Source organism: Affinundibacterium macrobrachii (genome assembly GCF_014652415.1).
Lineage (GTDB): Bacteria > Pseudomonadota > Gammaproteobacteria > Burkholderiales > Burkholderiaceae_D > Undibacterium > Undibacterium macrobrachii.
The window spans coordinates 1-115343 of sequence record NZ_BMYT01000007.1; the positions used below are offsets into that span (position 1 = coordinate 1).

At 45.8% G+C, this 115343-nt stretch carries 102 protein-coding genes, 1 tRNA gene and 1 riboswitch (1 of these 104 running past the window's edge); of the genes, 65 read left to right on the plus strand and 38 right to left on the minus strand.

Annotated features, from left to right (window positions below; genetic code table 11):
* From IE103_RS16250 to IE103_RS16330, 17 genes are all read left to right on the plus strand, one after another.
* The coding region (locus tag IE103_RS16250) for an EF-Tu C-terminal domain-related protein (RefSeq protein WP_463315753.1) at positions 1 to 160 on the plus strand (160 nt) is incomplete at its 5' end.
* Positions 161 to 230: 70 nt separating this feature from the next.
* Positions 231 to 306: transfer RNA gene (locus tag IE103_RS16255), tRNA-Trp, on the plus strand.
* A 36-nt stretch (positions 307 to 342) separates the two neighbouring features.
* Positions 343 to 723, plus strand: coding sequence for a preprotein translocase subunit SecE (secE, locus tag IE103_RS16260; RefSeq protein WP_189347194.1), 381 nt, complete (start codon positions 343 to 345; stop codon positions 721 to 723).
* Positions 723 to 1328: a transcription termination/antitermination protein NusG gene (nusG, locus tag IE103_RS16265; protein WP_189347195.1), complete on the plus strand. Its 606-nt coding sequence runs from the start codon at positions 723 to 725 to the stop codon at positions 1326 to 1328. The genes secE and nusG overlap by 1 nt, the downstream gene beginning before the upstream one ends.
* A 124-nt stretch (positions 1329 to 1452) precedes the next feature.
* Positions 1453 to 1884 carry a 50S ribosomal protein L11 gene (gene rplK / locus IE103_RS16270; protein ID WP_186891709.1) on the plus strand — a complete coding sequence of 144 codons (432 nt, stop codon included), beginning with the start codon at positions 1453 to 1455 and terminating at the stop codon, positions 1882 to 1884.
* Positions 1884 to 2579 (plus strand): 50S ribosomal protein L1, encoded by a 696-nt coding sequence (rplA, locus tag IE103_RS16275; protein ID WP_189347196.1) that lies wholly within the window; start codon positions 1884 to 1886, stop codon positions 2577 to 2579. Before rplK ends, rplA begins: the two co-directional genes overlap by 1 nt.
* 306 nt (positions 2580 to 2885) lie before the next feature.
* Entirely contained in the window at positions 2886 to 3383 is a 498-nt protein-coding gene (gene rplJ, locus IE103_RS16280; protein ID WP_189347197.1) for a 50S ribosomal protein L10, read from the plus strand.
* 73 nt (positions 3384 to 3456) lie between these two features.
* Positions 3457 to 3831 carry a 50S ribosomal protein L7/L12 gene (gene rplL, locus IE103_RS16285; protein ID WP_189347198.1) on the plus strand — a complete coding sequence of 125 codons (375 nt, stop codon included), beginning with the start codon at positions 3457 to 3459 and terminating at the stop codon, positions 3829 to 3831.
* Between the two features lie 267 nt (positions 3832 to 4098).
* The gene (rpoB, locus tag IE103_RS16290; RefSeq protein WP_189347199.1) at positions 4099 to 8205 is read left to right on the plus strand and encodes a DNA-directed RNA polymerase subunit beta; all 4107 of its coding nucleotides are present in this window, start codon (positions 4099 to 4101) and stop codon (positions 8203 to 8205) included.
* A 254-nt stretch (positions 8206 to 8459) separates the two neighbouring features.
* A complete protein-coding gene (gene rpoC, locus IE103_RS16295) occupies positions 8460 to 12692 on the plus strand; it encodes a DNA-directed RNA polymerase subunit beta' (RefSeq protein ID WP_189347200.1) in 4233 nt (1410 codons plus the stop codon).
* A gap of 113 nt (positions 12693 to 12805) precedes the next feature.
* A complete protein-coding gene (locus IE103_RS16300; RefSeq protein ID WP_189347201.1) occupies positions 12806 to 13606 on the plus strand; it encodes a biotin--[acetyl-CoA-carboxylase] ligase in 801 nt (266 codons plus the stop codon).
* 60 nt (positions 13607 to 13666) lie between these two features.
* Positions 13667 to 14464, plus strand: a complete 798-nt coding sequence (locus IE103_RS16305) for a type III pantothenate kinase (RefSeq protein WP_189347202.1) — start codon at positions 13667 to 13669, stop codon at positions 14462 to 14464.
* 33 nt (positions 14465 to 14497) lie between these two features.
* Positions 14498 to 15169 (plus strand): SPOR domain-containing protein, encoded by a 672-nt coding sequence (locus IE103_RS16310; RefSeq protein WP_189347203.1) that lies wholly within the window; start codon positions 14498 to 14500, stop codon positions 15167 to 15169.
* A gap of 51 nt (positions 15170 to 15220) precedes the next feature.
* On the plus strand, positions 15221 to 16033 hold the full coding sequence (gene hutG, locus IE103_RS16315) for an N-formylglutamate deformylase (RefSeq protein ID WP_189347204.1): 813 nt from the start codon (positions 15221 to 15223) through the stop codon (positions 16031 to 16033).
* A gap of 4 nt (positions 16034 to 16037) precedes the next feature.
* Positions 16038 to 17402, plus strand: coding sequence for a formimidoylglutamate deiminase (locus IE103_RS16320; RefSeq protein ID WP_189347206.1), 1365 nt, complete (start codon positions 16038 to 16040; stop codon positions 17400 to 17402).
* A gap of 48 nt (positions 17403 to 17450) precedes the next feature.
* The gene (locus IE103_RS16325) at positions 17451 to 19406 is read left to right on the plus strand and encodes a DUF885 domain-containing protein (protein WP_229827327.1); all 1956 of its coding nucleotides are present in this window, start codon (positions 17451 to 17453) and stop codon (positions 19404 to 19406) included.
* Positions 19407 to 19652: 246 nt separating this feature from the next.
* Positions 19653 to 19928 (plus strand): hypothetical protein, encoded by a 276-nt coding sequence (locus tag IE103_RS16330; protein WP_189347208.1) that lies wholly within the window; start codon positions 19653 to 19655, stop codon positions 19926 to 19928.
* Here IE103_RS16330 and IE103_RS16335 read toward each other — a convergent pair whose 3' ends face one another.
* Positions 19929 to 20573: a YcbK family protein gene (locus IE103_RS16335; RefSeq protein WP_189347210.1), complete on the minus strand. Its 645-nt coding sequence runs from the start codon at positions 20571 to 20573 to the stop codon at positions 19929 to 19931.
* Positions 20574 to 20760: 187 nt separating this feature from the next.
* Here IE103_RS16335 and IE103_RS16340 point away from each other — a divergent pair, with 187 nt between their 5' ends.
* Positions 20761 to 21513: a phytanoyl-CoA dioxygenase family protein gene (locus IE103_RS16340; RefSeq protein ID WP_189347212.1), complete on the plus strand. Its 753-nt coding sequence runs from the start codon at positions 20761 to 20763 to the stop codon at positions 21511 to 21513.
* 133 nt (positions 21514 to 21646) lie between these two features.
* Here the strand turns inward: IE103_RS16340 and IE103_RS16345 are convergent, their stop codons facing one another.
* The 3 genes from IE103_RS16345 to IE103_RS16355 form a co-directional block, all read right to left on the minus strand.
* Positions 21647 to 22372, minus strand: coding sequence for a MipA/OmpV family protein (locus tag IE103_RS16345; RefSeq protein WP_189347214.1), 726 nt, complete (start codon positions 22370 to 22372; stop codon positions 21647 to 21649).
* A gap of 446 nt (positions 22373 to 22818) precedes the next feature.
* The gene (locus IE103_RS16350; protein WP_189347216.1) at positions 22819 to 23136 is read right to left on the minus strand and encodes a hypothetical protein; all 318 of its coding nucleotides are present in this window, start codon (positions 23134 to 23136) and stop codon (positions 22819 to 22821) included.
* A 1-nt stretch (position 23137) separates the two neighbouring features.
* Positions 23138 to 23473 carry a RebB family R body protein gene (locus IE103_RS16355; protein ID WP_189347218.1) on the minus strand — a complete coding sequence of 112 codons (336 nt, stop codon included), beginning with the start codon at positions 23471 to 23473 and terminating at the stop codon, positions 23138 to 23140.
* A gap of 240 nt (positions 23474 to 23713) precedes the next feature.
* Between IE103_RS16355 and IE103_RS16360 the strand changes: the two genes are divergently transcribed.
* Positions 23714 to 24244: a hypothetical protein gene (locus tag IE103_RS16360; protein ID WP_189347220.1), complete on the plus strand. Its 531-nt coding sequence runs from the start codon at positions 23714 to 23716 to the stop codon at positions 24242 to 24244.
* A 188-nt stretch (positions 24245 to 24432) separates the two neighbouring features.
* Here IE103_RS16360 and lysA read toward each other — a convergent pair whose 3' ends face one another.
* A complete protein-coding gene (gene lysA, locus IE103_RS16365) occupies positions 24433 to 25689 on the minus strand; it encodes a diaminopimelate decarboxylase (RefSeq protein WP_189347222.1) in 1257 nt (418 codons plus the stop codon).
* A gap of 129 nt (positions 25690 to 25818) precedes the next feature.
* On the opposite strand from lysA, the gene IE103_RS16370 reads away from it, so the two are divergent.
* From IE103_RS16370 to pssA, 10 genes are all read left to right on the plus strand, one after another.
* Positions 25819 to 26268 (plus strand): Lrp/AsnC family transcriptional regulator, encoded by a 450-nt coding sequence (locus IE103_RS16370; RefSeq protein ID WP_189347224.1) that lies wholly within the window; start codon positions 25819 to 25821, stop codon positions 26266 to 26268.
* A gap of 257 nt (positions 26269 to 26525) precedes the next feature.
* Positions 26526 to 27794, plus strand: a complete 1269-nt coding sequence (locus tag IE103_RS16375) for an efflux RND transporter periplasmic adaptor subunit (RefSeq protein WP_189347226.1) — start codon at positions 26526 to 26528, stop codon at positions 27792 to 27794.
* Positions 27795 to 27881: 87 nt separating this feature from the next.
* Positions 27882 to 28610, plus strand: coding sequence for an ABC transporter ATP-binding protein (locus tag IE103_RS16380; RefSeq protein WP_189347228.1), 729 nt, complete (start codon positions 27882 to 27884; stop codon positions 28608 to 28610).
* Positions 28611 to 28625: 15 nt separating this feature from the next.
* On the plus strand, positions 28626 to 29939 hold the full coding sequence (locus tag IE103_RS16385) for an ABC transporter permease (protein WP_189347230.1): 1314 nt from the start codon (positions 28626 to 28628) through the stop codon (positions 29937 to 29939).
* Positions 29940 to 29956: 17 nt separating this feature from the next.
* The gene (locus tag IE103_RS16390) at positions 29957 to 31204 is read left to right on the plus strand and encodes an ABC transporter permease (protein ID WP_189347231.1); all 1248 of its coding nucleotides are present in this window, start codon (positions 29957 to 29959) and stop codon (positions 31202 to 31204) included.
* Positions 31205 to 31403: 199 nt separating this feature from the next.
* Positions 31404 to 32741 carry a sigma-54-dependent transcriptional regulator gene (locus IE103_RS16395; protein ID WP_189347233.1) on the plus strand — a complete coding sequence of 446 codons (1338 nt, stop codon included), beginning with the start codon at positions 31404 to 31406 and terminating at the stop codon, positions 32739 to 32741.
* Between the two features lie 137 nt (positions 32742 to 32878).
* Complete coding sequence (locus IE103_RS16400) at positions 32879 to 34288, plus strand: sensor histidine kinase (protein WP_189347235.1); 1410 nt, start codon at positions 32879 to 32881, stop codon at positions 34286 to 34288.
* Between the two features lie 163 nt (positions 34289 to 34451).
* The gene (locus IE103_RS16405; RefSeq protein WP_189347236.1) at positions 34452 to 35003 is read left to right on the plus strand and encodes a cob(I)yrinic acid a,c-diamide adenosyltransferase; all 552 of its coding nucleotides are present in this window, start codon (positions 34452 to 34454) and stop codon (positions 35001 to 35003) included.
* Between the two features lie 76 nt (positions 35004 to 35079).
* Positions 35080 to 35658 (plus strand): DUF5946 family protein, encoded by a 579-nt coding sequence (locus tag IE103_RS16410; protein WP_189347238.1) that lies wholly within the window; start codon positions 35080 to 35082, stop codon positions 35656 to 35658.
* A 190-nt stretch (positions 35659 to 35848) separates the two neighbouring features.
* A complete protein-coding gene (gene pssA, locus IE103_RS16415; RefSeq protein ID WP_189347240.1) occupies positions 35849 to 37210 on the plus strand; it encodes a CDP-diacylglycerol--serine O-phosphatidyltransferase in 1362 nt (453 codons plus the stop codon).
* 129 nt (positions 37211 to 37339) lie between these two features.
* Here the strand turns inward: pssA and IE103_RS16420 are convergent, their stop codons facing one another.
* Positions 37340 to 38242, minus strand: a complete 903-nt coding sequence (locus IE103_RS16420) for a dienelactone hydrolase family protein (protein WP_189347242.1) — start codon at positions 38240 to 38242, stop codon at positions 37340 to 37342.
* A gap of 385 nt (positions 38243 to 38627) precedes the next feature.
* Here IE103_RS16420 and IE103_RS16425 point away from each other — a divergent pair, with 385 nt between their 5' ends.
* On the plus strand, positions 38628 to 39014 hold the full coding sequence (locus IE103_RS16425; protein ID WP_189347244.1) for a VOC family protein: 387 nt from the start codon (positions 38628 to 38630) through the stop codon (positions 39012 to 39014).
* A gap of 135 nt (positions 39015 to 39149) precedes the next feature.
* On the opposite strand, the gene IE103_RS16430 is transcribed toward IE103_RS16425, so the two are convergent.
* Both IE103_RS16430 and IE103_RS16435 read right to left on the minus strand, forming a co-directional pair.
* Positions 39150 to 41060, minus strand: a complete 1911-nt coding sequence (locus IE103_RS16430; protein ID WP_189347245.1) for a phytase — start codon at positions 41058 to 41060, stop codon at positions 39150 to 39152.
* Positions 41061 to 41143: 83 nt separating this feature from the next.
* On the minus strand, positions 41144 to 43735 hold the full coding sequence (locus tag IE103_RS16435; protein ID WP_189347248.1) for a TonB-dependent receptor: 2592 nt from the start codon (positions 43733 to 43735) through the stop codon (positions 41144 to 41146).
* 455 nt (positions 43736 to 44190) lie between these two features.
* Here IE103_RS16435 and IE103_RS16440 point away from each other — a divergent pair, with 455 nt between their 5' ends.
* Both IE103_RS16440 and IE103_RS16445 read left to right on the plus strand, forming a co-directional pair.
* A complete protein-coding gene (locus IE103_RS16440) occupies positions 44191 to 45114 on the plus strand; it encodes a GGDEF domain-containing protein (protein ID WP_189347250.1) in 924 nt (307 codons plus the stop codon).
* A 45-nt stretch (positions 45115 to 45159) separates the two neighbouring features.
* On the plus strand, positions 45160 to 46149 hold the full coding sequence (locus IE103_RS16445) for an AraC family transcriptional regulator (protein WP_229827328.1): 990 nt from the start codon (positions 45160 to 45162) through the stop codon (positions 46147 to 46149).
* Between the two features lie 263 nt (positions 46150 to 46412).
* Here IE103_RS16445 and dxs read toward each other — a convergent pair whose 3' ends face one another.
* From dxs to IE103_RS16460, 3 genes are read right to left on the minus strand one after another with little or no spacing between them, the layout of a single operon-like run.
* The gene (dxs, locus tag IE103_RS16450) at positions 46413 to 48251 is read right to left on the minus strand and encodes a 1-deoxy-D-xylulose-5-phosphate synthase (RefSeq protein WP_189347253.1); all 1839 of its coding nucleotides are present in this window, start codon (positions 48249 to 48251) and stop codon (positions 46413 to 46415) included.
* Between the two features lie 2 nt (positions 48252 to 48253).
* The gene (locus IE103_RS16455) at positions 48254 to 49141 is read right to left on the minus strand and encodes a polyprenyl synthetase family protein (RefSeq protein ID WP_189347256.1); all 888 of its coding nucleotides are present in this window, start codon (positions 49139 to 49141) and stop codon (positions 48254 to 48256) included.
* Positions 49138 to 49419 carry an exodeoxyribonuclease VII small subunit gene (locus tag IE103_RS16460; RefSeq protein WP_189347258.1) on the minus strand — a complete coding sequence of 94 codons (282 nt, stop codon included), beginning with the start codon at positions 49417 to 49419 and terminating at the stop codon, positions 49138 to 49140. Before IE103_RS16460 ends, IE103_RS16455 begins: the two co-directional genes overlap by 4 nt.
* A gap of 427 nt (positions 49420 to 49846) precedes the next feature.
* Between IE103_RS16460 and IE103_RS16465 the strand changes: the two genes are divergently transcribed.
* From IE103_RS16465 to IE103_RS16485, 5 genes are all read left to right on the plus strand, one after another.
* Positions 49847 to 52276, plus strand: coding sequence for a DUF1631 family protein (locus IE103_RS16465; RefSeq protein ID WP_189347260.1), 2430 nt, complete (start codon positions 49847 to 49849; stop codon positions 52274 to 52276).
* Between the two features lie 640 nt (positions 52277 to 52916).
* Positions 52917 to 54203 (plus strand): Glu/Leu/Phe/Val family dehydrogenase, encoded by a 1287-nt coding sequence (locus IE103_RS16470; protein WP_189347262.1) that lies wholly within the window; start codon positions 52917 to 52919, stop codon positions 54201 to 54203.
* A 422-nt stretch (positions 54204 to 54625) separates the two neighbouring features.
* A complete protein-coding gene (locus tag IE103_RS16475) occupies positions 54626 to 55504 on the plus strand; it encodes an amino acid ABC transporter substrate-binding protein (RefSeq protein ID WP_189347264.1) in 879 nt (292 codons plus the stop codon).
* Between the two features lie 211 nt (positions 55505 to 55715).
* Positions 55716 to 56765 (plus strand): dihydroorotase, encoded by a 1050-nt coding sequence (pyrC, locus tag IE103_RS16480; RefSeq protein ID WP_189347265.1) that lies wholly within the window; start codon positions 55716 to 55718, stop codon positions 56763 to 56765.
* Positions 56766 to 56771: 6 nt separating this feature from the next.
* A complete protein-coding gene (locus IE103_RS16485) occupies positions 56772 to 57581 on the plus strand; it encodes a DUF3025 domain-containing protein (RefSeq protein WP_189347267.1) in 810 nt (269 codons plus the stop codon).
* A 207-nt stretch (positions 57582 to 57788) separates the two neighbouring features.
* On the opposite strand, the gene IE103_RS16490 is transcribed toward IE103_RS16485, so the two are convergent.
* The 5 genes from IE103_RS16490 to IE103_RS16510 form a co-directional block, all read right to left on the minus strand.
* On the minus strand, positions 57789 to 58034 hold the full coding sequence (locus tag IE103_RS16490; RefSeq protein WP_189347268.1) for a YdcH family protein: 246 nt from the start codon (positions 58032 to 58034) through the stop codon (positions 57789 to 57791).
* 82 nt (positions 58035 to 58116) lie between these two features.
* Positions 58117 to 58995, minus strand: a complete 879-nt coding sequence (locus IE103_RS16495) for a MurR/RpiR family transcriptional regulator (RefSeq protein WP_189347269.1) — start codon at positions 58993 to 58995, stop codon at positions 58117 to 58119.
* A gap of 634 nt (positions 58996 to 59629) precedes the next feature.
* Positions 59630 to 60082: a DUF2147 domain-containing protein gene (locus IE103_RS16500; protein WP_189347270.1), complete on the minus strand. Its 453-nt coding sequence runs from the start codon at positions 60080 to 60082 to the stop codon at positions 59630 to 59632.
* A 426-nt stretch (positions 60083 to 60508) separates the two neighbouring features.
* Entirely contained in the window at positions 60509 to 61510 is a 1002-nt protein-coding gene (locus IE103_RS16505; RefSeq protein ID WP_189347271.1) for an SRPBCC family protein, read from the minus strand.
* A complete protein-coding gene (locus IE103_RS16510; RefSeq protein ID WP_189347272.1) occupies positions 61458 to 61853 on the minus strand; it encodes an ArsR/SmtB family transcription factor in 396 nt (131 codons plus the stop codon). Before IE103_RS16510 ends, IE103_RS16505 begins: the two co-directional genes overlap by 53 nt.
* 218 nt (positions 61854 to 62071) lie before the next feature.
* Between IE103_RS16510 and IE103_RS16515 the strand changes: the two genes are divergently transcribed.
* Positions 62072 to 62539, plus strand: a complete 468-nt coding sequence (locus IE103_RS16515) for a VOC family protein (RefSeq protein ID WP_189347274.1) — start codon at positions 62072 to 62074, stop codon at positions 62537 to 62539.
* Positions 62540 to 62939: 400 nt separating this feature from the next.
* Positions 62940 to 64019 (plus strand): potassium channel family protein, encoded by a 1080-nt coding sequence (locus IE103_RS16520; RefSeq protein WP_189347276.1) that lies wholly within the window; start codon positions 62940 to 62942, stop codon positions 64017 to 64019.
* A gap of 232 nt (positions 64020 to 64251) precedes the next feature.
* Here IE103_RS16520 and IE103_RS16525 read toward each other — a convergent pair whose 3' ends face one another.
* Positions 64252 to 64788, minus strand: coding sequence for a DUF2058 domain-containing protein (locus IE103_RS16525; protein WP_189347278.1), 537 nt, complete (start codon positions 64786 to 64788; stop codon positions 64252 to 64254).
* A 275-nt stretch (positions 64789 to 65063) separates the two neighbouring features.
* Here IE103_RS16525 and IE103_RS16530 point away from each other — a divergent pair, with 275 nt between their 5' ends.
* The 4 genes from IE103_RS16530 to IE103_RS16545 all read left to right on the plus strand — a co-directional run bounded on the left by IE103_RS16530 (position 65064) and on the right by IE103_RS16545 (position 67523).
* On the plus strand, positions 65064 to 65300 hold the full coding sequence (locus IE103_RS16530) for a type II toxin-antitoxin system Phd/YefM family antitoxin (protein WP_189347279.1): 237 nt from the start codon (positions 65064 to 65066) through the stop codon (positions 65298 to 65300).
* Positions 65300 to 65677, plus strand: a complete 378-nt coding sequence (locus tag IE103_RS16535) for a type II toxin-antitoxin system VapC family toxin (protein ID WP_189347281.1) — start codon at positions 65300 to 65302, stop codon at positions 65675 to 65677. Before IE103_RS16530 ends, IE103_RS16535 begins: the two co-directional genes overlap by 1 nt.
* A 127-nt stretch (positions 65678 to 65804) precedes the next feature.
* A complete protein-coding gene (locus tag IE103_RS16540) occupies positions 65805 to 66677 on the plus strand; it encodes a restriction endonuclease (protein ID WP_189347283.1) in 873 nt (290 codons plus the stop codon).
* 63 nt (positions 66678 to 66740) lie between these two features.
* Entirely contained in the window at positions 66741 to 67523 is a 783-nt protein-coding gene (locus IE103_RS16545) for a trypsin-like peptidase domain-containing protein (protein WP_189347285.1), read from the plus strand.
* A 126-nt stretch (positions 67524 to 67649) separates the two neighbouring features.
* Here the strand turns inward: IE103_RS16545 and IE103_RS16550 are convergent, their stop codons facing one another.
* Positions 67650 to 70418 (minus strand): valine--tRNA ligase, encoded by a 2769-nt coding sequence (locus IE103_RS16550; RefSeq protein WP_189347291.1) that lies wholly within the window; start codon positions 70416 to 70418, stop codon positions 67650 to 67652.
* A gap of 625 nt (positions 70419 to 71043) precedes the next feature.
* On the opposite strand from IE103_RS16550, the gene IE103_RS16555 reads away from it, so the two are divergent.
* From IE103_RS16555 to IE103_RS16605, 11 genes are all read left to right on the plus strand, one after another.
* A complete protein-coding gene (locus IE103_RS16555) occupies positions 71044 to 73197 on the plus strand; it encodes a tetratricopeptide repeat-containing diguanylate cyclase (RefSeq protein WP_189347292.1) in 2154 nt (717 codons plus the stop codon).
* Between the two features lie 68 nt (positions 73198 to 73265).
* A riboswitch (TPP riboswitch) is annotated at positions 73266 to 73367 on the plus strand.
* 83 nt (positions 73368 to 73450) lie between these two features.
* Positions 73451 to 75364: a phosphomethylpyrimidine synthase ThiC gene (gene thiC, locus IE103_RS16560; protein WP_189347294.1), complete on the plus strand. Its 1914-nt coding sequence runs from the start codon at positions 73451 to 73453 to the stop codon at positions 75362 to 75364.
* 20 nt (positions 75365 to 75384) lie between these two features.
* The gene (gene thiS / locus IE103_RS16565; RefSeq protein ID WP_189347296.1) at positions 75385 to 75585 is read left to right on the plus strand and encodes a sulfur carrier protein ThiS; all 201 of its coding nucleotides are present in this window, start codon (positions 75385 to 75387) and stop codon (positions 75583 to 75585) included.
* 5 nt (positions 75586 to 75590) lie between these two features.
* Positions 75591 to 75956, plus strand: coding sequence for an endonuclease domain-containing protein (locus IE103_RS16570; protein WP_229827329.1), 366 nt, complete (start codon positions 75591 to 75593; stop codon positions 75954 to 75956).
* 237 nt (positions 75957 to 76193) lie between these two features.
* Positions 76194 to 76988 (plus strand): thiazole synthase, encoded by a 795-nt coding sequence (locus IE103_RS16575; RefSeq protein ID WP_189347297.1) that lies wholly within the window; start codon positions 76194 to 76196, stop codon positions 76986 to 76988.
* Between the two features lie 70 nt (positions 76989 to 77058).
* A complete protein-coding gene (thiD, locus tag IE103_RS16580; protein WP_189347299.1) occupies positions 77059 to 77946 on the plus strand; it encodes a bifunctional hydroxymethylpyrimidine kinase/phosphomethylpyrimidine kinase in 888 nt (295 codons plus the stop codon).
* A complete protein-coding gene (gene thiE, locus IE103_RS16585; protein ID WP_189347302.1) occupies positions 77943 to 78593 on the plus strand; it encodes a thiamine phosphate synthase in 651 nt (216 codons plus the stop codon). The genes thiD and thiE overlap by 4 nt, the downstream gene beginning before the upstream one ends.
* Before the next feature lie 241 nt (positions 78594 to 78834).
* Positions 78835 to 79710 carry a response regulator gene (locus tag IE103_RS16590; protein WP_189347303.1) on the plus strand — a complete coding sequence of 292 codons (876 nt, stop codon included), beginning with the start codon at positions 78835 to 78837 and terminating at the stop codon, positions 79708 to 79710.
* Between the two features lie 648 nt (positions 79711 to 80358).
* On the plus strand, positions 80359 to 81474 hold the full coding sequence (locus IE103_RS16595) for an aromatic ring-hydroxylating oxygenase subunit alpha (RefSeq protein WP_189347305.1): 1116 nt from the start codon (positions 80359 to 80361) through the stop codon (positions 81472 to 81474).
* 92 nt (positions 81475 to 81566) lie between these two features.
* The gene (locus IE103_RS16600) at positions 81567 to 82511 is read left to right on the plus strand and encodes a DMT family transporter (protein WP_189347307.1); all 945 of its coding nucleotides are present in this window, start codon (positions 81567 to 81569) and stop codon (positions 82509 to 82511) included.
* Between the two features lie 9 nt (positions 82512 to 82520).
* Complete coding sequence (locus IE103_RS16605) at positions 82521 to 83396, plus strand: sulfurtransferase (RefSeq protein ID WP_189347309.1); 876 nt, start codon at positions 82521 to 82523, stop codon at positions 83394 to 83396.
* Positions 83397 to 83400: 4 nt separating this feature from the next.
* Here IE103_RS16605 and IE103_RS16610 read toward each other — a convergent pair whose 3' ends face one another.
* A complete protein-coding gene (locus tag IE103_RS16610) occupies positions 83401 to 84129 on the minus strand; it encodes a ZIP family metal transporter (protein WP_229827330.1) in 729 nt (242 codons plus the stop codon).
* A gap of 156 nt (positions 84130 to 84285) precedes the next feature.
* Complete coding sequence (locus tag IE103_RS16615) at positions 84286 to 84759, minus strand: DUF4124 domain-containing protein (protein ID WP_189347310.1); 474 nt, start codon at positions 84757 to 84759, stop codon at positions 84286 to 84288.
* A 211-nt stretch (positions 84760 to 84970) separates the two neighbouring features.
* On the opposite strand from IE103_RS16615, the gene IE103_RS16620 reads away from it, so the two are divergent.
* On the plus strand, positions 84971 to 85477 hold the full coding sequence (locus tag IE103_RS16620; RefSeq protein WP_189347312.1) for a hypothetical protein: 507 nt from the start codon (positions 84971 to 84973) through the stop codon (positions 85475 to 85477).
* Positions 85478 to 85566: 89 nt separating this feature from the next.
* On the opposite strand, the gene IE103_RS16625 is transcribed toward IE103_RS16620, so the two are convergent.
* Genes IE103_RS16625 through IE103_RS16635 form a run of 3 tightly spaced genes read right to left on the minus strand, consistent with a single transcriptional unit; the run spans position 85567 to position 88283 of the window.
* Positions 85567 to 86049 (minus strand): glutathione peroxidase, encoded by a 483-nt coding sequence (locus tag IE103_RS16625; RefSeq protein ID WP_189347314.1) that lies wholly within the window; start codon positions 86047 to 86049, stop codon positions 85567 to 85569.
* Positions 86046 to 87182, minus strand: a complete 1137-nt coding sequence (locus IE103_RS16630) for a PilT/PilU family type 4a pilus ATPase (RefSeq protein ID WP_189347316.1) — start codon at positions 87180 to 87182, stop codon at positions 86046 to 86048. Before IE103_RS16630 ends, IE103_RS16625 begins: the two co-directional genes overlap by 4 nt.
* Positions 87183 to 87239: 57 nt before the next feature.
* Positions 87240 to 88283 carry a type IV pilus twitching motility protein PilT gene (locus tag IE103_RS16635; protein WP_189347318.1) on the minus strand — a complete coding sequence of 348 codons (1044 nt, stop codon included), beginning with the start codon at positions 88281 to 88283 and terminating at the stop codon, positions 87240 to 87242.
* A gap of 155 nt (positions 88284 to 88438) precedes the next feature.
* On the opposite strand from IE103_RS16635, the gene IE103_RS16640 reads away from it, so the two are divergent.
* From IE103_RS16640 to IE103_RS16650, 3 genes are all read left to right on the plus strand, one after another.
* A complete protein-coding gene (locus IE103_RS16640; protein ID WP_189347319.1) occupies positions 88439 to 89155 on the plus strand; it encodes a YggS family pyridoxal phosphate-dependent enzyme in 717 nt (238 codons plus the stop codon).
* A complete protein-coding gene (gene proC, locus IE103_RS16645; protein ID WP_189347321.1) occupies positions 89145 to 89978 on the plus strand; it encodes a pyrroline-5-carboxylate reductase in 834 nt (277 codons plus the stop codon). Before IE103_RS16640 ends, proC begins: the two co-directional genes overlap by 11 nt.
* A gap of 75 nt (positions 89979 to 90053) precedes the next feature.
* Entirely contained in the window at positions 90054 to 90905 is an 852-nt protein-coding gene (locus IE103_RS16650) for a PA4780 family RIO1-like protein kinase (protein ID WP_189347323.1), read from the plus strand.
* A gap of 42 nt (positions 90906 to 90947) precedes the next feature.
* Here IE103_RS16650 and IE103_RS16655 read toward each other — a convergent pair whose 3' ends face one another.
* From IE103_RS16655 to IE103_RS16685, 7 genes are all read right to left on the minus strand, one after another.
* Complete coding sequence (locus tag IE103_RS16655; RefSeq protein WP_189347325.1) at positions 90948 to 91412, minus strand: YqjK family protein; 465 nt, start codon at positions 91410 to 91412, stop codon at positions 90948 to 90950.
* Complete coding sequence (locus tag IE103_RS16660) at positions 91390 to 91845, minus strand: phage holin family protein (RefSeq protein WP_189347326.1); 456 nt, start codon at positions 91843 to 91845, stop codon at positions 91390 to 91392. Before IE103_RS16660 ends, IE103_RS16655 begins: the two co-directional genes overlap by 23 nt.
* Positions 91846 to 91850: 5 nt before the next feature.
* Positions 91851 to 92162 carry an ElaB/YgaM/YqjD family protein gene (locus IE103_RS16665; RefSeq protein WP_189347328.1) on the minus strand — a complete coding sequence of 104 codons (312 nt, stop codon included), beginning with the start codon at positions 92160 to 92162 and terminating at the stop codon, positions 91851 to 91853.
* A 153-nt stretch (positions 92163 to 92315) separates the two neighbouring features.
* Complete coding sequence (gene ubiA, locus IE103_RS16670) at positions 92316 to 93179, minus strand: 4-hydroxybenzoate octaprenyltransferase (protein WP_189347330.1); 864 nt, start codon at positions 93177 to 93179, stop codon at positions 92316 to 92318.
* A 171-nt stretch (positions 93180 to 93350) separates the two neighbouring features.
* A complete protein-coding gene (locus IE103_RS16675; RefSeq protein WP_189347332.1) occupies positions 93351 to 94295 on the minus strand; it encodes a hydrogen peroxide-inducible genes activator in 945 nt (314 codons plus the stop codon).
* A gap of 205 nt (positions 94296 to 94500) precedes the next feature.
* On the minus strand, positions 94501 to 95259 hold the full coding sequence (locus IE103_RS16680) for a LytR/AlgR family response regulator transcription factor (protein ID WP_189347334.1): 759 nt from the start codon (positions 95257 to 95259) through the stop codon (positions 94501 to 94503).
* A 75-nt stretch (positions 95260 to 95334) separates the two neighbouring features.
* Positions 95335 to 96675: a sensor histidine kinase gene (locus tag IE103_RS16685; RefSeq protein WP_189347336.1), complete on the minus strand. Its 1341-nt coding sequence runs from the start codon at positions 96673 to 96675 to the stop codon at positions 95335 to 95337.
* Between the two features lie 334 nt (positions 96676 to 97009).
* On the opposite strand from IE103_RS16685, the gene IE103_RS16690 reads away from it, so the two are divergent.
* Together IE103_RS16690 and IE103_RS16695 are read left to right on the plus strand one after the other, a co-directional pair.
* Positions 97010 to 97903, plus strand: coding sequence for an ABC transporter ATP-binding protein (locus tag IE103_RS16690; protein WP_189347338.1), 894 nt, complete (start codon positions 97010 to 97012; stop codon positions 97901 to 97903).
* A gap of 10 nt (positions 97904 to 97913) precedes the next feature.
* The gene (locus IE103_RS16695) at positions 97914 to 101504 is read left to right on the plus strand and encodes an ABC transporter permease/M1 family aminopeptidase (protein WP_189347340.1); all 3591 of its coding nucleotides are present in this window, start codon (positions 97914 to 97916) and stop codon (positions 101502 to 101504) included.
* A gap of 73 nt (positions 101505 to 101577) precedes the next feature.
* On the opposite strand, the gene IE103_RS16700 is transcribed toward IE103_RS16695, so the two are convergent.
* The gene (locus IE103_RS16700; protein WP_189347341.1) at positions 101578 to 102069 is read right to left on the minus strand and encodes a GNAT family N-acetyltransferase; all 492 of its coding nucleotides are present in this window, start codon (positions 102067 to 102069) and stop codon (positions 101578 to 101580) included.
* Between the two features lie 93 nt (positions 102070 to 102162).
* Positions 102163 to 102675 (minus strand): peptidylprolyl isomerase, encoded by a 513-nt coding sequence (locus tag IE103_RS16705; protein WP_189347343.1) that lies wholly within the window; start codon positions 102673 to 102675, stop codon positions 102163 to 102165.
* Positions 102676 to 103187: 512 nt separating this feature from the next.
* Here IE103_RS16705 and IE103_RS16710 point away from each other — a divergent pair.
* The 3 genes from IE103_RS16710 (at position 103188) to IE103_RS16720 (ending at position 108454) form a co-directional block, all read left to right on the plus strand.
* Complete coding sequence (locus IE103_RS16710; protein ID WP_189347345.1) at positions 103188 to 104540, plus strand: DUF3422 family protein; 1353 nt, start codon at positions 103188 to 103190, stop codon at positions 104538 to 104540.
* Positions 104541 to 104728: 188 nt separating this feature from the next.
* Positions 104729 to 105664 (plus strand): histone deacetylase family protein, encoded by a 936-nt coding sequence (locus tag IE103_RS16715; protein WP_189347347.1) that lies wholly within the window; start codon positions 104729 to 104731, stop codon positions 105662 to 105664.
* 114 nt (positions 105665 to 105778) lie between these two features.
* Positions 105779 to 108454, plus strand: coding sequence for a bifunctional acetate--CoA ligase family protein/GNAT family N-acetyltransferase (locus tag IE103_RS16720; RefSeq protein ID WP_189347349.1), 2676 nt, complete (start codon positions 105779 to 105781; stop codon positions 108452 to 108454).
* 12 nt (positions 108455 to 108466) lie between these two features.
* Here the strand turns inward: IE103_RS16720 and IE103_RS16725 are convergent, their stop codons facing one another.
* Positions 108467 to 109237, minus strand: a complete 771-nt coding sequence (locus IE103_RS16725) for a helix-turn-helix domain-containing protein (protein WP_189347351.1) — start codon at positions 109235 to 109237, stop codon at positions 108467 to 108469.
* A 235-nt stretch (positions 109238 to 109472) separates the two neighbouring features.
* Between IE103_RS16725 and msrA the strand changes: the two genes are divergently transcribed.
* On the plus strand, positions 109473 to 110003 hold the full coding sequence (gene msrA, locus IE103_RS16730) for a peptide-methionine (S)-S-oxide reductase MsrA (RefSeq protein ID WP_189347353.1): 531 nt from the start codon (positions 109473 to 109475) through the stop codon (positions 110001 to 110003).
* A gap of 131 nt (positions 110004 to 110134) precedes the next feature.
* Here the strand turns inward: msrA and pdxH are convergent, their stop codons facing one another.
* Both pdxH and IE103_RS16740 read right to left on the minus strand, forming a co-directional pair.
* Positions 110135 to 110770, minus strand: a complete 636-nt coding sequence (pdxH, locus tag IE103_RS16735) for a pyridoxamine 5'-phosphate oxidase (RefSeq protein ID WP_189347355.1) — start codon at positions 110768 to 110770, stop codon at positions 110135 to 110137.
* Between the two features lie 168 nt (positions 110771 to 110938).
* Positions 110939 to 111475, minus strand: coding sequence for a hemerythrin domain-containing protein (locus IE103_RS16740; RefSeq protein WP_189347357.1), 537 nt, complete (start codon positions 111473 to 111475; stop codon positions 110939 to 110941).
* Positions 111476 to 111681: 206 nt separating this feature from the next.
* On the opposite strand from IE103_RS16740, the gene tcdA reads away from it, so the two are divergent.
* Positions 111682 to 112500: a tRNA cyclic N6-threonylcarbamoyladenosine(37) synthase TcdA gene (tcdA, locus tag IE103_RS16745; RefSeq protein WP_189347358.1), complete on the plus strand. Its 819-nt coding sequence runs from the start codon at positions 111682 to 111684 to the stop codon at positions 112498 to 112500.
* Positions 112501 to 112539: 39 nt separating this feature from the next.
* On the opposite strand, the gene IE103_RS16750 is transcribed toward tcdA, so the two are convergent.
* The 3 genes from IE103_RS16750 to IE103_RS16760 form a co-directional block, all read right to left on the minus strand.
* The gene (locus tag IE103_RS16750; RefSeq protein WP_189347360.1) at positions 112540 to 113439 is read right to left on the minus strand and encodes a DMT family transporter; all 900 of its coding nucleotides are present in this window, start codon (positions 113437 to 113439) and stop codon (positions 112540 to 112542) included.
* 98 nt (positions 113440 to 113537) lie between these two features.
* The gene (locus tag IE103_RS16755) at positions 113538 to 114644 is read right to left on the minus strand and encodes a M48 family metallopeptidase (protein WP_189347362.1); all 1107 of its coding nucleotides are present in this window, start codon (positions 114642 to 114644) and stop codon (positions 113538 to 113540) included.
* A 15-nt stretch (positions 114645 to 114659) separates the two neighbouring features.
* Positions 114660 to 115343, minus strand: the 3' portion of a protein-coding gene (locus IE103_RS16760; protein WP_189347363.1) for a YjgN family protein. It continues 585 nt past the right edge of the window; 684 of the gene's 1269 nt are visible here — the last part of the coding sequence; the start codon falls outside the window, past its right edge; its stop codon occupies positions 114660 to 114662.

Genomic DNA, 115343 nt, shown 5'->3' on the forward strand with positions numbered 1-115343 from the left:
CGAGTTGCCGAAGGATAAAGAAATGGTGATGCCAGGTGATAACGTTTCTATCACTGTTAAGTTGATCAACCCGATCGCGATGGAAGAAGGCTTGCGCTTCGCTATCCGTGAAGGTGGTCGTACTGTTGGTGCTGGTGTTGTTGCTAAAATCATCGAGTAATATCGCAGTTCTTAAGTGAAAATGGCGATCCGAATGGGTCGCTGTTTTTGCTTACCAAGTTCTTAGTTGTAGGGGTGTAGCTCAATTGGCAGAGCGACGGTCTCCAAAACCGTAGGCTGGGGGTTCGATTCCCTCCGCCCCTGCCACCATCAAGGCCAAAAGGCATCGAAAGTAAATTAAGCATGTCTAACCAAACCGTTCAAACTGTAAGTACATCTAGTGATAAGTACAAAATCGTTTTGGCGATTATTGCTGCGATCGCTGGTGTGGTCGCATTTTATGTTCTTGCGGGGCAGCCGAAATATGTTCGTCTAGGTGCCTTATTTGGTGGTATCGCATTGGCTGTTGTTTTGGTATTTATTTCTGAAACAGGACGTGAATTGGTGTCCTTTGCGAAGGAGTCAATTCGTGAGGCGAAGAAAGTGGTTTGGCCTACTCGTAAAGAAGCAGGGCAAATGACAGCAGTAGTGTTTGGGTTTGTTTTAATTATGGCGATATTCCTGTTTACTACTGATAAAGTTCTTGAATATTTGATTATGAATGTAATTCTTGGGCTTAAATAATGAGCGAACAAACCTCAGAAAAAAATGCGGAGAATGCACCAGAGCTGGACTCTGGTGTTTCTGTCCCTAAAAGCGCAAAAAAATGGTATGCAGTTCATGCCTATTCCGGTATGGAAAAGAGTGTTCAACGTGCATTGGTAGAGCGCATTGAGCGCGCTGAAATGCAAGATATGTTTGGACAAATTTTAGTTCCAACCGAAGAAGTTATTGAAGTAAAGAACGGCAAGAAGAGTGTCACCGAGCGTCGTTTATTTCCAAGCTATGTTTTTGTAGAAATGGAAATGACAGATGATACTTGGCACTTGGTTAAGAATACTAGCAAGGTAACTGGATTCATCGGCGGTAAATCGAATAAGCCAGCGCCTATTCCACGCCACGAAATCGAAAAAGTTCTGCAGCAAGTTCAAGACGGTGTTGAAAAGCCAAGGCCAAAAGTGCTGTATGAAGTTGGTGAAGTTGTTCGAATCAAAGAAGGTCCATTTACTGATTTCAATGGCAATGTTGAAGAAGTCAATTACGGTAAATCCAAAGTGCGCGTTAATGTAACGATTTTTGGTCGCGCAACACCAGTTGATTTGGAATTTGCTCAAGTTGAGAAAGTTTAAGTAGTTCGATGTTGTAAGCGGGGCTAGCACCGTGTAGAAATACAAAGCTAGTGAAAAAGCGAGGAGCCTGTTGCTCGGTTATCTGAACAAAAGGCGCTACCACTCAATCATAGAAGGAGCCATCATGGCAAAGAAAATTATTGGTTTTATTAAGCTGCAAGTGCCAGCTGGTAAAGCAAATCCATCCCCACCAATCGGTCCAGCATTGGGTCAACGTGGTTTGAATATCATGGAATTCTGCAAAGCGTTTAACGCGCAGACTCAAGGTATGGAACCAGGTATGCCAATTCCAGTTGTGATCACCGCATTTGCTGATAAGTCTTTCACATTCGTGATGAAGACGCCGCCAGCAACATACATGATCAAAAAAGCAGCTGGTATCACTAAAGGTTCTGCTAAGCCACATACAGATAAGGTTGGCAAAATCACTCGTGCACAAGCCGAAGAAATCGCAACAGTTAAGCAAAAAGATTTGACTGCAGCTGATATGGAAGCAGCCGTGCGTACAATCGCAGGTTCCGCTCGTTCCATGGGCATCACGGTGGAGGGTCTGTAATGGCTAAATTATCTAAAAAAGCAAAATTGCTGAAAACAAAAGTAGATCGTTTGAAAGTGTATCCATTTGATAATGCGATTGCGTTGATCAAAGAATGCGCAACTGCAAAATTCAACGAATCTATCGACGTTTCTGTTCAACTCGGTGTTGATCCTAAGAAATCTGACCAAGTTGTTCGTGGAGCAGTTGTATTGCCAGCTGGTACAGGTAAAACAGTTCGCGTAGCGGTATTCGCACAAGGCGCAAAAGCTGAAGAAGCGAAAGCAGCTGGTGCTGATATCGTTGGTATGGAAGATTTGGCAGAACGCGTTAAAGCTGGCGATATGCCATTTGACGTTGTGATCGCTTCTCCAGACACAATGCGTATCGTTGGTACTTTGGGTCAAGTTTTGGGTCCACGCGGTTTGATGCCGAATCCAAAAGTTGGCACAGTAACGCCTGACGTTGCTACAGCGGTTAAGAATGCTAAAGCTGGTCAAGTTCAATACCGTACAGACAAAGCAGGTATTATTCACACAACAATCGGTCGTAAATCTTTCGCTGATGGCGATTTGAAAGCGAACTTGTTGGCTTTGATCGACGCTTTGAATAAAGCTAAGCCGGCGACAAGTAAAGGTGTTTATCTGCGTAAAGTCTCTATCTCATCCACGATGGGTGCAGGTGTGCGCGTAGATCACGTGAATTTGTCTGCGTAATAAATGGTAAGAATTAAGTCCACTCATCATTGGTGAGTGGCGCATCTTTGGGCTGTTTGTGATTAATTGCTTTGGTAATAAAGCAAACAGAGTGTCAAAGACCGTTGGGCTTTTTAAATCCGTTTAAAAAGTTAATTGTTGAGAAGCGATTCTCGATGCCCAACGCAGATGGTGTACCCGAGCAAGTTTTGTAGTGACCACTGCTAACCCAGTGAAGCTCCTAACTTCGGACGCCGTGTTCGAAACGATATGAGGGAAATGCATCATTGTGGTGTATCGACTGAATATCATTAATGGAGGTTGACCGTGAGTCTCAATCTGAATGACAAAAAGGCTGTCGTCGCTGAAGTCTCTGCAAAAGTAGCAACTGCACAGACTATCGTCGTAGCTGAATACCGTGGCATCCAGGTCGGTCATTTGACGCAATTGCGTGCACAAGCACGTGCTCAAGGCGTATACATGCGCGTGTTGAAAAACACACTCGCACGTCGCGCTGTAGAGGGTACTGCGTTTGCAAGCCTGGCTAACGAAATGACAGGTCCGTTGATCTATGCGATCTCGGATGATGCTGTTGCTGCTGCTAAAGTCGTGAATGACTTCGCAAAAGGCAATGACAAGTTAGTCGTTAAAGCTGGTAACTATGCTGGTAAGTCTTTGGACAAAGCTGGTGTTGTTGCGTTGGCAAGCATCCCAAGCCGCGAAGTACTGTTGGCACAATTGTTAGGCATGATGCAGGCACCTGTATCTGGCTTCGCACGTGGCCTCGCAGCTTTGGCAGCGAAAAAAGAAGCAGAAGCTGCTTAATCGCTTATTAGCGAACAGCTGACGTTTCCGTCAAATACTGAATCGATGTTTTTTAAAAAATTAGGAGTTTCAAATGGCAATTAGTAAAGAAGATATCTTGGAAGCCGTAGGCGCGATGTCCGTAATGGACTTGAACGACTTGGTTAAAGCTTTCGAAGAAAAATTCGGCGTTTCTGCAGCTGCAATGGCAGTTGCTGGTCCAGCAGCTGGCGGCGGTGCTGCAGCAGCTGAAGAGCAAACAGAATTCACAGTAGTTCTGGCAGAAGCTGGCGCAAACAAAGTTAGCGTTATTAAAGCAGTTCGCGAAATCACAGGTTTGGGCTTGAAAGAAGCTAAAGACCTCGTTGATGGCGCACCAAAAGCAGTTAAAGAAGGCGTTTCAAAAGCTGACGCTGAAGCTGCTAAGAAGAAATTGGAAGAAGCTGGCGCGAAAGTTGACGTTAAGTAATTCCGTGTTATACTGGCGGACTTTCGAGTTTGCCTAAGTCAAAGTAAGGAATCTTCTTGCAAGAGAAGGTTCCTCTTTGGCTTCTCTGTCGTTCTCGCGGCAGAATTGTTGGTTCATTGTAGTTTGTTGAAATTTCCTAAGCCGAATCTCTTAAGGTGAGGGCTGAGACTTGAGGTTTCTTGATGGTTTTTCTTGTCGTGTCATTTAACTGGAAAAAAGTTTTGAAATCTGAATTCTCCATCCTTCCTTGCCACTCACGGAGTGTCCATGCACTACTCATTTACTGAGAAGAAGCGCATTCGTAAATCATTTGCGAAACGCGCTAACGTCCACAACGTTCCGTTCCTGCTGGCGACCCAGCTCGAGTCATATTTGGGCTTTTTGCAAGCCGACAAAGCACCGTCTGCGCGCAAAAATGAGGGCTTGCAGTCAGCCTTCACGTCCATTTTCCCGATCGTGTCGCACAATGGGTTCGCTCGTTTAGAATTTCTATCCTACGTTTTAGGCGATCCAGCCTTTGACGTCAAGGAATGTCAATTGCGCGGTTTGACATTTGCATCTCCTTTGCGTGCAAAAGTGCGTTTGGTGATTCTCGATAAAGAATCTCCAACCAAGCCTGTCGTTAAAGAAATGAAAGAACAAGAAGTGTATATGGGTGAATTGCCACTCATGACGACCACTGGTTCTTTCGTGATCAACGGTACTGAGCGTGTTATCGTTTCTCAGTTGCACCGTTCGCCTGGTGTGTTCTTCGAACACGATCGCGGCAAGACACATTCTTCTGGTAAGTTGTTGTTCTCTGCTCGTATCATTCCTTACCGTGGTTCATGGTTGGATTTTGAATTTGATCCAAAAGATATTCTGTTCTTCCGTATTGACCGTCGTCGTAAGATGCCAGTCACGATCTTGTTGCGTGCGATCGGCATGACCAATGAACAGATTTTGGCGAACTTCTTTGTATTCGATAACTTCTCATTGCATAGCGATGGCGCAGAAATGGAATTCGTTTCTGAACGTCTGCGCGGTGAAGTTGCGCGTTTCGATATCTCCGATAAGTCTGGTAAGTTGATCGTCGCTAAAGACAAGCGTATCAATTCCAAGCATGTGCGTGAAATTGAATCTGCTGGCATCAAGATGATTTCTGTGCCTGAAGACTATTTGCTCGGTCGCGTATTGGCGAAAAATATCGTTGATGCGGATACCGGCGAAGTTGTTGCGAACGCGAATGATGAGTTGACAGAAGAATTGTTGGCCAAATTGCGTGATGCAAAAGTCACTGATATTCAAACTTTGTACACCAATGATCTCGATCAAGGTGCTTACATCTCCCAAACTTTGCGTGCAGACGATACTGCTGACCAAATGGCAGCACGTGTTGCGATCTATCGCATGATGCGTCCTGGCGAACCGCCAACAGAAGATTCTGTTGAAGCCTTGTTTAACGGTTTGTTCTACAACGAAGATCGTTACGATTTGTCCGCAGTAGGTCGTATGAAATTCAATCGCCGTATTGGTCGCGATGAATTGACTGGTGCGATGACTTTGTCTGATGACGACATTTTGTCCGTAATTAAGATCTTGGTTGAGTTGCGCAATGGTCGCGGCGAAGTCGATGATATCGATCACTTGGGTAATCGTCGTGTACGTTGCGTAGGTGAATTGGCTGAGAACCAATTCCGCGCTGGTTTAGTCCGTGTTGAGCGTGCAGTTAAAGAGCGTTTGGGTCAAGCCGAAGCCGACAACTTGATGCCGCATGACTTGATCAACTCTAAGCCTATCTCTGCAGCAATCCGTGAGTTCTTCGGTTCTTCACAATTGTCTCAGTTTATGGATCAAACTAACCCATTGTCAGAGATCACGCATAAGCGTCGTATTTCTGCATTGGGACCTGGTGGTTTGACACGTGAACGTGCTGGCTTTGAAGTGCGTGACGTCCATCCAACTCACTACGGTCGTGTATGTCCGATTGAAACACCAGAGGGTCCAAACATTGGTTTGATCAACTCCTTGGCTTTGTATGCGCGTTTGAACGAATACGGTTTCTTGGAAACACCATACCGTAAAGTTATTGACGGCAAGATCACGAATCAGATCGATTACTTGTCCGCTATCGAAGAAGGTCGTTACATCATCGCTCAGGCGAATGCAACGATTGATGCGAATGGTAGTTTGTGCGACGAATTGGTTTCATCTCGTCAAGCTGGCGAAACAATTTTGGTTTCTCCAGAACGCGTTCAATACATGGACGTTGCAACGGGCCAGGTGGTTTCTGTTGCGGCATCCCTGATTCCATTCTTGGAACACGATGATGCGAACCGTGCGTTGATGGGTGCCAACATGCAACGTCAAGCGGTTCCTTGCTTGCGTCCAGAAAAAGCTTTGGTCGGTACAGGTATCGAACGTACCGTTGCGGTCGATTCTGGTACAACCGTACAAGCTTTGCGCGGCGGTAAAGTGGATTACATCGATGCGGGTCGTATCGTTATTCGTGTCAATGATGCGGAGGCGCAGGCTGGTGAAGTTGGTGTGGATATCTACAACTTGATCAAGTACACACGTTCTAACCAAAACACGAACATCAACCAACGTCCTATTGTTAAAGTTGGCGACATCGTTGCGAAGGGTGACGTATTGGCTGACGGCGCTTCTACCGATTTGGGTGAATTGGCGCTCGGTCAAAACATGTTGATCGCGTTTATGCCATGGAATGGTTACAACTTCGAAGATTCGATTTTGATCTCTGAAAAAGTTGTTGCTGATGATCGCTACACGTCGATTCATATCGAGGAGTTGTCTGCGGTTGCTCGTGATACGAAGTTGGGTGCGGAAGAAATCACACGTGATATCTCTAACCTTGCTGAAAACCAATTAGCACGTCTGGATGAATCCGGTATCGTCTACATCGGTGCTGAAGTGACTGCGGGTGATACGCTGGTCGGTAAAGTGACACCAAAAGGTGAAACCCAACTGACACCAGAAGAAAAACTCTTGCGTGCAATTTTCGGTGAGAAAGCTTCTGACGTTAAAGATACATCCCTGCGCGTGCCTTCAGGCATGGTTGGTACAGTTATCGACGTTCAAGTGTTCACCCGTGAGGGTATTCAACGCGACAAACGTGCACAACAAATTATCGATGATGAATTGAAGCGCTATCGCCTCGATTTGAACGATCAGTTGCGTATTGTGGAAGGCGATGCTTTCGAACGTTTGCAACGTATGTTAGTTGGTAAAGTCGCTAACGGTGGCCCAAATAAATTGGCTAAAGGCGCGACGATTACTAAGGAATACTTAGCAGAAGTTGATAAGTACCATTGGTTCGATATTCGCCCAGCGGACGAAGATGCTGCACGTGCAATCGAAGCGATCAAAGATTCTATCGCTGAAAAACGTCATCAGTTCGATTTAGCGTTTGAAGAAAAACGTACCAAGTTGACGCAAGGCGATGAGTTGCCACCAGGCGTACAAAAAATGGTTAAGGTTTACTTAGCCGTTAAACGTCGCTTGCAACCAGGTGACAAGATGGCGGGTCGTCACGGTAACAAGGGTGTGGTTTCACGCATTGTTCCGGTCGAAGATATGCCTTACATGGCCGATGGTACACCAGCGGACATCGTGCTGAACCCATTGGGTGTTCCATCACGTATGAACGTGGGTCAGGTTTTGGAAGTTCACTTAGGTTGGGCTGCTAAAGGTCTGGGTTTGCGTATCGGCGAAATGTTGAATGCCAAAGTGAAAGTTGAGGAATTACGTGGTTTCTTGAAGCAAATCTATAACGAGTCTGGTAAGTCTGAAGATATCGATGGTTTGTCTGATGATGAAATCATGGAATTGACGTCCAACCTGAAAAAAGGTGTACCGTTCGCAACCCCAGTGTTTGACGGTGCGCATGAGTCAGAAATTCGTCGCATGTTGGATTTGGCTTACCCAGATCCAATCGCGAAACAATTAGGTATGACGCCATCGAAGAATCAAGTGACTTTGTATGACGGTCGCACTGGTGAAGCTTTTGAACGCAACGTCACAGTTGGTTACATGCACGTCTTGAAATTGCATCACTTGGTTGATGACAAGATGCATGCACGTTCGACTGGTCCTTACTCTCTCGTGACACAACAACCATTGGGCGGTAAAGCACAATTCGGTGGTCAGCGTTTCGGTGAGATGGAGGTGTGGGCACTCGAAGCGTACGGTGCGTCTTACGTCTTGCAAGAGATGTTGACTGTGAAGTCCGATGACGTGAATGGACGTACTAAAGTGTACGAAAATCTCGTTAAAGGTGATCACGTGATCGACGCAGGTATGCCTGAGTCCTTCAACGTTCTCGTCAAAGAGATTCGCTCTTTGGGTATCGATATCGACTTAGAGCGTAGTTGATTGGCACTTGATCTGTCATTAATCAGATTTAAATTAGTAAATTGGTAGTAAACCTTCGCCCGAATTCATTTCGGGCGTTGGTCATTCAGATGGACTAACATTTTTTGTGTTTTTTGTTCCCGGTATTTTGCGGAACTTGGGTCGACCAAGAAGTCGAACAGGCTCTCCCGCTAATGCGAACAGGGTTAAACTTAAAGCAGATCAGATGCGTTCCATAAGCACAAGCGATTCAACACTTCACTGGAGTGCAATACATGAAAGCCCTGCTCGATCTATTCAAGCAAGTTCAGCCCAATGAACAATTCGACGCGATCAAAATTGGTCTCGCGTCTCCAGAAAAAATCCGTTCATGGTCCTATGGCGAAGTTAAAAAGCCAGAAACAATCAACTATCGTACGTTCAAGCCAGAGCGTGACGGTTTGTTCTGCGCGAAGATTTTTGGCCCAATTAAAGATTACGAATGCTTGTGCGGTAAATACAAGCGTTTGAAGCATCGCGGTGTGATCTGCGAAAAGTGCGGCGTTGAAGTGACTTTGGCGAAAGTGCGTCGTGAACGCATGGGCCATATCGAGTTGGCTTCTCCAACAGCACATATCTGGTTCTTGAAATCCTTGCCATCCCGTTTGGGTATGGTGCTCGACATGACTTTGCGCGATATCGAACGCGTTTTGTATTTTGAAGCATACGTTGTGACTGATCCAGGCATGACTCCGCTGAAAAAATGCCAAATCATGTCTGAAGATGATTACGCAGCAAAATACGAAGAATATGGTGACGAGTTCACTGCATTCATGGGTGCAGAAGGTATCCGTGAATTGTTGCGTTCTATCGACATTGATCGTGATGCAGAAACTTTGCGTACAGAACTCAAAGAATCTAAATCTGAAGCGAAGATCAAGAAGTATTCTAAGCGTTTGAAAGTATTGGAAGCCTTCCAACGTTCTGGTATCAAACCAGACTGGATGATCATGGAAGTGTTGCCAGTATTGCCGCCAGAATTGCGTCCATTGGTACCATTGGATGGCGGTCGTTTCGCGACTTCGGATTTGAACGATTTGTATCGTCGCGTCATTAACCGTAATAACCGTTTGAAGCGCTTGATGGAATTGCGCGCTCCGGAAATCATTACGCGTAATGAAAAGCGTATGTTGCAGGAAGCGGTTGACTCCTTGCTGGACAATGGTCGTCGCGGTAAAGCGATGACTGGTGCAAATAAACGTCCTTTAAAATCTTTGGCAGAAATGATCAAAGGTAAGGGCGGTCGTTTCCGTCAAAACTTGTTGGGTAAACGCGTCGACTACTCTGGTCGTTCCGTTATCGTGGTTGGTCCACAACTGAAATTGCATCAATGCGGTTTGCCAAAGTTGATGGCATTGGAATTGTTCAAACCATTCATTTTCAATAAATTGGAATTGATGGGCTTGGCAACAACGATCAAAGCAGCGAAGAAACTCGTTGAAATTCAAGAACCAGTAGTTTGGGATATCTTGGAAGAAGTGATCCGCGAACATCCGATCATGTTGAACCGTGCGCCTACTTTGCACCGTTTAGGTATTCAAGCGTTTGAACCAGTTTTGATCGAAGGTAAAGCGATCCAATTGCATCCACTCGTCTGCGCGGCATTCAATGCTGACTTCGACGGTGACCAAATGGCGGTTCACGTTCCTTTGTCTATCGAAGCGCAAATGGAAGCACGCACATTGATGCTCGCTTCTAACAATATTTTGTTCCCATCTAACGGTGAACCTTCTATTGTTCCTTCACAAGATATCGTTTTGGGTCTCTACTATGCAACGCGCGAAGCCATTAATGGTAAGGGCGAGGGCATGATGTTCCCAGACGTTTCTGAAGCAATTCGCGCTTGGGATAACAAAGAAGTGGAATTGGCGACACGTATCACAGTACGTATTACTGAATATCCAAAAGACAAAGCAACTGGCGAATTCGTTAAAACTGTTAAGCGTTACGAAACCACGGTTGGTCGTGCGATCTTGTCTGAGATCTTGCCAAAAGGCTTGCCATTCTCAGTCCTGAATCGTCCATTGAAGAAAAAAGAAATTTCCAAATTGATCGATACTTCCTTCCGTAAGTGCGGTTTGCGCGCGACGGTGGTATTTGCAGATCAATTGATGCAGTCCGGTTTCCGTTTGGCGACTCGTGCTGGTATTTCTATCTGTATCGACGATATGTTGGTACCGCCACAAAAAGTCACTTTGTTGGCTGCTGCTGAACATGAAGTGAAACAAATCGAACAGCAATATGCATCCGGTTTGGTGACTGCAGGCGAACGCTACAATAAAGTGGTCGACATCTGGGGTAAAACAGGTGACGAAGTCGGCAAGGCGATGATGGAACAGCTCAAAGTTGAACCAGTCACCCGTCGTGATGGTACACAAGGTACGCAAGAATCATTCAACGCGATTTACATGATGGCTGACTCCGGTGCGCGTGGTTCTGCGGCACAGATTCGTCAGTTGGCAGGTATGCGTGGTCTGATGGCGAAACCAGACGGCTCGATTATTGAAACGCCGATTACGGCGAACTTCCGCGAAGGTTTGAACGTTCTCCAGTACTTTATTTCTACGCACGGTGCACGTAAAGGTTTGGCGGATACGGCGTTGAAGACAGCGAACTCCGGTTACTTGACACGTCGTTTGGTTGACGTTACGCAAGACTTGGTGGTCATCGAAGACGATTGCGGCACATCCAACGGTTCTTCAATGAAGGCCATCGTTGAAGGTGGTGAAGTGAACGTACCTTTGCGCGATTTGATCTTGGGTCGTGTTGCTGCAAATGATATTGTCAATCCAGAAACACAAGAAACATTGTACGCTGCTGGTACTTTGCTCGACGAATTCATGGTAGAAGAAATCGAAGCCTTGGGCATCGACGAAGTTAAAGTACGTACACCATTGACATGTGACACACGTTACGGCTTGTGCGCAATGTGTTACGGTCGTGATTTGGGTCGTGGTAACTTGGTGAATGCAGGTGAATCTGTCGGTGTTATCGCTGCGCAGTCCATCGGTGAACCAGGTACACAGTTGACGATGCGTACCTTCCACATTGGTGGTGCGGCTTCTCGTGCAGCGATTGCTTCTTCTGTTGAAGCAAAATCTAACGGTACGATTCGTTTCACAGCGACAATGCGTTACGTTACGAATGGTAAAGGCGATCAAATCGTGATTTCCCGTTCTGGTGAAGTCTTGATCACGGATGATCATGGCCGTGAACGTGAACGTCATAAAGTACCTTACGGTGCAACTTTGATCGTAAAAGACGGTATGACGATCAAAGCAGGCACAGATTTGGCGACTTGGGATCCATTGACACGTCCGATCATTACTGAATACACCGGTCAAGTGAAGTTTGAAAACGTCGAAGAAGGCGTGACTGTTGCTAAGCAGGTTGATGATGTGACTGGTTTGTCCACATTAGTTGTTATCGATGCGAAACGTCGTGGTTCTGCTGGTGGTAAGAGCTTGCGTCCACAAGTGAAATTGTTGAACGAAGCTGGTGAAGAAGTGAAAATTTCTGGCACTGAGCACGCGGTAACGATTGGTTTCCAAGTCGGCGCTTTGATTACAGTGAAAGACGGTCAACAAGTTCACGTTGGTGAAGTATTGGCGCGTATCCCAACTGAATCACAAAAAACTCGTGATATTACTGGTGGTCTCCCACGTGTTGCTGAGTTGTTCGAAGCGCGTTCACCAAAAGACGCTGGTATGTTGGCAGAAGTGACTGGTACGGTCGCGTTTGGTAAAGAAACCAAAGGTAAGCAACGTCTGGAAATCACCGACATGGATGGTCAGAAACACGAGTTCTTGATCACCAAAGATAAACAAGTCTTGGTCCATGACGGTCAAGTTGTGAACAAAGGTGAAATGATTGTTGACGGCCCAGCTGATCCACAAGACATCTTGCGCTTGTTGGGTATCGAAGCTTTGGCACGCTACATCGTTGATGAAGTTCAAGACGTGTATCGCTTACAAGGCGTTAAGATCAATGACAAGCACATTGAAGTCATCGTGCGTCAAATGTTGCGTCGTGTTGTGGTGGTGAATCCAGGCGATACCAACTACATCGTTGGTGAACAAGTTGAACGTTCAGATTTGTTGGGCGAAAACGATCGCGTAACAGCGGCGAATGGTATTCCAGCAACTTACGAAAATATCTTGTTGGGTATTACCAAAGCTTCCTTGTCGACAGATTCTTTCATCTCTGCCGCTTCCTTCCAAGAGACCACACGTGTTCTCACAGAAGCAGCGATCATGGGCAAGAAAGATACACTGCGCGGCTTGAAAGAAAACGTCATTGTTGGTCGTTTGATTCCAGCTGGTACAGGTCTCGCATACCACCGCGCTCGCAAGATGAAAGAATCTTGGGAAGCCGATGAACGTGCAGCCTTGTTAGCTGCAGAAAAAGAAATCTTTACTCCAGCTGCCGCTGAAGTAGTGGCAAGTGATGTAAATAACGACGAAGCTTAATGTAAATTTTGTGAGTCTGATTTAAAAAGACGGCACCGTAGAGTTTCTGCGGTGCCGTTTTTGTTTGTCGAAGCTCATAGCAGATTTTGTTGAATAGAAAATGAAAAGTGTCCATGCCTAAGCGTTTAGAATCCAATTTGATCGAGCAAGCTCTATATGAATTGAATCGCGCAACCGATTTTCCGCACATATCGATCGAAGTTGTTGAGGAAACTGGTTCAACCAACGCAGATTTGATGCAGAGAGTAAAGAGCTTGCATACGCCAACTTTGCTGGTGGCGCGACACCAAACCGCAGGGCGAGGTCGAGCAGGACGCACATGGCTATCGACACCGGATGGGGTGTTAACTTTTTCACTTGCTTGGGAATTTCCTGCAGGTGCGTCATCAATGATGGGATTACCCTTGGCAGTAGGGGTTGCGATTGCTGAGCGGCTGTTACAGCTTGGTGTCCCGGTGCAGTTAAAGTGGCCCAATGACATTTTACGAGATGCAAAAAAATTGGCAGGTATTTTGGTCGAATCTCAAGCAAGTCAGGCGCAAAGTAGTTGGGCAGTGATTGGGATTGGACTTAATTTATCGATACCAGCCGAATTGGAACGCGAAATCGGCCAAGAAGTGGCAGACGCTGCATGGTTGGCGCAAATGGATAGAAATCAATTGCTCGCGCAACTGCTGCAAGCATTACAAGTGGCTTTAACGGAGTTCTCTTTGCAAGGGTTTAGCGCCTTTGTAGAGCGTTGGAATCGTCTGCACGCACATGCGCAACAAATGGTGGTGATTATGGAGCAGGGTAAAGTGCTGCATCAAGGCATCGCATTTGGTGTCGATGCTCTCGGTTGTTTGTTGTTGCAGACAGAGCAAGGTGAGCAAAGGATACATTCTGGTGATGTCTCTTTGCGACCTTTGCCGTAAAATGATTCATTTGCAAAATATCGCTGTGATGTAAATTCTAAAATGATAGATAAACCTCCCATGCTACTACTCATCGATGCCGGTAACACGCGTGTGAAGTGGGCATGTATCGCGCAAGATTTTGCTCAAGATGGCTTGCATTTTCCGCCAGCTTGGGAAGCGATAGGCTCAGTTTCGCATCAGGGGTTTGATCAGCTCAGTCAAGCGATTGCGCATTTTTCTGTTGTTAGTTGTTTGATCTCAAATGTGGCGGGCGATAGCTTGCAAGCCGAGATCGAACAACGCCTGCAAGTTTTGTTTCCGAGTTTGCCAATTCGACGTTTTCGCTCTCAAGCAATATGCGCAGGAGTACGCAATCATTATCTTGAACCGACTAAGTTAGGTTCAGATCGATTCGCATCAATGATTGCCGCACATACGCAATTTTGCGGTCAAGATTTGATCGTCGCCACATGCGGTACTGCCACCACGATCGATGCGATCACCGATAGTGGTGATTTTTTAGGTGGCATGATTTTGCCGGGCTTGCAGTTAATGGCTAGTTCACTCGCTAAAAATACTGCGCAATTGCCACAAATCGCCCAGCACACTGATATGCCAAATTTATTTGCGACCCAAACTGATCAGGCGATCGCCAGTGGTTGTGTGCATGCGCAAATTGGGGCAATCTTATCTGCGGTGGCACGCTTTGTGGAACAACATCAACGTCAACCACTATTGTTGATTTCTGGCGGTGCTGCGCCTTACCTTATTCCGCAATTACGCCATGTGAAGAATTTACAGTGGCAGCATGTAGAAAATCTAGTACTGACTGGTTTATGGATTGCCAGCCAAGCTGAGACAACCATTCATTCCTGATCCTCCTGATATTCCTGATAGAGACTTTCGATTATGTTGCGATTTTTTTTCTGGGCACTATTAATCATTAACGCAATTTTGCTATCGTTCAATTTTGGCTTGTTCGATAATATGTTTGAAAATACGCGCGAGCCCTTGCGAATGAAGGCAGAGAAGAATCCTGACAAAATCAAATTATTAAATGCGAACGAAGCACAGGATTTGATCGATGCACAAACCAAGAAAGCAGAACCAATTTTAGCTTGCCTTGAAGTCTCTGGATTTACTGCGGCAGAGGGTAAAAGTTTTGATGAGAAATTGAAACCCTTAGCTTTGGCTGAGCGTTTAACGCGTACCGAGTTGGCTGAGGTTGCTACAAACATGGTGTACTTGCCTTCCTTGGGTAGTAAAGACGCAGCAGAAAAAAAAGCAGCACAACTTCGTAAGCTCGGCGTAACCGAATTCTATATCGTGCAGGATCAAACTCCTTTGCGTTGGGGCATTTCACTTGGAGTGTTTAAAACACCTGAAGCGGCAAAAACACATCTGGCAAATCTGGCAAAAAAAGGTTTGAAAGAAGCCAAACTAGCACCACGTAGCGTTAGCGCTGCGAAGATCAATTATCGCCTCGAAAATCTGAACGAAGAAGAGAAGCAAGCCATCATTCAGATTAAATCTGCGTTTCCACAAATTCAAAGTCAAGCATGCAAAAGCAGTAGTGAGTAGTCCGACTCTGTATTTTGCTTCGTTTTCACTGTTAACTTATTCTTCAAGATCATGACGTCCGCCGCATTTCATTTCAAACAGGGAACGGTTCCATTATTGGTTTCTATGCCGCACGTTGGCACCGAGATTCCAGATTCCGTATTAGCCCAACTGCATCCAATCGCGCAACGGAAGACCGACACCGATTGGCATTTACCCTTGCTATACAACATGCTCGATGAACTTGGTGCATCGACTATTCAGGCCAAGTATTCACGTTATGTGATTGATTTAAACCGCCCCTCAGATGATATGAATCTGTATCCGGGGCAAGATACGACGGGCTTGTGTCCGGTTGATACTTTCGCCAAAGAACCCTTGTACCGCAATGGCATCGGCCCCGATGCGGCAGAGGTGCAAGATCGTATTCAACGATATTGGCAGCCGTATCACCATCAATTGCAAACCGAACTCGCGCGTTTGCGTGATTTGCATGGCGCTGTGATTTTATGGGATGCACATTCAATTGCCTCTCAAGTGCCGAGATTTTTTGCAGGGAAATTACCTGATTTAAATTTTGGTACAGCCGATCAAAAATCATGTGATGCCGGCTTGCAGCAAGCCTTGGCGGACTTGATGCAGCAAACAGTTACTCCGTATTCGTATGTATTTAATGGACGTTTTAAAGGCGGCCATATTACGCGCCATTACGGACAACCACAGCAAGGTATTCATGCCGTGCAATTAGAAATGAGTCAATGCCTGTACATGAATGAGGCTATGCCATACGAATACCGTGTTGATTTGGCACAGCAAGTTCAGCCTTTGCTCAGAAAATTATTAGCAGCTTGCCTGACGTGGGCACAGCAGACGACAGGACGGTAAGACCATGGTACAAACTTTATTTGCCAAGCACGCTTTGTTGCCTTCTGGTTGGACCAGTGATGTACGTTTGCATTGGAACGATGATGGTAATTTATCGCAGATTGAAACCGCAGTAACAGCAGATCCGTACGAGCGCCAGTGTGGCTATGTTTCGCCTGGTATGACGAATCTTCATTCGCATGCATTTCAAAGAGCGATGGCAGGAATGACAGAAGTGGCTGGTGAAGGACCTGATAGTTTTTGGACTTGGCGTGATCTCATGTATCGCTACGCGCTAGCGATTTCGCCAGAGCAAATGCAGGCGATCGCTGCGCAGTTATATTCAGAATGTTTACGCCATGGATATACCTCGGTGTGCGAGTTCCATTATGTACATCGTGCGCCCAATGGTGCGTTTTATAGTGATATCGCAGAGACTGCGCGCCAAGTAATTGCAGGTGCGCAGCAAACCGGTATCGGCATTACGATGCTGCCGGTTCTATACAGTTATGCCGATTTCAAGCAACTCCCTTTGCGCGAAGATCAACGACGTTTCAATACCAATGTTGAGCAAATTTTGCGCATCATCGAGTCGCTAGAAAATCAGCGCAATGCGCAAACCGAGATTGGCGTTGCGCCACATTCTTTGCGTGCTGCTAGTACGGATCAAATCCGCGACGTGGTAGCAGGATTGGCTGCAGGTCGGCCGATACATATTCATATCGCCGAGCAGATGCGCGAAGTCAATGCTTGCTTAGCAGCGACCGGTAAGCGCCCCGTTGAATTACTGTTTGATACGCAAACCGTTGATGCGCGCTGGTGTTTAGTACATGCCACGCATTTGAATGCACATGAAGTAGCTAGCATGGCTGCTAGTCAATCAGTCGCCGGTATTTGTACTTCAACTGAGGGGAATTTAGGCGATGGATTTTTTGAACTGCCAGATTACATCGCAGCGCAAGGACGTTTTGGTATTGGTACCGACAGTCACGCGTCGCAAAGTGTGGTCGAAGAAATTCGTTGGCTTGAGTATGGCCAACGATTGAAAATGCAAGGACGTAATATCGCAAGCGTTAAAGGTCAAAGACGCGTTGCTGATTTTTTGTGGCAGCAATGTTTGCTTGGTGGTGCGCAAGCTTCTGGGCGTGCAGTAGGTGCGCTAGAAGTGGGTAAACGTGCTGACATGATTATTTTTGATGATCAACATCCGAATTTGCAATGTAGTTCGGTGGACGATGTTTTGAGCAGCGTCGTATTTACGGGCAATGACAATTTGATTCGCGACGTTTTTGTTGGAGGACAATGCGTAGTAGAAAATGGCAAGCATCGAAATCAAGCCGAAATCAACGCAAACTACATCGCCTGCATGCAACAATTGCGACAGTTATAAAAAGATATTTGGTTCGAAGTGACCTATAAAAAATGAAATGGAGACATAGTGAAAACGCTTACCTCAACACTAGCAATAGTGGACGTAACTAAGAACGCAACCAAGAACGCAAATAACAACGCAAATAACAACCCAACTAAGAATGTAGCGAAGCAGTTCATAACTAAACTCGGCATGGCCTTGCTTAGCGCTGGATTGATTAGCACACCAGTATTCGCAGGAACGATGACAGAAAGCTCTGTTGCTAATGCGCCAGTGAGTGCGCTTTCCAGTACGGCTTCTAGTGCTGCATTGAGTAAGGGCGCATCGACTTCTTTAGAGGCGCGTTTGCGCCAATTAGATAGCTTGCTGGCTGAGCAATGGGAGTATGGTTTAAGAACCAATCCTGAATACGCTTCGATGTTGGGCGATAAGCGTTTTAATGATCAATTGCGTGACTTCTCGCAAACCGCGATTGACGCGAATTTGAAAAAGAGTCGGGAATTTCTACGTCGCTTTCAAGCGATCGACACCACCGGATTCGACGTCCAACAAAAGTTGAATAAAGATCTCATGGTGCGTCAATTGCAAGAAGAGTTAGCTGCCGCGCGTTTTACGCCTTGGCAGATGCCAGTGTTACAGAATTCTGGCTTGCATTTAGATATGCCTGAGTTAGTGTCGATGTTGAGTTTTGCTAGCGTCAAAGATTATGAGGATTACATTGCACGCTTACATAAGCTGCCAACATTGTTTGAACAAACAATCGTGCAAATGCGTAAAGGCGTAAAAAATAAATTGATGCCGCCACAATTTTTGTTGCCTAAGATCGCCCGTCAGTGCGAGGATATTGTGGCAATGAGTATGGAAACCTCGCCGTTTGCAAAACCGATCATGCAGTTTCCTGCAACATTTTCTGATGCGGACAAGCAAAGACTTAAAGCGGAAGTGTTAGCAGCAATCCAAAATAAGCTGATTCCTGCGTATAAAAACTTTGCCGATTTTGTGCGTACCGACTATGCGCCACATGGACGTCAACATGTTGGTTTGTGGTCTTTGCCGAATGGTGCGGCGCGTTATCAATTACAAGTGAAGACGCAAACCACGACGAATAAAACACCCGAGGAAATTCATCAAATTGGTTTGCGTGAAGTTGCTCGTATCGAGTCGGAGATGTTAGCAGTCGCCAAGAAATTAGGATTTCCCGATTTAAAATCCTTTAATGCCGCGATGGAAAAAAATCCTGACTTGCATCCAAAGTCACGTCAGGAAATTCTTGATCTGTATGGCAAATATACGGATCAAATGTATGCAAAAATTCCTGAGCTATTTGGCCGTTTGCCAAAAGCCAAGGTCAAGATAATGGCGGTAGAAGAGTTTCGCGAAAAGGAAGCGGCTGGCGCTTCGTATAACCCCGGCGCTGCCGATGGTTCGCGTCCCGGACATGTCATGGTTAACACAGGTGATTTTGCCAATCGCATGACTTTGTCGATTGAGACCACCGCATTGCATGAAGGGGTGCCCGGACATCATATGCAAATCGCCATCGCACAAGAACTAGAAGGTCTGCCTGCGTATCGGCAACAAGGCGGCAACAATGCCTATGTCGAGGGTTGGGCCTTGTATTCTGAACGACTTGGACGTGAGCTGGGATTCTTTCAAGATCCGTATAGCTTCTATGGTCATTTGCAAGATGAGATGTTGCGTGCGATCCGTTTAGTGGTCGATACCGGCTTACATTATAAAAAATGGGATAGACAACAGGTAGTCGACTTTTTCCGCAATCATTCGGGTATTGAAGAGGTTGAGATTCAGAGTGAAACAGATCGTTATATCGCTTGGCCCGGTCAAGCTTTGGGTTACAAGATTGGGCAATTGAAAATCTTGGAATTGCGCGATTATGCGAGTAAGACCTTAGGCAGCAAATTCAGCTTAAAAGAATTTCATGATGAAATTTTAGGTGCTGGGGCGTTGTCTTTAGATGTGCTTGAAGCGAGGATTAAAGCTTGGGTTGTAAAAAAATCTTGATAGCCTGACTAGTAGCGATTGCCAGTGATCCGTTGTGAAAAGGAATGATGACGACTGATCACTAGATGAAGTTAATTGAATTGCATTTCTGTAGTACTAGAAGTGAATAAAATTCGCGGAGCGGACGATGAAATTTGTGGTTTTATCGTCCGTTTTTGTTTTTTCTAGGGGAAATAAATTTCTCAATAATGAACGCGCGAGTAGAATCAAACGCCAGTAGTCCTTTTTGCATAACAAGGAGGCGGTATGAGTGGATTTGCAATGCCAGTGTATATGTTGGAATTTACGCCCAAGACTATCGCCTCATTGCTATCGCAGGCAGCGATCGAAGGAACCGTAGTTAATCTCGATGTTTATGCGAGAAACGATCTGGCAATCAAACTCGAAGCTAGCGGCCAGCGGTTGAAAGCGACTCCAGAGTTATTTCGTATTACCACGGTGCGTGATGGTGTGACTAATGAACACGACTGGAACTTCACGATATTGCGTGAGTCAGCAGATCGCAGCCGTAAGAAAAAATAGCTATCCTTTCCAGCTTCTTTGTAGTCCCGTATCTGTGTGTATCCAACCACCGCGGCTGCTAGCGCGGAAATAAAATCCTACGCCGCCTTGCTTAAAGCTTTGAATTAGCTCGCCCAAGACTTCTTCATGCAGATCACCGATGCGAATATCGGCAGCTCGGCCTTCTAGATGCAAAGATTTTCTTGCTGCAGGAATTCCATCTTCACGCAATCTTTGATTTGACTCCGGAGTTCGATAAGCCGACAACACTTCTAAAGGCTTGGTCATCCCGAAGCGGGCGATGAAAGCTTGAGTCGCCCATAAAGTTTCTAATAGTTTGGGATCGATACGCGCAGTTTTCTTGCCGTGCACATCGCGCAAAATATGGCAGAACTGCTCATAGGCGGAATCAATTACTTCACCATCTTTCCAATACAACAGCTTCAGTCGTTCGCCGCTCGCTGGACGAATTAAATCTAAAGTCCGCGGCTTGAGCCAAAATTCAAGGTCGAGTACTTGCGCATCAAATAAATCGGGAGGTGGTGTTAGTTTGCTGGATTTGTTGTCAGCATCTTGTGCTTGGCTGAGCAAAGGGCGACTACCGATCACAAGTCCAGTAGCCGTTAGCAACAAGGATTTTTTTAAGAACTGGCGACGATTTTGCATGGTGATGGCATCAAAAAATTCAGATGAGAAATTCTAACGGCTTAAGAAGGTTTTGCGTACTTTCTGGTTTCATTTCTTTTTACTATTTGTCCCGGGAGATTCAAGGTGGGATTGACTAGTTACCCTATAATGCATGCTTTGCTGTGCCATCTACTTTTGCTTGTTTCATCATACTTTTGATTGCATTATGTTGACCTCCCATCAAATTGACCAATTTCAGCAACAAGGATTTTTGGTTTTACCGGCCTTCACTTCGCCTGAGTATTGTCAGCAAGTGTTGGACTTTGCGCAGCAACAATTAGATGTGGTTGCATTACCGATTGAGTATGAGGCAGATACTCGTTATCCAGGAGCGCCATTGTCGCGCGATGCAGAAGGTGGCCAGACAGCGAGACGTTTATTACAAGCCTATGCACGTTCTACATTGTTGGCGGATTGGGCTACGCAAGCGAATTTGGCGCAAGTATTGACCCAACTGTTAGGCAGTGGCGTCAAAATGTCGCAAGTTCATCACAACTGCATTATGACTAAGCAAGCACGATTTTCTAGTTTGACTGGATGGCATCGTGACAGTCGTTATTGGCATTTCCAAAAACCAGAATTAATCAGCGCTTGGCTTGCTTTGCGTGATGAGAAAATTGAGAACGGCTGCTTACTTGTGCTGCCAGGTTCGCACCGTTGGCAAATTGAACCAGCACAGTTAGATAGCGCGCAATTTCTACGTGCTGATGTGACGGCAAATCAAGCCTTATTGAATCAAGCTGTCAGCGTGCCTTTGCAGCAAGGCGATGTCTTACTTTTTTCGAGTAACTTGTTTCATGCGGCGGGTTGTAATCAAACCAATCAAACTAAATTCTCGATGGTGTTCACTTACCGCGCACAGGATAATTTACCGATACCCAATTCGCGTTCAGCGAGTTTGCCCGAAATCGCATTGTAAAAGGATGGGGTACTGTGCTTAGAAAGCAAGGACAGTACCCTCACCAACTACGCCGTCCAAACTATTCACGCTTCATATGCATCTCAAGCAAAGAAGCGATAAAAAATCAGCTAGCGCGCAATTCGTCACCGCGTTAAAAGTGATAGCTGACTGCGCCAACGATACTCGATGTGCGGGTTTTCTCACTTAGTGGACTAGCCTTCGCATCTCCTGCGAGACGGTCACTAGTGACGATGAGACTGAGTGAAGTTCGTTGATCGACCATATAAGACACGAATGCAGAGACATAAGTGTTACGTAATCCCGCTGTTGGCGTATAGACTTTGTGTGAGGAGCGCGCCGCTTGCGCTGAATTGATACCGAAAAAAGATTGCATGTAATTGTCGTTGGCATAGCTAGCACCAAGGCTGGCACCAGCCCTGAGGTTTTGGTTCCATGACTCAGTAAAACCTGCGCTTAAATCGAATAACAGTCCCTTCCTATCATTGCCTGCGCCGTAGCGTACTGAGCTGCCGAAGAAAGTATTGGTACTTGAATTGAAGGTGAAGAAAGCACCAACTTCTGGTCTCGCATCAATATCGCCTAAGCCGCGCAAAAGCTTGGCACGCTTTTCTTTACGCCCGATATCCCCAGTCACACGCACACCGTAGTTGAATTGTGGGTCAGCAGAAAAATTATAGCCAAGCCCATTGGAACCGCCGGCAAACCAACCGTTGCTCCATTGGTAGTCAACTACAGGCACAATTAGTTTGCGATTTTTTGCTGAGCCTTGATACTCGGGAGTAGAAATTGCAGCAACGCCAAGCATGCCCCCACTTTGTCCTGGCGGCGCCGCATTGAGTTGAACGGTATTAAACATTTGCGCCGATGCTTGAGCGCATACAAGGCTGACAGCAAAACCTGCTGTACTGAAAAGAATTTTAGGAGCTAGATATCGCATGTATTTTCCTGATTTGAGTAAGTGATTCAATTTGGCCAGTTTTATGCCCGCTGATCTTATAACGGTAGCTAGGTATAGAACAGGTGGAATGGATTGTAAAAAACACTTATGCAAATCGCATTAGCAAAGAGACGAACTGAACTATTTTTGTCGTCAATTGCTGGAAAAATGACGTGAGTGAGTTTATTGAGAATGATGATGTTGGCTTAATTGACCTGCAAATGAAGAGCAACTTGTTCGAATCAAAAGTCTGAGAAGCTGTTCAGATCTCGGCAAAAAAAAATGCGCCAACATGGCGCATTTTCATAGCTGAAACAAGTGATAGATGATCGAACTTTTAGCATCAAGTTGTCACGCGCTGCTAGTTAAAGCTTCTTGAACTCAGTCAAAATCTCGACACAGCCTTTTCCACTTTTGACTACATATTCTTGATCAAAAGTGATGCTTTGCTGAATTGCTGTGAGTAAGGCTTGACCATGTTCGTCGCCATCAGCAATTTTCTGCATCGCCAAACACAGCGCCGAGGTGTACACCATGTAATTGTTACGCTGTAAGTTCGCTGCATCGATCAGTATCAGGTTGACGGTGTTGAGGGCTGCAAGATAAGCCATCGATTCTGTTGCTGGTGTTTGCTTTTCCGTGACACCCACTCCCTCTAAGGTCATCGCATTTGGCGAAGTCATCTTAGCTCCCTGATTTTGCTTTGAGTTGTGCCAATTCAGCAGCAAGAGCGTCGATTTTTGCTTGCATTTGATCTTGCAGGTTCGCGCCACTTGGCTCTGAGCTTCCCGCACCGCCTTTATTAGTTTCAAATAGTTTTGTGATGCCTAAAGTCGTCGCCGCTTGATAGGTAACATTTGCTTGTTGCTGAGCATAGACAGCATTGGCGGCTGCCATCGCCACCGAGTTACCGATGGTTTGATAAAGACTTCCCATCGCCATTGCAGGAGCCTCTGCCAAAACTTTGACATTTGTTTGTGTTACAGCATCAGTGATTTGAGAGTTAACGGTATCGCCCATAAGAATTTCCTTTCTTTAGTTGAAATGATCTCTTTACTTTGTACTGCGCATTGATTGTATTAATGATTATGTGTAAATGCACGAAATAAATACAAAATAAAAATATTAGTGATTTTTTTATTACAAGAAAATGGAACAAGTTACGCCTTCGATCGAATACGAGTGAGCGATAGCTTAATTTGTGTTCTTGAACATTAAGTACAATGATGCTACTTTTGCTTATTTGAAATGAAAGCTAACATGATGACATTCGAAATCGCTCCGGTTGGTCTGAACGCCTATTTCGTTTTAGCGGGAATTGCACTGTTCGCCGCTTGCGCTCCTTTGTTTTGGTTAAACAAAGATGGAATCGCGGTGTCAATGCAGAAGTCAATGATCGCTTTGGTGTTCACTGCGCCGATTATTCTCGGAATCGCCTATACGATGCATGACAACGCTTTCGAATTACAGGGTAAGAATGTGTTGGTGCGCGCTGACTATTTTTATCGTTTTGAGCGTAGTCTTAATGAATTTGATTTAGATCGTGCACAGATTGGCAGCTATCAATCGATTCAAGCAGCACAATTACATCTGCGTCGCAATGGTCTTGGTTTGCCGGGAATGCAAGCGGGACATTTTTCAACGCAAGATGGAAAAGCGATCTTTGCTGCTATGACGGATCAAACACAAGTGCTGTATTTGCCAGCAAAATCAGGCGCTTCATTGCTGGTGAGTGTGCAGAATCCAAGTGCGGTATTAGATGCATTAAAGCGTGCGCAATCGGCGGTTTAGCTGTAGCGTAGATTTTGGATGCGAGCTTGTCGACCTCATCTCGCTAACTAAATATCAGCGTTGGTGTTAGGAATAAATGAATATGTGAATCCCTGACCCGCTTTGCGGTAAAAACAGGAACAGCACCATATGAGTCGCCTGCTACCGTTGATAACAAGGCGCTCATCCTCTTGCTGAGTCGCTTACGCTTATTTCACTTCTAAATCGACTTCCAAGTTGATCAATTCTTGTATCGTTTGTCGACGACGGATTAAACGCAGTTGGTCTGCATCAACCAGCACTTCAGGAATCAAAGGGCGCGAATTGTAGTTGGAGGACATGCTAGCGCCATAAGCTCCAGCATCATGGAAGACGATCAGATCACCCACGTCACAAGCAGGTAGATCTTGATGCGTAACGACACCGCCTTCTTCTTGCGTAAACACATCGCCGGATTCACATAAAGGACCCGCGACCACGCTTGGACGTAAGGGGCCAGAACGTAAACTACCGTCAGCCGTGTGTGCGCTGATGCGATGATAACTACCGTACATCGATGGGCGTACCAAGTCATTGAATCCTGCGTCGACGAAGATGAAATAGTTCTCGCCCACTTGTTTTTGTGCGCGCAGCTCAGAAATTAAAATACCTGATTGCGCGACTAAGAATCGGCCTGGCTCAATTTCCATACTAATTTTGTGTCCTAGATGGGCTTCGATTTGTTGACGTGCCGTGTTCCAGATTTCGAAATAGTGTGCGGTATCAACTTCTGGTTCGCCGACTTGGTAGGGAATCGATAAACCACCACCAATCGAAATCGCATGCAAATCGAGTGGACAAGCCTTGACTTGATGAATCATCGCATCACACACGCTTTGTAGGTGATCGTAATCGACACCTGAACCAATATGCATATGCAGACCAACTAACTGCAAACCATATTGTTGGATGAGCGCGTAGGCTTGCGGCAGCTCTTCATGCCAGATGCCATGTTTACTTTGCTCGCCACCAGTGTTGGTCTTGCGGCTATGACCATGTCCAAATCCAGGATTAATACGTATCCAAACTGGATGACCCGGCTTTGCTTGCCCGAGTTGTTCTAGCATTTGTGGTGAGCCACAATTGACAGGAATATTCAATTCGACGACCCGCTTGAGTGCTTGGCGATCAAGTAAATCGGCGGTGAAGACGATAGGTGCATGCGCCTGATTGGCGGCAGGATCAAAGCCTGCCACTAGAGCACGTTCCACCTCACCCAAAGAGACTGAATCAACAAGCACACCTTGCTCACGCATCAATCGCAAAATATGAATGTTGCTGCAGGATTTCTGCGCAAAACGAATCACATCGAACTGGCGTAGCTGCGCTATCTGTGCGCGTATCGTCGCCGCATCGTATGCCCAGCACGGGGTTTGGTAGTCTTGTGCGATTTGTTGAATTTGTTGCGCGGTGATTGCATTAGCCATGGCAATAATCCTGAATTTTTACATTTGAGAAGCAGTACTGTAGCGCGTACAATGGAGAAACGACATAGGGATTCAATGGAGAAAAGTCGCTTTCACCATGAAATCAACAGAAATTACTGGGTTTGGCTTATGAATCAAAAAATTGATCAATTTGATAAAAAAATCCTGCAACTTTTGCAAGAAGATGCACGTATGTCGCATGCAGAAATTGGGCGACAAGTCCACTTGAGTCAACCTGCTGTTTCTGAACGTATCAAACGTTTAGAGAGCAATCGGGTGATCCGTGCCTATCGCGCAGAAATCAATCCAAAAGCCTTGGGATATGACATCACCGCCATGATACGCGTCTCAACGCAACAAGGACGCCCTTACGCCGACTACGTTGCAAATTGCCCTGAGATTATCGATTGCTATACCGTTACCGGTGAAGATGGCGCGGTGATGCGCGTGTTGGCGACCGACGTCGATCACTTGCAGCGCATTATCAATGAGCTGAATGCCTTTGGTTCAACTTCAACAGCGATTGTTTTGACCACGCATGTGTCGGGTAAATCGATTGCGGTACCAAATGTAGATTAAGTTCGTATCTGTCGTCGGTACTCATCACCAGCCTCCAGCGTTTTCAACGCCCTCTATCAACAAATTTATCTAAACGTATTTGAAACGCACTTGTCCGCTGCTGTCCAGACATGAAAGTTTGGACAAGAACGGACACAGTTCAATAGAATTTGCTTCGATACAAAGTCTATATAAATCAAGCGCTTATTCATAAAAATGTGTGTGGCACGCTTTCTGCTAAAGAGTTAAACATTTGATTAACTCCCGGCAGGAATCACATGATTCGAGATACCTCAGGTCAAGACGCAATACTTGCAGCGCCTCCAGTTTGGCGTCGTAAAAAGATTTGGATACTTGGCTTATTCATAGTCAGTTTTTTGATCATCGGCTTCGCGCTTTTGCGTGCCTATGGTAATAGCTCAAAGTCGATTAACAGCGCCCGTATCAAAGTCGCGCAAGTTACACGCGGTACTTTGGTGCGCGATGTTGCTGTTAATGGTCGCATGGTCGCAGCGATCAGCCCAACTTTATATTCCACTGCCTCAAGCACCGTCACTTTAAAAGTGAAAGCGGGTGACATGGTGAAGAAGGGCGACATCGTGGCCGAACTAGAGTCGCCTGATTTGACTAGCTTACTCAAGCGTGAGCAAGCAATTTACGATCAACTTGAGGCGGAAGTTGCACGTCAAAAAATTCTCGCCCGCAAACAAAAATTGATTGCCCGCCGTGATGCCGATCAAGCCGAGATCGAACGGATCACTGCCGCGCGTACTTATGAACGTTTTGAAAAAGCTGGTCCATCCGGCGTGATTTCAAAGATTGATTACATGCGCGCACAAGACGCCTTAAAGACCGCAGAAATTCGCGCCAAACATGCTGAAGCCGCGACCCAGCTAGAGAATGAAGATGTTGACTTGAATCTCAAAACGCGGATGGCGCAGTTAGAGCAACAACGCCTATTACGCGACGATGCCAAGCGCAAAGTTGAAGAATTGAGATTGAAAGCACCGGTAGACGGCATGGTTGGTACCTTGTCAGTCGCTAACCGCAGTGTGGTCGCGGCGAATACTGCGCTGATGACCTTGGTCGATTTGTCGCAACTCGAAGTGGAATTGGAAATTCCTGAGACTTATGTCGCTGACTTGGGACTGGGAATGACAGCAGAGATCACCATCAATGGCGTCACGGCAAAAGGAAAGTTATCTGCCTTGTCACCAGAGGTAGTGAAGAACCAAGTGTTGGCACGAGTGCGTTTTGACGGTACCCAACCATCGGGTTTGCGCCAAAGCCAAAGGGTGTCGGCACGTTTGCTGATCGAAGAAAAACCAAATGTCTTAATGCTGGCGCGCGGTCCATTTGTTGAGAGTGAGGGCGGTCGTTTTGTCTACGTGGTTGAAAACAATGTCGCCTATCGTCGCCCATTCAAACTAGGAGCAACCAGCATCTCAGCAGTTGAAATAATGGATGGATTAAAACTCGGAGATAAGGTGGTTGTAGCAGGTACTGATCAGTTTGAAAATGCAGAAAAAATCTCGCTTAATAATTAGTTGAAACCAAATTCAAAAACAAAGAATCGCAGCAACGAATTAAATTAAATAATCGAAGTTAAGAACGAATTTGAAAAAGGAAATGCCATGTTGCACATGAAAAATCTGAGCAAAGTTTATCGCACCCATATGATAGAAACCCATGCCCTACGTGGCTTTGAGATTCACGTCAAGCAAGGTGAATTTGTGACGGTGACCGGGCCTTCGGGATCGGGTAAAACCACCTTCTTAAATATCGCAGGCTTACTAGAGAATTTTACGGGCGGCGAATATTTGTTAGACGGTGTCAATGTCACTGGCATGGATGACAATGCGCGCACCCGCTTGCGTAATGAGAAATTAGGCTTCATTTTCCAAGGTTTTAACTTGATTCCTGATTTAAACTTGTTTGATAACGTCGATGTCCCATTGCGGTATCGTGGTTTGCCAGCAAAAGAGCGTAAAGAACGGATCGAAGATGCCTTAGCACAAGTTGGCTTGGCTTCACGTATGAAACATTATCCCGCCGAGTTATCTGGTGGACAGCAACAGCGTGTCGCGATTGCACGCGCCTTGGCGGGTTCGCCACGCCTATTACTTGCCGATGAACCGACCGGTAATCTCGATACCCAAATGGCGCGCAGCGTGATGGAATTGTTAGAAGAAATTAATGCGCGTGGCACGACGATTTTGATGGTCACGCATGATCCAGAGTTAGCGCTGCGTTCACAACGTAATGTGCATATTATTGATGGACAAGTGTCCGATCTGGTGCGCAAAACACCTAGCCTCGTGGTCGAACATGACAATGTTAAGACCAATTTGCATATCGCATAAAAGGGCAGAGCTATTATGTTCACTTACTATTTTTTTCTCGGTTTGCGTAGTTTGAAACGCAATCCTGCACTGACTGCTTTAATGGTGTTGACGCTCGCAATTGGCGTTGCTGCAAGTGTTTCAACACTCACTATTTTGCATGTGATGTCGGGTGATCCGATTCCACAAAAGAGTGATCGGCTATTTACTGCGATTCTCGATCCGGGGCCAAAGGAAGGTTACACACCGGGTGATGAACCAAATGACCATCAATTTACCTACAAAGACATAAGTAATCTTCTCGAAAGCAAGCAGGGTGTTCGTCGTGCTGCGATGTATGGAATTGAGGCAACGGCAGAGCCAGCACGTAAAGATCTAGGTGCTATCTCGATGGAAGGCTTAGCGGTAACCGCAGATACATTTGCCATGTTTGAGATTCCTTTTGTTGCAGGCCAGGGATGGCAAGATTCTGAAGATAAAAGTTCCGCTGATGTGGTAGTCCTGAGTAAGAAAATGGCAGAGAAGTTTTTTGGCAATTCGAATCCTGTTGGACAAAAACTTCGTCTGTTAAAAGGTGATTTTACGGTGATAGGGGTTAGTGATGATTGGGCACCCAAACCTAAATTTTATATATTTAATGGACGTGAAGCTGCGTTTGTAGAAGAGCCTGATTTCATGCTGCCTTTGAGTAACGCGATTCGTCGTGAAACTGCACACGCCGGTAGTATGGGGTGTACTGGCAGGCAAGATCCGGGTTGGGAAGGGAGATTAAATTCTGAATGTACTTGGTTCCATTTTTGGTTTGAACTGAAATCTTCAAGTCAACGCGCTGAATTACAGAACTATTTGGACAGTTACGCAGCGGAGCAGTTTAAGTTAGGGCGCTTCCAACGTCAGGCGAAAAACCGCTTGTTTAACGTGCGTGAATTCTTGGTTGAAATGCAGGTGATAGGAGATGATAGTCGCTTATCGGCCTGGTTGGCATTCGGTTTTCTATTGCTTTGTTTGGTCAATACTGTTGGTTTGCTGTTGGCGAAGTTTTCCGTGCGCGCTTCAGAGGTCGGTGTCAGGCGCGCATTGGGGGCCTCACGCAAGGAGATATTTACGCAGTTTTTGATTGAGACCGCGGTGGTCGGTCTGGTGGGCGCATTATTAGGTGTACTACTTGCAGCAGGAGCTTTGCAACTGATTGCTTTGCAATCGAAGGCTTTGGCTGTAGTCGCACACATGGATTGGGAGATGCTAGGTCTGACTTTTTTCATGTCGGTCAGTGCGGCGATGATCGCTGGCCTGTTGCCCACTTGGCGTGCTTGTCAGGTGACACCAGCTATCCAACTTAAATCGCAATAAAAACGAGAGCAATAATCATGAAAACATTTTTTTCTCTACGTCCGATCTCCTCCGCATTAATGCGCAATAAATTGGGACCCGTGTTAGTCGCGTTACAGGTGGCGTTAAGTTTAGCGATACTTGTGAATGCGATTTATATCGTAAATCTACGGCTTGAAGTTGCAGCGCGTCCCAGCGGCATAGCAGACGAGCAGGAAGTATTTCGCGTGAATATCAGAAATCAGATCTTAGGTGGACATGAAGATCAGGTCGCTCTTCAAAAGCGCGAAGCAGAAACCATACGTGCGGTGCCAGGTGTGGTTTCAGTTGCTCGTGTCAACTCTATTCCTGTTTCACGTTCGGGAAGTAATACGTCATTGGCAGTGGATCGAAAACAAGATGTTCCTACGGCAGTAACAGGGATGTTTGTGTCCCCCGACTCTTTAGTAAAAGCTTGGAAATTACGTTTAATCGAAGGACAGGATTTTCAGGCTTCGGATTTTGGCGAAATCGACCCTAATGTGAGTCGTGACTTTGTGAAAAAAGTGATCGTCAGTAAAGCTTTGGCGCAAAAACTATTTCCAGGGCAGTCACGTTTTGTAGGAAGGGAGTTTTTCTTTGGTACGGGCAGCAATGCCAATGCAGTAACAATTATTGGTGTAGTTGAAACCCTACAAACTTCTGGGGCACAAGCAACACAAAATGGTGAGTTTGCCACACTTCTCCCAGCCCGAATCACTGGTCAGATTTGGGATGGCTACTCCGTGCGTGCGGAATCGGGACAGCGTGATCGAGTGATGAAAGAGGTCGAAGAAGCCTTGCGTAAAGCTTCGGCGACTCCGGTTTATGTGAAAGCGTCGAGTATGGAAAAATTTCGCGATGATCGTTATCGTAGTGAAAAAGGTTTGGCGTGGATGTTGCTCGCAGTAAGCTCGTTATTGGTAGTGGTGACTGCCAGCGGCATCGTCGGTATGAGCACCTTATGGGTAGCACAGCGTCGCAAACAGATCGGTATTCGTCGGGCCCTAGGTGCGCGCCGTATCGATATACTGACTTATTTTATCGCAGAAAATTGGTTGATTACGACGGGCGGTATTGTGTTTGGTATTGCGTTAGCAATTGGCTTGAATCAGGTATTGGTGGGACAATTCGAGTTGCCGAAACTACCAGTATCTTACCTAGTTCTGTCACCGTTAGTATTTTGGATATTGGGTGTAATTGCGGTGTACGCACCTGCTTGGCGAGCCGCAAGTATTTCTCCAGCGACAGCGACCCGTGGGGTATAGTGTTTCATTAAGTTTGATGATACAAAACACTATATTTCTACTTGATATTGTTGAACTCGTAGGGCGGATGAGACCTGCGTCGATGAAGTACATTGATGCTTATCAGCGCAGATTTCACCCGCTTTACATATTGGACATGTAACTTAAAAGTGCGTAAGTGAAATGGCCAGGTTTTTAATCCTTTTTTGACGTGAATCTCATGCCTACCGTTCTGATTATCGACGACAACCCTAGTATCGCTATTGCCTTAGATGTTTTACTGTCTTTGCACGATATTCGAAGCATACAAGTGCAGTCGCCAGAACAGGGCCTCGCTGTATTGCAAAAGCAAGCGGTTGATTTGGTGATTCAGGATATGAATTTTACGCAGGACACTACTTCGGGCGAAGAGGGTATTACTTTGTTCAAACAAATTCGTGCTGCACATCCTGATTTGCCAGTCATACTGTTAACTGCGTGGACGCACTTAGATGCTGCGGTTGATCTGATTAAGGCGGGCGCAGCGGACTATTTGGCGAAGCCTTGGAGTGATCAAAAGTTGATCGCTACTGTGAAAAACTTGATTGAGCTTGGGCAAAGTAATCGTAGTTTGCAGCATAAGATACAGAAAGAGCGTAAGCACAAACGTGAGTTAGAAACGCAGTACGATTTGCGCGATTATGTTTGGGCTGATGCTGCGACAGAGAGTGTGTTACGCATCGCTTGCCAAGTGGCGAAATCGGATGTGTCGGTATTGATCACAGGACCTAATGGTGCGGGTAAAGAGCGCATCGCTGAAATTATTCAAGCAAATTCAAAGGTAAAAGATGGCCCTTTTGTTGTCTTGAATTGTGGTGCGATTCCTTCCGAACTGATTGAAGCGGAGCTGTTCGGTGCGGAGGCAGGAGCTTATACCGGCGCTAGTAAAGCGCGTGAAGGAAAGTTCGAAGCTGCTGATGGCGGCACTTTATTTCTTGATGAAATTGGTAATTTGCCGCTTGCAGGCCAGGTTAAGTTATTGCGTGTGTTAGAGACTGGTCGTTTTGAACGCTTGGGTTCGAATCGAGAACGACAAGTCAAAGTACGGGTTTTGAGTGCGACCAATGCGGATTTGCCAGCGATGATACGCACTGGACAGTTTCGCGAAGACTTGTTTTATCGTTTAAACGTTATCCAGTTAAATTTGCCAGCCTTGGCGGATCGCCCAGACGATATTTTGCCAATTGCAAATCAATTTCTTGAAGCGGGAAAGACTTTGAGTACCGCTGCGCAGTCGAGTTTGCTTGCGCATCCGTGGCCAGGTAATGTACGTGAGTTGAAAAACGTGATGCAAAGAGCGTGTCTGTTAGCGAGTGGTGACGAAATACAGGTACAGGATTTAGGTCTGCCTGCGGCAAGTTTTGTGTCACCCGCAAACGATGTGGAACCAGATCGTGAAGCGATAGAAGCCGCTCTGAGCAAAGCAAAAGGTGTGGTGGCACAAGCTGCCGCCGAGTTAGGCTTAAGTCGGCAAGCGCTTTATCGTCGTATGGAACGATTGCAGATTTCTCGCCCCTGATTCCTTGCCGCTAATAATTCTGATTTGTTAGCGCTCAGTATTGTGCTGAAGAATATGTTCACTCTGTAAGCGCGGCTGTTTAGTTGAGTAATCGCAGATGACAGCGCATAATTTGCTTTCTTTTTTGCCCTCATCAAATGAATTTACCGCCATTCAATAAAACGGCTACGCAAACCAAATCTGCGCCAACCAGCCTTGTGCGTGGCTGGCGTTTTTCTTTGGCCGCACGTTTATCGGTCTTAGTGATTGCGATTGGTGTTGCTAGCACAGGTTTGGTGCTGGGCTTGATCACGATGTTTCCAAACGATATTAGCTTAGTCGTTGGGATTTGTTTGTTGCTACTGATCCCGGTGTCGATAAGTCTGGTACGAGCGCAATTGCGTCCTATGTTAGCTCTATTTCGTGCAATGAGTGGCACCGTGATTAGCTATCAAGATCGTGACTTCTCGTTTGGTCTGCATTGGCAGCGGAATGATGAGCTAGCTGATTTGGTTGATGCACACAATGAACTTGGCAGCGTGCTGCGTGAGCAACGATTGGATTTGGTGCAGCGAGAATTATTATTAGACAGCATGTTGCAAAATACGCCGGTTGCGATGGTTTTGTTGGGGCAACGAGGACATATCGTTTTCGGAAATATTACGGCGCGACAATTGCTTAATCAAGGCAAGAAATTAGAGGGAAATAGTCTAGAAACGATACTACAACAAGTATCGCCATCCTTGCGTGAGGCGATGGCACAGGGCGGTGATGGATTATTTACGGTCAGCGCGCAGACCGATGCACAAGGCGCGGCCTTGCGTACGGACGCCGAAGAAGATGAAATTTATCATCTATCACGACGTCATTTTATTTTGAACGGTATTGAGCACGAGCTACTTTTAATTCGTCACTTAACGGTAGAGCTGCGTCGGCAAGAAGTGCAAACTTGGAAGAAAGTTATTCGTGTTATTAGTCACGAGTTAAATAATTCTTTAGCACCGGTCGCATCACTTGCTAATTCCGCTGGGGCTTTGATTGAACGTGGTCAGTATGAACGTTTGCCGCAGATTATGAAGACGATAGAGGAGCGCGCCCAGCACTTGGAGAGTTTTATTCATGGCTATGCACGTTTCGCTAAATTGCCAACGCCACGATTAGAAAGCGCGTATTGGCCTGAGTTTATACAGCGTTTGCAATCGCAACTACCGTTTCGCGTGGTAGGCGAGTTACCGCAGATGATTGCGCATTTTGATCACGCGCAGCTTGAACAAGCCTTACTTAATTTGTTAAAGAATGCGATCGAATCAGGATCGCCTGCCGACGGTGTGACGCTAGAAATAAAGAGCATCGTTGACGGTGTCCGTATCGAAGTTGGTGATCGAGGTGTAGGGATGAGCGATACGGTGATGTCAAATGCCTTAGTGCCTTTTTACTCGACCAAACGTAACGGCACTGGTTTGGGACTCGCGCTAGCGAGAGAAATCATCGAAGCGCATGGCGGGCGCATTAGTCTAAATAATCGTGAAGGCGGCGGTTTAGCGGTTAGTCTAATTTTGCCGCATTGAACACATTTTACGCTGTTAGCACTGAATGCTTGCGTCCGACGGACCAAGCTAATGAATCTACAAATCTATTGCTTAAAATACCCCGAAGCGAATAAGGGGCATGCACGCGCAATTAGAAAATTCGCGTATCCTTGCAGTTTCTTTGATCTCTTGAATAAAAATTATGGGAAACAGACTTTCAAAAATCGCGACGCGAACTGGTGATGCTGGTACAACTGGTTTAGGTGACGGCAGCCGTATTGATAAGGATGCATTGCGTGTACATGCAATGGGCGACGTGGATGAATTAAATTCTCACATCGGCGCTTTGATTTGTGAAGACATTCCCGAGACGATGAAGCAAGAATTATTTTCGATTCAACATGATCTGTTTGATATGGGTGGCGAGCTGTGTATTCCTGGCTACACCATGATTACCGAGACCCAGGTGTTGCGCTTGGATTCCTTGCTTGCTAAATACAATGCCGATTTGCCACCACTAAAGGATTTTATTTTGCCAGGTGGTTCGCGTGCGGCCTCGATAGCGCATGTTTGCCGTACCGTTTGTCGCCGCGCAGAACGTGCGATTGTCAGTGTTGGCAAAGCTGAGCAGATCAATGAAGCACCGCGTCAATATATGAACCGTTTATCGGATTTGTTGTTTGTCCTATCACGCGTGTTAAATCGCTATGCTGGCGGCAACGATATCTTGTGGGAAAAAGAGCGTCAACGCTAGTTTAATTTTGCTGCCTGTTTTATGATGACCATGTAATTCTGATGCACATCGTAGTAATGCTAAGTGGAGGTCAATCATGCCAAAATGGTTAGAGCAGGCAGCTAAAAATGACTTAGAAATCTTGGAAGATGGTCAGTGCCAACTATGTGGCTCGGACACTTTGCACGGCATTACCGAATGTGTTGCGACTGCCGGAAAAATCACGCATAAGATTAGCCAAGAAAAAGGCATACAACACATGACAATTTTTTTGTGTGTTGATGCGCACGCCTTGCAACACACCTTAATCCACGGTCGTTGGAATAATCACTTTCACCTTACTCGCTTGCATCTGATACTACGTCATCAAGTTCAATGGACTTATGATTTGACTACGGTATTAAATGAAGTCTTAGACGCGTATAAATTGAAGCACGCTGACGAACGTATTATCGATCCAGATCAAGCGCATCGTTCGACAATTACCGTGATTGACGTTGATGCCAGTCATGACGAAGATGAGTATGTGCGTTTAGTATGGCAGTGGGCTGAGCAAGTTTATACTTCTTTTGCTGATAGCCACCCAATCGCTCAAAGTCTGGCTGAATTGTTTTTGCAGAAATGTGAAGCTATAAGTAAGGACAGTCAGCAAACTGTGGATGAAGAAAGTGAATAAAGTGCGCACAAAGATGATGCGGCGTTCTTTGTCGATTTTACCGTGCTTATTTATCTGGTGTCTGTTATCAAACTAGTGAGTTAACGAATTAGCGAGTTAACCCAGTTGAATTGTCGTTCCTCTTTGGATTTGTCGCCGTCTCAAATTCTTAATTTAATTCTCATCCTCATTCTCTTAAGTATTGGTATTCATGCGTTTTTTTAAACCACGTAGTTCCTTTCTTGATCTGCCTGCGGTAAATTTAACTGCGCAGGCGATTCAAATTCTTCATACAGCAGCCGAATTTAAGTCTTGTTTGCTACAGCAGATTGCCGAAGCAAAGTCGCATATCTATTTATGTAGTCTGTATTTGCAACATGATGAGGCGGGGCAGCAAATAATCGATGCCTTATATGCGGCTAAACAAGCCAATCCCGCATTAGAGATTGTGGTGTTTGTGGATTGGCATCGTGCACAGCGCGGTTTAATTGGCGAGCAAAAAATCCCAGGAAAAGTTGCTGGTAATGCCGCTTGGTATCAAGCGCAAAGCGCATTGCATGATGCAGCTATTCCGGTTTTTGGCGTGCCGATTCAAACCCGTGAGTTGTTTGGTGTATTGCACTTGAAAGGCTACGTCATTGATGATTGCGTGATCTATAGCGGCGCCAGTATCAATAATGTGTATTTGCAGCAGTTCGATAAATATCGGTATGATCGCTATTGGGTGATTCAACAAGCCAGCCTCGCACAAAGTATGTTGGCGTGGATGCGTCGATATTTTCTAGAGACTGGTGCGGTACATCGCTTAGATCAAACGAGCTTGCCTGCAACACGTGAGATCGGTTCTGAGATTCGACAATTGCGCGAGCAATTGAAATCGGCAGTTTATGAATTGCCGAGTAGGCTTACAGTCGGTACAGCACAACAACTCACGGTAACTAACTTAGTTGGGCTTGGTAAGAACAATTTTCTGAATCGTCAGATTTGTAATTTACTGGCAGCAGCAAAATCTGAGATTTGTATATGTACTCCCTACTTTAACTTCCCAATTGCTATCACGCGCGAGGTCAATCGTGCGCTGAAACGTGGTGTCAAAGTGCGCATTATTGTTGCTGATAAAACAGCCAATGATTTCTATATCCCGCCTGAGCAAGCATATAAGGCGATTGGCTGTCTGCCGTATTTGTATGAGATGAACTTGCGTCGATTCGCTAAAAAGCATCAAGCGGATGTAGATGCGAATCGCTTGCAGATACTTTTGTGGAAAGACGGTGAAAATACCTATCACCTAAAAGGCTTATGGATTGATGCGCTATACACTTTGGTGACGGGGAATAATCTCAATCCCCGTGCGTTCCGATTAGATTTGGAAAATGCATTGTTGTTTACCGATCCGCAAGCAGAACTACTGCCACAACGCGAAGCGGAAATGACAAGCATCATGCGACATACGAGTCCGGTACAACATTATCGTGACTTAGAGAAGTTGGCTGATTATCCACCGAAAGTCCGCCAACTATTAGCACGGCTAAGTCGGGTGCGTTTAGATCGATTGGCTTACCGCGTTTTATAGCAGTAAGGGCTTATGACGCGAATGTTCAAAATGGAAGCGGTCTTCATTACGATGACTTCACTGCGGCTGTAGCGCTACCTATGCGCCACAGCCGAGTTTGCGGCACTATTCAATAAACTGAATTCAGCATTAATTACGTAAAGTGCGATTAAATAATTCTAAGGTTCTCGACCACGCCAAGCTTGCGGCTGCTTGATCGTAGCGCGGCGTCGTGTCGTTGTTAAAGCCATGCTCTACACCTTCATAGACAAAGCCTTGGTATTTGATGCCAGCCGCTTTCAAGGCTTCTTCATGTTTAGGCCAGCCTGCTACCAAACGCGTGTCTTTGCTAGCGTGATGAACCAAGATCTCGGCTTTGATATTTGGTACGGCTTCTAAAGCGGGTGCGCCGCCATAGAAGGGTACTGCCGCCGCCAGTTCAGGAATCTTAGTCGCTAGGAAGTTGGCGATCGCACCTCCGTAACAAAAACCAACGACACCCACTTTACCGTTGCCACCTGCAATGGTTTTTAAGATGCCAGTAGCAGTGATGAAGTCTTCTCGCGTTTTTGCTTGATCTAGTTTCGGGAATAACTCGCGTGCTTTATCTTCGCTGCCTGGATAGCCACCGAGTGGGAACAGGGCATCCGGTGCGAAAGCGATAAAATTTTCTAAGGCGAGACGACGTGCAACATCTTCGATATGCGGGTTCAAACCGCGATTTTCATGTACCACCAACACCGTTGGTAAAGGGCCTTTCGCATTCGCAGGTTTGACTAAATAGCCACGCAAAGTACCGTAACCGTTCGGTGATGGATATTCAACATAGGTTGCAAGCAAACGTGCATCATCGGGACTTATTTGCTGTGCCATTGCGAAGTTGGGGCTTAATGCAAGCAACAATCCTTCGGCGGTCATCGCGCCCGCTGCATACTTACCAGCGGAACTTAAAAAGCCGCGACGACTAATTCCACCATGCACGTATTGATCAAATAGTTTTAAAACTTCTGGGTGAAAATCTTTGGCACTTTGTTGTGGAAATTTTTGTGACATTCTTACTCTCCTAGCCGTTGTTGGGATTGTACGCATGAGTTGTTGAAAGCGATGATTTGCTTACGCACATTACGATACACATAAACGAAAGACTTTGCATGGAAGCCCGTCGTCAATCCAGTGGAGAGATTTCTGAGTAAAGGCACGCAATCGGTTTGCTATGAGGGTCTAGAGCCTTGACTGTCGTCTTTGAGCGGCTAATTGGTACACTACCTGATCGACTCTTTACTTGCCTTCTCAGTGTCTTTTATGGCACATTTGCTTTGCAATTTTTCTTTTTTTAGATATATGGGTTTGAGGCATTGCAGATGTCCTCGTTGGACCCTGATGTTTCCTCCGCTGTTCCTTAGCCGCATTCACTGTTAAATAGAATAGGAGCTTTACCATGAAAAATAATCCAGTCGGTTGGTTCGAGATTTACGTTCAGGACATGCCACGTGCAAAACGCTTTTATGAAGCCGTATTTCAAACTGAATTGACGCCCCTTCCTAATCCTGATCCCGAGGGCTTTGCTGAGATGGAAATGTTGACATTTCCGATGTCGATGGAAGATTACGGTGCATCCGGTGCTTTGGTGAAAATGCCTGATTGCCCATCGGGTGGTAGCACATTAGTCTACTTTTCGTGCGACGATTGTGCAGTCGAAGCCGAGCGAGCTGCTCAAAATGGAGGAACGATATTTAAAGGCAAGATGGCGATCGGTGAGCATGGATTTATTGCTATGGTGGTGGATACCGAAGGTAATATGATAGGTCTGCATTCTATGCAATGAGGTCGCGAAGCTAAGCACCTCCTTCGACCTTTTGCCTGATTCGCATGCTGTCGAGCATCGCTAGGTTTGCATGATCAGCGAAAGAGATTTTTTGCCCCCGAACTTGAGCGGGGGCAAAGTACAGCGAAAGACGAATTAGTCCACAAGTTTAAGTGCCAAGGCAATTTGTTGCCAGTCTATGTATTTGAAGTTTTGCGCTCCATCTGGCAGGTGCTTATGACCATCTTGTACGATCATAATGCCCTTGTTATATCCCGCACCGAAGCTGGCTGAACTGACTTCTAGTCCATCCGTCTCGGAACTGCCATCGATGCCTTTTGCAAGGTTCAAGCCGATACGAAATTTACCTCGATAAGAATACGGTGCTTGTGCGTCATAGATCACATAACTATTATCACCTTGGCTGGATACGACAAGATAAGTTTCTTGCTGACCGTGATACAGAGCCAGACCTTCGACATCCGCATGCAAATGTTGTCCGACTTTGGCGATTAGTTTCAGTGGGCTAGCTTGCGCCGCGTCTGCATTGGTCAACCATACACCACGCTTTTCTTCACCGATAAACAGACGCGCAGTTTTGTCGTCCACGACGCAGCCTTCAGGTTGCGTCGCAAGTTTCAATTGACGTAGTTGTGTGCCTTGGTATTTGCCGTTCTTTCTCTCGATGCGCCAGTGTTGGACTACACCGTCTTTATCGTTCACAAAAGCTTCGAGACCGCCGCGGCTAGGCTGATATAAACAAGTGCCATAAATATTTTTTAATCCCGTCGCAATGCGGCCAGCTTCTCGCAATGTGCCATTGCCATCGATGTCAAAGAGAACCAAGCTGTAGTCGTCGCGTTGGGTGGCGATGGCGATATCACTGACACCATCTTGCCACTGGATTTGTTGACGCACATCGACGTTGTTCAGACGACCGACTTCCAATAGTTGGGTTTGCTTCCCCTGCATATCATAGACTAGCAATCCCTGTTTTTTATTCGTGCCAAGAATGCGGCTGAGTTGGCTATCTGTTGGATGACGCCAGATTGCAGGATCATCCGCTGCGTCGCCGAGGCGACTCATTTCCTCGGTTTGTACTTGTGGAATCAATACAGGAATCGACTCCTGCGGAGCGTCTTTTTTGCGCGGCAAGCTAGCTATCTGCATCCAAGCTTTTTTGCTGTCATCGCGTAGGTAGAAGTTTGTTTTGTTGTCTGTATCAAGCGTGCGCAAGGAGCCTGTTTGTTGCGGCCACGCTGCATTTGTTTTCTTGGAAAATTGCTTTGTAATTTTCCAATCTTGTTTTGTAGCTGTAGACAAGAAAATGTTCTTTCCAGCTTCATCCAAGACGGCGACTCCACCTGAAAAGACATGCATCGCATGAGCCCCTTGCTGCAGTCGACCATAAGGCTGGCGCAATTGTACGGCTTGGCGTGTGCCGCTGTTTTCGGATTGTGCGGAGTAAGCCCAGACACCAAAATCTTCTTCGTTAACGTACAAAGTTTCCGTTTGATCGTCGACCTCACAGGATTTGGCATTCGCTGGGAGTGCTAGATTACGGACTAAACGCGGCTGATCGCCTTCTAGTATCCACTGTTGTGCATGCCCACTTTTTGCAATCAAGAATAGGTGCATGAGTTGCTGTTGATCGCGATACAGGCAGTTTGCATCGAGCGCAGTGGTGGCTGCGGGTAGCTTGGTTTGTAATTGAAATTGCCCTTGTTGAATTCGAATCGGCAAGGCATTTTGTGTATCGCTATCGATCAAAACGGCTAAAGCGTGATCAGCATTCTCACGTACATCAAACTGTTTGGCACGCACTTTCATGGCAGTGCGCTCCACACCCGATGGAGATACTAAGCGTAAGGCTTTTTTGTCTAGGATTAACCAATCACCGTTGTTGAGTGGTCGAAAATCGACAGAGGATTTAACAAAATCTGGTAGCTGTTTTGGCTGTGGGTTTGGGTTTGCACTTACGATGCTGCTAGTCAGAACTAGTCCGAACAACACACTGACTTGCATAGCGCGCAGCCATTTTGTTTGAGAAGAATTTAAATTTTGCATAGATATACTTTAATCAGTAATAGTGTTGATGGCCTATTCCAGATTCACCTGCGAATAGGCCAAGGCTCATTTACGAAAGCCGTTTAGAAATTGATCTTCAAACTCGCCTTGTAGGTGCGACCATATTGTTCATATTGTGCGTTGAGTGACTTATTCCCCAAATACACATAGTAGATTTCATTGTTCAAATTGTTCGCTTCAAACACGACTTGATAGCGACGATTGATTTGGTAAGACAAGGAAAAATCGAGTTGCTTTTGTGTGTCAACCATTCGATCCTGATCGGCTGCCAAGATGTCTGATCCGACTTCTAACAAATACGGCGATTTATAGTTGAGAGCCAAGCGTGTACTGATCGCGCCATCTTCGTAACCCAACATCAGATTGCCAACGCGGTCCGATTGGCCTGGCAATTGTATGCTACGAGTTTTGTAGCTATTGCTGGCTTTGTCGAAACGTCTAATGCTGGCGTCGGACTTACTCAAGCTCAGGTTAGCAGAGAAAATCAAATGATTGAACGGTGCCGGTAACATGCGTAAAGATTGGCTATAGCCGAGTTCGATACCCTGAACTTTGGCTTTGTCACCGTTGGCATAACTGATCGCTGTGGTGTAGCCAGTCCACGGTGCCGTGCCCGCTAGATTGGTGGTGTAAGTGAAGTTCTTGATATCTTTATGAAATAGATAGGCCGATACACTGCCATCGTCTTGCGAGCGACGTTCGATACCAAAGTCGAGGTTGCTCGCTTTCATAGGATTGAGCAATGGATTGCCAATTTGTGCTTCGGTACTACTGATTAAATTAACGCCTGGTGCCAATTGGCTAAAATTGGCACGAACCACGGCATTTGTCCACGCAGCACGCAAGCTGGTTTTAGCATCGACGTCGTAACGGCCTTGTAGTGTCGGCAACCAATTATTGTAGGAGCGCGAACTTTGGTTTGGTGTGCTGACGCCAGCAACAATTTTATTTCCCGAAGCGTCGAATTTCGTTTGTTCCAAACGCGTGCCCAACAAGAAGCTCATATTTTCAAAATGAAAACCGTTTTGGATATAGGCTGCGTCGATGTTTTCATCCATAGAGAAATCATTGATCGCGGACTCGACAGTCGAGCGAGCTGCGGCGCGATTAGCACCCGCGACGCGGGCACGTAATGCCACAGGGTCTAATCTTGAGCCTATGCGTCCTAGCGGATAATCGACTTCTTGCCCAACAAAAGACGACATCGAAGTTGCACCCGCACCCCAGTAATTCGCTGCGCTTGTACTGCTACTAAATGCGAATTGATCTGTGTCATTTTTCTTATTGCGCTGACTGGTTTTGAGACCGAATTTTAATTTTGCATCCCAATCGCCGAGATCGAAAGTTTTGCCGAGATCAACGCGTGCATGGTGTTCTTTGTCATCAGAAAAACGAGTCTGAAAGGTCAAGGCATTCAAGGCGAATTTGCTAGGGTCGTAGGCGCTGGCTGGCGCATTGAGTTTCGGTAAATTGGTTTGCGTGAAACTGATGTCATTGAAGTTGGATGTGCCACGGAAGCGTGCATCGTTTAAGGCATCTGGCGTGTCGTCAGATGCCGTGCTTTGCGCAATATTCGCTTCAAGCTTCCAACCTTGAACATGCTGTTCAGTGCCTAATGAGAATGAGTTAATTCCTTGCGTGTACTTGCGTTGACGCAGACGCCGTTCTAATCGTGCGGTGGCAGGCACACCTTCAGTTAAGGCACCGCCGCTGACATTACTCACGGTCAGGCGATCACGTATTTCGTCGTCGCTAAATTTGCTTACAAAACTACGCATGAAATAGCTGCTTTCCGCATTTGGCCGCCAATCTAAATTGAGCGCCAGTGCTTGACGTTCACGCACTGGCAAATAGTCGCGCAATTCGAGGCCAGACAAACGACCATTGCTCCATGCGCCGCCAGTCTCCAAATTATCGGAACCGAATTCACGCTTTTCCATACTTAAACCTGCGGCAATACCAAACTTGCCATCAAGCAGACGATCGGCAAATAAGAGCCCGACGTTTGGACTAGTTTTTTTGATGTTTTCGTCATAGCTGACACCCGCATTCAATGACATCACTTGTTTTGGTAAGTCGAAGCCAGTGAGTGCTTTCACCTCGACCGTGGCACCGAGTGAATTGGCATCCATATCTGGACGCAATGTTTTGATGACTTCGAGTGTGCGGATGATGCCGGAAGGCAGCACGTCGAGTGCGACTGCGCGGCGGCTTGCTTCTGGTGAAGGGACTAGAGCACCATTGATGGTGATGGCATTTAGATCAGGACCTAAGCCACGCACGGTGATATAGCGTCCTTCACCTTGATCGCGTTGCACTGAGACGCCAGGTAAGCGCGCTAATGCTTCCGCTGCGTTCTTGTCTGGTAATGCACCGATGTCGTCGCTGCTAATGACGCTGACGATGTTGTCGGCTTTTTCTTGTATTTCTAACGCTTTACGCATACTGGCACGTTGACCAGTGATTGTCACACTTTGCGGTTCGAGGGCGATACTGCCACCCATAGTCGTTTGTGTTTGTGTCTGTGCTTGCGCTTGCATCATGCATAAGACGCCAAACGTGATGGCGCTGAGTTTGCACAAATTGACTGCGTTAGAAGTGGCCTTCACGTTATGAAGTTGCGTGTTGCGAGCTTGGTGCGTTGTGTGTGTCATGATGTATCGGGCTGGGTTGACGATGGAAAAGCCCGCAGTCTAGAAGTCAAATATGTCAGTCGCGTTACAGAGATTTTGGGCTGCTCTCAGAGCGGCTCGTTTTGCTATCTTTATTGAGTAATTGATGCAGGTGATGAGCTTAAATGACCGCACGGCACGATACATGTGCATCTTGCACATTGCACGCGAACTCACTTTTCTAGGGATTAAGCGGTTCTACTAGACCCGGCATTCCCACACCTTATTATCTATCTAGCGAATGAAAACAAGCCGTGTAAATCCAGCCGTGCACACACGATTCTCAACTTTCTGTGAGCTGTTTGCACCTGTGTTGTTTTTCACATCTCGCATTTCCAGTTTTTGGAAAATATCGGTAATTGTCATTTTCTTGTCATGTAAGCCGTTTAGTCTCGCGCGCACTGTCCAGTCTGGATCTATTAATTGCGCGGGCCATCATGCTTTCACTTCACAAAACACCACTTTTACTTTTTGCATTTGCTCTCTTGCTTACCTTGACTGCGTTTAGCACGATCGGCATAGCAAAGCCATTTGAGTCAATTCAATGGCTAGACGTGATCGCCGAAGGTGGTACTGCTGTCATGGCAGGCCTGTGGTTACTGATGACGCTCAGCAGTAGACCACGAGGCAAAGTCACCTATTTATTAGCGGCGGGCATGGGCTTGATCATGCTTGGTGCTTGGGCTGATTGCATGGATGAGTTTTATCGCGTCGGTAAAGAGCAGATGTGGGATCATTGGCTGGAGGCCGGATTCACCTTGGGTGGTATGTTGATCTTGACGGCTGGTTTATATTTTTGGCGACATGAACAGTTCTCCTTGAATCTGCATTTACAAAAACGTGAACGCCTGTTTCGCGATCATTTGGCGTTTGATCGTGTGACACAATTGGTCGATGCGACTTATCTTCGTCGTCTAATTGCGATGGAGCAGGGACGCCATTCTGATGTCTCGAATTGTGTTGCGCTGTTGGATATCAATTCCTTCCATCTCCTAAATCGTGATTGTGGCGTAGAAGAAGGTGACAGAGCATTGCAAGCGGTGGCGCATATGCTGTTACTGAATTTGTCGAATCAAGATGTGTTATGTCGCTACGCTGGCGATCGATTTGCGATTTACATGCCATCAACCACGCTAGATTCTGCACAGAAAAAAGTCGATCATTTATGTGCGATGGTAGCGCAGATGCACTTTTACACGCAGACTCGTCAAGTGCCAATTACATTGCGTGCTGTTTGTAGCGAGGCGGTCGTGCAACTTGACGAGCTATTAGTCCGACTTGATCCACTCGATCCGGTCGCACAGCACAGCGAAGAAACAGAAGCACTTGCAGGCATGTCGCGAACAGCGGTGTTTAGCTGAATCGCCCCTTATCAAATGGCCTATTTTTTTTGCAGTGATCCTTGTTTGTTAGCCCAGCATCATGCCATGCTGGCGTGGCAAAGTGCCCAGCGTTTGGAAGTGGATTTGGTCGGAGCGCGCAAGGCAAGCAAGTTGGATGGGGAAGACTTCACACGGCCAGAACGCAAAATCAGTCCGGAGCAGTATTTAAAGTTGCTGCAGTATCTAGCTCGACAGTCGCAAAGCAAGGATACGAGTTTTATACTCGGTCAACATATGTTACCTGGGCATTATGGCAGTGCCAGTCAAGCGCTCTTGTATGCGCAGACTTTACGTCAGGCTTTGCAAATTCTAGTGCAGTTTCGAACAGACTTGTGTCCACTTTTGACGCCGAGATTGAAAGAAGAAAATGGGCAAGTGATCTTGTACTGGATGGATCAATGGGGTGCACCCGAGATGCTGCCGTTTTTGGTGGAAATGCATATGACTGCTGTGACGGCAATGTGCCGCTGGCTCAGTGAACAACGTCTGCCTTGGCGCTATTGTTTCAATCGCAGTCGCGCCCAACACATTGAACAACATCAAGTCCACCTAGGCCGCGATTTGCGTTTCGATTGTTATCTTGATGCGATGATCATTCCGGCTGAATATTTGGATTTGCCGTGGCCAAGAACAAATGCTGTCAGTGCCGATATCGCGATTATGCATGCGACTACTGCAGCATTAAATCAAGCACCTGCGCAAAGCATCATTCCACAATTGTATGATTACCTAGCCCTCAATCTACGCTGCGCGCCGAGCTTAGAAAAAGCAGCACAACATTTTGATTGTAGCATCGCCACCTTCAAACGGCACCTTGCAAGACACGGTACGCACTTTCAAGCAGAGCTAGATCAGGTTCGCACGCACATGGCGCTCTACCTTTTCCATTTTCAAGAAATGGATAACGAAGGGGTCGCCACTTATCTCGGCTTTCACGATGCGACGAATTTCCGCCGCTCGTTCAAGCGCTGGACTGGGCAGACACCTAGTTTGCTGCGTTTGGCCTTGGAGTGATGGTTAGACTTTCACTTGAGATCAGAGAATGGCCGATGCAAGCCAGAAGTAATTTCGATTTCATCCAAAAGAACTTGCCTTGAAGTTATTCGAGAAGATATTCGCGCTGCTTTGGTCGAGCAAGATGTGTAGAGCAATAAAAAATAGCAGCATAAAACTCGCAGCATAAAAATCACCGAATAAAAAACCACGCTCTTTTTGGGGTCAGATCATTGCGCGGTTTTTTTTGTGATGAATCGGATTATTAATGCATCATTAAAGCATTAGAAGAAACGATGGCGAATCGACGCCTCTATGCCTTCAGCGTTCAAGCCACATTGTGCTAATAGCAGCGCAGGATCACCGTGATCGACAAACTTGTCTGGCAAGCCTAAGATCAACATGGGTTTTGCTATCCCTGCTTGTGCTAAAGCTTCTGCCACTGCCGAACCAGCACCGCCCATCGTGCAGCCTTCTTCGACGGTGACAATGGCGTCATGGCTGGCCGCCATTTCTTTGATCATCTCCGTATCAATCGGCTTGATAAAACGCATATTGACCAAGCTTGCGTCGAGTGCTTCCGCAGCGAGTAAAGATGGATGCACCATAGAGCCAAAAGCGAGAATCGCTACTTTCTTGCCTTGACGTTTCATTTCAGCTTTGCCGATTGGTAGCGATGTCAATTCTTTGTTGATAGCGGCACCTATGCCGGCGCCACGTGGATAGCGGATTGCCGCAGGACCCGGATAGTGATACCCGGTCGTCAGCATTTGTCGACATTCATTCTCATCACTTGCCGCCATCACCACCATATTCGGAATACAACGCAAGTAGGCGAGATCATAATTGCCTGCATGGGTCGCACCATCGGCACCGACTAAACCAGCGCGATCCAGGGCAAAGGTAACATCCAAATTCTGTAAAGCGACATCATGAATCAATTGATCATAAGCGCGTTGCAAGAAGGTCGAATAAATCGCCACCACAGGTTTTAAGCCTTCGGTCGCTAAGCCGCCCGCAAAGGTCACGGAATGCTGTTCCGCAATGCCAACGTCGTAATAGCGTTGTGGGAAACGCTGTTCAAATTCCACCATGCCCGAGCCTTCGCGCATCGCGGGAGTGATGCCGATCAATTTGTCATCGACTGCCGCCATATCGCACAACCAATCACCAAAAACTTGTGTGTAGGTTTTCTTGGCAGGTGCAGCAGCAGGTTTGATTCCTTCTGCTGGATTAAACTTACCAGGCCCGTGATACAAAATTGGATCGGCTTCCGCGAGCTTGTAGCCTTGACCCTTTTTCGTGACTACGTGCAAAAATTGCGGACCTTTGAGGTTTTTAATATTTTGCAATGTCGGAATTAGGGATTCCAAATCATGTCCATCAATAGGCCCGATATAGTTAAAGCCAAATTCTTCAAACATCGTTGCAGGGACGATCATGCCCTTGGCATGTTCTTCAAAACGGCGTGCTAATTCCAACATTGGCGGCGGCAATACCGACTTTCCAACATTGCGTGCGGCGGCATAAAATTTACCGGACATCAGGCGCGCCAGATAACGGTTTAATGCGCCAACTGGTGGTGAAATCGACATATCGTTATCGTTCAATACCACCAGCATATTGATATCGTCGTACACGCCTGCATTGTTCAATGCTTCGAATGCCATACCGGCTGTCATTGAGCCATCTCCAATAATCGCCACCGCATGACGCGATTCATTTTTTGTGCGTGCTGCCAGGGCCATGCCAAGCGCTGCAGAAATCGAGGTAGAAGAATGCGCAGTACCAAAGGTATCGTATTCACTTTCGATCCGACGCGGAAAGCCTGAGATGCCATCTAGCTGACGCAGACTATGCATCTGATCACGACGCCCGGTCAGAATTTTGTGTGGATAGGTTTGATGGCCGACGTCCCATACCAAGCGATCTTCGGGAGTATTAAATACGTAATGTAAGGCGATCGTCAGTTCCACTGTGCCGAGATTAGACGATAAATGTCCACCAGTTTTTGACACAGAATCAATCACGTATTGGCGCAATTCATCTGCCAATGAAGTTAATTGATTGCGGTTAAGCTGGCGTAAATCTGCTGGCGAATTAATCGTATGAAGTAGGGACATTATTATGCTTTCCGCTGAACGATGAGATCTGCTAAATCATGCAGATATTGGGCGGACTCTCCGAAAATTGATAAGGCTTGATGGGCATCGCTGCATAGCTTTTGTGCCAATTGGCGCGACGCTTCTAAACCTAATAAAGATACATAGGTAGGCTTATTATCGGCAGCGTCTTTGCCCGCTGTTTTACCTAAGGTTGCAGAATCGGCAGTCGCATCCAAGACATCATCGACCACTTGAAATGCTAAGCCTATCGCACGCGCATAGTCATCTAGCGCGCTTGTTTCTACCGCGCTTAAATGTTTGCCGCTCATTGCACCTAATAAAACTGATGCGCGTAGTAAAGCACCCGTTTTGAGTCTGTGCATTTGTTCTAACTCGGTGATATTGAGGGCGATTCCAACACTGTCTAAGTCAATCGCTTGACCGCCGCACATACCCAATGAGCCTGAGGCATGTGCCAATAATTGCAACATTGGCAGTTTGCGATCCGCTTCTGCTTGGGCTTCACTCAGTACTAAAAACGCTTGGGCTTGCAAGGCATCGCCAACCAATAATGCCGTTGCTTCATCATATTTCTTATGAACGGTTGGTTTGCCACGACGAAGTGCATCATCATCCATGCAAGGCATGTCATCATGTACTAGTGAGTAAGCATGAATCATTTCGACGGCACAGGCTGCGCGAGACAAGAGCTCATTTGGTGCGGAAAATAAGTTACCCGCAGCGAAGACTAATAGAGGGCGTACGCGTTTCCCACCGTCGAGCACTGCATAAGCCATCGCTTCATGCAGTTTTTGTGGCAGTTGTGTAGGCGCTGGTAAGTATTGCGTAAGTGCGATTTCAACTGCGGCTTGGGTGGAGGTCATCCAAGTTTGGAATGGTCCGCTCATGCAATGCTCTCTTGATTATTTTGATTGTTGGCATTTGTGTCGCCAGTGTCTGTGCTAAACGGCTTGAGCATGCCAGCATCAAGAATTTTCACTTGTTGCTCTACTTTTTCTAATTGTGAGGCACAGTATTTAATTAATTCAGAACCGCGTTGGTATGCCGTTACAGAAGCTTCTAATGGTAGTTGGCCAGTCTCCATTTGCGACACCAATTCACTAAGCTCAGCCATCGCACTTTCGAACGATGCAGGTGTGACATTTGTTGGTAATTTCTTTGACATAGAATAGTTTGCAAGGTAGATTGCAGGAGTGGCAAGCACGAGAAGGCTGGCGTTCCTCGAAAACCTCGTATTTTAGAGCAAAGGGAGTGCAAGTGTGGAGATATCCAAGCTTATCAGAAGCTTAATTCTTGATTTACTTTAGTAGTGCTTGCTCTAATTGAATTTATTTTGAGTCAAGAATTTCATGCGTAACCATAAAATAAAAACAATAAAATCAAAGAAAAACTGATCTAACATAAAAAAATGCTTAAAAAATGAGCGGAATTGCGTTTCGAACATTTCCATGTGGAAATTAATTGAATATAGTCCTTCAAATGATGCGACTAATTCACATATTGTTTCTGAAGCTGACGCTCAGTTGTTGATTTTGTGGTCATGCTGTTTTTAGTGAAGTAGCTTTTAAGGTGTGTGTTGTAAAAAAACTTTTATGTCGATGAATCCGGTACATCAAAAGCAGGCAGATAAAAGTCCTCATGCGGTAGCGCCAATTCCTTTAGAAAAATTGGACACCTGGCAGGCTTTGTTGCAGCACGCCTATCAATTAATCACGCCACAAATCGATGCCTTTTCTGCGCGCTTATCACACGCCTTGTTTGTAAAATCAGAAGAATCGAGTGATGCCAAAGAAGCCAATTTGTATTTTCACGGCGCGCAACTATTAAAAAATAGCACCTACACCTACTATTATTTGTGCTCGGGTGCGATCGAGAAAATTTTAAAGAACGAAGTTGCTGCTTTACGAAGCAATGATAAGAAAAAGCCAGTCGCTATTTCTGATGAAGGAATGACCTTAGTCTCTTATGAAGAGATGGATTTGAAGCTGAGCATCAGCCGCGCCAGTCGTTCACTAGAATTAACGCACGCAGAAAGTTTGGCTGCATTAAATATGCGCCTTGCGAGTTTATTAGGTTTAGAGACCTTAAACTTGAGCCAGAATCCATTCCGACCTGAAGTGTTTTTACAAGCCTTAAATACGGCGTGGTGCGAATTTAATCCAGAAAAAGCAGCGCATGATTTTGCATTGCCTTTATTAAGTGATCTGATTTTTGATTTGACGCCGCTGTATCACGGTTTGAATGAATTATTGGTGGTGCGTGGGGTGCTGCCAGACCTGCAAGAGACTTATCGTTTAAAGCGCAAACAAGCAAGCGCCGAAGCTGCCAGATTAGGCGAAGCAGTTAAAAACGAAGTTACAAAAAAATTAGAGCAGTATTTTTCAGCGCAGTCAGGACTGCCGCCTGGCGCTGATGCGCAAGTGTCACAACAGCAAGGCATGCCGACAGGCGCTGGAACTGTTCCATACAATCTTGGTACCGCTAGCTTTCAACCAGCTAATTCCGAGTTGTTTCAGTATCTTGCAGGCGTACAAAAAAATATGGCGATTCACCAGCTCGTGTCTGGTGCGCAGCAAGCCGTGCGTTTGTCCCATTTGCGACAAGAAATGCCAGCGATGTTTCATAGCGGTGTTGAAAAACATACCTTTGACTTGATGTCGCATGTGTTTGATGGTGTCTTAAGCAACCAAGAAATCGCTGATCCGATTAAAGACTTGATTAGTGCACTGCAAGTGCCAGTGCTCAAAGCCGCGTTGATCGATAAAGATTTCTTTTTTCAAGATTCGCATCCTGCGCGTCGCTTAATTGATTTACTCTCCAAATACAGTTCTGCGCTTGATCCAGCGAAAGGACAAGCTGATCCTTTATTTCAGGAAATGCAGCGCAATGTAGCGCGGGTGCAAAATGAGTTTGATCAACAGCTCAGTTTGTTCGATGAGGTTGTCACTGATCTTGAATCTTTCATCCAGAAAGAAGAAGCCGCTACCATCGAAGCTTTGCAAGCGCCAATTAATCGGGCATTGCAAAGAGAGAAGTTTGTTCAGGCTAGTATCTCTGCGAACAACGATGTCTCGATGCGCATTGGGACTGGTGAAGTGATGGCGTTTGTCGAAACCTTCTTAGAGAATCGATGGAAAAAAGTACTGACCTTGGCGTATAGCGTGCAAGATCAGAAACCGCATGCAGTCGAAGATGCTATCAAAACGATGGATGATTTGATCTGGAGCATCAAACCGAAATTCACTTTGGCGCAACGCCAAGATATGATTAATCGTTTGCCGGGAATTTTGGCGCGACTAAATAAATGGCTTAGTCTCATCAAGTGGGAAGATGCAGATCGCGTTCAATTTTTCGCTGACTTAGCCGAATGTCATGCTTCAATCGTTAGAGCTCCGCTTGAGTTGTCGCCAGAGCGACAAATGGAAATCGCTGTTGAGGCAGCCAAAATTGCCACTGAGCGTCGTCTAGAACAAAGAGCAAAGGCAGAAGCAGAAGCGAAAGCTAAGGCCGCAGCAGAAGAAGCGGAAAAAGCCCGACTTGTAGCCCTTGCGATGGAAAAAGCCAAGGCCGATGCGAAGCTCGCTGCAGAGGAAAAAGCCAAACAACTCGCAGCAGAAGCGCAAGCTGTGGATGCGCAAGCGCAACCAGTTGATTTCTATCTGCCAGAACTCAATGACGTCATCATTCGCGAAGAAGATTTAGTCGCCAAGGTTGAGCAAGCCATTGAAGATGCGGTAGCAACCGTCGCGAATTTAGAGCGCGGCGTTTGGGTGCAATTCCGTATGCTAGATGACAGCCTACAAAAAGTTCGACTCGCTTGGGTTAGCCCTATGCGCAGTCTGTTTATTTTTACCTCTAGTCAAAAAGAGAAATCATTCTCTGTGGCGATTAATGAATTAGAGAAAAATTTCCGCGAAGGGCGCGCTAAAGTGGTCTCCGTTGATCACGTCGTCGATCAAGCTTTGTTGAGTGCGTTGAACAAAACAACTTCTCAAGCTGCGGGTGAGCAGGTGAGTGCCTAAGTCAAATAGGACACCTTCGCGCAACTGAATAGCGTCGAAAAAGTTTTATTCTCTCTTTGATTCGCTAAATTACCTAGAATCGAAATCACTAAGTTATAAAATTACCGAGTCATATTCTGACAATAAAAAAGATCGCTTGCTGTGTAAGCGATCTTTTTTATTTGAGTGGTCTTTTTTAATGCCAGATTCTCCAAAACGTCGATGAACAAAAATTGATCTGCATTGGATTTCCTTGAGGTTCTTCAGACGCTACATCACCAAGCTTCTCGCTGTGTTTGCAGTTGTGACATAGTTTTTTGTACGCCCATTCCCTCCATTCACAAATATTCGTAAAACCTATTTCTGTCGCTTTTTTCTTTTATCTCGCTGCTATTCAGGCTCGATCATTGCGCTATTTTTCTAAGAATCAGCTTGTCGTTGGTTGGTAATTTAAGTTGCGATCGCTTTGATGGAAAATGTCTAAAAACATATCTATGCGTATCGTGCATAGATAAATGCAAACAAAGCATTGGAGACCGGTAACTGTCTTGCCTTAAGATGCGCTGCCTTTGATCGGCTTGGTTTGTATAAACGAACACCATTCGGTCAAAACAATTATTCATTCTTTCAAGATCTAATCTACTGAAAAGCGAGACTTACCATGTCTAGTAATCACCAAATCCCGTCCTACCTTACCCCACATGCGACTGGTCCATGGAATGTATATCTGGAACAAATTGATCGTGTTACACCTTACCTCGGCAGTTTGTCGCGTTGGGTCGAAACATTGAAACGTCCTAAGCGTATTTTGGTGGTTGACGTCCCTATCGAACGTGATGACGGCACGATTGCGCACTTTGAAGGTTATCGCGTACAACACAATACTTCTCGCGGCCCAGGTAAAGGTGGCGTGCGTTTCCACCAAGATGTGACTTTGTCGGAAGTGATGGCTTTGTCTGCTTGGATGACAATTAAGAACTCGGCAGTCAACGTTCCTTACGGTGGTGCAAAAGGCGGTATCCGTGTTGATCCAAAAACTTTGTCACGCGGTGAATTGATGCGTATGACGCGTCGTTACACTTCTGAAATCGGCATCATCATTGGCCCAGACAAAGACATCCCGGCACCAGACGTCAACACCAATGAACAAACCATGGCATGGATGATGGATACTTACTCCATGAACGAAGGTCGTACCGCGACTGGTGTAGTGACTGGTAAACCAATTTCTCTAGGTGGTAGTTTGGGTCGTCGCGAAGCGACAGGTCGCGGTGTGTTCGTGGTTGGTTGCGAAGCTGCTGCGAAAAAAGGTGTGACAATTGCTAGTGCAAAAATCGCAGTGCAAGGCTTTGGTAATGTCGGTGGTATCGCCGCACGTTTATTCGCTGAAGCAGGTTCCAAAGTAGTGGCAGTACAAGATCATGGCGGTACGATTTTCCACTCAAATGGTTTGGATGTGCCGAAGTTACTCGATCACGTTGCAGCCAATGGCAGTGTGGCCGGCTTCCCAGGTGCCGAGGCTGTTTTGCCAAACGAAGAATTCTGGAAAGTGCAATGCGATATCTTGATTCCAGCCGCTTTGGAACAACAAATCACAGAAGCAAATGCGAACCATATTACGGCCAAGATTATTCTTGAAGGCGCGAATGGTCCGACCACGCCAGAAGCGGACGACATCTTGCGTGATCGTGGCGTTTTAGTAGTACCTGACGTCATTGCGAATGCTGGCGGTGTAACGGTCTCTTACTTCGAATGGGTGCAAGATTTCTCTAGCTATTTCTGGACAGAAGACGAAATCAACAATCGCTTAACTCGTATCATGAAAGAAGCTTTCCACTCCGTGTGGCATGTGACAGAAGACAAAAACGTTTCCTTGCGTACTGCTGCGTTTATTATTGCTTGTACTCGCGTGTTGCAAGCGCGTGAAGTGCGAGGTTTGTACCCATAATTGAGCGCTGCGATAAATTCGATTTTCGGGTGCATAGCGGCGTTGTCTGTCCTCGCAATATTGACATATTGCTGCGGGAGACACCTTGCTCTGCATCCCGAGAATCAAATTTCTCTTGGCTCAATGGTTCGTAAAACCAGATAGAAAAAAGTTTACGGTGAACCGACGACTCATTTTTTGTAACGCACAATTGGGAACCTGAAGTGCAGTAAGGCCTGCGTCACCTTCTTTTGCTCACTTTTCTTGGCGAGGCAAGAAAAGTGAGTGGATGCCGGGCCACCCCCGGCCAAAGGTCGACAAGCTTTGCCCATAAAGTTGACGGTGACCGAAAGCCACACTACGCTAAATCAATCCCTCCACAACACACGAACTCCTCAAAGTGTAAAATACCACGGCAAATATTTCCGCCTAAAAGGAAGACCGTGTTTAAGTGTTTATGCATTAGCTTTACTCTGCTGTTCGCTACACAAGTTCATGCCGCCGATACTTTGGCGCGTATCAAAGAACGTAAAACCATCATCGTCGCGCATCGAGAAGCGAGTATTCCTATCTCTTATTTATCGGAAGACAGCAAGCCGATAGGCTATGCGATGGATATTTGCAGTAAAGTAGTCGAGCGCATGAAACGCGAATTGAAAATGCCGCAAATGGCGCTCAGCTATTTACTCGTGAATCCATCGAATCGCTTTTCTGCGATACAAGAAGGACGTGCTGATTTTGAATGTGGTACAACAGCAAATACGGCTGAACGCCGCAAACAAGTGGCATTTTCGATTCCCTACTTTTTTTCAGCAACACGTCTACTTACACCCGCCAACTCGACTATCAAAAATTGGACAGACTTAACGCAGAAGCGTGTGGTTGTAGTGCGCGGTAGTCTTGCATCGAGTCTGTTGCGCCAGCAACCACAATTAAGATTAAGCGAGTTAACAATCATTGAAGCCAGTACTTCGCGCGCTGCATTTGAGATCTTGCAAGACGCACAGGCTGATGCGATGGTCAGTGAAGAAGTTGTCTTGGCAGGATTGCGCGCCAGCGTAGCAGATGTGTCACAGTGGAAAATCCTTGGTAATAATATTGGCATCGAAGCACAGACCATCATGTTTGCCAAAGACGATCCCGCCTTAAAAGCATTGATCGACAAAGAAATCGCTAAAATGATTAATGAAGGTGAACTTAATAAACTGTATGAAAAATGGTTTATGCAAGCCTTGCCGACGACAGGAATAAATTACGCTCTACCGATGAGCTTCTTACTAAGAGATAGTCTGCGCTTTCCATCAGATAAAGTATTGAATTGATGGCTTACAGATTAAATTTTCGTTAGGATGGAAATTCCGCTGAAATCGATCAAAATTGTATGGCCACTTTAGGCCTAAGCCCGTGCTTGCTAGTATTGCCATAATTCTTTGATCCCCACAGAAAGTCGTCAGCAAGGCATCAAAACGGTAAAATAGCGCATATTGCGATGTTCATCGAATATTGCCTCTTCTTCGATTTTTGCGAGCCTTTATGACAACTAGCGCACCACAACAATTCACCATCACCCGCCCAGACGACTGGCACCTACATTTACGCGATGGTGAAGCTCTAAAAACCGTCTTGCCACACACAGCAGCGCAATTTGCTCGTGCGATTGTGATGCCGAACTTGAAACCGCCTGTGACGACCACAGCCTTGGCAGGTGCGTATCGTGAACGTATTTTGGCGGCTTTGCCAGAAGGTATGTCGTTTGAACCCTTGATGACTTTATATTTGACGGATAACACGCCGCCGGATGAAATTCGTCGTGCGAAAGACAGCGGCTTTGTGCATGCGGTGAAGTTATATCCAGCCGGTGCGACCACCAATTCAGATGCGGGTGTGACCGATTTGCGTAAGTGCTACAAGACTTTAGAAGTCATGCAAGAAGTTGGTATGCCATTTTTGGTACATGGTGAAGTGACAAGTCCAGAGATCGATTTGTTCGATCGTGAAGCGGTGTTTATTGATACTGTGATGAAGCCTTTGCGTGCCGATATGCCAGAACTGAAAGTGGTGTTTGAACACATCACGACTAGCGATGCCGCAGCTTATGTCGCGGAAGCGAGCGGTCCAATCGCAGCGACGATCACTGCGCATCATTTGCTATACAACCGCAATGAAATTTTCAAAGGCGGCATTCGTCCGCACTATTATTGCTTGCCTGTTTTGAAGCGCGAAACCCATCGTCAAGCTTTGGTGAAAGCAGCGACCTCAGGCAATCCTCGATTCTTCCTCGGTACCGATTCTGCACCACATGCAAAAGGCGTGAAAGAACATGCTTGTGGTTGCGCTGGTTGCTACACGGCTTTGCATGCGATGGAATTGTATGCACAGGCTTTCGATCAAGTCGGGGCTTTGGATAAATTGGAAGGCTTTGCGAGTTTCTTTGGCCCTGATTTTTATCAGTTGCCACGTAATGCTGGCAGCATCACATTAAAGCGCGAAAGCTGGACGCTACCAAATGAATTGAGTTATCTCGACGGCAGCTTAGTACCACTGAATGGCGGTGAGACCATCAACTGGAAAGTCTCTGCGTAATTGTCGATGACAAAGTTCTACTCCGTCATTGATTGGTCACGACCTTGGTTAGCATCGATTCTTCCTGCTGCAGAAACTATACTGGCGCAGGAAGATTGGCGCGTCGCTTTGAACCAAGCAGCGCGGGCAGTGGGTTTAATCAATCATCGTGATCTGCCTTTGCAGTTTATTCCACAGGAAGAATTGCCAGAAGGTGTTGCCTACGAAAGCCACATCAGTGCGGCGGGTAAAGTGCCGACGCGAGAAAACTTGCATGATTTTTTTAATGCCTTGGTGTGGCTAAGTTTTCCGCAAATCAAACGTCAACTCAATGCACTCCAAGCCGCGCAAATTGAAACGCTTGGTATCGGCAAATCACGCGGTCCAGCGCGTGATGCGGCAACGATTTTCGATGAAAACGCAGCACTCTTGGTGTTAGAAAATTCTGAGCGCGGACATCGACTGTTAAGTTGTTTGCGTGAACATCAATGGCAACAGGCATTCATCGAACATCGCGATGATTTTGCAAGCGTGGCGCAAGTTTGGAGTTTTGGACATGCCTTGATGGAGAAGTTAGTGCAGCCCTACAAAGGCATTACAGCGCATGCATGGGTGGTTTGGGTAGATCCTGATTTCTTCGCACAAAGCTTTGCGCAACAAGCACGGCAATTGGATGCGCAGGTGAGTAAGCAATTGCAGTCACATGCCTTAACGACCGCCGACTACACACCTTTGCCAGTGCTAGGCGTGCCCGATTGGTGGGCTGGACAAGATGAGACGTTTTACGCGGATGAAGAAGTGTTTCGCGCTAAGCGTGTGCAGGCATCCAGTCAATAACTTTGTCCAAAGTAGTTTTACGAATTGTTTTAGCAAAGCAAAAAAAAGCGAACCGGAGTTTTACTCCAAGTTCGCTTTAAACTTGCCTTACTAAAACTAAAACTAAAACTAAAACTCAATAAATCAATGCATCAAATACATTCAGCGTAGAGCCTTGTGACTATTTGCACGAACTGTATGCAAGCTGCAATAGCAGTATTTTCTAAATTAAGCCGGATGCGCTTGTAACAATTGGAATAACTGATCTTTCAGTTGAACGCGTACTTTTTTCAATGTTTCTAAAGCCGCATCGCCTAAGTGATCGACACCATTTTCTGCGCGATTGATCGCCTTGTCGGTATCTGTGTATTCGTCAAACAGCTTTGCAAAATGTGCATTGGCTAATTTGAGTGTATGAATTGTGTCTTTGAATTCTGGAAATTCGAGTGCCAATGGATGATGTTCAACTTGCATGGGAAACGCTCCTTTAATAAGTAACTACCAAGTGATGATAGAGCGAATCCCAAAACAAGAACTGATTTAGATCAAGTCCAACCTATTTTTTGCCGTGGTGCAACCAAGGTAGCATCAATTCGGTAGTTTCTGCGGCGATATCAACCGGTGATTCTGACTGATGCGCCACCGCGGCACAGATCGCTTCGATCAGACAAAGCACGATGCCTTCGGAATTAAACTGTGGTTTGGTTGGCGTGTATAAGGTCAAATCAGAAATGTTTGCGATTGGTGATCCAGGCCGATCCGTTAGCGCCAGAATGGGCACGCCACGTCGCTTCGCTTGACCAGCTAGTGTGACGACATCGCTCGAATAACGCGGAAACGAAATCGCAATTACCAAATCACGTTCGGTAAATTTATACAGCGCGCGAGCAACTTGTGCTGGACCGCCTGTGCCAATATTCGCTTGCACATTATTGCAATAATTTGTCAGTGCATGACACATGATGCCCCCCAAATAAGCGCTCGCTCCGTAGCCAACGATGTAGATGTTTTCGGCTTCTAAAATCATCTTAACCGCGCGATCGTATAAATCAAGGCGATATTCTCTGCGGGTTGCTTCTAAATTGCTGATATCGTCAGATAAGGAACGGTTAATCACTTCAGAACTGCTAGACGCGATACTGATTTCTGAACGCAAGCCTTCGATCGGTGCCAACATGGTCTCAAATCCGGAGACCAGTTCAGCGCGAAATTGTGGATAACCATCAAACCCTAAGGCGCGGGCAAAGCGGTTTGCGGTTGCGTTAGAAATACCTACCGCATCCGCCAGTTCATCAATCGACATCGTGGCAGCTCTAAATGAGTTTGCAACAACATAGTCGGCGGTGATTTTGTGTGATTTAGATAAAGAACTATAGATTTGACCTATACGTTCATTGATTGACCCCCCCTGGGTCTTGCTCTTTTTTGGGCTCATTATCGTTTTCTTGGTATTGCTTATTTTTACCAGTCTGATGCAAGCTAGCTGGCCCCCTATGTTTTTATAGTTCTGTGATTTTTACAAAATAGACTTCGAGATGTTGTAACTCCTCTAGTCCTGACACTGAGCTGCTCAGCCAGCATCGTTTTGTAAAAAGATAATTATTATCTATTTGACTATTTCAACTTTGGAAAATACCACAGGTCGCTGGTGCTATCAATCACCGAGCTAGGGTCTTACACTAACTTCGTTTAACTTTCTTAATCTGCGTCGAAATTTCTGAGTGTTTGCAGCTTTTTAGATATATTGAAGTGGGATTGGGCTGAAATTAAACTTGTAGCGGGGGTAAGCTTGCTTCGCTAAAACAGATTTAGCCCGTTGAATTTTTTGGGGGAGTGTCGCGGTTGGGAGGGAGGAGGACTGAAGACGAGACCTGTGTAATTGAACTTCATTACAGCGATCTCTAAATAAACGCGAGAAACAGGGCGTACACAAAACCAACGCAATTCTTGTGGTATTCGTCTCGCAAACAAATTGCACTGGTTATTCGCTTAAGCAGTGCAATTGTTTTGAAGCTGAGGTTTCAAGGTCGATTGTCATGCACGTGTTCGCGCTGACAAACCAATCAATATCACTCTTCGCGTACCCAAGTTTGGGTACGACCAAACATCGGCATACCGATATAGCCACGAACCTCTAATTTTTTGTTGCTGTCGATGAGTTTTAATTTGCTGCTGTATAGCTTGCCATTGGCTGGGTCCAAAATTTTGCCACCGCCAAATTCATCACCATCTTTTTTAATATTAAACAGTATGGTCAATCCGATTAAGGGTTGGTCCTTATTGCTGCCTTCGCATTTGTCGCACTTTGGATTTTGATCTTGATCGGCTTCGCGGAATAGTTTTTCGATTTTTCCTTGGAACTCGCCACCAGATTCGCTGATGCGCACTAGAGATTTGACTTTGCCAGTTTTGTCATCGATGGTTTTCCATAAGCCGGCTGGGGAATTTTGGGCTACTGCAAATTGTGCTGCAAGCAAACTCAGTATCGCGATACTCGATTTGATCAAGCCAGATTGTTTCATGTTGTCTCCGATTTTTATAAAGTGGGAAAAAACTGCTCTTGGATTGTACGTGCAGTTTTTGTGACAGTGCATGAAATTACTAGAGTGAGAACTTTAAAAGACCTAATTACAACAAGTAGGTGCTGTTAGTTCTTTATCGATACATGCGTTTGATATGTATTGTGAAGCTGGAGTGAAGGTGAATTCATACAAACTGAAGCGTTTGAGGCATGTGCACAATCATTTAGAATCAGGATAAAACGCCCTCTCACGGAAGTGGGAGGGGGCGGAGGTGAGGGCGTTCAAGAAAGTAAAATCGCTTCGCTGTGCTAGTTACTAGACCTAGAAGCTTTGCGTGATAAGCGTCACGCAATACACACCTGAGTTATTGCACTTGAACCATCGGACTCTTTAGAAATCATTCGAAGCTGCTACTAATAGATTTGCTTATTGTGTTTCTAGTTGCGCATTCAACTGCATTTCCAATTTATCAAACGAACCAGTCCAACCCATCGTCATGCCACCACGTTCTTTCATAAATGCTTGTAATTCTTCCGCTGTGACTGCACCGTAGGGTTCCCAGGTGACGGTTACACGCGTTTGATTTGCGCCTTCTTCTGTGAACTCGACTGTGCTTAACATTGTCTCTGGCCATGCGGGTGCCATGGGATGACGAGAGATGTTTTCATCTGCATCGCAAAACTGCTGGGTGTAAACCAAACGATTTGGTTTATTCATTTCCAAGTAAGTAGCGCGTCCATACATCGTGACATTATTTTCCTGAGATCCATTCGTCATTTTGTAAAACGAACTAGCACCAACACGAATATCAGCGCGTATAAATGACATCGTAAATCCAGTAGGAGGAAGCCATTTTCCGAAGTGCTCCGGCTGGGTCCACATCTGATACATCAATTCAATTGGTGCGGTGAAGCTGCGATTGATGACGAAGCGTTCTTTGTGCTCGATCTGCTCCGCCAGGTATTCAGCAAAACGATCCCACGTCGCCTCGCCACCCGCTTGTTTGATAAATTGACGTGTTTGAATCGCAGCTTCGGCACTGGCTAATGCCATCGTCATTTCCATCTGCGTTTTTTTACCGATGGTGGTGAATAAAACCGTCACACGAAACAGAGGTGGGCTAATCTCAGTCGCACCGTGGTCATACACGAGTTTTTTATGCTTTTCAATTTCGTGATAAGTCGCGATGTTTGGATAATCGGTGCCGTCTGGTCCATGCATGGTGTAACGCCAAGTGCCGCCCACGCGCAAATCTTTGCTATGCGTCGTCAAGCTAAATCCACGTGGCCCCCACCACTGCGCCGCTTGCGCAGGATCGACCCATGCGTCCCACACCATCTCGACCGGTGCGTCATATACACGCACAAGGTGGATCTCATTTGCTTTTGGCTGTATTGATTGCGTTGGCGGTTTTAGATTTGCGGACATTTTTTTTACCTTTCTTTTCAGCGGTGACGGTTTGTAGATAGAGATCAAGGCGATCAAAACTTTGTTCCCAAAAAATACGATATTGCTCTACCCAATCTGCTGCCACTTTTAAGGCTTCGCCATTGAGTTTGCAAGGCCGACTTTGCGCCTCGCGGGTCTTGGTAATTAGTCCAGCGTTCTCTAACACTTTTAAGTGCTTGGTGACAGCTGGCAAACTCATCTCATTCAAAAATGGTTGAGCTAATTCCGACACTGTCGCATCACCGCGAGAAAGCTGCGCCAAGATTGCACGTCGCGTTGGGTCTGCTAGAGCAGAAAAAGTCTGGCTAAGTGGATCTGTCATAATGAACTGATTGGTTAATTAACCGAGTGGTTTAATAATAGTAAAGCTTAAGGTGAGCGTCAAGGAGTTTTTTGTAGAGTTAAAGCTGACGGTATTGAGTTAATCTGATGTGTTTAACTTCTCGCGACTATCCTTTATGATCGTTCTTAAGTTGTCTGTGTGCGAAATAAACGCAATGCATTTCCATGTTAATCGTTTGAACTGTTGAGGAGTAGGCCATGAGTAATTCAATTCGCACCTGTCTGTGGTTTCGCGATGGACGCGGCCAGGAAGCAGCTCAGTATTATTGTTCGCTGCTTCCGAATAGCAAAGTGGAGAGTAGCTATCTTGGAGATAATGGATATGGCGAATTTGCCGTAATCGATTTCATACTCGGCGGTGTACCTTACCAAATTTTGGATGCTGGACCCATGTTCACCTTGAGCGAGGCAGTATCGATTGCTGTCGCGACAGACGATCAAGCCGAAACAGATCGACTGTGGGCCGCCCTCACCAGTAACGGTGGTAACGAAACCGCCTGTGGCTGGCTGAAAGATCGCTATGGCGTGTCGTGGCAAATCTATCCTAAACGCTTGCTTGAACTAACCATGCACGCCGATAAAGCAATCTCAATCAAAGCGATGGCGGCGATGATGAAGCAAAAGAAAATTGATATTGCGGAGATCGAGGCGGCCGTATTTACCTGATTTTCAGTTTAGTTTCCAACATAGTTCCAACTTAAATCTATGCCGATTTTTGTCTAAATGGGATGTGGGATGCCGCAGTCGAGCTAACTAGACTTTGACGATTGAAATGTAAAGCCGAGTCAATTAAATTCACTACCAAACTTTGTAAGTGACTATGGATGAGGGCGCGTGGCTTTTGATCAATGATTGAGTCTATTCCGCATACCGTCACACTCAACTAGCGAGAGCGAGTACATTCTTCATCATCTCTTATTGGACTAGAATTGATCTAAATCAAGCTTGGGCCAAACTACGGCATTTGGCTTTCAAAAACCAAAAATTGCGTTTGCCTGCAGGAATGTCAATGACGCAAAATTGCAGCAGGCTACAATGTTGCTTGGCAAAATAAACGGTCTTATCAATGCAAATTCCAGAAGAAATTAATCCGGCGTCGGTGTCGAATCATCAGTCAGTGGCAGAGAGTGACAATGCGCAACTCATGCGCATACTCGCTCGCATTGGATGGGCGACCCTGATTCTTCTGACCTTGATTGTGTTTGGGACGATAGGCTTTTATCTTTTTAGTGACCGAAGCAGTTGGGAGAACGCGATCTATATGACCTTGATCACGATCTCGACAGTTGGTTATGGTGAAGGCGTGCCGCTCACCTCGTTTGGTGCCAAAGTGTTTGCGGGGTTAATGAGTATTTCGGGTTTGGGTGTGCTGACCTTTCTATTTACTAGCTTGACGGTATTTTTTCTTGAAAAAGATTTAGATTATTCTCTGCGGAGACGACGAATGGAAAAACGTATTAGAAAATTGCGGCAACATTTTATTGTTTGCGGCTTTGGGCGAGTCGGACGCAACGTGGCTCACGAGTTGCAAAAGACCGGACGTCAGTTTGTAGCGATTGATCCTGAGCAAAACAACTTCGACGAATACTTAGATAAGTTTCCTGACCTGCTGTACCTGGCTGGCGATGCTTCGGACGACGATCTTCTCATTGACGCAGACATTGTTGATGCACGTGGTTTGTTTGCCGTCACGGGTGATGATTCACGCAATCTGATGATCATCATTACTGCCAAGCAGTTAAATCCAAGATTACGTATTGTCGCGCGTGCGCATGAACTGCGAAATGTAGAAAAAATGCGTAAGGCTGGTGCCGATGAAGTGATTAGCCCAGATTTCACTGGTGGCATGCGCATGGCCTCGGCAATGGTTCGGCCGCATGTGGTCAGTTTTTTAGATGAGATGTTGAAGTCTGAGAAGAATCTGCGGGTTGAAGAGGTCGTGACGCCATCTGATTTCCCTGCCACTGCGATGGGTAAATTAAGGCTGCGTAGCCCAGACTATATTTTGATCGCAGTGCGTGCTAGGAACGATTGGACCTTCAACCCCGATGATCAATATTTATTGCGTGCAGGCGATGTGATTGTAGCGATGACCAGTGCCGAAGGACGTGCTGAGATTGAACGGCATTTGCTAGATATGATTTAAGAACACCGAGAACTTTAGTGATTGTCGGAAAAGTGTAGTGCGGGTGCAACCCGCGCGGTTCATAAGTCGATCAACGATGACCAATATTGACGCGGCGCGGGTTGCACCCGCACTACACAAACATTCTCGATGTAGAAAGAACAGTATTGAATATTGACTCAAACAGCTATTCGGTTTGAACCAAGTTCACATTATGTTGTTGAGTGATGTTGTTGAATTACGCAGTAGCTTTCTACCACGTAAAATCATCCGGAATTTTGTAGTCAGCATAAGGATCGTCGGCATCAAGCTCATCCGATGTTTTCTTCACGCGCACCACCAAAGATTCGTCGCGCTCAGCGATTTTGTCGGCGACCACACGTGGCACTAATTCTACTTTTCCATCGATACACACAATCACGAGTCGACCTGCGGTCAGGTGTCCTTGCACTTCAGCCGATACATAGATTTTGTCGATCTTAGTACCATGCGTGTAGTAATAAGTGATGTCGCCATTGCCTTTGCTTTGGCGATTGGCTTGCACCATCTGCACGATTTGCGCATACACCGCTTTTTGTGCTGCGGCTGCATCACGTTGCGCATTCAATTCACGCGCACGTTCCGCATTTTTGCGCTGCACCTCAAGCGCAGCCAAACGCGCTTCATCGACACTCTCGGTGCCAGTGCGACGCTCGACTTTCTTTTGTTTAGTCTTGTCTTGGTGCAGCTTCTTGGCCTTGTTCTTATCGACGAGTCCTGCTTTTAAAAATTGATCTTGCAATGAGGCCATAATAGGTTTCCATGAAATGCGTGTTCGCGATCGTAGGCAAGAATGCCGATTTGTTGAAGGGCGCTAGGATAGCAAAGTTTTCGGTTCTATAGCGTTTCGCAATGATGGCTGCAAGCGATAAAAATCGTATGCTTATCTAGGCTTAATTTGAATTTTGCTAGTGTGGACGATAGGCACATGATCTGGGCTTGTTCGAATTTACACATATTTTTACTTGCTTAAATAATTTATATGGACTAACATGGACTAATTATCGGAACTTAGGGATAAAAACCATGCTAGTCATCAATATTCACGATGCAAAAACACAGTTTTCAAAGTTGGTCGAAGCGGTTTCTCAAGGTGACGAAATTGTGATAGCGCGCGCAGGGAAACCTGCTGCGAGGTTGGTTCCAATTACCCCAAAAAAAACAGTTCGCCAACCTGGCGCACTGAAGGGTAAATTGCAAATTGCAGACGACTTCGATGCCTCACTGCCAAATGAAATTCAATCGGCATTTGAGGGCGACTAATGAAATTACTCATCGATACCCATATCTATCTTTGGTGGTTACTAGACAGCCCAAAACTGAGCGAGAAAGCCCGTCAACAAATTCAAGATGCGACCGAGGTTTACGTCAGCAGCGCGAGCATTTGGGAGGCCACGATCAAGGCGTCGATTGGTAAGCTCAGTGTGGACATCGATCAGCTCGTGGCAGAAATTAGCAAAAGTGGTTTTCAAGAATTACCCATCACAGCAGCACACGCTGCCACGGTCGCGCGCCTGCCGGAGATACACAAAGATCCCTTTGATCGCATTTTGATCGCACAGGCGATGAGTGAGCCGCTTCGATTTTTGACGGCGGATGCGATCTTGCGTGGATATTCTGAATTGGTGGAGATTGTTTAGTGTGAAAGGTTGGTGCAATTAGCGCGGTGTAATCGCGCTTACGGGCTACAATATCAAAGCTACAACGTACGACCTGCATCTTTTAACTGAAAGTGAAATGGGTCGTTCGGACTCATAAGGGAAAACAATGGATCTTCCAAAATTCAATGACACTTTTTTGCCAATTCTCGATATTCTCGATGACGGGCAAATAATTACAGGTAGAAAACTCATTGAACTTGTAGAGCAAAAATATTATTCGGAATTGCCTGCTGAGTTATTGAATCAAACTACGAAGAGCGGTGAGCGCTTAATTGAGAATCGAATCGCTTGGGGAAAATCTTATTTGAAAAAGGGTGGAATGGTTCATTACCCTGAACGAGGGCATGTTCAGATTACTGAAAAGGGGAAGTCCGCCAATAGAGAATCCATCACCTTGGAGAAGATGAATGCCGATGCGATCGACTTCTACAGGCCAGAAAATTCTCAGATCGAGAAACCTGTTTCAACCTTAAGCCCTCAAGATCTAATCGATACTGGAATTGAGCAGATTGAGCGAAACGTCAAGAACGAGCTTCTTGAAAAACTCAAAAAATACGATCCATATGCTTTCGAAAAAGTTGTTCTGATTCTGCTTAATAAAATGGGCTATGGTGAATATGTTGAAACGTCAAAGTCTCGTGATGGTGGAATTGATGGTGTAATGAATGAAGATAAGCTAGGGCTAGAAAAAATCTATATTCAAGCAAAACGTTTTACGGAAAACAAAGTCCAAGAAACCGACATTAGAAACTTCATTGGCGCGATGAGCGGTGATACGACTAAGGGAATTTTCGTGACAACGACGGACTTCACTGAAAGCGCCAAGAAAAAGGCAAAAGAAGCTCACCATAAGATCATTCTTATCGACGGTGTTCGACTTGTTGACCTTATGTACAAATATGGAGTCGGTGTCCAAACAAAAAATTCATATGAAGTTAAGGCGGTTGATACAGATTTTTTTGAGATGGAAGATGTATAACAGAAGAGCGCCTTTACATACCGCGCTGGACGCATCCGCCCGCGAAGGTTCTTTTTGCAAAACATGACAGTACCAAAGTCACATCTTGATTCCGCTAAGGATTTGTTAAAGCATTGGTATGGGAACATAGATGATGCTATTGATAAAAGGCGGCGTTCTGTTGCAATGGTTGTCCGTACTGTACCTGGGCCGCGAGTGGAAGCGTTTGGCACTGGTTTTTTCTACGAAAAGGATGGGATTCCATTCTTTGTGACCGCAAAGCACGTGCTCGATGACATGATCACGAGCAATCAACGTGGTCAACGTACTATACTTGTCACGCGTGGGCGCAAGGAATTCATTGACATACTGAAATATGAATTTTTTGCGCAACCAGAACTTGATATCGCGGTTGCTCCTTTGTTATCTGAATCCTTTTCAACATACTCCCACGTTGAATTTTGGACGGCTAACGAAATTGGGTCACCTCTCGACCTAGGCCTCTTTGCTTTCACAGGTTTTCCAGCGTCAAGGAATAAGACTTATACCACCCAAGAACTCAAACCTTATCAGCGCGTGATAACATTCGACAGAACGCTGGTGGATTCAGGAATTGACTCATGCTTTCTCGAGTTTCCGATAAATTCGCGTGAACTTCACAGTTCCGCTCTAATTTCGATGAATCTTGATTTTCCAGAGGGAATTTCTGGAATGAGTGGGGGACCTGTTTTCGCCGTCGGCGGAACCATCGACCAGCCATTGCTAAGCGTCTGTGGCATGGGAGTCGCTTGGTCAAATCGTTGTACATTAAAGATATTGCGGTTCGATGTCGTCGACGTGTGGCTGTCACAATATAAAATTTGGTAACTTAAGTAGCCTTGAAGGGCGGGTACGATGAGGTTGTGTCCAACTTAAGCATTGAAGCTGCACCAAAACAAAAAAGCGCTTCAAACCGAAGCGCTTTTTGCATTTACAACCCAACCAAAAAAACAATCATCCCAACTTAGCAAACGATTCCTTCATCTTATTCAAAGTCGCAGAGAAGCCAGCAACACGTTCTTTCTCTTGCTCGACCACAGCAGCCGGCGCACGTGCCACAAAGCTTTCGTTGCTGAGTTTGGCTTGTGCCTTGTTGATTTCAGCTTCGAGTTTGGCCATTTCTTTCGACAGGCGTTCGCGTTCTGCGGCGACGTCGATTTCTACTTTTAACATCAGCTTAGTTTCACCGACGATGGAAACTGGGGCTGGTGAATCTGGCAGGGTGTCGATGATCTGCACTTCGGACAATTTCGCCAAGGCTGCCATGTAAGGTGCATAGCTTTCCATGCGTGCTTTGTCTGCAGCGTTGGCTGGTTGCAGCAACAGTGGTACGCGCACCGCTGGAGACAATTGCATTTCGCCGCGCAAGTTACGGCAGGCGTCGGTTGCAGCTTTGAGGCCTGCCATCCAGCTTTCGGCTGCTTCGTCGATCGCCTCTGCATTCACTAATGGGTAGCCTTGCATCATGATGGAGTCGCCTTCGGCTTTCAGCGTTTTGCCTGCCAATGGTGCGACTGTTTGCCATAAGGCTTCGGTCACGAATGGGATCACTGGGTGCGCCATACGCAGTGTCACTTCCAATACGCGCAATAAAGTGCGACGGGTGGCGCGTTGTTGTGCTTCGCTGCCTTGTTGTACTTGAACTTTCGCTACTTCCAAATACCAATCGCAGTATTCATCCCATACAAATTTGTAGATGGCGGATGCGATATTGTCGAAGCGGTAGTCAGCGAAACCTTTTTCTAACTCTGCTTCCGTGCGTTGCAGTGTGGAGATGATCCATTTATCGGCTTGTGAGTAATCGAGATCATTGTCGCTGGCTGTGCCGGTGAAGCCGCAATCTTTGCCTTCGGTGTTCATCAAGACGAAGCGTGTCGCGTTCCACAATTTATTGCAGAAGTTACGATAACCTTCGCAACGACCTAAGTCGAAGTTGATGTTGCGACCTAAGGATGCGTAACTCGCCATGGTGAAGCGCAAAGCGTCGGTGCCATAAGCGGGAATGCCATCAGCAAATTCTTTGCGTGTTGCTTTGTCGATGCTCGCTGCTTGTTTTGGATTCATCAAACCGACAGTACGTTTGGCTGCCAAATCGTCTACGCTGATGCCGTCGATCAAATCGATAGGGTCTAGCGTATTGCCTTTAGACTTAGACATTTTTTGGCCGCTAGAATCGCGTACCAAGCCATGCACGTAGACGGTATGGAAGGGCACCTTGCCAGTGAAGTGCGCCGTCATCATGACCATACGCGCTACCCAGAAGAAGATGATGTCAAAGCCGGTGACCAATACTGAAGACGGCAAGAACAGTTTGCTGTCTACTGTCAACTCTGGCCAGCCCATGGTCGAGAATGGGACGAGTGCAGAAGAGAACCAGGTATCGAGCACGTCGTTGTCGCGATTCAATGCGCCGGTGTAACCAGCGGCTGCGGCTTTCTCTTTGGCTTCTGCTTCATTGCGTGCCACGAAGACTTCGCCGTTGTCGCCATACCATGCTGGGATTTGATGGCCCCACCACAATTGGCGAGAGATACACCAGTCTTGAATATTGTTGAGCCATTGGTTGTACGTGGTGTTCCAGTTTTCTGGTACGAACTTCACTTCACCGTTAGCAACTTTTTCGAGTGCGACTTCAGCGATCGATTTGCCTGGGAAGTGTGTTCCTTCTGGAGCAGGTTTGCTCATCGCCATAAACCATTGGTCAGTCAACATCGGTTCGATCACGACATTGGTACGGTCGCCACGTGGCACCATTAGTTTGTGTGGCTTGACTGATTCGAGCAATCCTTGGGCGTCGAGATCCGCCACCATTTGCTTACGTGCGACGAAGCGGTCCATGCCTTGGTAAGCAGCAGGGCCATTTTCATTGATCTTCGCATCCAAAGTTAAGATGCTGATCAGAGCTAGGTTATGACGTTGACCAACGGCGTAATCGTTGAAGTCATGTGCTGGTGTGATCTTGACGCAACCCGTGCCGAATTCTTTGTCGACATAGCTATCAGCGATGACGGGAATTTCTCTATCAGTCAAAGGCAGTTTCAACATCTTGCCAACGAAAGCGGTGTAGCGCTCATCAGTTGGATCAACTGCCACGGCGACGTCACCGAGCAAAGTTTCTGGACGTGTGGTCGCAACCNCGTCTTCTTCTTCCGATACCACTTCCAAATCGGATACCGCTGTGCCCAAAACTGGGTCCCAGTTGACCAAGCGTTTACCGCGATAGATCAAGCCTTGTTCAACCAAGCGTACAAACACTTCGGTGACCACTTTGGAGCGCTCTGCATCCATCGTGAAGTATTCGCGCTTCCAATCAGCAGAAGCACCCATGCGGCGCATTTGACCGGTAATCGTGGAGCCGGATTTTTCTTTCCACTCCCAGACTTTTTCTAAGAACTTCTCACGGCCTAAATCGTGACGAGAAATCTTTTGTGCATCGAGCTGGCGTTCCACCACGATCTGTGTTGCGATGCCAGCATGATCTGTACCTGGCACCCATGCCGTATTGTGACCACGCATACGGTAGTAGCGTGTTAAGCCATCCATAATCGTTTGGTTAAACGCATGGCCCATGTGCAAAGTGCCAGTGACGTTAGGTGGTGGTAGTTGAATACTAAATGAAGGTTTGGATTCATCGGTTGTCGCGGTGAAGTATCCGCGTTTTTCCCACTCGGTGCGCCAGAAGGATTCGATGTTGGCGGGTTCAAAAGACTTGGCTAATTCCATGATGTATATGCAAACTTTCAGTTAGTGCGAACCTCAATTGTGGTCAAGACCTTGGGGTTCGAATATTTGATTGGCGAAACCCTTGATTATAAACCTAGATTTCTATGTTGCTTACGATGTTAGGGACGAAGTTTTCATTGGCATTTATGTCTAGCCATTAATTTTCTTTATCTTCTGCATTGATTAGAAATGGTTTAAATCATTTTGCTTGGCTTAGTCTTGTATTAATTTTTATTGGCGCGTGAGGGTAATTAGCAAGAAAGTAAATTGATGTTAGTTTTTGGTATGAGGAGTAGATGGTTGAGATGAATACTTGAGTTGGAAAGTGCTAACCAAATGACATCAAATTTATTTTTAATAAATTTTTACTCAATTCGGCGATATTAAAAAGCGCGAATCACAACATAATTTATTCATTAGCTTGTTAAATAATGAAAAATCGTGCAAACCTACTAAAACTGTGGCTTATAAGAGAGTCTGTCAAAAAAAAGCATAGATGCTTTTAGGAAAGTGCTAGCATTAGCACATCTAAAAATTTATAAAAACAAACAGCTAAACTGCTCTTATCTTTATGATCAAAACATTGCTTTTGGGATCAAAGCTAAGGGAAAAAGGTAATAAGCACATGAGACACTTTTTCCATAAATCCGCGTTCAATGGTATTCGAAAGTTACGTGTTTTTCATGGTGTAAAACATTATCTTTTGTGGCAAATTTCGGTGTTGGTTCTATTGATGTGTATCGCTTTTCCAGGAAAAGCCGATGACAAAGCCATCATGCAAGAGCTTGATACGATTCAAACTTTATCTGACCGCAATAATGAAGAAGGCTTGCGTCAACTTTTACAGTTTAAAAAAAACTTGCCAGCGGACGTTTCACCTGCAGTGCGCCTCGAAACTTTATCGGTGTTGAGTAGTTTGTATTTCGATGCTGGAAATACCAAGCTGGGTAGACAAACGCTTACCGAGTTAGAAAACTTGGCGAAGCAAGTGCAACTCAAAGACGCATTATTGATTTTAGAGATTTACGACGCTTATAACATCTTCGAAAAATCGGGTTTTGCAACGGCAGTCGCGCATCTAGAAAAGATGGCTGACAAAGTTGCGAATAGTGACAACATCAATGCGCAGTTCCGTTATCGCGCAACACTTGCTGCTTTTTATAGTAGCAATTTCCGCTTCGATCAGGCACTCAAGCAGTATCTTGATATGCTGAAATTGAGTGATCAGCTTCCGCGTCGCCAAATGCAGGCAAAGATGGCGACTTGGGGTTTGATTTCAGGTTTGTATTTGCAAATGAAAGATCCAGAAAAGGCGCTTACCGCTACCACCGAAGCATTAGCGGTCTCATCATCAAGTATTGCGCCTAAAGCTTTTGTGGAGATCTCGATTTCGCGCGGTGTTGCGCTCAGTAGTTTGAAGCGAAACGACGAGGCTTTGAAAGAATATGAGAGCGCCTTGAGGGTTGCTAAGGAAGAAAAGTTGCCTTACATGGTTGCGCTTGCCTTGTTTAATATTGCTGATCAATATTTGATTAAGAAGGATTACAAACGTGCTGAAGCCTATGCGCGCGAGGCGATGGCAAAGTCAGAATCAATGGACGATACCTGGGGTGTTGCTGGCGCAAAGGTGAATTTAGGCCTAGCACTGGGTTATCAAGGTAAAGTAAAGCAGGGTGGAGATTTAGTAAAAGAAAGTATCGCCCACTTTGATAAGAATCATGCGAAGTCAGATGTAGAGACCATCATTGGCGAACTTTCACATATGTATGAAGCAGCTGGTTGGTATAAAGAAGCTTTAGAGCAAGTGCGTCAGCAGCAAAAATTAAGTGATGAGATTTTTCAATCTGATCGTGCGAAAGCGGTAGCTGCCTTACAAGAAGAGTTTGATAGCGAGCAAAGAAAGCGCCAGATAGAAATTCTGGCGAAAGATAATGCCCTCAAAGATGCGGACATTAAAAATCATCGCCTAAAGCAAATGGTTGCTTTGCTTGCTTCCTTGGTGGGTATTTTTGGTGGCTGTTTTATTTACATGCTGTACCGTCGTAGTAAGAAACTCAATGCGCAATTGCAGGAAGTGAATACGCAGTTGGAATTCCATGCAGTGCGTGATGCGCTTACTGGTTTACACAATCGTCGTTCATTCATTAATTTGATGGTTAATCGCACCGGTCGCGTTGAGAATGAACGTCGCGAGGGTGCATATCGTAATCCTGATTGTATGGTGCTGATGGATATCGATCACTTTAAAAACATCAACGACACCTGGGGTCATGCGATTGGTGACGTTGTGTTGAAAGAAGTCGCGACACGTTTGAAGAATGTGGTGCGTGATGAAGATATGGTGATGCGTTGGGGCGGAGAAGAGTTCTTGATTTATTCGCCGAAATCTAATCCTGAACAAATCACTAGCTTGGTCGAACGTGTGCTAAAAACGATTGGTGACAAGCCGTTTACTCACGGTGCGGTAACGATACCGGTGACGGTGACAGCAGGATTTATTTCGGTGCCATTCTCGGATGTGCCAGAAGAATTTTGCGATTGGGAACGGGCCCTGCAAATTGCCGATATGGCTTTGTATCTGGGAAAAACGCATGGACGAAATCGTGCTTATGGTTTGGCAAGATTATTGGTGCCGCATGAAGATGCTCTACCAACTTTAACCCATGATTTGGCTGCAGCAATTAGAGACAATATGGTGGAGATTATCGAAGTCATCGGGCCACCACAAGATTTGGCACCGATCACAGTGAGCGGCTATCACGCTGCTAACCAAGCATAAGGAAGTGCTTGTGAAATAGTTTCAATCGCAGATATAATGCGCCGGCAATAAGATTATTGCTAATGATTTTTAAACGCTAGGGGTCCTGACGAGTTTGTATTTGTCGGGTGAGAAATACCCTTGAACCTGATCTGGATAATGCCAGCGAAGGGAAGCAGCCAAAGCCGTGATGCCACCCAAATTGAGGTGTGCCATCGCCTAATTTGGAAACTCCTTTGCTGGCTCCGTGCCATCGATAAAGCAAAGGAGCCAAATGAACGCCAACCCACAATTCTTGTCCGCCACCGCCAAGGTTGACGAAGCCGCTATTCAAGCCTTACCTAATTCTCGCAAAATCTACGTGACAGGTAGTCGTCCTGATATCCGCGTTCCTATGCGCGAAATTTCGCAAGCCGATACGCCAGCGATGTTTGGTGCAGAAAAAAATCCGCCAATTTATGTCTATGATACATCTGGCCCGTACACCGATCCTGATGTGAAAATCGATATTCGTTCTGGCTTAGCTTCCGTGCGTGGCGCGTGGATAGCTGAACGCAATGACACAGAAGAATTAGCTGGTCCAAGTTCTGCATACGGCATAGAGCGTTTGCATGATCCTAAGCTGCATGAATTGCGTTTCAATTTGCAGCGCAAACCGCGTCGTGCATCAGCGGGTAAGAACGTCACGCAAATGCATTATGCGCGGCAAGGTATCGTTACACCAGAGATGGAGTTTGTCGCGATACGCGAAAATATGCGGCGTCAAGAATATTTAGACAATCTAAAAAGCGCTGGTCCTATGGGTGAAAAACTCGCTGCAATGATGGGGCGTCAGCATCCAGGTCAATCATTTGGCGCAGCGATTCCAGCGCAGATTACGCCTGAATTTGTACGTGACGAAATCGCGCGTGGTCGCGCAATTATCCCTGCGAATATTAATCATCCTGAAGTAGAACCAATGATCATCGGTCGTAACTTCTTAGTCAAAATTAACGCGAACATCGGCAATTCCGCGGTCACATCTTCGATCGGTGAAGAAGTCGAAAAAATGACGTGGGCGATCCGTTGGGGCGGTGACAATGTGATGGATTTGTCGACAGGTAAACACATACACGAAACACGTGAATGGATTATCCGTAATTCGCCAGTACCTATTGGAACTGTACCTATCTATCAGGCTTTGGAAAAGGTGAATGGCAAAGCCGAGGACTTAACATGGGAAATTTTCCGCGACACTTTGATCGAACAAGCTGAGCAGGGCGTTGATTATTTTACGATACACGCGGGTGTGCGTTTGCAGTACGTGCCGATGACAGCCAAGCGTATGACGGGTATCGTCTCGCGTGGTGGTTCGATTATGGCGAAGTGGTGTCTCGCCCACCATAAAGAGAGTTTTTTGTATGAGCATTTCGAAGAGATTTGCGAGATCATGAAAGCTTATGACGTGTCTTTCTCATTAGGTGATGGCTTGCGCCCAGGTTCGATTTACGACGCCAATGATGAAGCCCAACTTGGTGAATTAAAAACGCTAGGCGAACTCACACAAATCGCGTGGAAGCACGATGTGCAAGTGATGATAGAAGGTCCAGGTCATGTGCCCATGCATTTGATCAAAGAAAATATGGATCTGCAATTAGAGCAATGTCATGAAGCGCCGTTCTATACCTTGGGACCACTGACCACGGATATCGCACCGGGTTACGATCACATTACCTCCGGTATCGGTGCCGCGCAAATCGGTTGGTACGGCACCGCGATGCTGTGCTACGTCACACCAAAAGAACATTTAGGTTTGCCAAATAAAGTCGATGTGAAAGACGGCATTATTACCTACAAAATTGCCGCCCATGCCGCCGATTTAGCGAAGGGGCATCCTGGCGCACAAATTCGCGATAACGCTTTGTCGAAAGCACGTTTTGAATTCCGTTGGGAAGATCAATTTAATCTCGGTCTAGACCCTGACAAAGCACGTGAATTTCACGATGAAACTTTGCCGAAGGATTCGGCCAAAGTCGCACACTTTTGCTCCATGTGCGGCCCACACTTCTGCTCGATGAAGATTACGCAAGAAGTGCGTGACTACGCCGCGACGCAAGGCATCAGCGAGATCGAAGCGCTTAAAAAAGGTATGGAAGTCAAAGCGATTGAGTTCGTTAAATCTGGCGCTGAAATCTATAAAAAATCCTAGGTGCTCCGATGGAAATTGTGATGGAAATTCAGCTCAATGGCGAGCGACGTGTTTTGTTGCCAGAAACGGATTTGTATAGCTTGATTAATGAACTGCAATTGGGTAATCAAGCCATTGCTGTTGCGGTTAATCGTCAAGTTATAGGTCGTGCGCTGTGGCAGCAGCATATCTTGCAAACAGGTGATCAGGTGGATGTGGTGCGGGCGATTGGTGGCGGGTGACCATTATGCGAAACTCTTCCAACTTCCAGATGACTGAGAATGCTCGTGGGCTACGCAAGTCGATGACTGATGTTGAACGCTTGTTGTGGTGGCGTTTGCGCGGTGAACAATTGGGTGTGAAGTTTCGGAGGCAGCATCCTTTCTTGAATTACGTTTTAGATTTTGTCTGTCTTGAATTGAAGTTGGTTGTTGAGTTAGATGGCTCGCAGCACGCGGAGGCAATTCCATATGATAACGAGAGAACGATGCGTCTAAATGATGCTGGCTATGTTGTTCCTCGATTTTGGAATAATCAGGTGTTAGAAGAATTGGAGAACGTGGTGGAGGAGATTTACCGACAGGTGCAGTTGAGGAAAAAGGAATTTGAGTGACCTTAAGGGAAACCCATCCCCACCCTAGCCGTCCACTGCGCCGCTTGCAAGCGGCTTAGAAATTGGTGGCGCAAAGCTAGCTTTGCGAAACCCCACCAATTTCCCCTTGAAGGGGAGGGAACATTCCGGTTCTAAAGATTGTATTTATCGATGAACGCTCCTTCCCCTTCAAGGGGAAGGTTGGGATGGGGATGGGTTTCATACAAATAAGTGAGTAAAAACAAACCAGGACAAAAAATGACAACAGAAGCAAAATCAGACTGCCTAACCATAGCAGGCAAAAGCTATAGCTCACGTCTCTTAGTCGGTAGCGGCAAATACAAAGACCTAGAACAAACCAAGCTAGCCACCGAGGCGAGCGGTGCAGAAATCGTCACAGTGGCGATTCGCCGTGTGAACATCGGTCAAGATCCGAATACACCGAGTTTGCTCGATGTGGTACCGATGTCGAAGTACACCATTTTGCCAAACACGGCAGGTTGCTATAACGCGAAAGACGCGATTTATACTTTGCAGCTTGGTCGTGAATTATTGGGCGGACATAAGTTGTGTAAGCTCGAAGTGTTGGGTGATGAAAAGACCTTATTCCCGAATATGCCAGAAACATTAGAAGCGGCGAAAGTGTTGGTGAAAGAGGGCTTTGATGTGATGGTGTATTGCAGTGATGATCCTATCCAAGCGCGTATGTTGGAAGATATTGGCTGTGTCGCCGTGATGCCACTCGCTTCCTTGATCGGTTCTGGTATGGGTATTTTGAATCCTTGGAATCTGTCCTTGATCATTGAGCAGGCGCAGGTTCCTATTATTGTTGATGCCGGTGTTGGTACTGCGTCTGATGCAGCGATTGCGATGGAACTCGGATGTGATGGTGTGTTGATGAATACCGCAATCGCTGGGGCACGTGATCCGATTCGTATGGCACGTGCGATGAGCTTAGCGGTTGAAGCCGGACGTGAGGCTTACTTAGCTGGACGAATTGCGCGTAAGTTTGCGGCATCGCCATCGTCTCCAATGGCTGGTCGTGTGGTTTGATTACCCGATTGAATTTTACTTATGCATGCTTGGTGTTAAAGCCAATTAAACTTAGATGGAAAAAGACTTGATGACAGTAGTAAGGCGATTGGATCAGCGTCCATCTGTGTTGGTATTTGCAGGACACGACCCCAGCGGTGGTGCGGGAATTCAGGCGGATATTGAAGCGATTTCCGCACAGGGGGCGCATGCCTTAACGATTATTACTGCGCTCACTGTGCAGGACAATAATCGGGTGAGTGCCGTGTATCCTGTGGATGCAAAGATTTTACGCGCACAGTTTGCGCAATTGTTCGCGCATATTCCAATTGCTGCCGTAAAAATTGGTATCGTTGGATCGCAAGAAAATGCAAATGCAATTGCGCAATGTGTCGAGACTCTGCAAGCATCTCAAGCACATATTCCGGTAGTTGTTGATCCTGTGTTGGGTAGCGGCGGTGGTCATGCTTTGGCTGTTGATGATGCGGTGGTGGCGGTGCAAGCGGTATTACGTCGCGCAACCTTAATTACACCGAATTTGCCCGAGTTAAGACGTTTAGTTTCCACAGAGAGAACAGATGAATTAAAAGCGATTCGTTTGTGCACAGAGTTTAATTGCGATGTGCTACTCAAGGGAGGGCATGCGCAGGGTGAGGAGATTATGAATAGTTGGTATCCGCATGCTCAACTAAAACAATCGACACTGCATAATCAACATCCGCATCAACATCAATATCAACATCAGCATCGACAGAATTTTCATGCACGATCATGGCGTTGGCCTCGATTAGACGGAGAGTTTCATGGAACTGGTTGTACTTTAGCAGCGGCGATTGCTGCTCAATTGGCATTGGGGCAGACTCTGGAAGAAAGTCTGGCGACAGCACAGGCCTATGTACAAAGTAGTTTGGAGCAGGCATATTCCATCGCGGCTGGGCAAGCGATTCCGGCCAGAGTTTTGCAAAAGGATAGAGAATGAATGTAAGGAAAGATTTTCACCCAGATCAGCAACCACAGCTGCGAGGTTTATATTTGGTAACGCCAAATTGGGATGATACTGATCAATTATTGACAGTAACCGAGCGTGCATTGGCGGCAGGGGTAAGCTTGCTGCAATACAGACATAAAACGGCCAGTGTTGAATTGCGCTATGCGCAGGCTAGTGCATTGCAAAGTTTGTGCAGACAGTATGCAGTTCCATTTATTGTGAATGACTTTGTGCATCTAAGTCAGCAATTAGATGCCGATGGCGTGCATGTTGGTGGAAATGATGTGTCAGTAGCGCAGGCGCGCGCCATATTGGGACCAGATAAAATCGTTGGTGCTTCTTGTTATGGTGATCTTGGTGCCGCACATTTATCGCAATTGCAGGGCGCGAGTTATGTGGCTTTTGGTGGTTTCTATCCATCTGCGGTAAAGCAATATCCTGTGACCACTTGCCCTAGTATCGTGCAATCTGCGCGAGCGCAATTGACTTTGCCGCATGTTGTGATTGGTGGCATGACGGTGGAGTTAGCACGGCCTTTGATTAAGCGAGGCGCGCATATGGTGGCAGCGATAAGCAGTGTGTATTTGGCAGAACAACCGGATCAAGTTGTACGTGATTTTGTTGCCCTGTTTCAATAAAATTTTTCTGTTAATTGTTGGTTTGTTTTTTTGATGAAGTTCGGTGTTGTGTAAATTTCTCAAAATTTCTCAAATTTTCTCAAATCGCGGTGAATTCAATAATTCCGGTGAAAAATCCCACAGATTTTTGCTCGATTTTCTACCTTCTGTCGGGAACCTTTACTGCGCACCCCACTTCTCGTTGTATGCTTATCGTATGAGCGGACCACTGAAAATTAAAAAAGTATAAGCAGGTTAAGCAATGAATCAATCTACATCGATGGCGACTGCATCACCGACTAGTCGCCGATTTGTTTTGGAAATGCGTGGATTTACCAATGCCGAAAAAAGCATGTTGACATCCACTTTCCGTCTTACCAGTCGTCGTGAGATGTCTTATGTTGAGGCAGGTGAGGGCGATGGTCGCGCTGATATTTATTTGATCAACGCAGATAATCCTGAGGCACTAGCCGATTTAGCGCGTCGCGATATCGGCGTGCCAAATGCACACTCGCCAGCCGTGGTAATTGGCAGAACGCCAGTCGAGACACCCTGGCCATTTGTGAGTAAACCTATCCATTGGATGCGCTTGTTTGAAAATCTTGATCAAGAGATGCAAAGAGCGTTGCAACAGCGTAGTGCACGCGTTGTTGCTAATGAGCATTGGGATGGCGCCACCTTGCGACGTTCAAGCGATCAAAAAACACCTGTGGCTGCCGTCGTGGTGGAGGCACCAGCACGCGAAACAGTGTTGGTTGTTGACGATAGTGCGACGGTGCGGGCATTTATGCGCATCAAGTTATCACCGTTTCAATTTGATGTCGATTTTGCAGAAACAGGCGAGCAAGCGGTGGAGAAGGCCGCTGCAAAGGCCGACATCAAGCCGTACAACTGTATATTTCTCGATATTATGATGCCAGGGATTGATGGCTATGAAGTATGCAAACGTATAAAAGCCAATGCGAAGACAAAATCCTCTGCAGTCGTGATGCTAACCAGTAAATCTTCAATCATTGATAAATTGCGTGCCAATTGGTCTGGCTGCGATGCATTTCTTAGTAAGCCAGTGGCCGAAGATGATTTGCTAGCAACGATTGCCAAATTTTTACCGAGTGCGCGCGATTCGGTTAAAGATTAATGTCAGCTTAAGTTCGCATGAATTTTTTGTGATGCGTTTATTGAGTACGACGCTGATGCTAGTGTAGTTGAACTGGCAGATGCCGCTCCTGATAAAAGCCTTTTTTGTTTTTATTTAGATGTTATCTACCTATTAAGCTTCTAACTGTCTACGCTGGTGTTTGCTAAAGTTAGCTAACTGACTATTCTCAAGCAAAACAAGACCTTAGCAAGGGTTTCGGGTATAATCTCGCGTTCTGTCCAAAATTTCCTCATCAAGTGCTTTTTATTAGTCGCTTGTTGTTCCTTGTTTGAATTTTCGACTTTGGTGAAAATCAATCGAAAATAGGTTTTTGTGGATTCTTTCTCTCTAAGGGCGTGCTGACATGTTATTTAGGCAAGCGTTCGTGTCAAAACGCAGGATGGCAAGGCGCATCTCGCCGCTGCGGCAGGCCGCCTCAGCAAGAGATGCAACGCTGTCCATCGTGCGTTTTGACACGAACCCTTCGGGAATGGCTGAAATGGGCGCATGGCGTCGTTGCAAGCTGCTGACAGTGCCAGCACTGCGGCACAGCTTGCGCCTAGCCCTGCGCCCATTTCCGCACATTCGCTTACCTAAATCACATGTCAACACGCCCCAAGTTGGTGCAAATTAATTTGGGGGGTGGGGATGTCCGATCTGGCTTCTTTGTCTACATTAGCGCGTTCTGACGCGCAACTTCCGGTGCATGTGTATTTTGATCAAGGCTTATTAGAGCGCGAGATCAAACAATTATTTCAATCTGGCCCGCGTTACGTTGGTCATGAATTGATGGTTCCCAATGTCGGTGATTATGCGACCCTCGCTTCAGAGAATGAGGGGCGTATGCTGGTGCGCGGCAAAGACGGTATTGAATTACTGTCGAATGTTTGCCGTCATCGTCAAGCCTTAATGTTTGGCGGCCCAGGCACGACAGGGCGAGGCAACACCAATCACATCGTTTGTCCATTGCATCGTTGGACTTACGATCTCAAAGGTGAGCTGATTGGTGCGCCGCATTTTAAAGACACACCTTGTTTAAATCTTTCACGTACACCACTGCAAAGTTGGAATGGTTTGCTGTTCGAACAAAATGGCTACAACGTGATGGAAAAGATGGCGCAATTGTCGGTCACCAAGGATTTGGATTTTACCGACTACATGCTCGATCACGTCGAAGTGCATGAATGTGATTACAACTGGAAAACTTTTATTGAAGTTTATCTCGAGGATTATCACGTTGAACCCTTCCATCCGGGATTGGGTAGCTTTGTCACTTGTGATGATTTGAAATGGGAATTCGGTGAAGACTACAGTGTACAAACTGTGGGTGTGCACAAAGGTTTATTAAAATCTGGTTCGCCGAAATACCAAGCTTGGCAAGAGCAAGTTTTAAAATTCCGTCGTGGCGAACCGCCAAAATACGGTGCGATTTGGCTGACTTTGTATCCGAATATCATGGTCGAATGGTATCCCCATGTTTTGGTGGTATCAACGCTATGGCCGACCGCAACAGGTAGAACCAAGAACGTAGTTGAGTTCTATTATCCTGAAGAAATCGTTTTGTTCGAGCGTGAGTTCATTGAAGCTGAACGTGCGGCGTATATGGAAACCTGTATCGAAGACGATGAAATCGGCATGCGCATGGATGCTGGACGCAAGATTTTGTTCAATCGTGGACAAAATGAAGTCGGTCCATATCAATCACCGATGGAAGATGGCATGCAGCATTTCCATGAATGGTATCGAAGTAAGATGCAGTTCTAAATGTAGATAGATTATGGGGAAGCAATGCTTCCCCATAGTTTTTTTGTCTCCAGTTTAATAAAACGAATAGTCAATTCAGTTAAAGAGGATGTATGCAAGCACTGTGGATGTTGGTCGCGACCTTTTTGTTTTCATTGATGGGTGTCTGCGTCAAACTAGCCTCTGAAACCTACAACACAGCAGAGATCGTCACTTATCGCGGTGCAATTGGTGTGATTGGTATCTATTTGATTATGCGTTGGCAAAATGGAACGCTGCGTAGCTCAATGATTCGAGGTCACGTTTGGCGCGGCATTTTTGGTGTCACTTCACTTTGGTTATGGTTTTACTCTATTTCTAAGCTGCCCTTATCTTTATCCGTGACGCTTAGTTATATGTCGTCGATTTGGGTTGCCGTTATTTTGTTTGCGACTTCGTGGTGGAAAAATCGCGGCAAAGATGTGGTGCATTTGCCTCCTCATTTAGTTTGGTCGATTTTGTTGGGTTTTGTTGGCGTTGTGATGTTGCTGCGCCCGACAATACGTGCAGATCAATTATTCGATAGTTTGATCGCTCTCTGTTCTGGTTTTATCGCTGCACTCGCTTATATTCAAGTCCGACAAATGGGGGTTGCGGGCGAGCCTGAATACCGAGTGGTTTTTTATTTTTCGTTGGTCTGTACCGCGATGGGATTACTCGGGCAATTCTGGCACTTCAATACTTTTACAGAATCGCAATTAGCTGCTCATGTGAATCATCATTTGTTCGAGCCAAAAGGCATTGCATTGTTGCTTGGTGTAGGGATATTCGCGATGGTCGCGCAATTAGCGATGACCCGTTCATACCGACTTGGCAATCCTTTGGTTGCGGCGAATCTGCAATATGTTGGTATCGTCTTCACAAGTGCATTAGATGTAATGATTTGGAACTTGAATTTGAGTTGGATCAGTTGGTTGGGAATTGCAGTAATTTTAGCAAGCGGTATGATAGCGTCTTCATTTAATAGTGGTGCCAGTGCTAAGACTGAAGCGCCCGATGCTACCAACAAAACTACCTAAGGAAAATCTATGTTGACGACTTTAATTAGTGCCGAACAACTTGCCGCGCAATTGCGTAATGAAGTAAGTCAAAAGAATCTAGTGATTGTCGATTGCCGCCATGATTTGATGGATGCACAAGCGGGTAAAAATGCTTATGATGCGGGCCATATTCCGAGCGCTATTTTTGCCAATCTGGATAGCGATTTGTCCGGCAGTAAATATGATGCAGATGGTGTGTTCGCTGGCCGTCATCCTTTGCCTAAAGTTGATGACCTACTACAAACATTGCGCCATTTTGGTATCAATAACGATACCCAAGTGGTCGCTTATGACGCGCATGGTGGCATGTTCGCTGCACGCCTCTGGTGGTTGCTACGTTCGATTGGTCATGCATCGGTTGCGGTTTTGGATGGCGGTATCGGTGCATGGACTGCTAATGGCAATCCGCTGCAAACCGAGGCGGCACAAAATTCCGTAGGGAATATTGCGTTACGACCTACATTAACCAAGCAAGTGAATGTACACGATGTTTTAAATAATCTATCGGCGAGTTCAGAACTGCAACATCAAGTGATTGATGCTCGTGCAGCAGATCGCTTTCGCGGAGAAAATGAAACCATCGACCCAGTTGGCGGACATATTCCAGGTGCGAAGAATCGCTTCTTTAAGGATAATTTACAGGCAGATGGTCGATTTAAATCAGCCCAGCAATTGCGTCAAGAATGGTTGGACTTGATCACTGAGCCGAGCAAATCAATTATGCAATGTGGTTCCGGTGTGACTGCTTGCCATAATTTACTGGCAATGGAAGTTGCAGGATTGTCCGGTGCGGCTTTGTATCCGGGGTCTTGGAGTGAATGGTGCGCTGATGCAAAACGTCCAGTTGCAAGCGGATCGCAATAAACAATTAATGTAGATGCTGGGTCATTAACAGAACCAGCGCAACACCAGCGCTGACTAAAATAATTTGCGGTATGGTTTCTTTTAAACTGGCGCGGCGCTGCATTTGCGGCATTAAATCGCTGACGGCGATGTAAATGAATCCTGATGACGCTAGTACCAACACATAAGGAATCAGTGAATTGGCTTGATCAAGTGTGTAATAGCCAATCACTCCACCCAGTACCGACATCAGACTGCAAATAAGATTGTAAAAATAAGCGCGGGCACGACTAAATCCGGCATTAAGTAAAACGATAAAGTCGCCGACTTCCTGCGGGATCTCATGCGCAATAATCGCTAAGGCGGTCACGATTCCCAAGCTAGGATCAGCTAGAAATGCGGCGGCGATTAAAATCCCATCGGTGAAATTGTGTAAGCCGTCACCGATCAAAATCATCCAACCTGATTTGCCAGCTTCATGCGCATCATGTCCATGTTCGTGATGATGTCCATCGCCCTCGTGGTGATGGGAGTGTCGTAACACAGCAAATTTTTCTAACAAGAAAAACGCCAGTAAGCCACCTAATAGGCAAGCGAATAGCGAGCGCGGATCGGTTCCTGCTTCGAAAGCGCGCGGCAAAGCGTGTAGGAAAGACGTTGACAACATTATCCCTACCGACAAGCTGACCATGCGCTCGACTAACTTGGAAAGTAAAGTGAACGAGAAAATGGCAGCAAAGCTGATACTCAACACGCCAGCAATCGTGGTCGTGAAAATAATGGAAGTCAGGGTGGAATGAATTTTGAGCCTCGGTGCGGAATGGGGTGCAACTATGTTGCAATTAGACCACAAATTGAAGAATTCTGCAATTCGTTTGCTGCAGGACGATCGGGTAAATCGTCCTGATTGTTAGTTGTCGCGACAAGATTTTAATTTTTGATTAATTTTTTTAATTTCTTCTTGACGCTTTTCATCTTCCATAAAAATCGGTTCGCCTTGCGCATTTTCTCGGACGATAATCGGTAGTCCGTTCTCCAGCGTGATTAGACGCTTCTTATCTTGATAGCATTTCTCGTCGTCAGCGCGTCGCTTATCGCGCTCGCGCGCTTCTTGTTCTTCTTTTTGTTTTTGTCGCTCTTTAAATTCAATTTCTTTGGCCCACAAACTTTGCGTTGGTTTTTTTGTAGTCGGTTGAGCGCCTAAGCCATTCGCAACTGGAGTGATCTCAACTTCTTTTACTAGCGTGCTGCCAGCAGGGCAGCGACTCGCCATAATCTTGCGACCTTGTGCATCTTTGCACTCATAAATCTGCGCCTGCGCAATTGATGCGAGCCCGCATAATCCAATAATTATTAAGAAATCTTTTCTGAAGTGAAATGACATAAGGTATTCTCTCGTCGAATGGAATGACAATTTTATGCGTGTTAAATGTGAATAGATCCTTGTTAGCATTGATCAATAGTCACAGTCAGCAAAGTGTTCGTGGATTTAAACCAAACAGGAAAAATATGTCTAGACACGTCCACGCACTACTATATTGTAATTTTTATTGATTGTAGAAAGTATTTAGCATCGAGTGAATTAGGGAAAGTGAATGATGAATGACGGTGAGAAATACCAGCAAGTCATGTGCGATTTTATTGAAAGTTTGGGTATCGCGATTATCCCCAAGCGATTAGATCACCCGACTTTTCTCCCCGGTCTAGATTTAGGCCCGAATTGTATTTATCTTGATGTCAAGAAAATGCAGTATCCCGGTGATTTATTACATGAGGCCGGACACCTAGCAGTGACTACTGCGGCGCAACGTGCGGCAGTGGGTAGTGATGCGCTCGAATTGCCATGGCCAACCGATGGTGAAGAAATTGCTGCAGTGCTGTGGTCGTATGCCGCAGCCTTGCATTTAGGCGTGCCACTGGAAGTAGTATTTCATGATAATGGTTATAAAAACGATTCGGCGTGGTTGATCGACAACTTCAATCGCGGGCAATACATTGGATTACCTCTGCTGCAATGGATGGGGTTATGTGTCGATGAGCAGCAAGCTGCTCTGCACAAGATTCGTGCTTTCCCTCATATGCAAAAATGGCTGCGAGATTAAAAGTTGATTGCGGCTATGTCGTCACGGAATACAAAGTAGGGCTAGTAAAATGAAGCTTTAGTTTTTTTACTAGCCATTGATTTGTTCGTCTACTCTGCCAGTAACTGCAGAATGTCTTCGCGAATTTCGGCTGGCGTGGTTTGTGGTGCGTAGCGCTTAAATACGCTGCCATCTTTGCGTAGCAAAAATTTGGTGAAATTCCACTTGATCATTTCTGTGCCTAAAACGCCGGGGGCGTGGCTTTTCAGATATTGAAACAGCGGATGCGCGGATTCCCCATTGACATCAACTTTCTCAAACATCGGAAAACTGACGCCGTAATTGCGTTCACAGAATTGACTAATTTGCGCTGTATCCCCTGGTTCTTGTTGACCAAATTGATTGCAAGGGAAACCCAAGACGACGAAACCTTGGGGTGCAAATTCTTGATACAGCGTTTCTAAGCCTTGATATTGTGGTGTGTAACCGCAATTGCTCGCGGTGTTGACGATCAAAGCGACTTTGCCAGCATATTCGCTGAGGTCGACATGATCGCCATTAAGCCGCTTTGCATCAAATGCTAGCGCGCTCATACAATACCTAAATGTTGTGTGCCTGCGGATAAATCGCGATTACTTGCATCTTTGCCGCGTAGCTTAATTGCCAAACGAAGTTCGTTGACAGAGTCAGCATTGCGCAAAGCATCTTCGTAGGTAATTAAGTCGGCTTCATGTAAATCAAACAGTGATTTATCGAAAGTAATCATGCCTAACTCTTCTGATTTCTTCATGATTTCTTTGATTTCGTGGACATCGCCTTTGAAAATCAAATCAGAAATCAAAGGTGAATTCAGCATGATCTCAATCGCGGCAATACGCCCCTTGCGTCCTCGTAAGGGAACCAAGCGCTGAGAAATCACCGCTTTTAAGTTCAAAGACAAATCCATCAACAACTGCGCGCGACGCTCTTCTGGGAAAAAGTTGATCATGCGATCAAGCGCTTGGTTGGCACTGTTGGCGTGTAGTGTCGCCAAACATAAGTGACCGGTCTCGGCAAACGCAATCGCCAAATCCATCGTTTCGCGTGAACGAATCTCACCGATTTGAATCACATCGGGCGCTTGACGCAGCGTATTTTTCAGCGCTACCTCCCAGTCATCGGTGTCGATACCAACTTCACGTTGCGTAATAATGCAATTGCCGTGTGGATGGACATATTCAATTGGGTCTTCAATCGTGATGATGTGACCGTAGCTATTCGCATTTCTATGTCCAACCATTGCTGCTAATGTGGTGGATTTACCTGAGCCTGTCGCACCAACCATAATCACCAGACCACGTTTGGTCATCGCGATTTCTTTTAATTGATTGGGCAGTCCTAATTCTTCAAAAGTAGGAATGGCAGAAGTAATCGTCCGCAACACCATACCAACGCGCCCTTGTTGCAAGAAGGCAGAGACGCGGAAGCGACCAAGTCCAGGTGGGTTAATCGCAAAGTTACATTCTTTGGTCGATTCAAATTCCGATGCCTGTCTATCGTTCATAATCGCGCGCGCTAAATCAACCGTATGCGCGGTCGTCAACACTTGATTGGAGACCGGAGTTACTTTACCGTCGATCTTAAAAGCTGGTGGAAAATCGGCGGTGATAAAAAGATCTGAACCATTTTTGCTCAACATCAGTTTGAGCAAATCATTCATAAACTTGGTGGCCTGATCGCGTTCCATGAAACTTCCTTCTACTAAATTTTATGTGTTCTCAACAAGTGGTGGGCAATTCGCAGATTAGCCTGGGAAGTTATCCGGGATCTTCGCAGCAGCTCTCGCGGTTGCAGCTGAAATCACGTTGCGGCGTAGAAGATCCGATAAATTTTGATCTAAAGTCTGCATGCCGACATTGCTACCGGTTTGAATTGCCGAGTACATTTGTGCGACTTTCGCTTCGCGAATCAAGTTACGAATCGCTGGTGTACCTACCATAATTTCATGTGCGGCAACACGACCAGAACCATCCTTGGTTTTTAATAAAGTTTGGGAGATAACCGCTTGCAAGGATTCGGACAACATGGAGCGAACCATTTCTTTTTCTTCGGCAGGGAAGACGTCGATAATACGGTCGATCGTTTTTGCTGCTGACGAAGTATGCAAAGTACCGAACACTAAGTGACCGGTTTCTGCTGCGGTCAGTGCCAATCGTATCGTTTCTAAGTCACGCAATTCACCCACCAAGATCACGTCAGGATCTTCACGCAGTGCGGAACGTAAAGCGTTTGAGAATGAATGTGTGTGTGGGCCGACTTCACGTTGATTGATTAAGCATTTTTTCGAGTCGTGGACAAATTCAATCGGATCTTCTACGGTGAGAATATGGCCGTATTCACTTTCATTGACATGATTCACCATGCCTGCCAGTGTGGTTGATTTACCAGAACCAGTTGGTCCCGTCACCAACACCAAACCACGTGCTTTCAATGCAAATTCGGCAAAGCATTTTGGTGCATTGAGTTGTTCTAGTGTCAGAATCTTGGATGGAATCGTACGCATAACCGCCGCTGCACCGCGTTCTTGATTAAATGCATTGACACGGAAACGCGCGAGGCCAGGAATCGCAAACGAAAAGTCGCATTCGAGGTTTTCTTCAAAGTGCTTACGCTGACCATCATTCATGATGTCATAAATAAGCGCGTGCACATCTTTGTGTTCTAGTGGCGGTAAATTGATGCGTCGTACGTCACCGTGTACGCGGATCATAGGTGGCAAACCAGAAGACAAGTGTAGATCGGATGCGTTATTCTTAACCGAGAATGCGAGAAGTTCTGAGATATCCATTTATAATCCGATACGAAATAATTGAAGTGGGTTGATCATGCTGAGTGAAATTGTCGAAATCGCTGCGCGACTTATGCAATTTTATGCAATTCACTTACCTGAGTGACTCATTTGATTTTAGTCTGATTGTTTAATGCAGTTCTACGTCCTTGATTATGTCCTTAATCTCCCAAAACTTGCAAGTCGTGCATGAGGCAATTGCACTAAGTGCAGCCCGCTATGGCAGGAATCCAACTGAAATTGCTTTATTAGCAGTATCCAAAACCTTTGGTGCAGAACATGTGGTGCAAGCATGGCAAGCTGGTCAACGCATGTTCGGTGAAAATTATGTGCAAGAAGGCGTTGATAAAATTGCCGAAGTACGCCGCTTGTTAGCCGATGATCGTGCCGCAGATCAATTGCTTTGGCATTTTATTGGTCCGATACAAAGTAATAAAACACGTCCTATCGCCGAGAATTTTTCTTGGGTACATTCGATTGATCGCGAAAAAATTGCAACGCGCTTATCAGAACAACGTCCCGCACATCTTGGTAAGTTACAAGTTTGTTTGCAGGTGAATATCAGTGGCGAAGCTAGTAAGAGTGGCGTTAGCCCCGATCAATTATTAGCATTAGCAAAGCATGTTGTGCAATTACCTAACTTAAGTCTGCGCGGGCTAATGTGTGTGCCAGAGGCGAACGAGGATGAAGTGGCTCAGCGGCAAGCGTTTCGTTCTTTAGCCGATCTGCGACAACAATTACAAACGCAAGGGATTATGCTGGATACATTATCGATGGGCATGAGTGCGGATATGCAAGCAGCGATTGCGGAAGGCAGTACGATGGTAAGAATTGGTAGTGCTATTTTTGGAAAGAGAAATTATGCAGTCTAATTTGCGTATCGCCTTTATCGGTGGCGGTAACATGGCAGGTGCTTTAATCAGTGGTTTAGTGAAAAAGCTGGCAGCGTCGACACAAATTCATGTGATCGATTTAAACCCTGAAAGCTTGCAGAATCTAGTCACCGGATATGGTGTCAGTACCAGCCTTGGCATGGAGCAAGCAGATTCACATTTACGTGGCGCAGACTTGATCGTGCTTGCGGTGAAACCTCAGCAATTGCACACGGTCGCAGCAAGTTTGTCACCGTATATCCAATCGCAAATCGTACTCTCGGTAGCTGCAGGAATACGTGCGGCGGATTTGTCACGTTGGTTAGGTGGTTACCAGAAGATCGTGCGCGCGATGCCGAATACGCCAGCAATGATAGGCTTGGGGATGAGTGGCCTGTATGCAATGGATGCAGTGAGCGAGTCTGAACGTAATGTGGCACAAAATATTATGCAGGCTGTTGGTGACACTTTATGGGTTGAGCAAGAGGCGATGATCGATGCCGTGACCGCAGTTTCTGGTAGTGGTCCAGCTTATGTTTTTTATTTCATCGAGGCGATGCAAGAAGCGGCGCAGCAGCTAGGTTTTGATGCAGCACAGGCACGTCAATTAGCATTAGCGACCTTTCAAGGCGCAGCGCAGTTGGCGCAGCAATCGGATGAATCAGTAAGCATCTTACGTGAACGAGTGACTTCTAAAGGTGGTACAACTTATGCTGCTTTATGCAGTATGGATGCGAGCGAAGTGAAGCCAGCGATACATCAAGCGGTGCTGGCAGCGGCGCAACGTGGCAAAGAATTAGGAGATGAATTTGGACAAAATTAATTGTTCGCTTAAACAGTTGGTGCGAAGAATTCATCAAATAATTCATCAAAATATTCATCAGAATATTGACTGCTCATGAAAACACCACAGCGCCTACAAGCTCTCGTCGATGAAGGCATGATAGATGAAGTGCTAAGTCAATTAATGAGCGGCAAAGAAGCGACGGTATATGTCGTGCGTTGTGGCGATCAAATACGTTGCGCGAAAATGTATAAAGAAGCTGGTCAACGCAGCTTTAAGCAAGCCGCGGCATATCAAGAAGGGCGCACCGTAAAAAATAGTCGGCAGGCGCGCGCGATGCAAAAAGGCTCGAAGTATGGCCGGAAGATGCAAGAAGAAGTTTGGCAAAATGCTGAAGTCGATGCGCTCTACAAATTAGCGGATGCCGGTGTGCGAGTTCCCAAACCGCATATTTGTTTTGAAGGTGTGCTACTGATGGATTTAGTCAGCACCGAAGATGGGCAAGTCGCACCACGTTTGAACGATGTTAATCTGAGTCATGCGCAAGCCTTGGTTTATCACGAAGAGTTGATTCAACAAGTGGTGTTGATGTTATGTGCTGGGATTGTCCATGGCGACTTGTCTGAATTTAATATTCTGTTGAACGAGCAAGGTCCTGTAATTATTGATTTGCCACAAGCAGTGAATGCTGCTGGCAATATGGGCGCGGCGGCGATGTTGTACCGCGATTTCGATAATCTAAAAAATTACTTTAGTCAGTTCGCACCCGAGCTAGCACTGACTCAATATGGCAAAGAGATTTGGCAGCTATATGTAGCAGGCTTATTGCGTCCAGATACCGTGTTGACGGGTATTGTTGCGGAAGATAAGCGCCCGGTTGATGTGCATGCGGTGATTGAAGAAATCGAACTCGCTCGCCTAGAAGCGGAAGCAGAACTGCAAAGACGGTTAATGCAAACGAACTAAATAGTGAACGCAAAAGCGCAAGACTATTTGAATTGAATTTGTTTATTGCGATGAAGATTGGCTTGTATTGAGGTCCTTGGTATCGGAGTTACTTGCACTGGATGCCGCGCTACGTGCGCGCCAACTGCGAATCAAAGGCAATAAGACAGGTGCTAATGTTTGCCACCAGCGCCAAGAGGATAAACCTGTTTTCAATAAAGAGAATGCGCGCTTTGGTTTGACGATGGTGATTCCAGCGGCGAATATCGCGAGTAAGATGGGTGATGCGCGCAATGCTTTCGCGGTGCGTAGTCCAATTTCAACATAGCGTAAATGATCTTGAATTTGTGCGCCGTGCCACTGTAATTCCAATCTTTGTAATCGACATTGTGCGAGCAAGATTTGTTTGCGAGCCTGCAATAATTGGGCGCGACTGGGTTTGCTGGATTTGGTCGATATGTTCGATTTGTTCGATTTGTTCGATGATGGCGTGAGTAGCGTCATGCTAGAAGCCTTCATTGTCGACATCACTGTCACGATGCTCACGATTGCCACGATTTTTAGGTGCCGACCTGTCGCTACTATCGTCAGGAGTTTTGCTTTGTTGACGTAATACAGCGATATCGTTTTGTAACTCGCCCAAGCTAGCAGCCAGCAAGCGCGGTTTATTTTTGATCGCTGTTTTCAGATAAAAGAAGATGCCAACACTGGCAAGTGCAAAAATTGTGATTAAGGCACTTAAGGCGAGTTCTCGATGATTATCCCAAAAAATAATTAAAATCAGCAGTATCAGTAACAGTACCGTGACGATGCCGCAAAAGAGACCGATTAAAGAGAGAATGAAATAATTGGCATAGCGCCCGAACTCTTCTTCGATTTCTAATGAGGCGAGTTCAAGACGCGTATGCAAGCTTTCGATCAGGCTCGCACCAAAGCGTGCGATTGAATCGGTGAGTGCCATTGGTTTTATTTACTTCTGGCGATGAGCAAACCAATCAGCAATCCAACGCCTGCCGCAATACCAGCGGTTTTCCATGGATTGTCATGGACATAATCATCTGCCGCATGTGCTGCATCTTTGGTTTTTTTGACGACCACATCTTCGATACGGTCAATTTCTTTGCGCGCGTTTTTCAAACTGCTTTGTAACTTATCTTTGGCACTTTGAAATCCATCACCCGCTTGCTGCTCGGAGTTTTTAATTAATTCCTCTGCGTCTTTCAAGATTTGTGTCAATTCACGCATTAGATCGGCTTTGTGTTGATCAACAGAATTCATGGCATTTCCTTGTGAGATGAGTTATTACAACCGCATATGACCTAAGCTAAGTCTAGGTCGAAATTGATACTTTGCTTTGCGTTAGCGCAAACTCCGCAATGAATGATTAGATTTTTTGCATTGTAGAACAGAATATTGGAAAGTGCTGTTTCATTAAATTAGATAATCCAAACAGACCCCAGCAAATAAAGCTGCGCCTAGCCAGTTATTATGACGAAATGCCGCGAAGCACGATGCTCGCTCGCGTGATTTGATTAAACTGTAGTGGTAAATCGCAATCAGCGCTGCAACCACGACACCAGCCATAAATGGCCAACCTAGCTGCCATTGCCAGCCGCACCAAGTTACGATCGCTAATGCTAGAAAATAACACAGCATGATGGCAGTAACATCCCACTTGCCAAAAGTAATCGCTGAAGTTTTAATGCCGATTTTTAAATCATCATCTCTATCCACCATTGCATATTCGGTATCGTAAGCGATCGCCCAAAACACATTCGCAAGCAGTAGCCACCAAGCTTGCACCGGAACTGCATCGTTCACTGCGGCAAATGCCATCGGAATACCAAAACCAAAAGCAATGCCTAAGTAGGCTTGTGGGATTGCAAAAAAGCGTTTGAAATACGGATAGGAAGCAGCTACCAATAAGGCGATTACCGATAATTGTTTGGTGAGTGTATTGAGCGGTAGAATCAATAAGAAAGAGATCAATGCCAGTACACCGGCTACCATCAATGCTTCCCATGATTTGATTTTGCCGCTGGTTAAAGGACGCTCTGCGGTTCGTTTCACAAATTTATCAAAATCACGGTCAGCATAATCATTGATAGCACAGCCAGCCGAGCGCATTAAGGCAGTGCCAACACAAAAAATAAGTAAGTGTTGCCATGATGGTTGACCATTAGAGGCAATCCATAACGCGATTAAGGTTGGCCACAGCAACAGCAAAATACCGATAGGCTTATCCAAGCGAATCAATTTGAAATAGAGTGATAATCGAACGAGCAGCGGATTCATGGAGAATGGATGTGCGTGTTGAAACGCTGGCATTATAAAGTGAATCTAGATGAAGTGAATCTGATCGAGCGCGAATATGCTAATTCAATCAGTAGACGATTGCATCGCTAGTGCGATTGGTAAAGGCAATCCGCACGAGCAAGCATGTTTTAAATGTGGGATGTGTGCGAATTATTGCGCGGTCGCTGCTTCGTCTAACATCGTAACGCCAGGTAAATCGCAATTCAGTACAGCTTGTCGGATCGCATCAATCGCGGCATGGCGAGTAAAGCTTTTGCGCCACGCAATCACAACGCGTCGGTCTGGCGCGCGGTTACTAAACGGCACATAGCGCAGCATGCTGTCGGTAGCATGCAGATCGGGGACCGAAGCCATCGGTAATACGGTGATACCGATACCTGAAGCGACCATGTGTCGTATCGTTTCTAATGAAGAACCTTCAAACGTGCGTGCGATGCCATCACTTGCTGTCGAGAAGCGTGCCATTTCTGGGCAAACTTCTAACACTTGATCACGGAAGCAGTGACCACTGCCCAATAGCAGCATAGTCTCCGTTTTCAATTCTTCGGCAGAAACCGAACTACGGTTCGCCCAAGGATGATCTTTTGGCATGGCAACGACAAAAGGCTCATCATATAAAGCTTGCACCATTAATCCTTGATCTGGCAAAGGCAATGCCATAATGGCAGCATCCAATTCACCTTGCCGCAATAATTCAATCAGTTTGACGGTAAAGTTTTCTTGCAAAATCAGAGGCATTTGCGGCACTTTATCGATCATGGTTTTTACTAAACCTGGCAATAAGTAGGGCCCGATGGTGTAAATGATGCCAAGACGGAAAGGTCCATTCAAAGGATCTTTGTTTTGTTTTGCAATTTCTTTAATGACTGCGGTCTGTTCGAGTACACGCTCTGCTTGTGCCACGATTTGTGCGCCTAACGGAGTTGTCGATACTTCTGTTCCACCGCGCTCGAAGATCGTCACGCCCAATTCGTCTTCAAGTTTCTTGATCGCCACTGATAATGTTGGCTGCGCGACAAAACAAGCTTCTGCCGCATGTCCAAAATGTTTTTGGCGGGCTACTGCAACGATATATTTTAATTCGGTGAGCGTCATAACTTGAGTGTGGCACAGACTGAAGCTTTAGTCTGTAGGTACTTTTGCATTTTTTGAGAAAAAATAATAATCCTTGCCTGCTTTCATATTTCCATCAATGATTATCGTGACTTGCTACGTACAAGCTAACTAACTTGCTGCATTAATCAAGAAAAATGAGCAGGCAGGTTTGCTAGTATTTTACATGAGAGAACTGAATATGACTTTACATGCCCTTAAAGCGCCAAGCATAGGTTTGGCTCACACGTAGTTGTTCGCGATGATTCTTCAATTCGACAAAAATATTCCCCATCTCGTCACGGCGGGCGCGTGCAATCGCGCGTGGATTAACCATGATGCTACGGTGGATTTGCCAAAATTGATCCGGAGATAAGCCTTTTTGTAATTCTTTGATCGAGGTACGAATATGGCCTTCATCATCTGCACTAACGACACGGGTGTAGCGCAGATCCGATTCAAAGAACAAGACATCTTCAATCGAAAATAGCTTGATGGTGCTGCCCGAATTGGCGCTAATCCAACGTATTTTTTCTGCTTCTTGCGGTTCACGCAAACGCTGATCTAGTGCAGCCATCACTTGAATTAAATCTTGTGGTGTCGTGCCTGCACTCAATTGTTCTTTGATGCGCGAGATCGTGTGTTGCAGACGTTCTTCAGTAATTGGTTTGAGCAGATAATCAATCGCGCCCAATTTGAAAGCTTCAATTGCGTGATTGTCAAAAGCAGTAGTAAATACCACGCGACATTTGCCATCGCTAGCGCGGGCAACATCCAGTCCGCTCAATTCCGGCATGCGGATATCTAAGAACGCGATATTCGGTTGAAATTTAGTGATCGCATCGAGCGCATCACCACCATCTTCACAAGTGGCAAGGATCTCCAATTCTGGCCAAATCAGTTGCAACATACGCTGCAGATCTGAGCGCTGTAAATCTTCATCATCGGCAATAATTGCGGTCGGCATGCTTATTCCTCTAGTGTGACTTTAGTGGATTTTAAAATTTTTTGGGATTTACTTCGAGCATCGTGTGACGCTTACTCAAGTTAGATTACTCTGCTCTGAAGTTTGCTCTTCGTAACGACTGAGTGGTAATCGAATGCGAGCTGCAATTCCGCCTTCTTCCCGCATACTTAGTTCTAGGCTGGCATCGCCCGCGTATAAGTATTTTAAACGTTCGCGAATATTATTTAATCCTATTCCAGAGCCCGACACGCTATGACCAAAACCGACGCCGTTATCTTCTACACTTAGGCATAGTTGTTCGTGTTCGACGCTATCGCTGTTTGGCACATGCGTGGTGATTTTGCTGGCTTTTACGCTGATGTGTACCGCTCCTTTTTTTGGCTCGATACCATGTTTTACGGCGTTTTCTACTAGGCTGATCAGCATTAAAGGAGGAACAGCACAGTTTAATAATTCTGCTGGACATTCCACACTAAAACTAAGGCGTGGAATCCGCGTGTGAATAACGCCGAGATAGGCTTTGACCGAATTAAATTGGTTCTCTACCGTGGTTGCCATTAAATTGCCGTCATTACGCATCTGTGGAATCGTCGAACGTAAGTAATCAACCAAATGATCGATGATGACTACGCCGCGAGCAGGATCGCTGAGCATTGCCGCGCGCACGCCCGATAAAGTATTAAATAAAAAATGCGGTTCGACTTGACTAGCGAGAACCGATAAACGCATTTGTGCTTGATTGCGTTCATTCTTGTATTGATCTAGCTTTTCTTGGACGCTGGCATTTTCTAATTCTTGTCTTTGCTTGAGGTAGGCTCGAAAATCTAACGCGCCACCCCACCAACTTAAGAGTATTAGCCAGAACAACTTGTTGGCAAGTTGAGTTTTGTTTTCTTCCTCATCGGTGATAATCAAACCGACTTTTACTTCATCGCTATTCGTGAGCTGTTGAATTTTCTCTTTGGTTTCTGGACTGGTTTTCGTAATTTTTTTATCCAAAAAACGATCCGCTGAATCGACAATCAGAAGTGACAGTAAGATACCGAGTGCCAGCGCGCTGACGATACCGACAGTTTCTGTTTTTTTGCGCCACTGTCTTTTTTTCACTTGGGTAGCGAGCCAGCGCCCAGCCAGTAAATTTACAGCGATACCAATAAATAAAACTAAAAACATGAAGTATGGCGTGATCTCGTTGACTGCTGCTGTTTTTTTGTTTGCCACAATGAGAGAAATGACCAACATAATTAGTGCTAAAACACCTAATGCCGGTGCAAAACTAAGTGCACGATAACGAAACCACGTTTGACTGAATACGGGATAGTGCTGCGCTTTTACAGACCAGCTCCCCAGTTTACTAATTAACTTTTCAGGCAAGGGTTGATCAGGAGTGGCGGGCGTTCTTTCTAATTTCGACATAAGAATAGTTCGTAAGTGGAGCGATATAGAACTGGGGCGTAAAGCTAGCTTCAATGTAGCGAATATGACAGTTTGTTCAGAGTTTTGGTTGTTTTGCGATAGAGCGGATAAATCAAGACATCAGTTTACAGTTTTTCGTCACGAACGCGTGACGAGGGCGAATTCTTCGTTCATGTCCGATTTTTAGCTTTGGTGACAAGAAATCCGTATTTGATCGCATATTGTGTTCTTGTAGCGGATTGTCATGTATCTTTTGTATGGTATGCACTGATTAAATACGATTGAAGTTTTACATTAAGTTTTACATGAAGTCTTACATTTAGGAGCTTACCTCATGTTGTCGATTAAGAATTTGAATAAAACCTACGCCAATGGCGTGCATGCAACCAACAACGTCAATCTAGAAATCCCCAATGGCTTATTCGGTTTACTTGGACCGAATGGCGCAGGTAAGTCTTCCTTGATGCGCACCATTGCGACTTTGCAAGAACCTGATAGTGGCACGATTCATTTCAATGGTTTGGATGTATTGCAGAATAAAGAAGAACTACGGCGCCAACTAGGATACTTACCGCAAGACTTTGGGGTTTATCCAAAAGTTTCGGCAGAAGATTTGCTCAATCATTTTGCGGTCTTAAAAGGTATCACCAATAAAGCAGATCGTAAGCAATCGGTGGAAGCTTTATTGCGTCAAACTAATTTGTGGGAAGCTCGCAAACGTGGATTAGGAACATATTCAGGTGGGATGCGTCAACGTTTCGGTATTGCGCAAGCGCTATTGGGTTCGCCGAAGTTGGTGATAGTGGATGAACCAACAGCCGGTCTCGATCCCGATGAACGTAATCGATTTTTGAACTTGCTCTCCGAAATTGGTGAGCAAGTCGTTGTCATTCTATCGACGCATATCGTGGAAGACGTAACTGACTTATGCCCACGTATGGCGATGATCGCTAAAGGTCAAGTTTTGGTGCAAGGTGAACCGCAAGCAGCCATCGAGACTTTACAAAATAAAGTCTGGCGTTGCAGCGTCAGCAAGGAAGCGCTACCAAGTTATTTAGAAAAATTCACAGTACTGACGACGCGTCTAGTCGCTGGTAAGCCGCAAATCAATGTGTATTCAGAATCCCAACCCGATGAAGGCTTCCGTCAAGTGGAAGCGAATTTAGAGGACGTGTATTTCTTGCAGTTACGCAAATCACAAAATAGCGCCTCTGCGCTTGCTGTTTAAGGAGCCCGCTATGTGGTTTGAATTCTTTAAATTTGATTTGCGCTTTCAACTCAAGCAACCTTTGCTATGGGTGATTGCATTGATTTTTGGCGCACTCGCTTTTGGTGCCGCTAGTAGTGATGCGATTACAGTCGGCGGTGCTGTCGGTAACGTCAACCGTAATGCTGCAACTGTGATAGCGCAATTTTTGGGTGTCTTCAGTGTGTTGTCGATGTTTGTCGTCACGATCTTTATCGCTGGTGCGGTACTGCGTGATTCCGAAATCGGCATTTCCGACATGTTATTCGCGACACCTATGCGCAAACATGACTATTTGATCGGACGTTTTCTAGCTGGTTTAGTCGCATGTTTGCTAATTTTTCTGTTGATCATTTTGGGATTGTTGGCGGGTCCTTATATGCCATGGGTAGATAGTGCCAGAGTTGGAGTATTTAGCTTTAAGCCTTTTGTTTGGGGCTTATTGGTTTTTGTCATTCCTAATCTTTTGTTTATCGGTGCTTTGCTGATGTTATTAGCGGCAACCACCCGCTCCATGATGATGGTGTATGTCGGTGTGATCGGTTTTTTCGTATTGTGGTTGCTAGCAGGATCTTTCACGCGCGATATTAGTAATGAGTGGAGCGCTGTCTTGTTAGATCCATTTGGTCTGCGTGCTTATGGGCGTATGGTGCGTTACTTCTCGACTGCCGAAGCAAATACGATTTTGCCTGCGCTCGATGGTTATTTGTTAGTGAATCGCTTGTTGTGGGCCTGCATTAGTTTGGCATTGCTATCGCTGACCTTGGTCTTATTTAAACCACAGCGTGCTGGAACCGGACGTCGTTGGTTCGGTAAAGCGAAAGCTGAATCGGCAGGCAGTATGGCGGCGCCACAGTTATCTAGAGTCAGTTTGCCAAAAGTCCAGCAAGATAGCAGTACCGCAGCAGCATGGATGCAGTTCTGGAATATTCTCAAATTCGATGCGAAAGCTGTATTTAAGAGCGTGCCGTTTTTGGTCATGCTGCTGTTTGGCATTGTCAATTTTGTGGGTGGTGCAAGCCAATCCGGTGTGATGTTCGGTACCACCGTTTATCCAGTGACAACGAATATGTTGAACATCATGGCTGGCAGTTTCAATTTCATGCTGATCATCATCGTTACTTTTTACGCCGGTGAGCTGATCTTTAAAGAGCGTCAAGTCAAGATTGCGGATGTGGTTGATGCGATGCCGGTGCCAAATTGGGTGCCCTTGCTGGCCAAGGCTGCTGCTTTAAGCGCGGTGATTTTATGTTTTCTGAGCGCGGGCGCATTGGCCGGAATCTTGATGCAAGTGATTAAAGGTGGTGCACCGATAGAATTCGCTTTGTATGTAAAAGGCGTTTTAATCGGTGCGAGTGGCTTTATTTTGCTGGGCTTGTTGGCGCTAGCATTACAGGTGCTAACCAACAATAAGTTTATCGGCTATTTAGTCATGATACTGGTGTTGATTTCTCAAATTGTGTTTGGCTCTTTAGATCTAGATCACAATTTATATAATTTTGCTGGCACCTCCGCGACGCCTTATTCTGATATGAATGGTTATGGTCATTTCCTCACTGGATGGTCTTGGTTCACTCTGTACTGGAGTTTGTTCACGTTGGCTTTGCTGATTATTGCGCAAGCGTTTTGGGTGCGTGGTTTATCGCAGGAGTGGCGGATTCGAGTGCGCTTGGCATTGGCGAAACTCAATAGTAAGGCTGGGCTAGCCTTGGCGATAAGCTTAAGCGCGTTTGCCATCACTGGTGGCTGGATTTTCTATAACACCAATGTGTTAAATCAGTACCAAACAAAGTCTGCAGCTTTGGATGAAAACGCAGAGTACGAGAAAAAGTACAAACAATACAAAGGCTTCCCGCATCCCAAATTAACTGATGTGAAAGCCAATGTGGATATTTATCCTGAACAGCGCAAGCTTGTTATTAACGGGCATTATGTCTTACAAAATAAATCTAGCTTGCCACAAGATACTTTGCATATTCAGTTGAATACACGCGTTAAAACTGTTTGGAAAAATTTACCCGAGCACCAACTTGTTTTGGATGATAAAAAATTAGGATTCAGTATCATTAAACTCAAACAAGCGCTGGCTGCTGGTGATCGTTTAGCTTTGGATTTTGTCGCCACCGTTGAGAATCCTGGCTTCACGAATAGTGGTGCTGCCAATACCGTCAATTTAAACGGTACTTTTTTCAATAATCGTGAATTCTTTCCACAATTTGGTTACGCATCTGACATAGAAATGCGTGACCGCAATGAACGGAGAAAACGCGGCTTAGGCGAACCAGAACGCATGCCGAAATTAGAAGATGAATCAGCGCGCGCTTATCACGCACTGGGTAGCGAGGCAGATTGGATTAATTTCGAAACCGTCATTTCCACGTCTTCTGATCAAATTGCGATGGCGCCAGGGTATCTGCAAAAAACTTGGGAAGATCAAGGTCGTCGTTACTTCCAATATAAAATGGATAGACCGATGATGCCATTTTTTGCCTTTTTATCTGCGCGATGGGAAGTCAAAAAAGGTGATTGGAAAGGGATACCGATTGAAGTTTATTACGACAAAAAGCATGCCTACAATGTGGATCGTATGATTGAAAGTACGAAGAAGTCTTTGGATTACTTCACGGCAAATTTCACTCCTTATCAACATCAACAAGTACGTATTTTGGAGTTTCCACGTTACGCAAGTTTTGCGCAATCGTTTGCCAATACCATTCCCTACTCAGAAGCAATTGGCTTCATCGCCGATCTGCGCGATAAGGATGATATTGATTATGTGTTCTACGTGACGGCACATGAAATGGCGCATCAATGGTGGGGACATCAGGTGATAGGCGCAAACATGCAAGGCTCGACGGTCTTGATGGAATCACTGTCACAATACTTTGCTTTGATGGTGATGGAAAAAGAATACGGGCGCGACAAAATGCGCCGTTTCTTGAAGTATGAACTGGATAATTATTTGCGTGGACGTGGTGGTGAATTGATTGAAGAACAGCCGCTGGCAAGGGTTGAGAATCAGCAGTACATTCATTACAACAAGGGTAGTTTGATTTTCTACCGTTTGCGTGATGAGATCGGTGAAGAAGCATTGAATCGCGCCTTGAAACGCTTTTTGCAAGATAAAGCTTATCAACAAGCACCCTACACCACGACCAAGGAATTATTGGCTTATATCCGCGAAGAAGCGCCACAAGATAAGCACGCTTTGATCACCGATATGTTCGAAAAAATTGTGTTTTACGATAATCGTGTGACCGAAGCGAAAGCAGTTAAGCGTGCTGATGGTCAATGGGATGTATCGATGAAATTACATCTGGCAAAAATTGAAGTCGATGGCAAAGGTAAAGAAACAGCTCGTGCCTATGATGAAGCGATTGAGATCGCAGTTTTCTCTCGTGCTACTGGCGCGAAAGAAAAAGACGAGAAAGTTCTCTTTATCGAAAAACGTATCGTTCCAGCCAATGCGTCCAATTTGACGATCACCGTGAAGGATAAACCGTTTGAAGTCGGTGTTGATCCGTATAACAAACTGATCGACAGAGTGTCTAAAGACAATCGTAAGGAAGTCAGTTTTGAGTGATAAGGAAAGCCAAAAAATAAGCTAAAAATAAGCCGCTAATTGATGTAGATTAGCGGCTTTTTTTATTCAACTTTTATTCAACTATGCTTTTATACATTACCAGTGCATCGACATAAGCAAGTTGTGGGTGCAAAAATGCGCGGGGTAGGCGACCGACTGTTGCAAAGCCCAATTTGCTCCAGAGTTCTACTGCGACCTGATTGCTGGCGATAACAAAATTAAATTGCATGGCCTGATAACCTAGCTGTCGTGCGATTTCTTGTGAATGCTCACACATACGTTTTGCTAAGCCACGTCCACGCGCTTTTGGGCTCACCATGTAGCCACAATTGCAGACATGTTGGCCGCCGCCAGTTTGATTGGATTTGATGTAGTAAGTCGCTAGAATTTCGCCATCTTCTTCCGCGACAAAGGTGAGTCTTGGTGACTGCATCCACAATTGATAGGCTTGTTGCTGATCGGTATCTGGTGGATAAGTATAGGTGTCGCCAGCAGCGACTATACTATGGAAAATCGGCCAGATTTGTTCAAAGTCGGCATCCGTGGCAAGGCGTATTTGAAGCATAGCGTAGAGGCGTGATCGTGTGTGCTGGATTACTAGAATCAGTGTGCGCAGGCGTCTAAGCGCACACTGAAATTTTGCTTAATAAAGAAAAGCTTATGCGCGTGAATCTAAAACTTCATTCCACTTTGCGACTAATTCAGCTTGTTGTTCTAGTAATGCAGATGCATCACCTTCGATCGTCAATTTTTCGATGACGTCACCTCGTACGATATTGTTAACCACTTTTTGATCTTCTGCGCTGACGACTACACCAAATACGGTGTGCTTACCGTTCAAATGTGGTGTTGGGCCATGGGTGATGAAGAATTGGCTACCATTGGTGCCAGGGCCAGCGTTCGCCATTGACAAAATACCTGCTTTGTCATGACGTAATTCGCTGCTGCATTCATCTTTAAAACGATAGCCAGGGCCACCCATGCCAGTACCATCAGGGCAACCGCCTTGAATCATAAAGTCGTTGATCACACGGTGAAAATTCAAACCGTCGTAATAGCCACGTTGTGCCAGATTGACAAAGCTAGCGCAGGTGATCGGTGTTTGATCGGCAAACAGATTTAAATTGATGGTGCCTTTGCTAGTTTGCATGATGGCTTTGAGTTGCGTCATAGTGTCCTCTTGTCAGTGAAATTAAATAAGCATTTGCTTGAGTTGATGATGCTTGAGCATCATTCTCAAGCAGACAGGGCAGCATTTTACCAGTACATACACGTTAATTTCTGCCGACAGCATGGAGATGAGAGTTTTGCTAATGCGCATCAATAGCAATACTTATTCATTTTTACATAGCTTCTCATCTTGGTCGGTCTGCATACCAGTTTGCAGCATCTTTGTTACAATCAAATTTGCATCGGATTTGCGGATAGTATTTTGATACGGTGCTGTGTCGCAAATCTACGGCTAACCAAGCCAAATCGGTGATTCAAGGATCTCACAAAGACAGCTTGAGTGATTGTTTCGCTCAAGCAGATTCCCCGCGCAGGTATATGCATCAATCTACTTGCTTCATTTTAAGAATTACCCCCTTCGTTCGAAGTATTTGCATTCATTGGCGTAATTCCTAAATCGGTTCTTAAATGTGGTTTTGAAAATCTTTCTTACTTCTTTTTGCGAAGTTAGCTATGCACTCATTTGAATTGAATCACCATGCGCGAATTTCTTTGGCCGCAGAAATTCACTCGCGTCCTTTTCTACAATTAACTGCGCCAGAATTATTAACGCATTTGGCAGTTTATCCTGAGCCACATGCGCAGCAAAAATTATCACCGCAAGCGCTGCAACATAACTTGCTGGCCGCCTTGTGCGCACATTTTGGCGTGAGTCCACCTACGCCAGAATCAAAATACTTTTACGTCGATTTTGGTCCTTGCCGTTTGAAATGGGAATGCCATACCGAATTCGCGACCTACACCTTTGCGCAGCATGCAGATCCCGACTTAAGTTTGGAGCGAGCCTTTGCGCAAATGCCGATTGCGCGTATTCCCGCAGCATGGCTACATCGTTTGCAAGGCAAATTGTTGGTTGCGGCACACTTAGTGTTGGACAATCGATCTCAAGCAGCGAGTGAGTTTGCACATGAGATTCAGCACTTGTTTAAAGGTCATGCCTTAGCGGGTAGCAGGGTGATGCAAGGCGGCGAGTTTTGGTCCGATTTTGTGGTGCATGCCGATGGTTTTAGTCGTTTTGTGATTCGTGATGTTGACATGCGTGCGCAGCAAGCGGGGCGATTAGCGCAACGCATTTTTGAGATCGAAACTTACCGCATGATGGCATTGCTCGGTTTGCCAATTGCCCAAGCGACGACACCACAGCTCAATGCAATTGAGAGTGAGTTGGTTGATTTGGCGACGGCCATGGTGGCATCGGATGACGCCTTAAGCGAACGTCAGTTGGATCGCGATACCGACGCTGAACGCTTGTTGTTAGAAAAAATCACGCATTTAGCTGCCCGCATAGAAAAATTATCGCTTGAAAATAATTATCGTTTTTCTGCCTCAAAAGCCTATTTTGGTTTGGTGCATGCACGCATAGAAGAATTACGCGAGCAACGTGTAGAAGGGCTACCCATGGTGGCGGAGTTTATGGATAGACGCTTAACGCCCGCCATGAACACCTGCGATGCGGTCGCTAATCGGCAAGAAGCTCTGGCTAGGCGCATTGCTAACTCGAATGATTTATTACGTACCCGTGTCGGCATAGTGCAAGAAATGCAAAATAGAAAAATCTTGCAATCTTTAAATGCACGTGCTGCTCAGCAATTGCATTTGCAACAAGCTGTCGAAGGCTTATCGGTCGCCGCGATTTCTTACTATGTGATTGGCTTGTTTGCGTATGTCGCCAAAGCGGCAAAGGAGTTTACTTGGATTGCGCATACCGAAACTGCAGTAGGTGTCGCTGTACCATTGGTGATCGCCAGTGTGTGGATGGGATTACGCCATATGCATAGACGTTTGCGAGCGCATGAAAAAGAATGATTGGCGAAGGAATGGCTAGTCACTGCGGGATTTATGGCATATTCCTTCAATAGCACAGAGTATTTACAACACCGACTGGTGCTCAGGCATTGATGCAACGCAAACCTTACTAGTGATGGCTTTACTGTGGATAAGCATCGGTCTAGAATCAATCGATCTATTCTCTTATTCTGAACAGGAGCGACCACTTGTTAGCCGCCTATATCACGCATACGGACTGTCAAAAACATGAGATGGGTAGTAATCACCCTGAATGCCCAGAACGATTAGGCGCAGTCAATGATCAGCTCTTAATAAAGGGTTTGTTGGACTATATGGAACAGCTTGATGCGCCGCTGGCCACGCAAGAACAGTTAGCCAAAGCGCACAGTCCAAGTTACCTACAGGAGTTTGCCGAGATCGCGCAACAAGTGCCAGAAAATGCGCATGTACAGATTGATCCCGATACCAGTATTAATGAGTTTTCTTATCAAGCTGCATTACGTGCTGCTGGCGCGGCGGTGTTAGCTTCAAATTTAGTCGCCTCTGGTCAAGCACCCGTTGCCTTTTGCAATATTCGTCCACCGGGTCATCATGCGGAACGTAGTAATGCGGGTGGATTCTGTTTTTTTAATAATGTCGCGGTTGGTATTCGACATGCTATGTCTCATCATGGAATTGACCGAATCGCGCTGATTGATTTTGACGTCCATCACGGTAATGGTAGTGAAGATATTTTATTTGATGATCCGCGTGTGTTGATGTGTTCGATCTTCGAGAAAAACCTCTATCCATTTTGTGGCGACGTACCAATGGGATCGAATATGATCAACGTTGGTTTGCCGACCCGTTCTGGTGGTGAAGCATTTCGTCAGGCAGTCAATGAAGTTTGGATTCCCGCTTTAGAAAAATTTCAGCCTGAAATGATTTTTATATCGGCCGGATTTGACGGGCATCGCGAAGACGATATGGGTAATTTGGCCCTGGTAGAAGCAGATTATGAGTGGGTCACTAAACAAATCGTACAGATTGCGCAACGTTACTCTCACGGTCGCATCGTTTCGTGTTTGGAAGGTGGCTATGATTTATCTTCGCTTGGGCGCAGTGCCGCTGCACATGTACGCGTTTTGATTGGTGCAGATTAATACTGTGACCGACTATCGGATTCTGCGCTAAGGCGTCATGCAAAGACTTGTGGTGAATGTCTCCGATGATAGATTGAAATTGAACCCAATGAATTTTCTAAGATTGAGAATGCGATGAATAAGCACTATCTGACTTCTTTGTTTTCACCACGCTCGATGGTGGTGTTTGCTGGTGATTTAAATGCGCCAGAATTGCAGACTCCGGTAACACGGGTGTTCTTGCAACATTTGGACAAAGAATTTCAAGGTTCGGTCACCTATCTGGATAGCCGTGTCAAAGGAACGCTGGGCGATTTGGCTAGCTCGCGAGCGGATCTCGCTATTCTTGCACTTCCCAATAATGAGTTGGCATCGGCGTTAGAAGTGGTTGGCAGAATTCAGTGTCGTGCTGCTTTGATTCTGTCGATCGGTGTGGACGCGGTACAAGCAAAAAACTTACATAAAATCGCGAAACAACACGGCATTTCTTTGTTGGGACCAAACAGCTTAGGATTTCAACGGCCAAAAGCACGACTGAATGCCAGTGCGCTCGGCAAATTAGCGCAACCTGGGTCGCTGGCTGTGGTATCGCAATCTGGCGCATTGACTAGCTCTATCTTGGATTGGGCGGGTAAGAATGGTGTTGGTTTTTCTGCGGTGGTGTCATTGGGGGTAAATACGGCGGTTGACTTGGCGCAAGTCTTGGATTTCTTGGCAGATGACGCGGCGACGCAGACCATCGTGGTCTACATCGAAGGCATAAAAAACGCGCGACGTTTTATGAGTTCATTGCGTGCCGCGGCCAATTCGAAACCTGTGATTGTTTTAAAGTCTGGACGCAAACCAGATGGATCGAAAGCGGCCTTGACGCACTCCGGCAATATCGTCGGTAGCGATGCAATTTTTGACGCGGCGTTGCAACGTGCCGGTGCGGTGCGTGTGCATTCTATGGTGCAGTTATTTGCTGCCGCCAAATGTTTATCGGCACGTTATTTACCAGTTGGTCGACGCTTAGCAATTATTTCGAATGGCGGTGGGCCGGCTGTATTGGCAGCAGATTTTGTTAACGAAGTTAGTTTAGAAATGGCGAAATTGCCGCCAGATGTGGTGAAAGATTTAAGCAAAAAAATCTCACCCTTCGCTGCACTGGATGAGTTGATAGATTTATCTCAAGACGCCAATGCAGAACATTATCGCGCGGCAGTAACTGCTTGTGCGCACTGTAACGATGTCGATGGCATCTTGGTAATCTTGTCACCGATTGCTGGTGTCGATACGGGCGCAATCGCCCAAGTTCTCGCCGATTTGCAAGCAACTGTCGGCAAGCCTCTCATCAGTTGTTGGATGGGCGATGAGAAAGTGACTGCTGCGCGTACGATTTTATTTAAAGCGGGCATCCCTAGTTTTAGAACGCCAGAAGCTGCGGTCGATGCATTTAATCATGTCTCCTTATTTCATCTTAATCAGCAATTATTACGTCAAGTACCGCCGCCACTCTCACAGTTGGCTAAGCCGGATTTAGAAGGTGCGCGAATCTTAATTGAAAGTGTCTTGGCCGAGCGTCGTAAGGTCTTGACCGAGATGGAATCGAAAGCCTTGTTATCAGCTTTTCATATTCCCGTCACCAAAACCATGTTGGCGCGCAGTTCAACTGAGGCAATGCTAGTCGCAAATCAATTGGGTTATCCAGTTGCTTTGAAAATTGATTCTGCCGATATTTTGCATAAATCGGATGTGCAAGGCGTCTTGCTGAATGTCGGTAATGCAACTGGCGTCCGTGATGGTTGGCAAGATATGTTGCATCGCGTTGGACAGATACGTCCTGACGCAAAAATTAATGGTGTGACAGTACAAAACATGTCGGGCAAACCGGAGGGGCGCGAATTATTTATTGGTGTCTCAACGGATGAATTATTTGGCCCCGTGATTTCATTTGGCGCTGGTGGCGTCATGATTGAATTGATTGCTGATCGTGCAATTGAACTACCACCACTGAATCAATTCTTAGCGCATCGCCTAATTGATCGAGTTCGATGTGCTGAGATGTTGGCGAATTGGCGCGGTATGCCTGCAGTAAATCGGGAAGCACTAGAACAGATTTTGCTACGCGTTTCTGAAATGGTGTGCGCCTTGCCGCAATTACGCGAAATGGATATTAATCCTTTGATCGTTGATCAGCATGGTGCATTAGCGGTCGATGCGCGGATTGTGGTTGATCATTCCCCAGCTGAACCGGGGAACTACGAACATCTGGCAATCTCGCCTTATCCTTCCGATAAAGAGACAGAATGGCCGCTGCGCGACGGTCGTATGTATGTCGTGCGCCCCTTGCATCCGCATGACGCCGAGATGTTGCAAGACTTGGTACGTCGTTTGTCGCCAGAGAGTCGTTATTTCCGCTTTGTCTCGTCCATGCGAGAACTATCTGATCGTATGTTAGCCAAGTTCACTTTGATTGATTACGATAGAGAAATGGCCTTAGTGGCGATTTATAACGAGCGCCAACCACAAGCTGATGGCAGTTTTATTGAAGTCGAACGTATTATCGGGGTGTCGCGCTATGTCACGAATCCAGATAAAAGTACCTGTGAGTTTTCTTTATTGATCGCAGATGATTTCGCCGGACAAGGCTTGGGAACGCGTTTGATGCAATCGATTATCGAAGTCGCTCGCAGTCGCGGTTTGGCTTACATCGAAGGCTTAGTGTTAACGAACAATACGAATATGCTCAAGTTGATGCGCAGCTTGGAGTTCGATGTGAAGTCATATCCTGAAGATCCTGATTTCCGTCTTTGTGTAAAAGCCTTGTAGCGAGAGACCAATTTATTTTTTGTTTTTCTGCGCGTAGTAATTCGCGATATATTCAGGCCGTATCATGCTTTGGAAATAATTCGGAATCCATGGGCGCGCAGAGAGCATAAAACTCATTCTGTGTTTTTCTTCAAACGGTAAATTGGCATCCAAGTGATGTTGATCCGAAATATCGCGCGCCAGTTGCCGCATGCGCGTGAGTAACATCGCGCTTGATTGTTTCGATAACATGACTGTGATGAACTGCATCATGTCGTGCTTACCATCAAAACTAGCATCGAGATAATCTGCAAACGATTCTCGACGATGGAATTTTTGAATCGGCCCATTGGGTATCCAGCGGAAAATCCGTGATAACAAAAGTTTGATCCGATTATTCGGCATCAATTCAATGATGCCTAGGTGATCTAGACGTACTAAATAGGCGATCACTTCGGTTTCGCTCATCGCATAAATATCGACGATTTGTTGCAGCGTCAGATAGTTCATGGCCGATACGGCGACGATGAATTTTTTCGGATCGCTGATTAATTCTTCTTCTTGCTCGTAGCTGAGTTCATCAATCAGCGATTCTTCATAACTGCGCGAGGTCAATTCATGCAAGCTGATTTGCGCCGCATCCAATATTTGGTCGAGACGATGCAAGCTCAGGTTCTTCGACGCAAACATACGCTTAACGCTGGATTCCGACACACCGATTTTTTGTGCCAAATCAAAATAAGTAATACGACGCGATTTGAGTTCACGCTTCAGAACATCAATTAAGGTAGAGGCTTTTGTCATAACTTTAAGTTGTGGCTGTAAAAGTATCGAAAAATGATACAGCAAGCTACGATTTATGCAACTTTTGGATTAATAGTTGTCGAATTTCGCTACTCGCCTTGATAATGCTTGGCGTTTTTTCTTGGTAGATGGTGTGGCTAAGTCGACGATAGTTGTACGCTCTACCAAGTAAATAGGCAATAAAAATCAAAATAAAACGAATGACAAGAATCAATCAGACGCGAGGATGGCAAGCATGACTTTAGAAACGGTAACTTTAGGCGGTGGTCGTTTTTGGGATTTGGAAGCGGTATTTCAACAATTGCGGGGTGTTAAAACCGTGCAGTGTGGTTATGCGGGTGGCCATCTTGCGTTTCCCAGTTATGAGGCGGTTTGCAGTGGTGATACCGGTCATGCGGAAGTAGTTCGCCTGCAGTTCGATAACGAGGTGCTTGCATTTGAGGAAGTGCTCGAAGTATTTTTTAAAGTTCACGATGCGTACACACCAGCTAATGTCGGTGGACAAATTGCCTCTCCCTTACGTTCAGTGATTTTTGTACATTCATCGCAGCAAAGAACAAGTGCACGCGAGTTCGTAAAGCAAATAGACCGGATTGCAAATGCCAAACTGATGACAGAAATTGCACCTTGTCCTGAGTTTTATCCCGCAGAATTAGAACATCAAAACTTTTATCGGAATCATAAAGAAGACACATATTGCGTCGAATTTATTTTGCCGAAAATTATGCGTTCGCGAGAGATCTTTAAGAAGAAGTTAGCAGCGTGATGGCGTGCATTGGAATTTTGTGAAACGTAGCTTAGAGCGTGCTTAAATCGAGCTTAAAGGCAACTAAAACACAGCTCAAATGCAGATAAAATAAAGGCTAGGATTCATTGACGAATCCTAGCCTTTTTGTTTTAAGGTTGCAGGCGACTGATACTCCATGTGTCGTCGGCTTGGCGAGTGTAGGCGATTCTGTCGTGCAGACGTGAACTTCGACCTTGCCAGAATTCGATAAAATCAGGAACGAGGCGATAGCCACCCCAATGCTCAGGACGTGGTGGATGGTCACCATATTTGGCAACAACTTCTGCTAATTGATCTTCTAATTGCTGACGATTGGCGATCACTTGGCTTTGCTTAGAAGCGCATGCGCTTTGTCGGCTGCCTAATGGTCGGCTATGGAAATACGCATCATTGTCTTCTTCTGAGATCTTATGAATCTTACCTTCGATGCGCACCTGACGCTCGAGCGCCGTCCAAAAAAACAATAAAGCTGCATGACGGTTTTGCGATAACTCTTGTCCTTTACGGCTATCGTAATTGGTGAACCAAGAAAAACCGCGCGAGTCAAATTCTTTAATTAAGACGATGCGTGATGAGGGTTTACCTTCGGCATTCACGGTTGATAGGCTCATCGCGTTTGCTTCCGCTACTTCTGCTTTAAGTGCTTGGTCGAACCAATGTGCAAATTGTTTAAATGGATCGTGAGCGACGTCACTTTCAGCCAAACTGGCGAGTTGATAATCTTTTCTGAGGCTAGCAATTGACATACTTTTTCCTTGAAATGAAAACTTCGTCTAGAGCGAACTGAAGTTTTTTAGATAAATTTTCCGATTTGATCCTGACTTTGAACACATGATAAACACCATTGAAGACCAAGTCAGTTTTTGAGTGTAATTAAATCAGTTATGGATACTATTCGATGCTTTTCGATGCTATCAAATACTATTAATACCGCGTCGCGCCTGCATTGCCTGACCTAGTTTGTGCATTTGACCTGGATTAAATAAGCGCATTGCCATTGGTGCGATTTGCGTTTCCTCGATTTGCATGTGTTCTTGATAAATTGCTTGAAACTCCACCACATCATTTGCATCCAAACTCGAACTACTTCCATCTGCAATATTGCTTAGTTGCGTTTCTAAGCGTCGCCATTGATCTGCCATTTGCTGATGCTGTTGCAGAATTTTAGGCAATATCACGCTGAGTAATTCAGCATCACCTCCTTGTGCCGTTTGTGTCAGCTCAGGCAATAAATCAATTTCTTCATCATCGTGATGTAGTGGAGCCGCATTTTGAAAATACTTCAATACGGCCAGTACTGCTTTTTGTGCTTCCGCATCTGCGCCATTTTTTGCCAAGTGCGGTAATAATTTTTCTAAAGTAGCGAGTTGCTTACGAATTCGATCATGGCAATGCTTAAGAACTGCCAAAGGCTGATCGAAGCCAGGGGCGCTTGCAAATAGAATATCCATGATAAATTTAAATTAAGTAAAGTTAAAACAAACAACTAGGCAGAAAAATTATCCAACATTCTAGCGAATTGCGCTCAATTCTGGCTGATCACGCTTGCGTAAGATCAAGTCGCCCATGCTTAATTAAGCCGAAGCTTGTAAAATAGCGCCAATTTTAGCGGTAATCGCAACCGCAGCCTTCATTTCCCCATAAAGAAATATTTCCCATGCAGCAAGCTGTCTCCACTTTTGACGATATTGATTATGAACGCCGATTTGCTGGCGTTGCTCGCCTGTATGGCGCACAAGGTCTTGCTCGGTTTCAGCAAGCGCATATTTGCGTAGTTGGCGTCGGTGGGGTTGGATCGTGGGTGGTTGAAGCATTGGCGCGTAGTGCGATCGGTCAAATTACGATGATCGATTTGGATAATGTCGCCGAATCGAATGTAAATCGGCAGATTCAAGCAACAAGCTTAACCTTAGGCAAAGCGAAAGTGACCGCGTTGGCAGAACGTATTGCCATCATCAATCCGTATTGCAAAGTGCATGAAGTAGAGGAGTTTGTAGAGCCTGATAACTTATCGGAAATGATAGGACAACACCGCTTTGATTATGTGATCGATGCGATTGATAGCGTGAAAGCAAAGACCGCATTAATCGCTTATTGTCGCGAACAAAAAATACCTTTGATCACGATAGGCGCGGCAGGTGGACAGACTGATCCTTGCAAAATCGAAATTCGTGATTTATCTAGAACAGAGCAAGAACCATTGCTTGCTTTAGTGCGTAAGCGCTTGCGTCAGAATTTTGGTTTTCCACGCGGTAGCAAAAGTAAGTTTGGGATCGATGCCGTGTTCTCGATGGAGGCGTTACGTATGCCTGAGACAGCCGAGACTGCAGACGCATGTGCAGTTGATGCGAGCCAAGGAATTTCTGGCTTAAATTGCGCGGGCTTCGGCTCTTCAATCGTCGTCACCGCCTCTTTTGGGTTAGCTGCTGTTGCCCATGTATTGCGCAAATTAGCTTTTGCAACTGAGACAGATTAGCCTCGTCGAGATCGCCATCAAGACTGTGACTAGATGGCGTTAAGCGCGTTTAGGTTCTCCGCGCAATGCCCAAACCACGCCCGCCATACACAAGACCATGCCCGACCATTCTATCCATCCTGGGTGGTAATTTTCTAATTGAATCGATAGCAAAACTGAGATGATCGGCGTAATGACGCCAATGAAGACAGTCTTTTGTGCGCCAATGCGATGGATCAGTGTGAAGTAACATGCGAATGCGATCACCGAGCCAAATAGGGATAAATAAATCAAGGATAACCAATAGTTGATGCTAGATGGCAGTGTCCATTGTTCGCCACTGATCATTGCAAACAAACTAATCCACGCAGTACCCCAAGCCATCGCCCATGCCATCGTCAATAAGACGTTTTGACTATGTTGACGGACTTTGACGACCACAACATTGCCAAACGTACTGGCAAGCGTTGCAGTCAATGCCAAGCCTAAGCCGAGCAAAAAGTGGGTATCGTGACCAGAGTGCGTTTCTTCCCAATTATTTTTTAGGGCAGGAAAGAACAATAAGATCACACCAGTTATCGATACAAACGCCGCGCCCCAGATGCGCCAACTGAGCGGCTTTTTGAAAAATATTCTCTCAGTGATAGGAGACCAGATCACCATCAAGGCAAATAAGACAGCGACCAAGGCAGAAACTAAATATTGTTCTGAGGTGTAGGTACAGACGTAACTTAAAGAGAAAGTGAAAAATCCTTGCAGTGCCAGCCAGCCCTGTAGTTTCCAAGGCAAACGCAGCGACTCTTTTTTTAATAAGCACCACAAAAAAAGACAGAGTGAGGCTAACCCAAATCGATATGCGACCGAAACTGCGGGTGCGACTTCGCCCAGTTGTTGTGTAATGGCCCAAAAGGTCGAACCCCAAATTAATGAGGCGATAATAAATAGTAGAGAAGATGGCATAGCCCGCTAGTGTAACTTTTTTTGCGCGAGCTTGCCGGTATTTGCTAGTCTTGTGTTAATTGTGCTGAGCTTATGCTCATGTTGAGCTCACTTTGCGCTTACTTTGCCGCTTGTCTAAACCGCTCAATACGTTTTTCAGTCATTGGATGGCTAGATAGGTAATCATTGATTTGATCTTCTAACCAACTGGATTGCCGTTTCTTTTTTGTTGATTTGTCGGTGGATGTATCTTGATCTAATGACTCAAATAAATCTGCTAAATGGGCTGGTGAAATGCCGCGTGATTGCAATAAGCGAATCGCGTATTCATCGGCTTCTGATTCTTTTTCTTGCGAATATCTTGCATTTAATAAGCCGCCAGCTGCAACACTTAGGATATTACTGAAATCGCCTATGGTGGCACCAAGCAAAACGGTCATCAGCGATGTTTCGGTAATATTGTGCATGCTGTGCCGCAGTTCGATATGGGCGATCTCATGCGCCAGTACGCCTGCCAATTGCATTTCGCCAGCGCTGGTCAGTGGTAAATTCAGTGGCGAATTCAGTGGTGAATTCCGTTGCGATGTTGCTTGCGAATTCTGCTTGGGCATATGTTGCACCATCGCATCCGTCAGATAAATGCTGCCATTCGGCAGTGCCAAAGCATTCGCACCTATCTTCTCACTTTTGCGCAATTCCAAACGTAGCGGAATTCGGGTTGCATTTGGTTTAATCGCTTCAAATACCTTGGTGATTTGCGCTGCTTGCTCAGCCTTGATATCTGATTCTGTGAAATAGTCAGCATCTAACATGCTTTCAACTTCAGTCCCCAAAAAATCATCTGCTTGCTGTGGAATCATGGGCACAATTTGCTTAGCTAAAATCGGTCCACCATAACGATAGCTACCGTAGAACAGAGCTAATACGACTGCGATAGCGAATAGCGCGATGCCCCAATTGCGCTGCCAATGTTCAACGAGACTGGCTTGGTAAGCAATTTGCGTCAATGCCGCTTGTTGATCTACGGGTGCGTGTATTTCACAGTGCGATCCATCATCAAATTGTAAGATCAGCGCGGCATTGAGATATGGTTCTGCTACGCGCGTAGTCTTCTTAGAAAAAAATTTATTGAATTGTGATGTGGTGATCTTGATCTGATCCGCATCGATGCGGATGTTGGCGGGCTGGATAATGCTACTTTGTGCATCAAAATAATTTGCATTCATTTGGGCGCCTCGCTTTTACCAAGAAAGATCAAAGCCAAAGAATTCTGCTGAACTCTCCGCAGTTGCATTTTCATTGTTTGTATTCGACCTTGCAGTCTCGAATGCATCCGCATTCGCAATCACTAGCATATGTTCTAATCGGAAGCGATAACTACGTACTACAGCAAAAGGACGATATAAACCGAGTGTGCAAATGGTGAGTAGTGCATTCACCGTTTGTAGGCGGGTGTAGCCCCACACTGGCAAATTGGATTGGAATTGAATGTCATCTAACTGCGTATGATTCCATGAAGCGTTCCAGATTTTGGTTTGCAAGAATGGACCGAGTACTGAGTACACAAGCAAGCCAATCAAGGCAGAGCTAATGATGCCGACAAGACCGGTACTAAATCCCACATCAGCTTCAGTTCCGCTGCTTAAGAAAATAGATACGCCGAGCGCGAATATGATTCCACCAAAGATTGACACTAGGGTGATATAGAAAAAAGTGACAAAATACGGCCAGACAAAGGCATGGACGGAAATATTAGCCGTAGATTTTTTTTGTCCAAATCCGAAATTATTGTGCTGGTAGTACTTCATGCGCGCGTGTAGCCATGGCCAAGACAAATACAGCAAACCTGGTAGTGCAACGAACCAACTCAGAGGAAATAGCACTGCGATTAAGGCGGGCAATACGAAGATGATCGCAATCGGTAG

Excerpts from the sequence above, each read along its gene's own strand:
- secE (WP_189347194.1), top strand. The coding sequence starts at position 343 with ATGTCTAACCAAACCGTTCAAACTGTAAGTACATCTAGTGATAAGTAC.
- nusG (WP_189347195.1), top strand. The coding sequence starts at position 723 with ATGAGCGAACAAACCTCAGAAAAAAATGCGGAGAATGCACCAGAGCTG.
- rplK (WP_186891709.1), top strand. The coding sequence starts at position 1,453 with ATGGCAAAGAAAATTATTGGTTTTATTAAGCTGCAAGTGCCAGCTGGT.
- rplA (WP_189347196.1), top strand. The coding sequence starts at position 1,884 with ATGGCTAAATTATCTAAAAAAGCAAAATTGCTGAAAACAAAAGTAGAT.
- rplL (WP_189347198.1), top strand. The coding sequence starts at position 3,457 with ATGGCAATTAGTAAAGAAGATATCTTGGAAGCCGTAGGCGCGATGTCC.
- rpoB (WP_189347199.1), top strand. The coding sequence starts at position 4,099 with ATGCACTACTCATTTACTGAGAAGAAGCGCATTCGTAAATCATTTGCG.
- rpoC (WP_189347200.1), top strand. The coding sequence starts at position 8,460 with ATGAAAGCCCTGCTCGATCTATTCAAGCAAGTTCAGCCCAATGAACAA.
- IE103_RS16300 (WP_189347201.1), top strand. The coding sequence starts at position 12,806 with ATGCCTAAGCGTTTAGAATCCAATTTGATCGAGCAAGCTCTATATGAA.
- IE103_RS16305 (WP_189347202.1), top strand. The coding sequence starts at position 13,667 with ATGCTACTACTCATCGATGCCGGTAACACGCGTGTGAAGTGGGCATGT.
- IE103_RS16310 (WP_189347203.1), top strand. The coding sequence starts at position 14,498 with ATGTTGCGATTTTTTTTCTGGGCACTATTAATCATTAACGCAATTTTG.
- hutG (WP_189347204.1), top strand. The coding sequence starts at position 15,221 with ATGACGTCCGCCGCATTTCATTTCAAACAGGGAACGGTTCCATTATTG.
- IE103_RS16320 (WP_189347206.1), top strand. The coding sequence starts at position 16,038 with ATGGTACAAACTTTATTTGCCAAGCACGCTTTGTTGCCTTCTGGTTGG.
- IE103_RS16330 (WP_189347208.1), top strand. The coding sequence starts at position 19,653 with ATGAGTGGATTTGCAATGCCAGTGTATATGTTGGAATTTACGCCCAAG.
- IE103_RS16335 (WP_189347210.1), bottom strand. The coding sequence starts at position 20,573 with ATGCAAAATCGTCGCCAGTTCTTAAAAAAATCCTTGTTGCTAACGGCT.
- IE103_RS16340 (WP_189347212.1), top strand. The coding sequence starts at position 20,761 with ATGTTGACCTCCCATCAAATTGACCAATTTCAGCAACAAGGATTTTTG.
- IE103_RS16345 (WP_189347214.1), bottom strand. The coding sequence starts at position 22,372 with ATGTTTAATACCGTTCAACTCAATGCGGCGCCGCCAGGACAAAGTGGG.
- IE103_RS16350 (WP_189347216.1), bottom strand. The coding sequence starts at position 23,136 with ATGACTTCGCCAAATGCGATGACCTTAGAGGGAGTGGGTGTCACGGAA.
- IE103_RS16355 (WP_189347218.1), bottom strand. The coding sequence starts at position 23,473 with ATGGGCGATACCGTTAACTCTCAAATCACTGATGCTGTAACACAAACA.
- IE103_RS16360 (WP_189347220.1), top strand. The coding sequence starts at position 23,714 with ATGATGACATTCGAAATCGCTCCGGTTGGTCTGAACGCCTATTTCGTT.
- lysA (WP_189347222.1), bottom strand. The coding sequence starts at position 25,689 with ATGGCTAATGCAATCACCGCGCAACAAATTCAACAAATCGCACAAGAC.
- IE103_RS16370 (WP_189347224.1), top strand. The coding sequence starts at position 25,819 with ATGAATCAAAAAATTGATCAATTTGATAAAAAAATCCTGCAACTTTTG.
- IE103_RS16375 (WP_189347226.1), top strand. The coding sequence starts at position 26,526 with ATGATTCGAGATACCTCAGGTCAAGACGCAATACTTGCAGCGCCTCCA.
- IE103_RS16380 (WP_189347228.1), top strand. The coding sequence starts at position 27,882 with ATGTTGCACATGAAAAATCTGAGCAAAGTTTATCGCACCCATATGATA.
- IE103_RS16385 (WP_189347230.1), top strand. The coding sequence starts at position 28,626 with ATGTTCACTTACTATTTTTTTCTCGGTTTGCGTAGTTTGAAACGCAAT.
- IE103_RS16390 (WP_189347231.1), top strand. The coding sequence starts at position 29,957 with ATGAAAACATTTTTTTCTCTACGTCCGATCTCCTCCGCATTAATGCGC.
- IE103_RS16395 (WP_189347233.1), top strand. The coding sequence starts at position 31,404 with ATGCCTACCGTTCTGATTATCGACGACAACCCTAGTATCGCTATTGCC.
- IE103_RS16400 (WP_189347235.1), top strand. The coding sequence starts at position 32,879 with ATGAATTTACCGCCATTCAATAAAACGGCTACGCAAACCAAATCTGCG.
- IE103_RS16405 (WP_189347236.1), top strand. The coding sequence starts at position 34,452 with ATGGGAAACAGACTTTCAAAAATCGCGACGCGAACTGGTGATGCTGGT.
- IE103_RS16410 (WP_189347238.1), top strand. The coding sequence starts at position 35,080 with ATGCCAAAATGGTTAGAGCAGGCAGCTAAAAATGACTTAGAAATCTTG.
- pssA (WP_189347240.1), top strand. The coding sequence starts at position 35,849 with ATGCGTTTTTTTAAACCACGTAGTTCCTTTCTTGATCTGCCTGCGGTA.
- IE103_RS16420 (WP_189347242.1), bottom strand. The coding sequence starts at position 38,242 with ATGTCACAAAAATTTCCACAACAAAGTGCCAAAGATTTTCACCCAGAA.
- IE103_RS16425 (WP_189347244.1), top strand. The coding sequence starts at position 38,628 with ATGAAAAATAATCCAGTCGGTTGGTTCGAGATTTACGTTCAGGACATG.
- IE103_RS16430 (WP_189347245.1), bottom strand. The coding sequence starts at position 41,060 with ATGCAAAATTTAAATTCTTCTCAAACAAAATGGCTGCGCGCTATGCAA.
- IE103_RS16435 (WP_189347248.1), bottom strand. The coding sequence starts at position 43,735 with ATGACACACACAACGCACCAAGCTCGCAACACGCAACTTCATAACGTG.
- IE103_RS16440 (WP_189347250.1), top strand. The coding sequence starts at position 44,191 with ATGCTTTCACTTCACAAAACACCACTTTTACTTTTTGCATTTGCTCTC.
- dxs (WP_189347253.1), bottom strand. The coding sequence starts at position 48,251 with ATGTCCCTACTTCATACGATTAATTCGCCAGCAGATTTACGCCAGCTT.
- IE103_RS16455 (WP_189347256.1), bottom strand. The coding sequence starts at position 49,141 with ATGAGCGGACCATTCCAAACTTGGATGACCTCCACCCAAGCCGCAGTT.
- IE103_RS16460 (WP_189347258.1), bottom strand. The coding sequence starts at position 49,419 with ATGTCAAAGAAATTACCAACAAATGTCACACCTGCATCGTTCGAAAGT.
- IE103_RS16465 (WP_189347260.1), top strand. The coding sequence starts at position 49,847 with ATGTCGATGAATCCGGTACATCAAAAGCAGGCAGATAAAAGTCCTCAT.
- IE103_RS16470 (WP_189347262.1), top strand. The coding sequence starts at position 52,917 with ATGTCTAGTAATCACCAAATCCCGTCCTACCTTACCCCACATGCGACT.
- pyrC (WP_189347265.1), top strand. The coding sequence starts at position 55,716 with ATGACAACTAGCGCACCACAACAATTCACCATCACCCGCCCAGACGAC.
- IE103_RS16485 (WP_189347267.1), top strand. The coding sequence starts at position 56,772 with ATGACAAAGTTCTACTCCGTCATTGATTGGTCACGACCTTGGTTAGCA.
- IE103_RS16490 (WP_189347268.1), bottom strand. The coding sequence starts at position 58,034 with ATGCAAGTTGAACATCATCCATTGGCACTCGAATTTCCAGAATTCAAA.
- IE103_RS16495 (WP_189347269.1), bottom strand. The coding sequence starts at position 58,995 with ATGAGCCCAAAAAAGAGCAAGACCCAGGGGGGGTCAATCAATGAACGT.
- IE103_RS16500 (WP_189347270.1), bottom strand. The coding sequence starts at position 60,082 with ATGAAACAATCTGGCTTGATCAAATCGAGTATCGCGATACTGAGTTTG.
- IE103_RS16505 (WP_189347271.1), bottom strand. The coding sequence starts at position 61,510 with ATGTCCGCAAATCTAAAACCGCCAACGCAATCAATACAGCCAAAAGCA.
- IE103_RS16510 (WP_189347272.1), bottom strand. The coding sequence starts at position 61,853 with ATGACAGATCCACTTAGCCAGACTTTTTCTGCTCTAGCAGACCCAACG.
- IE103_RS16515 (WP_189347274.1), top strand. The coding sequence starts at position 62,072 with ATGAGTAATTCAATTCGCACCTGTCTGTGGTTTCGCGATGGACGCGGC.
- IE103_RS16520 (WP_189347276.1), top strand. The coding sequence starts at position 62,940 with ATGCAAATTCCAGAAGAAATTAATCCGGCGTCGGTGTCGAATCATCAG.
- IE103_RS16525 (WP_189347278.1), bottom strand. The coding sequence starts at position 64,788 with ATGGCCTCATTGCAAGATCAATTTTTAAAAGCAGGACTCGTCGATAAG.
- IE103_RS16530 (WP_189347279.1), top strand. The coding sequence starts at position 65,064 with ATGCTAGTCATCAATATTCACGATGCAAAAACACAGTTTTCAAAGTTG.
- IE103_RS16535 (WP_189347281.1), top strand. The coding sequence starts at position 65,300 with ATGAAATTACTCATCGATACCCATATCTATCTTTGGTGGTTACTAGAC.
- IE103_RS16540 (WP_189347283.1), top strand. The coding sequence starts at position 65,805 with ATGGATCTTCCAAAATTCAATGACACTTTTTTGCCAATTCTCGATATT.
- IE103_RS16545 (WP_189347285.1), top strand. The coding sequence starts at position 66,741 with ATGACAGTACCAAAGTCACATCTTGATTCCGCTAAGGATTTGTTAAAG.
- IE103_RS16555 (WP_189347292.1), top strand. The coding sequence starts at position 71,044 with ATGAGACACTTTTTCCATAAATCCGCGTTCAATGGTATTCGAAAGTTA.
- thiC (WP_189347294.1), top strand. The coding sequence starts at position 73,451 with ATGAACGCCAACCCACAATTCTTGTCCGCCACCGCCAAGGTTGACGAA.
- thiS (WP_189347296.1), top strand. The coding sequence starts at position 75,385 with ATGGAAATTCAGCTCAATGGCGAGCGACGTGTTTTGTTGCCAGAAACG.
- IE103_RS16570 (WP_229827329.1), top strand. The coding sequence starts at position 75,591 with ATGCGAAACTCTTCCAACTTCCAGATGACTGAGAATGCTCGTGGGCTA.
- IE103_RS16575 (WP_189347297.1), top strand. The coding sequence starts at position 76,194 with ATGACAACAGAAGCAAAATCAGACTGCCTAACCATAGCAGGCAAAAGC.
- thiD (WP_189347299.1), top strand. The coding sequence starts at position 77,059 with ATGACAGTAGTAAGGCGATTGGATCAGCGTCCATCTGTGTTGGTATTT.
- thiE (WP_189347302.1), top strand. The coding sequence starts at position 77,943 with ATGAATGTAAGGAAAGATTTTCACCCAGATCAGCAACCACAGCTGCGA.
- IE103_RS16590 (WP_189347303.1), top strand. The coding sequence starts at position 78,835 with ATGAATCAATCTACATCGATGGCGACTGCATCACCGACTAGTCGCCGA.
- IE103_RS16595 (WP_189347305.1), top strand. The coding sequence starts at position 80,359 with ATGTCCGATCTGGCTTCTTTGTCTACATTAGCGCGTTCTGACGCGCAA.
- IE103_RS16600 (WP_189347307.1), top strand. The coding sequence starts at position 81,567 with ATGCAAGCACTGTGGATGTTGGTCGCGACCTTTTTGTTTTCATTGATG.
- IE103_RS16605 (WP_189347309.1), top strand. The coding sequence starts at position 82,521 with ATGTTGACGACTTTAATTAGTGCCGAACAACTTGCCGCGCAATTGCGT.
- IE103_RS16615 (WP_189347310.1), bottom strand. The coding sequence starts at position 84,759 with ATGTCATTTCACTTCAGAAAAGATTTCTTAATAATTATTGGATTATGC.
- IE103_RS16620 (WP_189347312.1), top strand. The coding sequence starts at position 84,971 with ATGATGAATGACGGTGAGAAATACCAGCAAGTCATGTGCGATTTTATT.
- IE103_RS16625 (WP_189347314.1), bottom strand. The coding sequence starts at position 86,049 with ATGAGCGCGCTAGCATTTGATGCAAAGCGGCTTAATGGCGATCATGTC.
- IE103_RS16630 (WP_189347316.1), bottom strand. The coding sequence starts at position 87,182 with ATGGAACGCGATCAGGCCACCAAGTTTATGAATGATTTGCTCAAACTG.
- IE103_RS16635 (WP_189347318.1), bottom strand. The coding sequence starts at position 88,283 with ATGGATATCTCAGAACTTCTCGCATTCTCGGTTAAGAATAACGCATCC.
- IE103_RS16640 (WP_189347319.1), top strand. The coding sequence starts at position 88,439 with ATGTCCTTAATCTCCCAAAACTTGCAAGTCGTGCATGAGGCAATTGCA.
- proC (WP_189347321.1), top strand. The coding sequence starts at position 89,145 with ATGCAGTCTAATTTGCGTATCGCCTTTATCGGTGGCGGTAACATGGCA.
- IE103_RS16650 (WP_189347323.1), top strand. The coding sequence starts at position 90,054 with ATGAAAACACCACAGCGCCTACAAGCTCTCGTCGATGAAGGCATGATA.
- IE103_RS16655 (WP_189347325.1), bottom strand. The coding sequence starts at position 91,412 with ATGTCGACAATGAAGGCTTCTAGCATGACGCTACTCACGCCATCATCG.
- IE103_RS16660 (WP_189347326.1), bottom strand. The coding sequence starts at position 91,845 with ATGGCACTCACCGATTCAATCGCACGCTTTGGTGCGAGCCTGATCGAA.
- IE103_RS16665 (WP_189347328.1), bottom strand. The coding sequence starts at position 92,162 with ATGAATTCTGTTGATCAACACAAAGCCGATCTAATGCGTGAATTGACA.
- ubiA (WP_189347330.1), bottom strand. The coding sequence starts at position 93,179 with ATGAATCCGCTGCTCGTTCGATTATCACTCTATTTCAAATTGATTCGC.
- IE103_RS16675 (WP_189347332.1), bottom strand. The coding sequence starts at position 94,295 with ATGACGCTCACCGAATTAAAATATATCGTTGCAGTAGCCCGCCAAAAA.
- IE103_RS16680 (WP_189347334.1), bottom strand. The coding sequence starts at position 95,259 with ATGCCGACCGCAATTATTGCCGATGATGAAGATTTACAGCGCTCAGAT.
- IE103_RS16685 (WP_189347336.1), bottom strand. The coding sequence starts at position 96,675 with ATGTCGAAATTAGAAAGAACGCCCGCCACTCCTGATCAACCCTTGCCT.
- IE103_RS16690 (WP_189347338.1), top strand. The coding sequence starts at position 97,010 with ATGTTGTCGATTAAGAATTTGAATAAAACCTACGCCAATGGCGTGCAT.
- IE103_RS16695 (WP_189347340.1), top strand. The coding sequence starts at position 97,914 with ATGTGGTTTGAATTCTTTAAATTTGATTTGCGCTTTCAACTCAAGCAA.
- IE103_RS16700 (WP_189347341.1), bottom strand. The coding sequence starts at position 102,069 with ATGCTTCAAATACGCCTTGCCACGGATGCCGACTTTGAACAAATCTGG.
- IE103_RS16705 (WP_189347343.1), bottom strand. The coding sequence starts at position 102,675 with ATGACGCAACTCAAAGCCATCATGCAAACTAGCAAAGGCACCATCAAT.
- IE103_RS16710 (WP_189347345.1), top strand. The coding sequence starts at position 103,188 with ATGCACTCATTTGAATTGAATCACCATGCGCGAATTTCTTTGGCCGCA.
- IE103_RS16720 (WP_189347349.1), top strand. The coding sequence starts at position 105,779 with ATGAATAAGCACTATCTGACTTCTTTGTTTTCACCACGCTCGATGGTG.
- IE103_RS16725 (WP_189347351.1), bottom strand. The coding sequence starts at position 109,237 with ATGACAAAAGCCTCTACCTTAATTGATGTTCTGAAGCGTGAACTCAAA.
- msrA (WP_189347353.1), top strand. The coding sequence starts at position 109,473 with ATGACTTTAGAAACGGTAACTTTAGGCGGTGGTCGTTTTTGGGATTTG.
- pdxH (WP_189347355.1), bottom strand. The coding sequence starts at position 110,770 with ATGTCAATTGCTAGCCTCAGAAAAGATTATCAACTCGCCAGTTTGGCT.
- IE103_RS16740 (WP_189347357.1), bottom strand. The coding sequence starts at position 111,475 with ATGGATATTCTATTTGCAAGCGCCCCTGGCTTCGATCAGCCTTTGGCA.
- tcdA (WP_189347358.1), top strand. The coding sequence starts at position 111,682 with ATGCAGCAAGCTGTCTCCACTTTTGACGATATTGATTATGAACGCCGA.
- IE103_RS16750 (WP_189347360.1), bottom strand. The coding sequence starts at position 113,439 with ATGCCATCTTCTCTACTATTTATTATCGCCTCATTAATTTGGGGTTCG.
- IE103_RS16755 (WP_189347362.1), bottom strand. The coding sequence starts at position 114,644 with ATGAATGCAAATTATTTTGATGCACAAAGTAGCATTATCCAGCCCGCC.